101 protein-coding genes, 3 tRNA genes and 4 pseudogenes (2 of these 108 only partly in view) are annotated in these 115035 nt (G+C 65.7%); 50 read left to right on the forward strand and 58 right to left on the reverse strand.

The genetic code is table 11. The features are described from left to right. Positions 1 to 649 carry the 5' portion of a urate hydroxylase PuuD gene (locus tag HZI36_RS17200; RefSeq protein ID WP_179403864.1) on the reverse strand. Its footprint begins 545 nt before the window's first position, so only the first 649 of its 1194 coding nucleotides appear in the window; its start codon is at positions 647 to 649; its stop codon lies beyond the left edge, outside the window. 55 nt (positions 650 to 704) lie between these two features. After that, on the reverse strand, positions 705 to 1058 hold the full coding sequence (gene uraH, locus HZI36_RS17205) for a hydroxyisourate hydrolase (protein ID WP_179403865.1): 354 nt from the start codon (positions 1056 to 1058) through the stop codon (positions 705 to 707). Positions 1059 to 1521: 463 nt separating this feature from the next. Between uraH and HZI36_RS17210 the strand changes: the two genes are divergently transcribed. Then, positions 1522 to 2931 (forward strand): 8-oxoguanine deaminase, encoded by a 1410-nt coding sequence (locus HZI36_RS17210; protein WP_179403866.1) that lies wholly within the window; start codon positions 1522 to 1524, stop codon positions 2929 to 2931. A gap of 79 nt (positions 2932 to 3010) precedes the next feature. Here the strand turns inward: HZI36_RS17210 and HZI36_RS17215 are convergent, their stop codons facing one another. Together HZI36_RS17215 and HZI36_RS17220 are read right to left on the reverse strand one after the other, a co-directional pair. Then, complete coding sequence (locus tag HZI36_RS17215; RefSeq protein ID WP_179403867.1) at positions 3011 to 3940, reverse strand: LysR substrate-binding domain-containing protein; 930 nt, start codon at positions 3938 to 3940, stop codon at positions 3011 to 3013. 248 nt (positions 3941 to 4188) lie between these two features. Next, the gene (locus HZI36_RS17220; protein WP_179403868.1) at positions 4189 to 4398 is read right to left on the reverse strand and encodes a dodecin; all 210 of its coding nucleotides are present in this window, start codon (positions 4396 to 4398) and stop codon (positions 4189 to 4191) included. 118 nt (positions 4399 to 4516) lie between these two features. On the opposite strand from HZI36_RS17220, the gene HZI36_RS17225 reads away from it, so the two are divergent. After that, complete coding sequence (locus HZI36_RS17225; protein ID WP_179403869.1) at positions 4517 to 5407, forward strand: NAD(P)-binding domain-containing protein; 891 nt, start codon at positions 4517 to 4519, stop codon at positions 5405 to 5407. A gap of 77 nt (positions 5408 to 5484) precedes the next feature. On the opposite strand, the gene HZI36_RS17230 is transcribed toward HZI36_RS17225, so the two are convergent. The 4 genes from HZI36_RS17230 to HZI36_RS17245 form a co-directional block, all read right to left on the reverse strand. Beyond that, positions 5485 to 5931: a hypothetical protein gene (locus HZI36_RS17230; RefSeq protein WP_179403870.1), complete on the reverse strand. Its 447-nt coding sequence runs from the start codon at positions 5929 to 5931 to the stop codon at positions 5485 to 5487. Positions 5932 to 6269: 338 nt separating this feature from the next. Continuing rightward, entirely contained in the window at positions 6270 to 6710 is a 441-nt protein-coding gene (gene mscL, locus HZI36_RS17235; protein WP_179403871.1) for a large conductance mechanosensitive channel protein MscL, read from the reverse strand. A 172-nt stretch (positions 6711 to 6882) separates the two neighbouring features. Further along, on the reverse strand, positions 6883 to 8055 hold the full coding sequence (locus HZI36_RS17240; RefSeq protein WP_179403872.1) for a tetratricopeptide repeat protein: 1173 nt from the start codon (positions 8053 to 8055) through the stop codon (positions 6883 to 6885). Between the two features lie 74 nt (positions 8056 to 8129). Further along, positions 8130 to 8810, reverse strand: coding sequence for a PspA/IM30 family protein (locus tag HZI36_RS17245; RefSeq protein WP_179403873.1), 681 nt, complete (start codon positions 8808 to 8810; stop codon positions 8130 to 8132). A 374-nt stretch (positions 8811 to 9184) separates the two neighbouring features. Here HZI36_RS17245 and HZI36_RS17250 point away from each other — a divergent pair, with 374 nt between their 5' ends. Next, complete coding sequence (locus HZI36_RS17250; RefSeq protein WP_179403874.1) at positions 9185 to 11692, forward strand: penicillin-binding protein 1A; 2508 nt, start codon at positions 9185 to 9187, stop codon at positions 11690 to 11692. 97 nt (positions 11693 to 11789) lie between these two features. On the opposite strand, the gene HZI36_RS17255 is transcribed toward HZI36_RS17250, so the two are convergent. From HZI36_RS17255 to mfd, 3 genes are all read right to left on the reverse strand, one after another. Then, the gene (locus HZI36_RS17255) at positions 11790 to 12806 is read right to left on the reverse strand and encodes a threonine/serine dehydratase family protein (RefSeq protein ID WP_179403875.1); all 1017 of its coding nucleotides are present in this window, start codon (positions 12804 to 12806) and stop codon (positions 11790 to 11792) included. A gap of 59 nt (positions 12807 to 12865) precedes the next feature. Next, positions 12866 to 14092 (reverse strand): acetylornithine deacetylase, encoded by a 1227-nt coding sequence (gene argE, locus HZI36_RS17260; protein WP_179403876.1) that lies wholly within the window; start codon positions 14090 to 14092, stop codon positions 12866 to 12868. 183 nt (positions 14093 to 14275) lie between these two features. Beyond that, entirely contained in the window at positions 14276 to 17749 is a 3474-nt protein-coding gene (gene mfd, locus HZI36_RS17265; protein WP_179403877.1) for a transcription-repair coupling factor, read from the reverse strand. A gap of 143 nt (positions 17750 to 17892) precedes the next feature. Here mfd and ispD point away from each other — a divergent pair, with 143 nt between their 5' ends. Both ispD and ispF read left to right on the forward strand, forming a co-directional pair. After that, on the forward strand, positions 17893 to 18603 hold the full coding sequence (ispD, locus tag HZI36_RS17270; RefSeq protein WP_179403878.1) for a 2-C-methyl-D-erythritol 4-phosphate cytidylyltransferase: 711 nt from the start codon (positions 17893 to 17895) through the stop codon (positions 18601 to 18603). A gap of 36 nt (positions 18604 to 18639) precedes the next feature. Further along, on the forward strand, positions 18640 to 19119 hold the full coding sequence (ispF, locus tag HZI36_RS17275; protein WP_179403879.1) for a 2-C-methyl-D-erythritol 2,4-cyclodiphosphate synthase: 480 nt from the start codon (positions 18640 to 18642) through the stop codon (positions 19117 to 19119). A gap of 64 nt (positions 19120 to 19183) precedes the next feature. Here ispF and HZI36_RS17280 read toward each other — a convergent pair whose 3' ends face one another. The 4 genes from HZI36_RS17280 to ompR form a co-directional block, all read right to left on the reverse strand. Further along, positions 19184 to 19708: a carboxymuconolactone decarboxylase family protein gene (locus HZI36_RS17280; RefSeq protein WP_179403880.1), complete on the reverse strand. Its 525-nt coding sequence runs from the start codon at positions 19706 to 19708 to the stop codon at positions 19184 to 19186. A gap of 75 nt (positions 19709 to 19783) precedes the next feature. Beyond that, positions 19784 to 20332 carry a peroxiredoxin gene (locus tag HZI36_RS17285; RefSeq protein ID WP_179403881.1) on the reverse strand — a complete coding sequence of 183 codons (549 nt, stop codon included), beginning with the start codon at positions 20330 to 20332 and terminating at the stop codon, positions 19784 to 19786. 202 nt (positions 20333 to 20534) lie between these two features. After that, positions 20535 to 21893 carry an ATP-binding protein gene (locus tag HZI36_RS17290; RefSeq protein ID WP_179403882.1) on the reverse strand — a complete coding sequence of 453 codons (1359 nt, stop codon included), beginning with the start codon at positions 21891 to 21893 and terminating at the stop codon, positions 20535 to 20537. A gap of 141 nt (positions 21894 to 22034) precedes the next feature. Then, positions 22035 to 22760, reverse strand: a complete 726-nt coding sequence (gene ompR / locus HZI36_RS17295; RefSeq protein WP_004199523.1) for an osmolarity response regulator transcription factor OmpR — start codon at positions 22758 to 22760, stop codon at positions 22035 to 22037. Between the two features lie 265 nt (positions 22761 to 23025). Here ompR and HZI36_RS17300 point away from each other — a divergent pair, with 265 nt between their 5' ends. The 3 genes from HZI36_RS17300 to HZI36_RS17310 all read left to right on the forward strand — a co-directional run bounded on the left by HZI36_RS17300 (position 23026) and on the right by HZI36_RS17310 (position 26321). Continuing rightward, complete coding sequence (locus tag HZI36_RS17300; protein WP_179404054.1) at positions 23026 to 23328, forward strand: hypothetical protein; 303 nt, start codon at positions 23026 to 23028, stop codon at positions 23326 to 23328. 142 nt (positions 23329 to 23470) lie between these two features. Continuing rightward, a complete protein-coding gene (locus HZI36_RS17305) occupies positions 23471 to 25021 on the forward strand; it encodes a DUF1800 domain-containing protein (protein ID WP_179403883.1) in 1551 nt (516 codons plus the stop codon). A 52-nt stretch (positions 25022 to 25073) separates the two neighbouring features. Beyond that, positions 25074 to 26321, forward strand: a complete 1248-nt coding sequence (locus HZI36_RS17310) for a DUF1501 domain-containing protein (protein WP_179403884.1) — start codon at positions 25074 to 25076, stop codon at positions 26319 to 26321. A gap of 72 nt (positions 26322 to 26393) precedes the next feature. On the opposite strand, the gene hpnD is transcribed toward HZI36_RS17310, so the two are convergent. After that, positions 26394 to 27251, reverse strand: coding sequence for a presqualene diphosphate synthase HpnD (gene hpnD, locus HZI36_RS17315; protein WP_179403885.1), 858 nt, complete (start codon positions 27249 to 27251; stop codon positions 26394 to 26396). 246 nt (positions 27252 to 27497) lie between these two features. On the opposite strand from hpnD, the gene HZI36_RS17320 reads away from it, so the two are divergent. Further along, positions 27498 to 27584: transfer RNA gene (locus HZI36_RS17320), tRNA-Leu, on the forward strand. Positions 27585 to 27759: 175 nt separating this feature from the next. On the opposite strand, the gene HZI36_RS17325 is transcribed toward HZI36_RS17320, so the two are convergent. Continuing rightward, entirely contained in the window at positions 27760 to 28263 is a 504-nt protein-coding gene (locus tag HZI36_RS17325; protein WP_179403886.1) for a LysR substrate-binding domain-containing protein, read from the reverse strand. Between the two features lies 1 nt (position 28264). Here HZI36_RS17325 and HZI36_RS17330 point away from each other — a divergent pair, with 1 nt between their 5' ends. Then, positions 28265 to 29212: a LysR substrate-binding domain-containing protein gene (locus HZI36_RS17330; protein WP_179403887.1), complete on the forward strand. Its 948-nt coding sequence runs from the start codon at positions 28265 to 28267 to the stop codon at positions 29210 to 29212. Between the two features lie 42 nt (positions 29213 to 29254). Here the strand turns inward: HZI36_RS17330 and HZI36_RS17335 are convergent, their stop codons facing one another. The 6 genes from HZI36_RS17335 to HZI36_RS17360 all read right to left on the reverse strand — a co-directional run bounded on the left by HZI36_RS17335 (position 29255) and on the right by HZI36_RS17360 (position 33366). Continuing rightward, the gene (locus tag HZI36_RS17335) at positions 29255 to 30700 is read right to left on the reverse strand and encodes an aldehyde dehydrogenase family protein (RefSeq protein ID WP_179403888.1); all 1446 of its coding nucleotides are present in this window, start codon (positions 30698 to 30700) and stop codon (positions 29255 to 29257) included. A 33-nt stretch (positions 30701 to 30733) separates the two neighbouring features. After that, on the reverse strand, positions 30734 to 31591 hold the full coding sequence (locus tag HZI36_RS17340) for an alpha/beta fold hydrolase (protein WP_179403889.1): 858 nt from the start codon (positions 31589 to 31591) through the stop codon (positions 30734 to 30736). Between the two features lies 1 nt (position 31592). Further along, entirely contained in the window at positions 31593 to 32348 is a 756-nt protein-coding gene (locus HZI36_RS17345) for a ferredoxin--NADP reductase (RefSeq protein WP_179403890.1), read from the reverse strand. Positions 32349 to 32434: 86 nt separating this feature from the next. Further along, positions 32435 to 32713 (reverse strand): 2Fe-2S iron-sulfur cluster-binding protein, encoded by a 279-nt coding sequence (locus HZI36_RS17350; protein ID WP_179403891.1) that lies wholly within the window; start codon positions 32711 to 32713, stop codon positions 32435 to 32437. A gap of 5 nt (positions 32714 to 32718) precedes the next feature. Next, entirely contained in the window at positions 32719 to 33033 is a 315-nt protein-coding gene (locus tag HZI36_RS17355) for a ferredoxin (RefSeq protein ID WP_179403892.1), read from the reverse strand. Positions 33034 to 33057: 24 nt separating this feature from the next. Continuing rightward, complete coding sequence (locus HZI36_RS17360) at positions 33058 to 33366, reverse strand: 2Fe-2S iron-sulfur cluster-binding protein (RefSeq protein ID WP_179403893.1); 309 nt, start codon at positions 33364 to 33366, stop codon at positions 33058 to 33060. Between the two features lie 318 nt (positions 33367 to 33684). Here HZI36_RS17360 and HZI36_RS17365 point away from each other — a divergent pair, with 318 nt between their 5' ends. The 6 genes and pseudogenes from HZI36_RS17365 to HZI36_RS17390 form a co-directional block, all read left to right on the forward strand. Further along, the gene (locus HZI36_RS17365) at positions 33685 to 34416 is read left to right on the forward strand and encodes an iron-containing redox enzyme family protein (protein WP_179403894.1); all 732 of its coding nucleotides are present in this window, start codon (positions 33685 to 33687) and stop codon (positions 34414 to 34416) included. Between the two features lie 188 nt (positions 34417 to 34604). After that, on the forward strand, positions 34605 to 36353 hold the full coding sequence (locus tag HZI36_RS17370; protein WP_179403895.1) for a GMC family oxidoreductase: 1749 nt from the start codon (positions 34605 to 34607) through the stop codon (positions 36351 to 36353). Between the two features lie 97 nt (positions 36354 to 36450). Next, entirely contained in the window at positions 36451 to 37809 is a 1359-nt protein-coding gene (locus tag HZI36_RS17375; protein ID WP_179403896.1) for an MFS transporter, read from the forward strand. Between the two features lie 71 nt (positions 37810 to 37880). Further along, positions 37881 to 38585: a sterol desaturase family protein gene (locus HZI36_RS17380; RefSeq protein WP_179403897.1), complete on the forward strand. Its 705-nt coding sequence runs from the start codon at positions 37881 to 37883 to the stop codon at positions 38583 to 38585. Positions 38586 to 38681: 96 nt separating this feature from the next. Continuing rightward, positions 38682 to 39020: pseudogene (locus HZI36_RS17385) on the forward strand (MFS transporter); the annotation flags it as partial. Positions 39021 to 39125: 105 nt separating this feature from the next. Then, positions 39126 to 39257, forward strand: a pseudogene (locus HZI36_RS17390) (transposase); the annotation flags it as partial. An 87-nt stretch (positions 39258 to 39344) separates the two neighbouring features. Here the strand turns inward: HZI36_RS17390 and HZI36_RS17395 are convergent. From HZI36_RS17395 to HZI36_RS17410, 4 genes are all read right to left on the reverse strand, one after another. Then, positions 39345 to 39560 carry a hypothetical protein gene (locus HZI36_RS17395; RefSeq protein WP_179403898.1) on the reverse strand — a complete coding sequence of 72 codons (216 nt, stop codon included), beginning with the start codon at positions 39558 to 39560 and terminating at the stop codon, positions 39345 to 39347. Between the two features lie 113 nt (positions 39561 to 39673). Further along, complete coding sequence (locus tag HZI36_RS17400; protein ID WP_179403899.1) at positions 39674 to 40783, reverse strand: class II histone deacetylase; 1110 nt, start codon at positions 40781 to 40783, stop codon at positions 39674 to 39676. A 14-nt stretch (positions 40784 to 40797) separates the two neighbouring features. Next, positions 40798 to 42012: an MFS transporter gene (locus HZI36_RS17405; RefSeq protein WP_179403900.1), complete on the reverse strand. Its 1215-nt coding sequence runs from the start codon at positions 42010 to 42012 to the stop codon at positions 40798 to 40800. Between the two features lie 34 nt (positions 42013 to 42046). Beyond that, positions 42047 to 43099, reverse strand: coding sequence for a porin (locus HZI36_RS17410; protein ID WP_179403901.1), 1053 nt, complete (start codon positions 43097 to 43099; stop codon positions 42047 to 42049). 302 nt (positions 43100 to 43401) lie between these two features. On the opposite strand from HZI36_RS17410, the gene HZI36_RS17415 reads away from it, so the two are divergent. Continuing rightward, the gene (locus HZI36_RS17415) at positions 43402 to 44571 is read left to right on the forward strand and encodes a LuxR C-terminal-related transcriptional regulator (RefSeq protein ID WP_179403902.1); all 1170 of its coding nucleotides are present in this window, start codon (positions 43402 to 43404) and stop codon (positions 44569 to 44571) included. A gap of 99 nt (positions 44572 to 44670) precedes the next feature. Continuing rightward, on the forward strand, positions 44671 to 45669 hold the full coding sequence (locus tag HZI36_RS17420; protein ID WP_179403903.1) for a 2-dehydropantoate 2-reductase: 999 nt from the start codon (positions 44671 to 44673) through the stop codon (positions 45667 to 45669). 118 nt (positions 45670 to 45787) lie between these two features. Here the strand turns inward: HZI36_RS17420 and HZI36_RS17425 are convergent, their stop codons facing one another. After that, the gene (locus tag HZI36_RS17425; RefSeq protein WP_179403904.1) at positions 45788 to 46237 is read right to left on the reverse strand and encodes a MarR family winged helix-turn-helix transcriptional regulator; all 450 of its coding nucleotides are present in this window, start codon (positions 46235 to 46237) and stop codon (positions 45788 to 45790) included. Positions 46238 to 46307: 70 nt separating this feature from the next. After that, positions 46308 to 47453 carry a glycerate kinase gene (locus HZI36_RS17430; RefSeq protein WP_179403905.1) on the reverse strand — a complete coding sequence of 382 codons (1146 nt, stop codon included), beginning with the start codon at positions 47451 to 47453 and terminating at the stop codon, positions 46308 to 46310. A 459-nt stretch (positions 47454 to 47912) separates the two neighbouring features. Between HZI36_RS17430 and tig the strand changes: the two genes are divergently transcribed. The 5 genes from tig to HZI36_RS17455 all read left to right on the forward strand — a co-directional run bounded on the left by tig (position 47913) and on the right by HZI36_RS17455 (position 54429). Continuing rightward, positions 47913 to 49265, forward strand: a complete 1353-nt coding sequence (tig, locus tag HZI36_RS17435; RefSeq protein ID WP_179403906.1) for a trigger factor — start codon at positions 47913 to 47915, stop codon at positions 49263 to 49265. Positions 49266 to 49405: 140 nt separating this feature from the next. Continuing rightward, on the forward strand, positions 49406 to 50059 hold the full coding sequence (gene clpP, locus HZI36_RS17440) for an ATP-dependent Clp endopeptidase proteolytic subunit ClpP (protein ID WP_179403907.1): 654 nt from the start codon (positions 49406 to 49408) through the stop codon (positions 50057 to 50059). A 211-nt stretch (positions 50060 to 50270) separates the two neighbouring features. Continuing rightward, complete coding sequence (gene clpX / locus HZI36_RS17445) at positions 50271 to 51542, forward strand: ATP-dependent Clp protease ATP-binding subunit ClpX (protein WP_179403908.1); 1272 nt, start codon at positions 50271 to 50273, stop codon at positions 51540 to 51542. Between the two features lie 197 nt (positions 51543 to 51739). Next, entirely contained in the window at positions 51740 to 54178 is a 2439-nt protein-coding gene (lon, locus tag HZI36_RS17450; protein ID WP_179403909.1) for an endopeptidase La, read from the forward strand. A 175-nt stretch (positions 54179 to 54353) separates the two neighbouring features. Beyond that, positions 54354 to 54429: transfer RNA gene (locus HZI36_RS17455), tRNA-Val, on the forward strand. Between the two features lie 191 nt (positions 54430 to 54620). Here the strand turns inward: HZI36_RS17455 and HZI36_RS17460 are convergent. From HZI36_RS17460 to HZI36_RS17470, 3 genes are all read right to left on the reverse strand, one after another. Continuing rightward, entirely contained in the window at positions 54621 to 55334 is a 714-nt protein-coding gene (locus tag HZI36_RS17460; RefSeq protein WP_179403910.1) for a dienelactone hydrolase family protein, read from the reverse strand. A gap of 1 nt (position 55335) precedes the next feature. Further along, positions 55336 to 56322, reverse strand: coding sequence for an aldo/keto reductase (locus HZI36_RS17465; protein WP_179403911.1), 987 nt, complete (start codon positions 56320 to 56322; stop codon positions 55336 to 55338). Between the two features lie 83 nt (positions 56323 to 56405). Then, positions 56406 to 57506, reverse strand: a complete 1101-nt coding sequence (locus HZI36_RS17470) for an alkene reductase (RefSeq protein ID WP_179403912.1) — start codon at positions 57504 to 57506, stop codon at positions 56406 to 56408. A 119-nt stretch (positions 57507 to 57625) separates the two neighbouring features. Here HZI36_RS17470 and HZI36_RS17475 point away from each other — a divergent pair, with 119 nt between their 5' ends. Continuing rightward, the gene (locus HZI36_RS17475) at positions 57626 to 58549 is read left to right on the forward strand and encodes a LysR family transcriptional regulator (RefSeq protein WP_179403913.1); all 924 of its coding nucleotides are present in this window, start codon (positions 57626 to 57628) and stop codon (positions 58547 to 58549) included. A 20-nt stretch (positions 58550 to 58569) separates the two neighbouring features. Here the strand turns inward: HZI36_RS17475 and HZI36_RS17480 are convergent, their stop codons facing one another. The 12 genes and pseudogenes from HZI36_RS17480 to HZI36_RS17530 all read right to left on the reverse strand — a co-directional run bounded on the left by HZI36_RS17480 (position 58570) and on the right by HZI36_RS17530 (position 69949). Continuing rightward, entirely contained in the window at positions 58570 to 60039 is a 1470-nt protein-coding gene (locus tag HZI36_RS17480; protein ID WP_218884006.1) for an amidohydrolase family protein, read from the reverse strand. A gap of 17 nt (positions 60040 to 60056) precedes the next feature. Further along, positions 60057 to 61250: an amidohydrolase family protein gene (locus HZI36_RS17485; protein ID WP_179403914.1), complete on the reverse strand. Its 1194-nt coding sequence runs from the start codon at positions 61248 to 61250 to the stop codon at positions 60057 to 60059. A 5-nt stretch (positions 61251 to 61255) separates the two neighbouring features. Further along, the gene (locus tag HZI36_RS17490; RefSeq protein WP_179403915.1) at positions 61256 to 61888 is read right to left on the reverse strand and encodes a flavin reductase family protein; all 633 of its coding nucleotides are present in this window, start codon (positions 61886 to 61888) and stop codon (positions 61256 to 61258) included. A 27-nt stretch (positions 61889 to 61915) separates the two neighbouring features. Then, positions 61916 to 62230 (reverse strand): oligopeptide/dipeptide ABC transporter ATP-binding protein, encoded by a 315-nt coding sequence (locus HZI36_RS27540; protein ID WP_425485256.1) that lies wholly within the window; start codon positions 62228 to 62230, stop codon positions 61916 to 61918. Between the two features lie 144 nt (positions 62231 to 62374). Next, positions 62375 to 63004 (reverse strand): annotated as a pseudogene (locus tag HZI36_RS27545) (ATP-binding cassette domain-containing protein); the annotation flags it as partial. After that, entirely contained in the window at positions 62917 to 63906 is a 990-nt protein-coding gene (locus HZI36_RS17500; RefSeq protein WP_179403917.1) for an ABC transporter ATP-binding protein, read from the reverse strand. The gene HZI36_RS17500 and the pseudogene HZI36_RS27545, both read right to left, overlap by 88 nt. 16 nt (positions 63907 to 63922) lie before the next feature. After that, entirely contained in the window at positions 63923 to 64876 is a 954-nt protein-coding gene (locus HZI36_RS17505; protein WP_179403918.1) for an ABC transporter permease, read from the reverse strand. Next, entirely contained in the window at positions 64873 to 65838 is a 966-nt protein-coding gene (locus HZI36_RS17510; RefSeq protein ID WP_179403919.1) for an ABC transporter permease, read from the reverse strand. Before HZI36_RS17510 ends, HZI36_RS17505 begins: the two co-directional genes overlap by 4 nt. Positions 65839 to 65997: 159 nt before the next feature. Continuing rightward, positions 65998 to 67575, reverse strand: a complete 1578-nt coding sequence (locus HZI36_RS17515) for an ABC transporter substrate-binding protein (RefSeq protein ID WP_179403920.1) — start codon at positions 67573 to 67575, stop codon at positions 65998 to 66000. Positions 67576 to 67611: 36 nt separating this feature from the next. Continuing rightward, positions 67612 to 68406, reverse strand: a complete 795-nt coding sequence (locus tag HZI36_RS17520) for a GntR family transcriptional regulator (protein ID WP_179403921.1) — start codon at positions 68404 to 68406, stop codon at positions 67612 to 67614. A gap of 183 nt (positions 68407 to 68589) precedes the next feature. Continuing rightward, positions 68590 to 68880: a muconolactone Delta-isomerase gene (gene catC / locus HZI36_RS17525; protein ID WP_179403922.1), complete on the reverse strand. Its 291-nt coding sequence runs from the start codon at positions 68878 to 68880 to the stop codon at positions 68590 to 68592. Positions 68881 to 69031: 151 nt separating this feature from the next. After that, positions 69032 to 69949 (reverse strand): LysR substrate-binding domain-containing protein, encoded by a 918-nt coding sequence (locus HZI36_RS17530; protein ID WP_179403923.1) that lies wholly within the window; start codon positions 69947 to 69949, stop codon positions 69032 to 69034. A 190-nt stretch (positions 69950 to 70139) separates the two neighbouring features. On the opposite strand from HZI36_RS17530, the gene HZI36_RS17535 reads away from it, so the two are divergent. The 8 genes and pseudogenes from HZI36_RS17535 to HZI36_RS17570 form a co-directional block, all read left to right on the forward strand. Next, entirely contained in the window at positions 70140 to 70856 is a 717-nt protein-coding gene (locus HZI36_RS17535) for an isochorismatase family protein (RefSeq protein ID WP_246327117.1), read from the forward strand. A gap of 14 nt (positions 70857 to 70870) precedes the next feature. Further along, positions 70871 to 71926, forward strand: coding sequence for a pirin family protein (locus tag HZI36_RS17540; protein WP_343050269.1), 1056 nt, complete (start codon positions 70871 to 70873; stop codon positions 71924 to 71926). Positions 71927 to 72027: 101 nt separating this feature from the next. Then, positions 72028 to 72537 carry a (2Fe-2S)-binding protein gene (locus HZI36_RS17545; RefSeq protein ID WP_179403926.1) on the forward strand — a complete coding sequence of 170 codons (510 nt, stop codon included), beginning with the start codon at positions 72028 to 72030 and terminating at the stop codon, positions 72535 to 72537. A gap of 10 nt (positions 72538 to 72547) precedes the next feature. Beyond that, on the forward strand, positions 72548 to 74953 hold the full coding sequence (locus tag HZI36_RS17550; protein WP_179403927.1) for a xanthine dehydrogenase family protein molybdopterin-binding subunit: 2406 nt from the start codon (positions 72548 to 72550) through the stop codon (positions 74951 to 74953). A 14-nt stretch (positions 74954 to 74967) separates the two neighbouring features. Beyond that, entirely contained in the window at positions 74968 to 75765 is a 798-nt protein-coding gene (locus HZI36_RS17555) for an FAD binding domain-containing protein (protein WP_179403928.1), read from the forward strand. A gap of 9 nt (positions 75766 to 75774) precedes the next feature. Next, positions 75775 to 76662: an AAA family ATPase gene (locus tag HZI36_RS17560; RefSeq protein ID WP_179403929.1), complete on the forward strand. Its 888-nt coding sequence runs from the start codon at positions 75775 to 75777 to the stop codon at positions 76660 to 76662. Positions 76663 to 76667: 5 nt separating this feature from the next. After that, on the forward strand, positions 76668 to 77939 hold the full coding sequence (locus HZI36_RS17565; protein WP_179403930.1) for a vWA domain-containing protein: 1272 nt from the start codon (positions 76668 to 76670) through the stop codon (positions 77937 to 77939). Then, a pseudogene (locus HZI36_RS17570) lies at positions 77930 to 78385 on the forward strand (SRPBCC family protein); the annotation flags it as partial. The gene HZI36_RS17565 and the pseudogene HZI36_RS17570, both read left to right, overlap by 10 nt. Before the next feature lie 103 nt (positions 78386 to 78488). Here HZI36_RS17570 and HZI36_RS17575 read toward each other — a convergent pair. The 3 genes from HZI36_RS17575 to HZI36_RS17585 form a co-directional block, all read right to left on the reverse strand. Beyond that, complete coding sequence (locus tag HZI36_RS17575) at positions 78489 to 79571, reverse strand: porin (protein WP_179403932.1); 1083 nt, start codon at positions 79569 to 79571, stop codon at positions 78489 to 78491. Between the two features lie 113 nt (positions 79572 to 79684). Continuing rightward, positions 79685 to 80878, reverse strand: a complete 1194-nt coding sequence (locus tag HZI36_RS17580) for an FAD-dependent monooxygenase (protein ID WP_179403933.1) — start codon at positions 80876 to 80878, stop codon at positions 79685 to 79687. Between the two features lie 94 nt (positions 80879 to 80972). After that, positions 80973 to 82079 carry an NAD(P)-dependent alcohol dehydrogenase gene (locus tag HZI36_RS17585; RefSeq protein ID WP_179403934.1) on the reverse strand — a complete coding sequence of 369 codons (1107 nt, stop codon included), beginning with the start codon at positions 82077 to 82079 and terminating at the stop codon, positions 80973 to 80975. A gap of 217 nt (positions 82080 to 82296) precedes the next feature. On the opposite strand from HZI36_RS17585, the gene HZI36_RS17590 reads away from it, so the two are divergent. Continuing rightward, entirely contained in the window at positions 82297 to 83019 is a 723-nt protein-coding gene (locus HZI36_RS17590) for a TetR/AcrR family transcriptional regulator (RefSeq protein WP_179403935.1), read from the forward strand. Here the strand turns inward: HZI36_RS17590 and HZI36_RS17595 are convergent. Next, the gene (locus tag HZI36_RS17595; RefSeq protein ID WP_179403936.1) at positions 83008 to 83772 is read right to left on the reverse strand and encodes a TetR/AcrR family transcriptional regulator; all 765 of its coding nucleotides are present in this window, start codon (positions 83770 to 83772) and stop codon (positions 83008 to 83010) included. The two genes, HZI36_RS17590 and HZI36_RS17595, sit on opposite strands and share 12 nt — an antisense overlap. Positions 83773 to 84136: 364 nt before the next feature. On the opposite strand from HZI36_RS17595, the gene HZI36_RS17600 reads away from it, so the two are divergent. From HZI36_RS17600 to HZI36_RS17630, 7 genes are all read left to right on the forward strand, one after another. Continuing rightward, entirely contained in the window at positions 84137 to 85231 is a 1095-nt protein-coding gene (locus HZI36_RS17600; RefSeq protein WP_179403937.1) for a porin, read from the forward strand. Positions 85232 to 85312: 81 nt separating this feature from the next. Further along, entirely contained in the window at positions 85313 to 86716 is a 1404-nt protein-coding gene (locus tag HZI36_RS17605; protein WP_179403938.1) for an MFS transporter, read from the forward strand. 35 nt (positions 86717 to 86751) lie between these two features. Further along, on the forward strand, positions 86752 to 87675 hold the full coding sequence (locus tag HZI36_RS17610) for an amidohydrolase family protein (protein ID WP_179403939.1): 924 nt from the start codon (positions 86752 to 86754) through the stop codon (positions 87673 to 87675). 116 nt (positions 87676 to 87791) lie between these two features. Further along, positions 87792 to 89531 carry a CocE/NonD family hydrolase gene (locus HZI36_RS17615; RefSeq protein WP_179403940.1) on the forward strand — a complete coding sequence of 580 codons (1740 nt, stop codon included), beginning with the start codon at positions 87792 to 87794 and terminating at the stop codon, positions 89529 to 89531. A 64-nt stretch (positions 89532 to 89595) separates the two neighbouring features. Beyond that, entirely contained in the window at positions 89596 to 90384 is a 789-nt protein-coding gene (locus tag HZI36_RS17620) for an enoyl-CoA hydratase/isomerase family protein (protein WP_179403941.1), read from the forward strand. Between the two features lie 40 nt (positions 90385 to 90424). Then, positions 90425 to 92161 carry an AMP-binding protein gene (locus tag HZI36_RS17625; protein ID WP_179403942.1) on the forward strand — a complete coding sequence of 579 codons (1737 nt, stop codon included), beginning with the start codon at positions 90425 to 90427 and terminating at the stop codon, positions 92159 to 92161. A 122-nt stretch (positions 92162 to 92283) separates the two neighbouring features. Then, on the forward strand, positions 92284 to 94038 hold the full coding sequence (locus tag HZI36_RS17630; protein WP_179403943.1) for an FAD-dependent monooxygenase: 1755 nt from the start codon (positions 92284 to 92286) through the stop codon (positions 94036 to 94038). Between the two features lie 256 nt (positions 94039 to 94294). Here HZI36_RS17630 and HZI36_RS17635 read toward each other — a convergent pair whose 3' ends face one another. Both HZI36_RS17635 and HZI36_RS17640 read right to left on the reverse strand, forming a co-directional pair. Continuing rightward, positions 94295 to 95362: an iron-containing alcohol dehydrogenase gene (locus HZI36_RS17635; RefSeq protein WP_179403944.1), complete on the reverse strand. Its 1068-nt coding sequence runs from the start codon at positions 95360 to 95362 to the stop codon at positions 94295 to 94297. Positions 95363 to 95415: 53 nt separating this feature from the next. After that, a complete protein-coding gene (locus HZI36_RS17640) occupies positions 95416 to 96300 on the reverse strand; it encodes an intradiol ring-cleavage dioxygenase (RefSeq protein ID WP_179403945.1) in 885 nt (294 codons plus the stop codon). Between the two features lie 132 nt (positions 96301 to 96432). On the opposite strand from HZI36_RS17640, the gene HZI36_RS17645 reads away from it, so the two are divergent. Together HZI36_RS17645 and HZI36_RS17650 are read left to right on the forward strand one after the other, a co-directional pair. Further along, a complete protein-coding gene (locus HZI36_RS17645) occupies positions 96433 to 97356 on the forward strand; it encodes a LysR family transcriptional regulator (RefSeq protein ID WP_179403946.1) in 924 nt (307 codons plus the stop codon). 196 nt (positions 97357 to 97552) lie between these two features. Continuing rightward, positions 97553 to 98416: an aldo/keto reductase family oxidoreductase gene (locus tag HZI36_RS17650; RefSeq protein WP_179403947.1), complete on the forward strand. Its 864-nt coding sequence runs from the start codon at positions 97553 to 97555 to the stop codon at positions 98414 to 98416. 141 nt (positions 98417 to 98557) lie between these two features. Here HZI36_RS17650 and HZI36_RS17655 read toward each other — a convergent pair whose 3' ends face one another. Next, positions 98558 to 99397: an aldo/keto reductase gene (locus HZI36_RS17655; protein WP_179403948.1), complete on the reverse strand. Its 840-nt coding sequence runs from the start codon at positions 99395 to 99397 to the stop codon at positions 98558 to 98560. Positions 99398 to 99484: 87 nt separating this feature from the next. Then, the gene (locus HZI36_RS17660; RefSeq protein ID WP_246327118.1) at positions 99485 to 100267 is read right to left on the reverse strand and encodes a pirin family protein; all 783 of its coding nucleotides are present in this window, start codon (positions 100265 to 100267) and stop codon (positions 99485 to 99487) included. A 238-nt stretch (positions 100268 to 100505) separates the two neighbouring features. On the opposite strand from HZI36_RS17660, the gene HZI36_RS17665 reads away from it, so the two are divergent. Beyond that, entirely contained in the window at positions 100506 to 101408 is a 903-nt protein-coding gene (locus tag HZI36_RS17665; RefSeq protein WP_179404056.1) for a LysR family transcriptional regulator, read from the forward strand. Between the two features lie 103 nt (positions 101409 to 101511). Here the strand turns inward: HZI36_RS17665 and HZI36_RS17670 are convergent, their stop codons facing one another. Then, complete coding sequence (locus tag HZI36_RS17670) at positions 101512 to 102429, reverse strand: LysR family transcriptional regulator (RefSeq protein ID WP_179403950.1); 918 nt, start codon at positions 102427 to 102429, stop codon at positions 101512 to 101514. A 181-nt stretch (positions 102430 to 102610) separates the two neighbouring features. Between HZI36_RS17670 and HZI36_RS17675 the strand changes: the two genes are divergently transcribed. The 4 genes from HZI36_RS17675 (at position 102611) to wrbA (ending at position 105537) form a co-directional block, all read left to right on the forward strand. After that, a complete protein-coding gene (locus tag HZI36_RS17675) occupies positions 102611 to 103309 on the forward strand; it encodes a pirin family protein (RefSeq protein WP_179404057.1) in 699 nt (232 codons plus the stop codon). Positions 103310 to 103358: 49 nt separating this feature from the next. Beyond that, entirely contained in the window at positions 103359 to 103775 is a 417-nt protein-coding gene (locus HZI36_RS17680) for a DoxX family protein (RefSeq protein ID WP_179403951.1), read from the forward strand. 264 nt (positions 103776 to 104039) lie between these two features. Then, positions 104040 to 104813 carry an SDR family NAD(P)-dependent oxidoreductase gene (locus tag HZI36_RS17685; RefSeq protein WP_343050258.1) on the forward strand — a complete coding sequence of 258 codons (774 nt, stop codon included), beginning with the start codon at positions 104040 to 104042 and terminating at the stop codon, positions 104811 to 104813. 124 nt (positions 104814 to 104937) lie between these two features. Then, positions 104938 to 105537 carry an NAD(P)H:quinone oxidoreductase gene (gene wrbA / locus HZI36_RS17690; protein ID WP_179403952.1) on the forward strand — a complete coding sequence of 200 codons (600 nt, stop codon included), beginning with the start codon at positions 104938 to 104940 and terminating at the stop codon, positions 105535 to 105537. Between the two features lie 130 nt (positions 105538 to 105667). Here wrbA and HZI36_RS17695 read toward each other — a convergent pair whose 3' ends face one another. The 3 genes from HZI36_RS17695 to HZI36_RS17705 form a co-directional block, all read right to left on the reverse strand. Beyond that, the gene (locus tag HZI36_RS17695) at positions 105668 to 106732 is read right to left on the reverse strand and encodes a porin (RefSeq protein WP_179403953.1); all 1065 of its coding nucleotides are present in this window, start codon (positions 106730 to 106732) and stop codon (positions 105668 to 105670) included. A 223-nt stretch (positions 106733 to 106955) separates the two neighbouring features. Next, positions 106956 to 108674: a GMC family oxidoreductase gene (locus HZI36_RS17700; RefSeq protein WP_179403954.1), complete on the reverse strand. Its 1719-nt coding sequence runs from the start codon at positions 108672 to 108674 to the stop codon at positions 106956 to 106958. Positions 108675 to 108789: 115 nt separating this feature from the next. Next, complete coding sequence (locus HZI36_RS17705) at positions 108790 to 109239, reverse strand: nuclear transport factor 2 family protein (RefSeq protein WP_179403955.1); 450 nt, start codon at positions 109237 to 109239, stop codon at positions 108790 to 108792. Positions 109240 to 109494: 255 nt separating this feature from the next. Between HZI36_RS17705 and HZI36_RS17710 the strand changes: the two genes are divergently transcribed. Next, entirely contained in the window at positions 109495 to 110955 is a 1461-nt protein-coding gene (locus HZI36_RS17710) for an aldehyde dehydrogenase family protein (RefSeq protein WP_218884010.1), read from the forward strand. Positions 110956 to 111067: 112 nt separating this feature from the next. Here the strand turns inward: HZI36_RS17710 and HZI36_RS17715 are convergent, their stop codons facing one another. Continuing rightward, the gene (locus HZI36_RS17715; protein WP_179403956.1) at positions 111068 to 112042 is read right to left on the reverse strand and encodes an NAD(P)H-dependent flavin oxidoreductase; all 975 of its coding nucleotides are present in this window, start codon (positions 112040 to 112042) and stop codon (positions 111068 to 111070) included. A 131-nt stretch (positions 112043 to 112173) separates the two neighbouring features. After that, positions 112174 to 113199: a hypothetical protein gene (locus HZI36_RS17720; RefSeq protein WP_218884012.1), complete on the reverse strand. Its 1026-nt coding sequence runs from the start codon at positions 113197 to 113199 to the stop codon at positions 112174 to 112176. A gap of 192 nt (positions 113200 to 113391) precedes the next feature. Here HZI36_RS17720 and HZI36_RS17725 point away from each other — a divergent pair. Continuing rightward, positions 113392 to 113468: transfer RNA gene (locus tag HZI36_RS17725), tRNA-Asp, on the forward strand. A gap of 194 nt (positions 113469 to 113662) precedes the next feature. Then, positions 113663 to 115035, forward strand: partial view of a SurA N-terminal domain-containing protein gene (locus HZI36_RS17730; RefSeq protein ID WP_179403957.1) — the 5' portion only. It continues 562 nt past the right edge of the window; only the first 1373 of its 1935 coding nucleotides appear in the window; it begins with the start codon at positions 113663 to 113665; the stop codon falls past the right edge of the window.

The raw sequence follows: 115035 nt of genomic DNA on the forward strand, positions 1-115035 counted from the left end.
AGATCGGGTTCGGCGTTTCGCCCTTCAGCATCGCGGCGACCATTTTGCGCTGGCCGGGGATGATCACGAAGAACACGTTCGCGGACATGATCGTGGCGAGCATCGCGCCCATGATCAGGTACGCGGCGCGGCCCGAGAAGATATGGCATGCGAGATACGCGGCGATGACGACGTAGATCCCGACGCAGACGCCGAGCACGCGGTCGTTCGTGCCGAGCACGCGGCACAGCGAGTCGTACACGATCCAGCCGGCCGCGAGGAAGCCGAGCGCGGCGGCGACGGCGACCACGGGGCCCATGTCGAGCACGTTCGTATCGATCAGATACGTGGTCGGCGACAGCAGATACAGCACGAAGAACAGCGAGAAGCCGGACATCCAGGTCGTGTACGACGGCCACTTCGACCAGTGCAGGTCGTCCGGCATTTCAGGCGGCGCGACCGTGTACTTCTGCATGTTGTAGAAACCGCCGCCGTGTACGTGCCACAGCTCGCCGAACACGCCCCGCTTGCGCTGGTTCGCGTCGGTAGGCGGTTTCAGGCTGTTGTCGAGCGCGACGAAGTAGAACGATTCGCCGATCCACGCAATGGCGGCGATGACGTGAAACCAGCGCAGCGCGAGGTTCAGCCAGTCGGTAATGAAGCCTTCCATGAAACTCCTCCAGACTCAGATCATTTATGTCTTGATGCGGGCGCCGATGCGAGTGTCAGCTGCCGCGGTAGGTGCTGTACGACCACGGCGACACGAGCAGCGGCACGTGGTAGTGCGAGCCCGCATCGGCGATGCCGAAGCGCAGCACGACGCGGTCGACGAAGCGCGGTTCCGGCACCGTCACGCCGCGCGCGGCGAAGTAGTCGCCCGCGTGGAACACGAGCTCGAATTCGCCGGTCGTGAATGCGTCGCCGTCGAGCAGCGGCGCGTCGCAGCGGCCGTCGTCATTGGTTAGCACGGTTTTGATCAGGCGACGGGCATCGCCGTCGATTGCGTAAAGATCCACCTTCAGCGCGTTGCCCGGGCAGCCGTTCGCGGTGTCGAGTACGTGGGTAGTGAGCTTTCCCATTCGCTTTTTCCTTGTGTGAATGCGAGGTTCGGCGTTTCGATCCCATATCAGTGCGGCGGATCGAGGCTCCACTTGCGTGGCTACATACCCGTCGGCGAGCTGAAGCGAGCGCCGTGCAGGCATTTTAAGAACGTTCGCGCACGGATACACGAGCGATAGCAAAGATAATGCGCCGCGCATGAGCCGTATACCCGTGGTTCACGGGTGGCGGCCCGCCGCCCGGCGTGCGTCATATAGAATCCGTGAAGGCGATCATGCCCGGCCGCGCATTGTGCGTGGCGCGCGGTTGCGCGATGCTCCCGCCGTGTGCACCGGCTCGTCCGGCGCGCACCCCGAAGACGGCGAGCACGCCGGGTAACCGGGCCAGGGCGTTCGAACGGACGGCGGGCACGGTGCGTGCCGCGATTCCACGTTCGAACGGCTTCCGAGCGCCCGACAGGGCCGAGACCGACGTGGAGAACGCATGAATCCCGACCAGCCATCCGGCGCGCAGCCGCGCGCATCCTCATCCCGCCCCAGAACTCTGCTCGTCAAGCACGCGGACGTGCTCGTGACGATGGACGACGCGCGCCGCGAGCTGCGCGACGCGGGGCTCTACATCGAAGACAACCGGATCGTCGCGGTCGGCCCGACCGCCGAGCTGCCGCAGACGGCCGACGAGGTGCTCGACCTGCGCGGGCATCTGGTGATCCCGGGGCTCGTGAACACGCATCACCATATGTACCAGAGCCTGACGCGCGCGATTCCGGCCGCGCAGAACGCCGAGCTGTTCGGCTGGCTCACGAACCTGTATCGCCTGTGGGCGCACCTGACGCCCGAGATGATCGAGGTGTCGACGCTCACGGCGATGGCCGAGCTGCTGCAGTCCGGCTGCACGACGTCGAGCGACCATCTGTACCTGTATCCGAACGGCAGCCGGCTCGACGACAGCATCGCCGCCGCCGCGCGGATCGGCATGCGTTTTCACGCGAGCCGCGGCGCGATGAGCGTCGGGCAGAGCGACGGCGGGCTGCCGCCGGATTCGGTCGTCGAGCGGGAGCCGGCGATCCTGCGCGATGCGCAGCGGCTCATCGAGACCTATCACGACGACGGCCGCTACGCGATGCTGCGCGTCGTCGTCGCGCCGTGTTCGCCGTTCTCGGTGAGCCGGCAACTGATGCGCGACGCGGCCGAGCTCGCGCGCACGTACCGCGTGTCGCTGCACACGCACCTCGCGGAGAACGTGAACGACATTGCGTACAGCCGCGAGAAGTTCGGGATGACGCCGGCCGAATACGCGGAGGATCTCGGCTGGGTCGGGCATGACGTCTGGCATGCGCACTGCGTGCAGCTCGACGACCACGGGATCGGGCTGTTCGCACGCACGGGCACCGGCGTCGCGCATTGCCCGTGCTCGAACATGCGGCTCGCGTCGGGGATCGCGCCGGTGAAGAAGATGCGGCTCGCGGGCGTGCCGGTCGGGCTCGGCGTCGACGGCTGCGCATCGAACGACGGCGCGCAGATGGTCGCCGAGGTGCGGCAGGCGCTGCTGCTGCAGCGCGTCGGCTTCGGGCCGGACGCGATGACCGCGCGCGAAGCGCTCGAGATCGCGACGCTCGGCGGCGCGAAGGTGCTGAACCGCGACGACATCGGCGCGCTCGCACCGGGGATGGCCGCCGATTTCGCGGCGTTCGACCTGCGCCAGCCGCTGTTCGCGGGCGCGCTGCACGATCCGGTCGCGGCGCTCGTGTTCTGCGCGCCGTCGCAGGCCGCGTATACGGTGGTGAACGGGCGCGTCGTCGTGCGCGACGGGCACCTGACGACACTCGAGCTCCCGCCGGTGATCGAGCGCCACAACGCGCTCGCGAAGTCGCTCGTCGAAGCGGCGCGCTGAGCCGTGACTGCAGCGGCTCAGCGATCAGCGCTAGATCAGAGCCCGATCAGCGCAAGATCAGGGCTCGATCAGCGCAAGATCAGGGCTCGATCAGCGTGCGGGTGGCCTCGGCGACGAGGCTGCGGAGCCACCGCACTTCGTCCGAGTAATGGCAGCGCTCGTGCCAGAGCTGGTAGTACTGCATCGGCGGAAAATCGAGCGGCGCGGGCACGACCGACAGCGGCAGGAACTTCGCGTAATGGTCGGCGAACAGCCGCGTCGTCGTGAAGATCAGGTCGGACTTCACGAGCACATACGGCGCGAGGTTGAAGTACGGCAGCGTGACGACGACGTGGCGCTTGAGCCGCTCGCGCGCGAGATGCACGTCGATCGCGCCGCGCTGGCCGACCGAATAGGGCGTCGGTGCGAGGTGCGGCGCGTTCAGATACTGATCGAGCGTGAGCCCGCCGCGCTTCGCGAACGGGTGCGTGTTGCTCATCAGGCAGACGATCTTGTCGACGAACAGGTTCGACAGGTGCAGCTGCTCGGGCGGCTCCGGCCAGTTGCCGACGACGATGTCGAGCTTGCCGTCCTCGAGCGCGAGCTCGTAATCGAACGCGGGGCCGAGCGAGTGGAACTCGAGCGTCGCATTCGGCGCGGCCTGCCGGAAGCGCTCGACGACGGTCGGCACGAACAGCACGTTCAGATAGTCGGGGCAGCCGATCCGGTAGCAGCGGATCGACGTTGCCGGATCGAAGTTGTGCTGCTGGAACTTGATGCGCTCGATCTCGCGCAGCGCGTTCTGCACCGGCTCGAGCAGGCGCAGCCCGTATTCGGTCGGCACCATGCCGGACTTGCCGCGCACGAGCAGCGGATCGCCGGTGATGTCGCGCAGGCGCCGCAGCGCGGCGCTGATCGCCGGCTGCGACTGGTTCAGTTTGACCGCTGCGCGCGTCACGCTTCGTTCCATCAGCAGCGTATGCAGCACGCGCAGCAGGTAGGTGTCGATCGCCTCGCGTTGTTGACTCATGATTGCTCCGTTTTATATGTCCAGGCTGATCGATAGGCGGATGGGGTATATGACTTTTAATATGAACAGAAATGAGCGTCAAGTAAGGAATACGTCGAGACGGCCACGCGGGTGGCGAAAACGGGGGGTGTGAGCCGGCCCGCGTGCGTGCGGCACGCGCACATCCGGGCGGACCGGCGGGGGTGAGGCGGAGTGAATCGGGGCAAATCCGGGCAAATCGGCGTGAAGCGGTGCAAATCGGGAATGCGTCAGTCGTCGATGCGCAGCCCGACCTTGATCGTCACCTGCCAGTGAATCACCTGGTCGCCCTCGATATGGCCGCGCGTCTCGGTGACCTGGAACCAATGCAGGTTGTGCAGCGTTCCGCCCGCTTTCGAGATCGCGTTGCGGATCGCGTCGTCGCTCGATTGCCTGGACGAGCCGGTCAGTTCGATCAGCTTGTAGACGTGGTCGCTCATGATGTCCCCCTGGAGGTGTGGTGCGAGGTAAGGAAACGGGTGCGGAATGCGCCCGGCTTCTTTGAGTGATAGGTATGATGGGCGGCAAGTTCAACCCATATCGAAGACGAGGTGCAACGTGGAAGTCGGATTTTGCGGACCGGGACTGATGGGTGCGCCGATGATTCGGCATCTGCTGGCGGCGGGGCATGCGGTCACCGTCTGGAACCGCACGCGCGAGAAGGCCGATGCGCTCGCGGCCGACGGCGCGAGCGTCGTCGACACGCCGCATGAACTCGCGGCGCGCGTCGACACCGTGATGCTGTGCGTGCTCGACGCGCGCGCGGTCGGCGACGTCGTGTTCGGCACGAATGGCCTACTGAGCGGCAATGCGGCCGCGCGCCGCGTGCGGCGGATCGTCGATCACTCGAGCATTCCGCCCGGCGTCACGCGCGCGTACGCGGCGCGCGCGGCGGAACTGGGCGTCGGCTGGGTCGACGCGCCGGTGTCGGGCGGCGTGCCCGGCGCGCAGGCCGGCACGCTCGCGGTGATGGCGGGCGGCGGCGCGGCGGATCTCGATGCGGCACGGCCGCTGATCGACACGTACGCGGCGCGCATCACGCACATGGGCGACGCGGGCGCGGGGCAGACCGCGAAACTGTGCAATCAGGCGATCGTCACCGCGACGGTCACCGCGATCGCGGAAGCGGTCGGGCTCGCGCAGGCGAGCGGGATCGACGCGGCGCGGCTCGCCGAAGCGCTGGCGGGCGGCTGGGCCGATTCGGTGCTGCTGCAGACGTTCGTGCCGCGGATGACGTCGGGCGGCCATCCGCCGATCGGCGCGCTGAGCACGTTTCAGAAGGACGTCGACGCGATCGCCGACGCGGCGCGCGAGACGGGCGCGGTCATGCCGGTGTCGGGCACGGTGCAGCAGGTGCTGCGGCTCGGCGCCGCGATGGGGCTCGCGAACGCGGATTTCGCGGCGTTCATCGATATCGTGCGGCCTTGTCCGGGCGAGCGGGCGGCGTAACTGGCGGGCGCCGTTCCGATATCCGAAATGACAATGCCCGCGCGGTGAGCGCGGGCATTGTCGGCAACCGGCGGAAATCAGCCGAGCGAGCGAGGCGTCGTGTCGCCGGCGTTCTGCCGGCCGAGCCCGCTGCGCAAGCCCGCTTTCACGCCCGCACCGAATTCGGGCAGGATTTTCGCGCGCGCGCGGCTCGCGAACACGAGAAAGCCGAAGCCGTTCGCCTCGTACCAGTAGCCGCCGTTCTCGAGCCCGTCGAGCGGCTGCTCGAGCGCGTTCGCGATCGACTCGATGCAGCGCTTGCGCAGATCGGCGATCGCCGGATACGGCGGCTGCGCGCCGCGCACGCTGCAAAGAAGCACGTCCAGTCCGGGCAGCACGTGCGCATAGAGCACCGGTTCGTCCTGCGCGCGTGCGCGTGCGATCTTGGTGTCGAGCTGGGCGAACGGTTTCGAGTGGCACACGACCGCGAGGAATGATTCCTGACCATCTTGCGGTGCGCGTCGACGTTTTTTCGGGAAGGACATAAACACTCGCCTCAAAAACAATTGCAAGAAATGCGGGATTCTCATGCGACCACTCCCGGCTATGTACGCCGCATGTCGATCTTTTATAGCACACGAAATTGTGCCGCCCTTGCGAATCGACGATCGATACCTTCGCCGAACCGCGCGCCACCTGATCGACACCGTCGGCGCCCTGCGCCTGTACTGTCGGATAGTCTCCATCATAGACCCGCTTTCCCGGCGCGTGCATTCGCGTGTCATAAAAAAATCGGGACGCCATGGGCGTGCGGCGCACGCGCCGCGCACCAATGAAAAAGCCCGCACGCGGCGGGCTCGGCGGGGCGGCAGGACGTTGCCGGTCAGCGCTGCTTCAGCGAATCGCGAATCTCGCGCAGCAGCATGACGTCTTCCGGCGTCGGAGCCGGCTCGGCCGGCGCGGCTTCGTCGGGCTTGCGCAGCTTGTTGATGAATTTCACCATCAGGAAAATAATGAACGCGAGGATGATGAAGTTGATCAGCACCGTGATGAACGAGCCATAGCCGAACGCCGCGACGCCGGCCGCCTGCAGATCCTTGAACGAATCGGGGTTGCCCTTGAACGACGGCGGGATCGTGCCGAGCAGCACGAACTTGTTCGAGAAATCCAGGCCGCCCGTCACGACGCCGATGACCGGCATGATCAGGTCCTTCACGACCGAATCGACGATCTTCGAAAAAGCACCGCCGATGATCACGCCGACGGCGAGATCCATCACGTTGCCCTTGACCGCGAACTCCTTGAATTCCTTGATGATGCTCATGTGCGGCTTTCTCCTTTCGGGAATGGGGAACGCGTGCCTGGCCCAAGCACGCTGATGGCCGCATGATAGCGAACGCACCCTTATACCGAAAGTCCATCTTAACAATCTTGACAAATCGACAGGGCGACCGCGCGCAGGGTGCCGGCGCGCGGTCGTTCGCGTCAGCGGCGGATCAGGAGTCGCTCCAGTTGCTGCTGTCGTCGTTGCTGCCGAGATCGACGCCGCCGCCGCTGTCGCTGTTGTTGCCGCTATCCCAGTTGTTGTCGCCGCCGCTGCCGAGGTCGAAGCCCGGGTCGCCGTTGTCGCGATCGCGCCGGCGGCGCTCGTCGTCGACGATCACGTCGCGCTCGACCACGCGCTCGCGTCCGCCCGACATCATCTCGCCGAGCATCACGCCGGTCAGCAACCCGCCGAGCCCGCCGCCGCCTGGCTGCTGCTGGATCACGACCGGCGGTTGCTGCGGCGGATACGGCGCATAGGGCTGGCCTTGCGCGCCGGCCAGGCGTTCGGCCTCCTGCGCGTACACGGAGCCGCCCGCGGGCGCGGCCGGCTGGGCGGCCGGGTCGGGGCGACCCTCGACGCGCGCCTTCACGCTCGCGAAGCGCTGCTCGAGTTCGTCGACGCGATAGGGCGGCACCGGGTTGGGCCCGTTCGACAGCGCCTCGACGAGTTCGCGCGCCTGCGTCTCGATCGTGTCGATCTCGCCCGTCAGCGCGGCCGCGCCCGGCGACGTCGACAAGCGCGCGTCGAGCTTCAGCGGACGGATTTCGTTCAGCACGTCGGTCGCGCGCTTCAGTTGCGTGCGGCGTTCGTCGTCCGCGCGCCGGTCGTCGGTCGAGCGCGCGCGCCGCAGCGTCCAGCGCAGCACGAGCGCGATCACGCCGACGAGCACCGCGAGGCCGACCCACATTCCGGTCGACGGGCCGTGCTTCGCGTGCGGCACGTCGGCGCCGGGCGCGGCGACGGTCGTCGCCATACCGGTCTGCGCGGTCTGCGCGGCCGGCACCGCGTCGCCCGCGCGGGCGGCGTCCGCGCGCAGTTTCGCTTCGGTCTGCGCGAAGCGCGCCGGATCGGTGAAGCGCAATTGCGGATCGAGCGCCTTCGCGCGTTGCAGCTGCGCGAGCGCGTCGGCCGCACGGCCTTCGCGGTCCAGCACCTGGGCGTACAGATAGTGCGCGCGCGCGTTGTTCGGATGGGCTTCGATGACCTGCGACAACTGCGTGTCCGCGCGCTGCCAGTCGTGCTGGGCGATCGACTGATCGACCTGCTGCTGCGTCGGCAGCGCGAACGCGGCCGACGATAGCGCCAGCAACACAAAGCCGAGTGCGGCGAGAGGTTTCTTCATGGTCGAACCGGGCATGCGCGCCCGTCTCCTTGCGATCGGATGGCGCCGCCCGTCAGGCGAGGGCGGCGCGGCGATTACTGCGCCGGCGTGTCGAGCTGCTTCTTCAGCGCCGCGAGGCGATCCTCGACCGACGGTCCCTTGTTCAGATCGGCGAGCTTGTCGTCGAGCGCCTTGCCGCTCGCGACGTCGGCCGAATTCAGACGCGCGTCCGAACGCGCGTTCGACAGCGCGACCTTGTCCTCGAGCTTCTGGAAGTCCTCCGACAGGTTCTTGCCGCCGATCCCGCCGAGCGCGGTCGCCGCGACGTCCTTCGCCTGCGCGATTTCCTGCTTCGCCTGCAGGATGTTCGAGCGCGCGTTCAGGTCGTTGCGGCGCTGGCGCATGTCGGCGATCTGCTCCTTCAGCTTGTCGACCGACGGCTCGAGGGTCGCGAGCTCTTTCGCGAGCGCGTCGCGCTCGCCTTCCGCATTCGCCTGCGCGGCGAGCGCCTCGCGCGCGAGGCCTTCGTCGCCGGCCTGCAGCGCGCGCTTCGCACCGTCCTCGTACTTCTTCACCTTGTCGCCGGCCGCATCGCACTTGCTGCGCTGCGTGGCGACCTGCGCCTCGATCTCGATCAGCGAGTTCTCGGCGCGGCCGATGCTGTCGTCGAGCTCCCGCACGATCTGGCGTGCATCGCGCGACGGGTCCTGTACCGAGTCGGCCGCATCGTTGAGCAGGCCCTTGACCGTGCGCGAAATAGAGTCGAAAAGCGACATGAAATCCTCCGTGTATGAAAGACGCCGTTCAGGCGGCAGGGCGCGCGGCGGCGGGGTGTCCGGCTGGCCGCGATGCCGGCGGATATTACACCACCGGATCCCTTAAATACGGCTTAAACGCCTGATATCAAGCGGCGCGGGCCGGCCGCGCCTGCGGCCAAAATAGCGCGCCATGCGCGCTGGTGCGGGAATTTTTACAAAAAATCGCAAAGCGGGCCGGGCGATTTCATTAAAATGCGCTGTCACGTCGCGGGAACGGATCGCCGCGCGGCGGGGTCTGTCGACGTGATACTCACCACGACGCTACCACTTCAGATCCGATCGTGCATGCGTCCCGCATGCGTCCGAGGGCCCCACGCGCCCGCCATTCCGACATGCCTATCATTAAACGACCGTCTTCCTCCAGCTCCCGGCAAGAGCCTCACTATTCGATGCGCCGCTCGCCGTCCGGGGCCTACTATCCCGATGACGATGATCGCGCCGCGCGCAGCGCGCCGCGCTCCGCCGGCCGCTCGTTCGGCTCGCGCGTCGCGCTCTGGTTCGTGGGGCTCGTCATCGTCGCGGCGATCGTCGGCGCGCTGATCGTCGGCTATGCGCTCGTCGTGATGGCGCCGCAGCTGCCGTCGCTCGACGCGCTGACGAACTATCAGCCGAAGGTGCCGCTGCGCATCTACACGGCCGATCACGTGCTGATCGGCGAATTCGGCGAGGAGCGCCGCAGCCTCGTGCGCTTCCAGGACATCCCCGACGTGCAGAAGAAGGCGGTGCTCGCGATCGAGGACTACCGCTTCTACGAGCACGGCGGCGTCGACTTCGTCGGCATCCTGCGCGCGGGCGTCGCGGACATCCTGCACGGCGGCGCGCGGCAGGGCGCGAGCACGATCACGATGCAGGTCGCGCGCAACTTCTTCCTGTCGAGCGAGAAGACGTACACGCGCAAGATCTACGAGATGCTGCTCGCGTACAAGATCGAGCGCGCGCTGACGAAGGACCAGATTCTCGAGCTGTACATGAACCAGATTTATCTGGGCCAGCGCGCGTACGGCTTCGCGGCCGCCGCGCGCGTGTATTTCGGCGAGGATCTGAAGGACGTCACGCTCGCGCAGGCCGCGATGCTCGCGGGGCTGCCGAAGGCGCCGTCCGCGTACAACCCGATCGTCAATCCGAAGCGCGCGAAGGTGCGGCAGGAGTACATCCTGAAGCGGATGCTCGAGCTCGGCTACATCACGCAGGCGCAGTATCAGCAGGCGATCGACGAGCCGATCCGCACGCGCACGCCGGGCAACCAGTATCAGGTGCACGGCGAATACGTGTCGGAGATGGTGCGGCAGATGATGTATGCGCAGTACAAGGACGAGACGTACACGCGCGGCCTGACCGTCACGACGACGATCAACGCGGCCGACCAGGAGGCCGCGTACCAGGCGGTGCGCCGCGGGATTCTCGACTACGAGCGCCGCCACGGCTATCGCGGGCCCGAGGGCTTCGTCGCGCTGCCGGCGGCCGGCGACGATCGCGACGAGGCGATCGACGACGCGCTCGCCGATCATCCGGACAACGGCGACCTGCAGTCGGCGGTCGTGATCACGGCCGCGCCGAACGCGGTGCAGGTGCAGTTCGTCGGCGGCGCGGTGACGGCGATCGGCCGCGCGGGGCTCGGCTTCGTCGCGGGTGCGCTGAGCCCGCGCGCGTCCAACGCGTTGCGGATCAAGCCGGGCTCGATCGTGCGCGTGATGAAGGACGCGAAGGCGAACTGGCAGATCGTGCAGTTGCCGCAGGTCGAAGGCGCGCTCGTCGCGATCGCGCCGCAGGACGGCGCGATCCGCTCGCTCGTCGGCGGCTTCGACTTCAACCAGAGCAAGTTCAACCACGTGACGCAGGCGTGGCGGCAGCCGGGCTCGTCGTTCAAGCCGTTCATCTACTCGGCGTCGCTCGACAAGGGGCTTGGGCCGGCGACGATGATCGACGACGCGCCGCTGTATTTCCCGCCGAGCGTGCCGGGTGGCGACGCGTGGGAGCCGAAGGACGACGACCAGCCGGAAGGCCCGATGACGATGCGCGCCGCGCTGGAGAAGTCGAAGAACCTCGTGTCGATCCGGATCCTCGCGTCGATCGGCACGCAGTACGCGCAGCAGTACGTGACGCAGCGCTTCGGCTTCGATCCGGCGAAGACGCCGCCGTACCTGCCGATGGCGCTCGGCGCGGGGCTCGTCACGCCGCTGCAGCTCGCGACCGGCTACGCGGTGTTCGCGAACGGCGGCTACAAGGTCGAACCGTACCTGATCGCCGAAGTCGACGACGCGCACGGCCAGCCGCTGCAGAAGGCGCAGCCGGTGGTCGCGGGCAGCACCGCGCCGCGCACGATCGAAGGGCGCAACGCGTACGTGATGACGAGCCTGCTGCACTCGGTCGCGACCGCGGGCACGGGCGCAGGCTCGAACGTGCTCGGCCGCGGCGACCTCGCGGGCAAGACGGGTACGACGAACGAAGCGAAGGACGGCTGGTTCGCCGGTTATCAGCAGTCGCTCGTCGCGGTCGCGTGGATGGGCTACGACCAGCCGAAGAGCCTCGGCAGCCGCGAATTCGGCGCGCAGCTCGCGTTGCCGATCTGGATCAACTACATGCGCACCGCGCTGCAGGGCGTGCCCGACGAGCAGATGCCGGTGCCGGACGGCGTGACCGACGTCGACGGCGAGCTGTATTACGCGGACCGCACGCCGGGCAACGGCTTCGTCGCGAACGTCGACATCAATCCGCAGGCGAACGCGATCAGCGCGAGCGACGCGCTCGGCGCGACCGGCGAGGCCGGTCTGGCACCGCCGCCGCCGCCGCCGGTCACGCCGGAGGAGAAGCAGAAGATCATGGACATGTTCCAGAACTGATCCAGATCGATGCCGGCCGCGCGCCTGCGCGCGGCTCACGAGACGGCGGCCGCGTGTTGCGGGCCGCCGTTTTTTTTCCTGCCGCGGAATCGGGGCTTCAGCGCATCAGCCGCGCATGCGCGAGATGCATGCCGAGCGTGACCGGATCCGTGTTCGTGCCGGACAGCAGCACGCCGACCCGCTTGCCCTGCAGCGTTTCGCGCAGCGGCCCGAGCAGCGCGGCCATCGCGGCCGCGCACGCGGGCTCGACCGCCAGCTTCAGATGCGTGAACAGATAGAGCATCGCCGCGCGCAGCGCGTCGTCCGGCACGGTGACGATCTGCTCGAGGTGGCGCCGGCACAGCGTATAGCTGTACTCCTCGGTGTGCGGCGCCATCAGCGAGTCGGCGATCGTGCGCATCGCGCTCATGTGGATCGTGTGGTTCGCCGCGAAGCTGCGGCTCATCGCGTCGGCGCCCTCGGGCTCGACGCCGTACACGCGCACGCGCGGATTCGCGAGCCGCAGCGCGGTCGACACGCCGGCCGCGAGGCCGCCGCCGCCGATCGGCACGATCACCGCATCGAGGTCGGGCGCCTGCGTCGCCCATTCGTAGCCGAGCGTCGCGGTGCCGAGAATCGTGTGGTAGCCGTTGAACGGATGGATGAAGAAGCGGCCTTCCTCGGCCTCGATCCGCCGCACGATGTCGAACGCCTGCGACGCGCTCGCCGCGAGCACGACCTCCGCGCGGAACTGCTTGCATTGCGCGATGCGCGTCGGGCTCGCGGTGTGGAACATCACGACCTTCGCGCTGCTGCCGAGCCGCATCGCCGCGTACGCGACCGCCGCCGCGTGATTGCCGGCCGACACGCAGGTCACGCCGGCGTTCTTGCGCGCCTCGTCGAGCGCGAGCAGATGCGTGAACGCGCCGCGCGCCTTGAAGCTGCCGCTCGCCTGCAGCAGCTCGAACTTGAAGTTCACGTGCGTGCCTTCGAGCGACGGCAGATCCGCGCGCTCGAACACGGGCGTGCGCGCGACCCACGGCGACAGCGCGAAGTGCTGCGCGGCGATCGCGTCGAGCGTCGGGATCGGTTCGCCGTCGATCGTGTGCGCGGGGCTGGGCTGGGTAGTCGACATGGGCCTGGCAGGTGGGGTGGGCCGGCCCGCGCGGACGCGAGCCGGCTAAAGAAGCCGGCTCAGTGCGCGCCGGCGCCGACGGACAGGCTGCGGACGAACTTGCGCAGGAACTGCTCGCATGCCGCGAGCTGCGCGAGCTCGACGTACTCGTTCGGCTTGTGCGCCTGCTCGATGTTGCCCGGCCCGCAGACGATGCTCGGAATGCCCGCGCGCTCGAAGAGGCCGGCCTCGGTGCCGTATGCGACCTTGCGCTTGCTCTGGTCGGCGGTGAGCGCGCGCACGAGCTGCGTGATCGCGGCCTGCTCGGTCGCATCGAGCCCCGGCGCGGACGCGATCTTCGAGAACTCGATCGCCGCGTTCGGATGCTCGCGGCGCATCTGCGGCAGCAGCGTGTCGTGCGCGTACGCTTCGATGCGCGCGAAGATCGGCTCGGGATCGAGCGTCGGCAGATTGCGGAACTCGAACGCGAACCGGCATTCGGCTGGCACCGTGTTGATGGCGTTGCCGCCCTGGATCGTGCTCGTCTGCGCGGTCGAGAACGGCACGTCGTACAGCTCGTCGAACGGGCCCTGCGTGCGGAACTGGTCGGCGACGTCGCGGATATGGCAGATCAGCCGCGCCGCGTATTCGATCGCGTTCAACCCCTTCGGCGTCAGCGACGAATGCGCGGCATGGCCGCGCACGCAGCAGTTGTATGCGTTGATGCCCTTGTGCGCGATGATCGGCCGCATGCTGGTCGGCTCGCCGACGATGCAGCCGGCAGGCTTGACGCCGCGCTTCACGAGATCCTCGATCATCAGCGGCGCGCCCGCGCAGCCGACTTCCTCGTCGTACGACAGCGCGAAATGGATCGGCTGCGCGAGCTGCGTCGCGAGCATCTCCGGCAACAGCGCGAGCGCCGCGCCGATGAAGCCCTTCATGTCGCAGGTGCCGCGGCCGTACAGGCGGTCGTCGCGGATCTCGGGGCGGAACGGATCGCTGTCCCACGCCTGGCCGTCGACGGGCACGACGTCGGTGTGTCCGGACAGCACGATGCCGCCGTTCGTCGCGCCGTCGTGCGCGGGGATCGTCGCGAACAGGTTCGCCCAGCCGCCGCGCGGGTCGTGCGTGAGCGTCGACGCGATACCCAGCGCCGCAAGCGCGTCGCGGACGGTTTCGATGAGGCCGAGGTTCGGCACGCGGCTCGTCGTGTCCATCGACACGAGCCGTTCGATCCACGGAAGGCTGACGAGGGAAGGGGCGCTCGGATCGGCGGCGGACTGCGCCGGCGCGTCGAGGGTGGACATGGTTGAACTCCGGGTTGAACGCTGTCTGACGATAGCGAAAATCATACCGAAAAACCCTGACGACCGCCCGCTCCGGCTACGGTGCGGCGCAGCATCCGCGCGGCGTCGAGCGGGCCCCGCGGCGCGCGGCGGACCGGCTTGCGGGCCGTGCGCGCAGCCCGTGCGCGCCCGGCCCGCCTGCACTCAGCGCGCGGCCGCCGCGCCTTGCCGGGTCGGCTGCCCGAGCGCGCGCAGCGTCTCCTTGATCGTCGACACGCGGATCGCGAGGTCCGGCGTGCGCGTCTCGATGCGCAGCCGGTCCTGCCCGGCGAGCTTGATGTGCCGGTGCTTCTGCACCATCTCGATGATCCGCATCGGGTCGATCGGCGGGTTCGGCACGAACTGCAGCCCGATCGCGCCTTCGCTCGCGTCGATCTTCGAGATGCCGAGCGGCTTCGCGGCGAGCCTGAGCCGATGCGTCTCGACGAGCGCGTGCGCCTGCGGCGGCATCTTGCCGAAGCGGTCGATCAGCTCCTCCTGAATGCCGTCGATCGCGTCGCCGAACTCGCAGTTCGCGAGCCGCTTGTACATCGACAGTCGTTCCTGCACGTCGCCGCAGTAGTCGGCCGGCAGGATCGCGGGCGTGTGCAGGTTGATCTCGGTCGTCGCGGCGAGCGGCGCGGTCAGATCCGGCTCCTTGCCGTTCTTCAGCGCCTTCACCGCGTCGTTCAGCATCTCGGTATAGAGCTGGAAACCGATCTCGTGGATCTCGCCCGACTGCTTGTCGCCGAGCACCTCGCCGGTGCCGCGGATCTCGAGGTCGTGCATCGCGAGATAGAAGCCGGAGCCGAGCTCCTCCATCTGCTGGATCGCCTCGAGCCGGCGCTGCGCCTGCTTCGTGAGCGCCTGCGGATCGTGCACGAGCAGATACGCGTAGGCCTGGTGATGCGAGCGGCCGACGCGTCCGCGCAGCTGGTGCAGTTGCGCGAGACCGAACTTGTCCGAGCGGTGCATGATGATCGTGTTCGCGCTCGGCACGTCGATGCCGGTCTCGATGATCGTCGTGCACAGCAGCACGTTCGCGCGCTGGCCGACGAAGTCACGCATCACGCGCTCGAGCTCGCGTTCGTGCATCTGGCCGTGCGCGATCGCGATCCGCGCCTCGGGCACGAGCGCCTCGAGCATCTTCATCCGGCTCTCGATCGTCTCGACCTCGTTGTGCAGGAAGTACACCTGGCCGCCGCGCTTCAGCTCGCGCAGCATCGCCTCGCGGATCACGCTTTCCTCCTCGCGCCGCACGAACGTCTTGATCGCGAGGCGCTTCTGCGGCGCGGTCGCGATCACCGAGAAGTCGCGCAGGCCCTCGAGCGCCATTCCGAGCGTGCGCGGGATCGGCGTCGCGGTCAGCGTCAGCACGTCGACCTCCGCGCGCAGCGCCTTCAGCGCCTCCTTCTGGCGCACGCCGAAGCGATGCTCCTCGTCGATGATCACGAGCCCGAGCCGTTTGAACTGCACGTCCGACGACAGCAGTTTGTGCGTGCCGATCACGATGTCGACGCTGCCTTCGTTGATCTGCTTGATCGCCGCGCTCACTTCCTTCGCGGTCTTGAAGCGCGACAGCTCGACGACCCGCACCGGCCAGTCCGCGAAGCGGTCGATGAAGGTCTGCGTGTGCTGCTCCGCGAGCAGCGTCGTCGGCGACAGCAGCGCGACCTGCTTGCCGCCCATCACCGCGATGAACGCCGCGCGCAGCGCGACCTCGGTCTTGCCGAAGCCGACGTCGCCGCACACGAGCCGGTCCATCGGCTTGCCGCTCGTCATGTCGCCGATCACCGCGGCGATCGCGGCGGCCTGGTCCGGCGTTTCCTCGAAGCCGAAGCTCTCCGCGAACTTCACGTAGTCGCGCGGCTCGAGCGCGAACGCGTGGCCTTCGCGCGCGGCGCGGCGCGCATACAGGTTCAGGAGCTCGGCCGCCGTGTCGCGAATCTGCTGCGCGGCCTTGCGCTTCGCGCGCTCCCACTGGCCGGAGCCGAGCGCGTGCAGCGGCGCGCTGTCCGGATCGGCGCCGCTGTAGCGCGAGATCACGTGCAGTTGCGCGACCGGCACGTAGAGCTTGCTGTCGCCCGCGTATTCGAGATGCAGGAATTCCGTTTCGCCTTCGCCGAGATCCATCGACACGAGGCCGAGATAGCGGCCGATCCCGTGCTGCGCATGGACGATCGGGTCGCCTTCCTTCAGCTCGGACAGGTCGCGCACCATCGCGTCGACGTTGCTCGCCTGCTCCTGGCGGCGGCGCCCCGCGCGGCGCGCGAGCGCGCCGTACAGCTCGGTCTCGGTGACGATCGCGTAGCCTTCGCCCGGCACCGAGAAGCCGCTCGTGAGCGGCGCGACGCCGAGCGCGAAGCGTTCGTCGCTTTCGAGCCAGCCCGCGAAGTGATCGTTCGACACGGGCCGCAGCCGGTTCTCGGCGAGCAGCTGCGAGATCGTCTCGCGGCGGCCCGCCGATTCGACGGTCATCAGCACGCGCTTGCCGGAGGTCTCGACGAACGCGCGCAGCGCGGCGAGCGGATCGTCCGCGTGGCGGTCGACCGACAGCTCGGGCAGCGCGGCCGCCCAGCCGCCGGCCGGCTGCGCGGCGAGTACGACCCGCGCGAACGGCTTCGCGAACGCGAAGAAATCCTCGTCCGACAGGAACAGGCGCGACGGCTCGAGGATCGGCCGATCGCGGTCGTGCGACAGGAACGCATGGCGCTGCTTCGTATCGGCGGTGAAGCGGCGGATCGACGCGTCGAGGTCGCCCGCGAACACGAGATGCGCGCGTTCCGGCAGATAGTGGAAGAGGGTGGCGGTCTCGTCGAAGAACAGCGGCAGATAGTATTCGATGCCCGCCGACGGCACGCCGTTGCCGATGTCCTTGTAGATCGGCGCGCGGCTCGGGTCGCCTTCGAACGTCTCGCGCCAGCGGCTCCTGAACGCGGTGCGCGCGGCCTCGTCGAACGGGAACTCGCGGCCCGGCAGCAGCCGGACGTCGCGCACCGGGTAGAGGCTTCTCTGCGTATCCGGATCGAACGCGCGGATCGAGTCGACCTGATCGTCGAACAGGTCGATCCGGTACGGCAGCGGCGAGCCCATCGGGAACAGGTCGATCAGCGAGCCGCGCACGCAGTATTCGCCGGGCCGCACGACCTGGCTCACGTGCTCGTAGCCGGCGAGCGTCAACTGCGCCTTCAGCTTCGCCTCGTCGAGCCGCTCGCCCTGCGTGAACGCGAACGTATAGGCGGCGAGGAACGACGCGGGCGGCATCCGGTACAGCGCGGTCGTCGCGGGCACGAGCAGGATGTCGCAGCGGCCTTCGCCGAGATCGTGCAGCGTCGCGAGCCGCTCGGACACGAGATCCTGGTGCGGCGAGAACGTGTCGTACGGCAGCGTTTCCCAGTCCGGCAGCAGACGCACGCGCGCGTCGGGCGAAAAATAGCCGATCTCCTGCGACAGGCGCTGCGCGTCGACCGCGTTCGCGCAGATCACCGCGAGAAGCGGCACCTGCTGGCGATGGTCGGCGAGGTAGCGGGCGATCGCGAGCCCGTCGGAGCAGCCGTGCGCGCCGTCGAAGACGAAACGCTGGCCCGGCTTCACGAGCGCGACGGGGGAGGCGGACGAAGGAGAGGCGTGGTCTGGCATAAGGGGCGGAGTAACGGAGCCAAGTAGCGGGGCCAAGTAGCGGAGCGGGGTCACGTGCGTCGCGCGCGTGTTGCGCGCCGGCCGGGACGAAAGACCTATTATAAAATCCGCATTTCGATTTCACCTTTCCGGCGTTCGCTTCCGTGACTCCCCGACTCTTCGCCCTGATTCCCTGCGCCGGCACGGGCAGCCGCTCCGGCTCGGCCGTGCCGAAGCAATACCGCACGCTCGCCGGGCGCGCGCTGCTGCACTATACGCTCGCCGCGTTCGACGCGTGCAGCGAGTTCTCGCAGACGCTCGTCGTGCTCGCGCCCGACGACACGCATTTCGACGCGCGTCGCTTCGCGGGGCTGCGCTTCGCGGTGCGCCGCTGCGGCGGCGCGTCGCGGCAGGGGTCGGTGCTGAACGGGCTGCTGGCGCTCGCGGCGTTTGGCGCGGCGGACCACGACTGGGTGCTGGTGCACGACGCCGCGCGGCCCGGCATCACGCCGCAGCTGATTCGCGCGCTGATCGCGGCGCTGAAGGACGACCCGGTCGGCGGGATCGTCGCGCTGCCGGTCGCGGATACGTTGAAACGCGTGCCGGCCGGCGGCGACGCGATCGCGCGCACGGAGCCGCGCGACGGCCTGTGGCAGGCGCAGACGCCGCAGATGTTCCGGATCGGCATGCTGCGCGACGCGATCCAGTCCGCGCAGCGGCAGGGCCACGACCTGACCGACGAGGCGAGCGCGATCGAATGGACGGGGCATACGCCGCGCGTCGTGCAGGGCAGCCTGCGCAACTTCAAGGTCACCTATCCGGAAGACTTCGATCTCGCGGAAGCGATCCTCGCGCGCGGCCAGAGCGCCGCGTGATCTCCTGACACTCACACGAACTCGATCGGAACACGCATGGATTTCAGAATCGGACAAGGCTACGACGTGCATCAGCTCGTCGAAGGACGGCCGCTCATCATCGGCGGCGTGACGATTCCTTACGAACGCGGCCTGCTCGGCCACTCGGACGCCGACGTGCTGCTGCACGCGATCACCGACGCGCTGTTCGGCGCGGCGGCGCTCGGCGACATCGGCCGCCACTTCTCGGACACCGACGCCGCGTACCTCGGCGCGGACAGCCGCGCGCTGCTGCGCGAATGCGTCGCGCGCGTGAAGGCGGCGGGCTTCGCGATCCAGAACGTCGACAGCACGGTGATCGCGCAGGCGCCGAAGCTCGCGCCGCACATCGACGCGATGCGTGCGAACATCGCGGCCGATCTCGGGCTGCCGATCGAGCGCGTGAACGTGAAGGCGAAGACGAACGAGAAGCTCGGCTATCTCGGCCGCAAGGAAGGGATCGAGGCGCAGGCCGCGACGCTGCTCGTGCGCGCTTGATCGTGATCTGATGCCGTGACCCGACGCGCGACCCGACGCGCGGATCGCGCGTCGCCCGCGATGCTCAGCCTTCCGCCGCGATCACCTGCGCGGCGGCGTTGATCACCGACGCGATGCGACCGACGTCGCGCAGCTGCGTGACGGTCATCCCTTGTTCGCTCTTCAGCAGCGCATAGTGCGACTTCACGCAGAAGTGGCACTTGCCGACGATCGACGCGGCGAGCGCATACATCTCGAACTTGCGCTTGTCGACGCCGCCGTGCGACGCATACGCGCCCATCCGCAGCTCCGCGCGCTGGGTCTTCAGGTCGGCGTCGTCGGCCATCTCGACATACGGATACCACGCGTTGTTCATCCCCATCAGCGCGGCCGCGGTCAGCGCCGCGTTCGTCTCTTCGGGCGACAGCACGCCGGCTTCGCGGATCGTCTTCACGATGAACGTGCTCTTCGCCGCGAAGGCCGCCGCGAGCGCGACGCCGACCGCGTCGGTGCCTTCGAGCGACGAGCGCGCGATCGTGCCGTCGAGGTTCAGGCGGATGTCCTTCGCGTAGTCGGGAGTATGCGCCTTAATCGATTCGATGAATTCCATTGATATCTCCTATGGGTTGGCCGTTAAAAAAGCCCGCGGGCGAGAGGCGCGCCGCGGGCTTTCGTGCATCGACGCTTACAGCGTCGCGCCGCCGATTGCGCGGTTGCACGGGCAGAGTTCGTCCGTTTGCAGGCCGTCGAGGATACGCAGGATTTCCGACGGGCTACGGCCGACGTTCAGGTTGTTGACCGACACGTGCTGGATCGTGTTGTCCGGGTCGACGATGAACGTTGCGCGCAGTGCGACGCCGGCGTCCTTGTCGCGCACGCCGAGCTGGTCGATCAGCTCGCCCTTCACGTCGCCGAACGAGTAGTGGTTCAGCTTGTCCAGATCCTTGTGCTCACGGCGCCATGCGAGCTTCACGAACTCGTTGTCCGAGCTGCCGCCGAGCAGCACCGCGTCGCGCTCTTCGAACTGCTTCGTGAGCTTCGCGAACTCGACGATTTCCGTCGGGCACACGAACGTGAAATCCTTCGGGTAGAAATAGATGATCTTCCACTTGCCCGGGAACGACTCTGCGGTGATCGTCTCGAAGGCCGACTGGCCGTTTTCCTCGTGGTGATTGAAGCCCGGCTTCGCGGCTTCAACGGCAAACGCTTCGAGTTTATCGCCGACGGTTTTCATGCGGATGACTCCTGTATGAGGGTGGGAAGAACTGCTTGAACCAGGTTACTTCGGTGCTGCAACGAGCATGTGACAGCGTTGCGGATGACTATAACACTATTGATTTATATCATCAATAGATTTTAACTAATGTCCGTCATAGGAATTTTCAAAGATGCCGATAGCCGGGGCCGGGCGCGGCGTTCCGTGACCTTGCGTGAGGTCAGGCGGCCGCGCGCGCGCGGTCGCCGGGGAATTCGAGCGTGACTTCGAGCCCCGGCTCGGGGCTGCGGTTGCGCAGGCGCAGCGCGCCGCGATAGCGGCCGACGAGGCGAAGCACGATCGCCATCCCGAGGCCCGTGCCGTCCGCCTTGCTGCGCGCGGCGTCGACGCGGTAGAACGGCCGCATCACGAGCGGAAGCTGATCGTCGGGGATGCCCGGGCCTTCGTCGCTGACCGACAGTTCGACGCGCGTGTGCGACACGCGCGTCTCGAGCGTGATGCGCGCGACGCCGTCGAGCCGGCTCTGGCCGTACTTGCGTGCGTTCTCGATCAGATTGCCGATCACGCGGCGCATGTCGGTCTCGTCGGCCTCGATGATCGCGGCGGGCGCGAGGCGCGTGCGGATCTCGACGCCGTCCTCGCCCGACACGCGCGCGGCCACTTCCTGCGCGATCGTCGACAGGTCGACCGGCTCCGGCGTGCGCTGCGTCGGGCGTGCGTAGTCGATGAATGCGGCGATGATGCGGTCCATCTGCTCGATGTCGTCGACCATCGCGTCCTTCGTCGCTTGATCGGACGGGCTCATCTCCGTCTCGAGCCGCAACCGCGCGAGCGGCGTGCGCAGGTCGTGCGAGATGCCGGCGAGCATCAGCGCGCGGTCGGCCTCGAGCTGCTCGAGGTCGCGCACCATCTGGTTGAAGCTGCGGTTCGTGTCGGCCGCGACGCCCATCCCGCGCTCGGGCAGCAGCTCGGGCGCCTGGCCGGAGCCGACCTTGCGCGCGGCGGTTGCGAGCCGCGCGAACGGCCGGTTCACGAGGCTCGTGATGAACGCGGAACCGAACAGCGACAGCCCGAGCGCGAACAGCCCCCAGCCGGCCCATTGCAGGCCGGTGACGGTGTCGAGCTGGTCGCGGTCGAGCGCGACCCAGTAATCGTCGTCGTCGATCTTGAAGCTGATCCACACGCCGGGGATGTCGTTGACCGACTGTGCGATGACGGTGTCGTCGCCCAGGCGGCTGCGAATGTCGTGCTCGATCAGCCGGTTCAGCGATTCGTCGGGCTGCAGCTTGAACTTGTCCGTTTTCTCGCGCGGATACACGCGCACGCCTTCGTTGCTCTCGAGATCCTGCAGCAGCGCGCGGCGCAGGTCGGGATCGGAGTAGAGCAGCGCGGTGCGCGTGAGCTTGACGATCGCGACGAGCTGCAGCGCGACGCGCTGCGCGCGCGGCTCGCGCTCGATCACGCGAAAGCTCTGGAACCACGCGGCGAGGCTGACCGAGATCAGCAGCGCGATCAGCAGGAAGGTGCGCCAGAACAGCCCGCCGAAGGCGATCGTCAGGAGGCGCCGGTTGATACGCATAAAGCGGACTGTCCGTCTGGCGAGAGAAACGGGAAACGCGCCGGGCGGCGCGTCAGCGCGCGCGCCGCGGCGCCGGACCCGACGAGGCCCGGCCCGGCGCGGCGCGCGGAATACGCACCACGCACCGGCAGCGGCGCGCCATCAGGCCGCGCCGTCCGGGATGAACACGTAGCCGAGGCCCCAGACTGTCTGGATGAAGCGCGGGCTGCCGGGGTCGGGCTCGATCAGCTTGCGCAGGCGCGAGATCTGCACGTCGAGGCTGCGATCGAACACTTCGTATTCGCGGCCGCGCGCGAGCTCCATCAGCTTCTCGCGCGACAGCGGCTGGCGCGGATGGCGCGCGAACACCTTCAGCACCGAGAATTCGCCGGTCGTCAGCGGAATCTCCTGGCCGGACTTCGTCAGCGTGCGCGTCGCGAGATTCAGCGAGAACTCGCCGAACTCGAACACCTCGGTGGTTTCCGACGGCGCGCCCGGTAGCTCGGCCGGCGCCTGGCGGCGCAGCACAGCGTGGATGCGCGCGACGAGCTCGCGCGGATTGAACGGCTTCGGCAGATAGTCGTCGGCGCCCATCTCGAGACCGACGATGCGATCGACATCCTCGCCCTTCGCGGTCAGCATGATGATCGGCGTGCGGTCGTTGCTGCCGCGCAGGCGGCGGCAGATCGACAGGCCGTCCTCGCCGGGCAGCATCAGGTCGAGCACGAGCAGATCGAAACGCTCGCGCACCCAGAGCTTGTTCATCGCGGTCGCGTTCTCGGCGACGTACACGTTGAAGCCCTGCTCGCCGAGGTAGCGGCGCAGCAGATCGCGCAGGCGCGGATCGTCGTCGACGACGAGAATCTTGGAGGGGTTTTTCGTTTCCATGAACGCATCTTATCGCGATTGGGGAAAGTCGCGCGGGCGGGCGATTTTGCGCGTTACAGTCAGTTACAAAATTTACCCGTGGTATGACGCAGAGTAAAGGCACGCTATAGAGATTCCTTTACTCACGGTGCGCATTCGGTGGATACTCGCTGCACTCGATAATCATGGTTTGCATAGTCGATTTCCGCAGTGTTTTCCCAGTACCCGAGGTAGCCGGTTGACGCGTGACGAAGGGAACAAAACGACCCAAGAAGCGAGGACGGTCATGCGATCTATCCGGATTGCACTGATGCTGACGATCGCGCTTGCCGGTCTGAATGCGTCGCACGTAGTGTGGGCCCAGCGTCCCGAGCCGGACGCGCCGCGCAAATTGCCGCGCAGGTCCGAACGCCAGGAGCGCCCGATCGCGCACCCGGTCGAGCGTTTGCCTGTCGCGTCCGCTGTCACGCGTTCGCCGGTGCCGCCCGCGCTCGAGCAGCGTCGCTTCGACGGGCACATGACGCCCGAAGAGCGTCATCTGCTGCGCCAGCATATCGAGGACGCGGTTCGCGAACTCTACAAGCGTTGATGCCGCCTGCCGCGCGGCGTCCGTCGCGCGGAAAGAATCCGTAGCAATTTCCCCGTCAACTTCGATGCCGCGCGTGCCGTTGAACCGGCACGCGCGCCGCATGGCGCGATCCTTCAATGCCGGAAGGCGGGAGCCGACGACGATGACGAGTCACGCGAACGCGAACGCGGCCGGGCAGGGACTATCGCCCGAGATGCAAACGCCCGTCGACGAGGACGACGCACTGTTCTTCCTGACGCGCACCGGCTTTTCGCCGGCGCCCGCCGACGTCGCGCGCCTCGTCGGGATGAGCCGCGCGCAGGTGGTTGCGGACGCACTCGGCAACGCGCGGCAGACGCCCGTCACCGCGTGGCCCGCGTGGACGTCGACGCTGCCGCCGTCGCGCGCGCAGCGCCAGGCGATGACGTCCGACATGCGGCGCGACGAGCAGCGCGAGCGCAATCAACATTACGATGCGTTACGCGCGGCGTGGGTGGGCGAGATGATCGCGACGCCGTCGCCGCTGACCGAGCGCATGACGTTGTTCTGGCACGGCCACTTCACGTCGGGGCAGGACAAGGTGCCGTACCCGCAGACGATGGCCGCGCAGCACGCGCTGCTGCGCCGCGAGGCGCTCGGCAATTTCGGCGCGATGCTGCACGACGTCGCGAAGGATCCGGCGATGCTGCAGTATCTCGACGGCGCGAGCAACCGCAAGGGGCGGCCGAACGAGAATTTCGCGCGCGAGGTGATGGAGCTGTTCACGCTCGGCGAAGGCCATTACACGCAGCGCGACGTGGCCGAGGCCGCGCGTGCGCTGACCGGCTGGAGCGTCGACCCCGACACGCTGCGCTTCGCCGCGCGGCCCGACTGGCACGACGCCGGCGACAAGACGATCCTCGGCGTGACGGGGCCGTTCGACGGCGACGGCTTTCTCGACATCCTGCTCGCGCGCCCGGAGACCGCATCGTTCGTGTCGGGCAAGCTGTGGCGCGAGTTCGTGTCCGACACGCCCGATTCGGCTGAACTCGCGGCTGAACTCGCGGCCGAACTCGCGACCGAACACGCGGCTGCGCGCGCGACGGTCGCCGCGCGCTTTCGCGACAGCGGCTACGATATCCGCGCGGCGCTCGCTGCGCTGTGGTCGACCGACGCGTTCTGGGATGCCGGCAATCGCGGCGTGCTGGTGAAGTCGCCGGCGGAGTTCGTCGTCGGTACGGTGCGCACGTTCGACGTGAGCTACGGCGACGCGGCGATGCTCGCGAACACGGTGCGCGCGCTCGGCCAGAACCTGTTCGAGCCGCCGAACGTCAAAGGCTGGCCGGGCGGCACGACATGGATCAACAGCACGACGCTGCTCGCGCGCAAGCAGTTCGTCGAGCAATTGTTCCGCGCGACCGAGACGGCCGGCGTGCGTCCGATGGCGGCTTCGGTGGCTTCGGCGGCCGGCGCCATGACCCGCGCGCCGCAGGACATGGCCTCGGGTCAACGGATGCCCGCGAAGCCGGCGCCGCGCGGCGGGCTGCGCTTCGATCTCGAGCGCTGGCTCGCGACGTTCCGCGCGCGGCCGCAGATGCCGACGACGCTGTCGACGGAGTTGCAGCTCCAGCATGCGTTACTGCAGGTGTCGCCGGTCGCGGCGATCGACACTGGTTCGACCGGCAGCGCGTATCTCGAGGCGCTGCTGATGGATCCGGCCTATCAACTGAAATGACGACGACCCGATGCGCCGGCGCGCACGCCGCGCTACCGGCCGGAGATGGATGATGAACCGACGCGATTTCCTGACGCTGACGGGCGCCGCCGCGACCGCGGGCGTTTCGGTCTGGCTGCCGGATGCGGCGGTGGCGGCGGCGCTGCCCGGCGCGCAGCCGTCGGCCGGTTACGCGAACACGCTGATCCTCGTCGAGCTGAAGGGGGGCAACGACGGTCTGAACACCGTCGTGCCGTATGCCGATCCGCTCTACTACACGCTGCGCCGGAGCATCGGCATCAAGCGCGACCAGGTGTTGCAGATCGACGAGCGCACCGGGCTGCATCCGGCGCTCGCGCCGCTGCTGCCGCTATGGCGCGACCGGCAGCTCGCGATCGTGCAGGGCGTCGGCTATCCGCAGCCGAACCTGTCGCATTTCCGCTCGATCGAGATCTGGGATACCGCGTCGCGCGCCGATCAGTATCTGCACGAAGGCTGGCTCACGCGCACGTTCGCGCAGGCGCCGGTGCCGGCCGGTTTCGCGGCCGACGGCGTCGTGCTCGGCAGCGCCGAGATGGGGCCGATGTCGAACGGCGCGCGCGCAATCGCGCTCGTCAATCCGGCGCAGTTCATCCGCGCGGCGCGGCTCGTCGAGCCGATCGCGCTGCGCGAGCGCAATCCGGCGCTCGCGCACATCATCGACGTCGAGAACGACATCGTGAAGGCCGCCGACCGGCTGCGCCCGCGCGGCGGGATGCGCGCGTTCAACACTGCGTTTCCGGGCGGTGCGTTCGGCACGTCGGTGAAGACCGCGATGCAGGTGCTCGCCGCGTGCGACACGCCGGGGGCGAGCGCGCAGGGCGGGGCGGCGCCGAATGGCGTTGCGCAGAACGGTGTCGCGGTGCTGCGCCTGACGCTGAATGGCTTCGATACGCACCAGAACCAGCCGGGTCAGCAGGCGTCGCTGCTGAAGCAGTTCTCCGACGGGATCGTGGCGATGCGTTCCGCGTTGATCGAGCTCGGGCGCTGGGACCGCACGCTCGTGATGACCTATGCGGAATTCGGCCGGCGCGCGCGGGAGAACCAGAGCAACGGCACCGATCACGGCACCGCCGCACCGCATTTCGTGATGGGCGGACGTGTCGCGGGCGGGCTGTACGGCGCACCGCCCGCGCTCGGGCAGCTCGACGGCAACGGCAATCTGCCGGTCGCCGTCGATTTCCGCCGGCTCTATGCGACGGTGCTCGGGCCGTGGTGGGGGCTCGATTCGACGCGCGTGCTGCAACAGCGGTTCGAGCCGCTGCCGTTGCTGCGCGCGTGACGCGCGTGGTGGTGATTGCGCGCGCGTGTCACACGCGCGTGATGCGTGAAGCGAAGCGGCGGCGTGCCGGCTTCAGCGCCGGCGCGCGGCGCGCCATGCGATCCACAGCTTGCGGATCGGCGTGAGCGCGATGCGTTGATGCAGGACCTGATAGCCGTCGCGCTCGATCTCGTCGAGCAGCGCCTGCGCGAGCGCGATCTGCGCGCGCAGCGTGCGCTGCGTCCGGCGTTCAGGCGCGGGGATCGCAGCGTCGGCGGCCGACAGCGCGTCGCGCGCGCGTTTCGTCTGGAACTGCAGCAACTCGGTGAACGCGGGGCTGTAGCGGCGGTTCATCAGGTCGGCGGCGGTCACGTCGTAGCGCTGCAGTTCGTCGATCGGCAGATAGATGCGGCCGTGCCGCGCGTCGTTGCCGAGCTCCTGCACGAACTGCGCGAGCATCAGCGCGTAGCCGACCGTGTCCGCCCATGGCTGCGGGTCGGGCTGCGAATCGGGCTTCGACCCGGCAGGGCGCGCCGCGCTCGCGCGCGCGACGAGCGACGCGAAGCCGCTGCCGACCTGCGCGATGTAGCGCCGCAGATTCGCGAAGTCGAGATAGCGCGCCTGCTCGAGATCCATCCCGTAGCCGCCGACGAGCATGCGCAGTGCGTCGCCTTCCGCGGCGATCGACGGATGATGCGCGGCGAGCGCCTTGGTGACCGGATGCGACGGCTGCCCGGCCGCGAGCGCCGCGAGTTCCTTGTGCCACCACGCGAGCTTGGTATGGCCGACGGTGGGGTCGCTCGTCTCCTTGACGGTCTCCTCGAGTTCGCGCCGCAGCGCGTAGAGGGCCGTGAGGCGAGGCTGAACGGCGAACGGCGCCTGACGCAACGCGTAATAGACGCTGGAGCCGGGCGGCGCGGCTTTCTGCTGACAGTAGTCGTCGAAATTCACGTGCGAAATGGAGTCGGGGAGTCGGGGGCGGTATCGGGGGACGCGCGGGGGCTGCGCTCGCGCGCACCGCAGGAATCAAGCGCGGGATTTTAGCACCGGCGTTCGCGGGCCGCCGCCGATGGAGACAACGATGCGTGGATCGGGTAAAATCTCGCGCTCGTTCGGGCCGGGTCGGCGTGCCGGATCGCGGCGCATCGTCGAGACGGCGGCGCGCATGCGCGGCACCGGGCAGGCGAGTCACGACGCGCGTGAGTGGCGAAATTGGTAGACGCACCAGGTTTAGGTCCTGACGCCCGCAAGGGTGTGCCGGTTCGAGTCCGGCCTCACGCACCAGCTCCCTTTCCGGAATGTTCCGGAGAATTCCTGAAACCCGCGATAGCGCAAGGCTTCGCGGGTTTTTTCATTCGTTCGATGGCGGCGGGCTGTATCCAAAGATCAGGTCGGTTTGGTTCACCGGTGTTGAGCCGCGCAGGTTCGCTGTCGGTTCTCAGGTGTCCGCGAACTTCTCCTACATGAAATCGAGGAACACGCGGGTCTTGCGTGGAATGCCTTTTCTGTTGAGTATCAGGGCGCTGGCTGTCACCGACGGACTTTCCCAGTCAGTCAGGACGCGAACAAGCCGGTCGGACTTTACATCACTGGTGCACATGATATTCGGCGGCGTGCCGAGGCCAGCGCCACCGACCGCCAGTTCGCGTGCGATACCAATGTTGTTGACCACAATCTTGCTCTGAACTTCGACAAAGCGCTGCTTTTCGTGATTCCGGAACGCCCATACACCGTCCTGGCGTTGCTGATCCGTGGTGATGCAGCGGTGATTGTGCAAATCGTCAACGGTGCGCGGGAGTCCCCGCCGCTCCAGATATTCCGGGCTGCCATATACGCCGCGCGTGATGGTCGCGAGGCGGCGAAAGGTGAGTCCGGATTCTCTCAACTGGCCGAGTTGGATTGCCAGGTCAGCGGGTGGCGTCTGATCATACAATTGCTGTTTGAATATAAGAGCGAGAAGCACAGTGGATCTTCGTCAGATCGAATATTTCGTTGCGCTCTTTGAGGACGGGTCGGTTACCCGCGCGGCGAAACGTCTGAACATCGTCCAGTCCGCGCTGAGCATGCAGATTGGCCGGCTCGAAAAGGAGCTGGGCCAATCGCTTTTCGAACGCGGACCGCACGGCATGTCGCCGACGGCGGCGGGCGGTCGGACGTATCAGCTCTTCGTTCCCATTCTGCGAGACATCGCCGATGCTCGCGAGCAGCTATTGCATCGTGAGAGCGACGTGACCGGGCACGTCACGCTCGGTGTGATCGCGTCGATGGCGGAAAGCGTGCTGGCTAGCGCCATGGCGCGCTTTCATGAACGCTATCCCCACGTGCAAGTCACCATCTCGGTGGGCTACAGCGCGACGCTGATCGACTGGGTATCCGGCGGTCAGTTGGACGCGGCAATCATCAATAGCCCCCGGAGCAAGCTGCGACTGAGCACGGAGCCGCTCCTCGACGAAGAGATGGTTCTGGTGACGGGACAGCGTCAGAATTCGCCGCTGCCGGCCAGCGTCGATCTTTCTCGTCTTCAGGATTACGAACTTGTGCTGCCGACGCGCAGGCACGGGCTTCGCAACATGCTTGACGACGCGGCCCGGCAAGCGGGTGTCGTACTCACGCCGAAGTTCGAGATCGACGCGCTCAACGCCATCGTGGAGCTCGTCACGACCACCCGATTTGCGGCGGTGCTGCCGAGCGTCGTGGTTCAGCGAGCGGTGAGAAGCGGGGCGCTCAATATGTGTTCGATCGGGTCGCCGCCGATAACACGGCGGGTCGTGCGTATTTGTCGTGCCGAGCAGCCTCTTGGGGCTGCGGTGCAAGCGCTGATCGACACGATCGTGTCGGAAATCCGGGGCGGCTCCGGTATACCCGGCGGATCGTTGGCGCGTGAGCCCGAGGCGTCGAATCCTGGCGACTGACGAGGACGGCCAGGCCGTCCTCGTCAGTCGCTCCTTCGCGGATTAGCCGGGCAATGTTACGCCGGCCGTCACGCAGATGTGCTTGAGCTCCGTGAAGTCGGCCAGCGCCTCATAGCCGTGGAGCCGTCCCAGTCCGCTTTGACGGTAGCCGCCCGTCTCCGCCTCGGCGAACAGCTTGTTATGGTCGTTGACCCATACCGTGCCGTTACGCAACGCACGGGCAACGCGCATCGAACGGGCGCCGTCGTGCGTCCAGACGCTTGCCGACAGGCCAAAGATCGCGTTGTTCGCTTTCGCTACCGCCTCCGCTTCCGTCTCGAAGGTTTCGAGCGTAACGAAAGGACCGAAGATTTCTTCCTGACAGAAGAAGGCGTTCGGGTCGTCATGTTCGACGAGTGTGGGACTCAGGAAGGAACCGTGGCGAAGGTTGCCGTCGGGAATGCCGCCCCTGAGCAGCACCGAATCGGCTTGTTCGCATGCTTCTTCCACCATCCGGGCGACGGCATCGCGTGCTGAACGGTCGATGAGGGGGCCGATTTGAGTGTCGGGCGCCAACCCGTTGCCCAGCCGCATCGCGCCAAGCGCGGCTCGTAGCGACTCGCGCATTTGCGGCGCCAGTGACGCATGGACGAGTACGCGGCGGGCCGCGGTGCACTGTTGACCGGAAATAATCGTGGCCGCTTGAGCGAGACGCGGGGCGATCGACTGAACGTCCGCATCCTCGAAGACGACACAGCAGGATTTTCCACCGAGTTCAAGCGACAGTTTCTTGACGCTTTCCGCGGCCGCCGCCATGATCTTCTTGCCCGTGGCGGTCGATCCGGTGAAGCTGAGTACGTCGATGTCCGGGGACCTTACCAGGTATTCCGCGACCTCGTGATCCGACTCCGCGACCACGTTGACGACGCCCGGCGCAATGGCGAGTCGCGTGAGCGAGTCGAGCAACCTGCAGAGGAACAGCGCCGTCTGTGCCGCGGGCTTGATGACGACGGTACAGCCCGCCGCGAGCGCGGGCGCGGCCGATCGGACCAATAGAACCGCCGGCGCGTTCCAGGGGACGATGATGCCGACCGTGCCGGCCGGTTCTCGCAGGATCGTCGAAAAAACCCCGGGTTCCGGCTCGAGTACATGCCCGGGAATGTGGCGGGTGAGCCCGGCGTAGTAGCGGATCTCCGAAATGGCTCCCGCCATTTCCCCGCGCGCCTGTTGAAGCGGCTTCCCGTTCTCCCGCGTAAGCAGTTGCGCGAGGTCTTCGATGTCCCGCTCGAGCGCATCGGCCCAGTCGAGCAGGATCCGTTGTCGATGTCGGGCGTCGTGAGGCCAGGTCGTGCGGTCGAAAGCGCACCGCGCGGCAGCGACGGCCGCGGCTGCTTCGATGAGGCCACCCGCAGCGAATCGACCTATTTGCTCGCCATTGGAAGGGTCGAAGCTCGGCGTGTCGGGGATGCCCGTTTGCTCACCGTTGATCCAGTTGTAGGCTTCAATCATGTGTTCCCCGCATCGTGTGATCGGAAATGCTGCTCATCGGACATTGTCTTTTGCATGAATGCGCTCGAAGTGGCCCAGCAACGCCCGATTGAACGCGCCGGGCTGGTCGATGTTGGGCAGGTGCCGCGCGCCGGCGATGACTTCAAGTGTCGCGCGTGGCATGCGTGAAGCGAGCTTTGCCATTTCCGCCGGAAGAACCCCGTCGTTTTCCCCAACGATCAAGGTCGTCTCGATCTCGATTCGATCCACGTCGTGCAGGTAGTCGAGACCTTGAATGGCGCGCGCACAACCGATGAAGCCCGCCGTCGACGTCGACGCGGCGATCTCGCGCAACGACGCGGCAACGACGGGGGATCGCTCGAGAAATTCGCGGCCGAACCAGCGTTCTAGCGTGGAGTCCGCAAGCGCCTCGCACCCTTCGTGCTCCACGATTTCTATGCGGTCGTTCCACGGCGCGGCAACGTCCGGCGGAGCATCCGCGCGCGCGTCACACAGGCACAGGCTGTGCAGCCGTTCAGCATGGTGAAGCGCGAGGCCGAAGCCGCTCATGCCACCAAGCGAGAGACCGATGTAGTGAACCTTTTCCAGTCCGAGTGCGTCGAGCACCGCCACGGTGTCGGACACGAGGTCGCTCATCGTGTTGGGCGGGCGCCGCGCGAGCGATGCGCCGTGGCCGCGTGCGTCGAGACGCAGGACCTGCCAGCCGCGCGCGACGAGCCACTCGGCCTGTACTGCCCACATCGCGCTGCTCGAGAGAATCGAGTGGGCCATCACGATCGCCGGGGCTGCGGCGTCGCCGCTACGGTGGACGCATATTTGACCTGCGTCGTTGGCGAGCGTGACGTTCGTTACCGTGTCCGGCTCAACGATCGGATTTCCATAGTCAGACATGTCAGTACCCCGGAAAGAATTCAATCGTGACGTGTTCGGGCGGAACGCCGCAGTCGTCGAGACAGTCCTGCATGCTTGCCACCATGGCGACAGGACCCACGACGAAATAATGGCTCTCGCGCCAACCGGGAATCTCCTTGATGACGTCCGCCGTGATGAACCCGCCACGTATACGCGGATTGACGTCGGACGTTGCGCCGGTACGTTCGTCACTGTCTCCATAGACGTGTACCAGCTGGAAATTCGGAAGCGTCTGGATCAACTGTTCGAGCGGTTCGCGCCAGGCCGCGGCAGTCGGCGTCCGGTTGCCATAGACCAGCGTGACCGGCGGGACGGCGACGCCCCGATCCGCGCGATGGCGCAACGTATTCAGCATGCTGTAGAACGGCGTGATGCCTATGCCGCCCGCGATCATGACAATGGGTGTCGTGGCGTCGTCCGGCAGCACGAAATCCCCCATCGCGGGGCTGACGAGAAGGGTTGCGCCGATATCGCACGCTCCGAGTTGACGTTTGAACGGCGTATCCCGCATGCGCATGGCGAAGACGATGCGCGATTCGTGCGGCGTACTGGCGATGGACAGCATCCGCTCGCCGTCGTCCTCGTCGGTCGATGCGAAGTCGGGAAGCTGCAGGCTGACGTACTGGCCCGCCTCGAACGTGAAATCGTCGGGGCGTTCCAGCTCGAAGGCCACGGTGTCCTCGGCGATGGTCGTGCGTGCGATCAGTCGGGTCTGGTAGCTGGTTGGGGCGGACATGGCTCGCTCCGGTAAACGTATTGCGACACCGCAAGCGGCGGCGCGCGGGTTGATGAAGGTGGGGGTGTCTGCGTGGTCCGTACGCCTCACCAGGAAACGCCGACATCGCCGCTGACGAACGTCTGGCATGCAAGCCGATATCCGCTCGCAAGCTCCTCGGCGCTCAGATGCTGGTGTTCTTTCTGTTTGACGGTGTCGGCGTGCTCCATGCCCGTCTCGATACGGCATTTGCAGGTGCCGCACAGTCCGCCGCCGCATTTGAACGGAATGCCGCCTTGCCAGCGAAGGGAAGCGCGCAGCAGATTGGTATTTTCCGGTGCTTCGACAACCTTGTTCTGGTTGGTGATGAAAGTAATGCTGATCATGTCTGTCACCCGTTTAGCGACGAGGGGGATACCTTGACCAGATGTGTGTCCAACTGGCTAAAGACCGTGAGTTCAGTGAGCGCTTGACGGGCCTGCGCCAGATCTTCGAAGCGAGGGAAGAACTTCGATGGAACGTGGTTGACGGTTTCCGGCGGTCCTTCGTCGACTACCCGGATCTTCATCGGCTCGGCCAGCTGTGCAATCACGAACTGGATGCACACCGAGCCGTTGAAGAGATAGTGATAGATTTCCGCCGCGACCAGGCCTTCACTCAGCTCCGTCCGGTATTGCCCAACCTTACTGGCTAGCAGGATGTACATCGTGGTTTCCTCCGCTTTGTTGACTCAGGAAGCGCACGGGAGGATGTCCTGGCTCAGTTCGATGTCCTGCGTGATCCAGAGCTGGCAGACGAGCCGATAACCGTCGTCCAGGCGGTCGCCCAGCAACTGCTTCTCCTTCCAATTGGGCTCGGCAAGGTGCTCTGCGCCGTTCAACACCTTGCACATGCATTTGGTGCACTTGCCCATCCCGCACCCGTAGTCGAGGTGAGGAAAGGGAAACTGCTTGATGCCGGCACGCACCACGAGATTGGTATTGACGCGTACTTCGCCTTCAGCGATTTGTCCGCCTTTGTGGAAAGTGATCTTGGGCATAGTGGTGTCGTTGCCGTGGTGGTGTCGATGCCGTGGCGGTGTCGTTGCCGTGGTGGTGTCGTTGCGTCAGGCAGACCGATCTCGGGACGGCGCTGCGTGATGCGTTGCTGGGCGTTGCTGGGCGTTGCTGGTTGACCCTAATGTCGTGTAGCGCGACCGGCTGTGTCAACGCCATCATCAATATCGGGGGGAGTCATCAGAAATACAGATGACGCGCCGATGGCGGGCTGGCACGCCTATGATGAGTTCATTCGCCAAACGACGGCGGTCGGCGCGACGGAAGTCGACGCCGTTTCACTACTCTGATAGGAGTCGGGCATGACTGCAATGTTGAACCAGGAAGACTTTCGGGCGGCGCTCGAAGAGCGGGTACGCGGAAGGAGTGCGAATCAATCGCCGTTCAGCCTGGCGTGGGCGCAGGGGAAGCTGAGCCGCGCGCACCTGGCGCACTGGGCGGAGAACCATTACCACTACGTGGGACCCTTTGCCGACTACCTCGGATATCTCTATTCGCGGGCGCCGGAAGGGTATACCGAAATGAAGGACTTCCTGCTTGCAAACATGTACGAGGAAGAAATCGGCGGTGTACGTCACACCGATCTTCTGATTCGCTTCGCTGAAGCGTGCGGATCGTCCCGCGAACGTGTCGTCGGCGGCGCATCCGTGTTGCCGGCGACGCGTGGCCTGCAGAGCTGGTGCTACTCGATGGCCATGCGCGAGGACCCGATTGTCGCCGTCGCGGGGATTGTCATCGGACTCGAGTCGCAGGTGCCTTCGATCTATCGCAAGCAAGCGCCTACGCTGCGCGATCAGTACGGGTTTACCGACGAAGAGGTCGAGTTCTTCGACCTCCACATCGTATCCGACGAAATCCATGGCGAGCGCGGCTACCAGATCGTTTTGAGCCAGGCCAACACCTATGAGCTTCAGACGCGCTGCCTGCGCGCCTGCGAAATCGGTGCGCAGATGCGGTTGCTCTACACGGGGAGCCTGTACAGCGAGTTCGTCGAGAAGGATGTCCCGCTCGACGCACTCGCCATTGCGGCGTAACGCGCCTGAACAGGCCGTTCGGATACCTCGACCCTGAAGTGCCCCACGCAACCTGATCGTTAGCGGTCGGTTCAAAAAGGCTGCTCCGTCCGGCTGACGACGTTCAGGCGGGCGAGGGAGCGGCCGAGTTTCAAGAACGCTTCGTGAATGTCGGCGCGACGATCGAAGCGAATAAAAGAGGAGACGACATGGAACGCTTCGATTACGTGATTGTGGGCGGCGGCTCGGCGGGCTGCGTGCTCGCGCATCGCCTGTCGGCGGTGCCGTCGCTGCGCGTCGCGCTGATCGAGGCGGGAGCGGACACGCCGGTGGGCGCGGTGCCCGCGGCCATCCTGGACAGCTATCCGATGCCGGTCTTCTGCGGCGACACCTATATCTGGCCGGAACTGACGGCAACGGCGACCCGGGACCGGGCGCCGCGGGTCTACGAGCAGGGCCGGGTGATGGGCGGCGGGTCGAGCATCAACGTGCAAGCGGCCAATCGCGGCCTGCCGCGCGATTATGACGAGTGGGCCGCGAACGGCGCGCCGGGCTGGGCGTGGGACGACGTGCTGCCGTACTTCCGCATGCTCGAGCGCGACGTGAATTTTCCCGGCGGCGCGCTGCACGGCAGAGACGGGCCGCTGCCGATCCGCCGAATCATGCCGAAGGACTGGCCGCCGTCCTGCCGTGCGTTCGCCGAAGGGATGCACGCCAACGGCTTCGCCACGCTCGCGGATCAGAACGCGGAGTTCGGCGACGGCATGTTTCCGAGCGCGTTCTCCAATATCGACGACAAGCGGGTATCGACCGCGATCGCCTATCTCGATGAAGCGACGCGCCAACGCCCGAATCTCAGCGTTTATTCGAACCTGCGCGTCGATCGGATCGTGATGGATGGCACGTTCGCGCGAGGCGTCGAGGCCGTCGCGCCCAGCGGCGAGCGCGTGCGCTTCGAGGCGGGCGAAGTCGTGATCAGCGCGGGCGCGCTGCAGTCGCCTGCGTTGCTGATGCGCGCGGGTATCGGCGACGCGCGGGAGCTCGGCAGTCTGGGTATTGAGTGCAACGTGGATTTGCGTGGTGTTGGACGCAATCTTCAGGATCATCCGTCGCTGACCTTCTGTCATTTTCTCGAGCCGCGCTTTCGCGTGCCGCTTTCGCGCCGCCGCGCGAGCATGGTGGCCGCGCGCTTCAGCTCCGGCGTCGAAGGTTGCGATGTTTCGGATCTCTATCTGTCGAGTGCGACGCGCGCCGCATGGCATGCGCTCGGCAACCGGCTGGGGCTGTTCTTCCTGTGGTGCAACCGCCCGTATTCGCGTGGTCGCGTGCAACTCGTGACGCCCGATGCGGCAGCTGCGCCACGGGTCGACCTGAACCTGCTCGACGACGATCGCGACCTGCAAAGGCTCGTCGTCGGCGTGCACATGCTTGCGCGCGTGGTGGCGGAGTCGGGCATCGGCGACGATCCGCGCGATTTCTTCCCGGCGGCCTTCTCGCCTCGCGTGAAGGCGCTGAGCCGGGTGAGCAAGACGAACGCGTTCCTCACTTCGATGCTCGGCGCGTTGCTCGATACGCCCGCGCCGCTGCGGCGCCTGTTGATCGAACGCTTCTTCACGCGCGGTCTCAGGATGTCCGAACTGCTTGCCGACGACCGCGCGCTCGCCGACTTCATTCGCGCGAACGTATTCGGCGTCTGGCATGCGAGCGGCACCTGTCGCATGGGCGACGTGCGCGATCGCGATGCGGTCACCGACACCGAAGGGCGCGTGCACGGCACGCGGGGCCTGCGGGTGGTGGACGCATCGCTGATGCCGCGGCTTCCGACGGCAAACACGAACATTCCGACCATCATGATCGCCGAGAAAATCGCCGATGTGATGGTCGGGCAGCGGCGCGCGGGCGGCGTCACGGGCGCATCCGGCCCGACCGACGCGACCCCGCTCGCTGCCGCGCACTGAAGGTTCCGTCAACCCCGAAAAAGAGCACGTCGATACGAACGTGCCGGATATCCGGAAGGCGCGCCAAACGCCTCCGGTAACCCATCAGGAGATAGCAATGTCCGTAGTAGCGCGAGAAAGTGGTGCCTTGCCGGCCGTGAGCCAGCGGCAGGTGATGGGTGCCGTGGCGGCATCGTGTTTCGGCTGGTCACTCGACCTGTACGACCTGTTCGTTCTGCTGTATGTGGCGCCGGTCCTCGGGCGCCTGTTTTTTCCGACGGAGCACGCGATGCTGTCGCTCGCGGCGGTCTATGCGTCTTTCGCGGTCACGTTGCTGATGCGCCCGCTGGGTTCCGCGATCTTCGGCTCGTATTCGGACCGTCACGGCCGCAAGGGCGCGATGATCATCGCCGTCGTCGGTGTCGGTTTTTCGACCGCGGCCTTCGGGCTTTTGCCGACCGTCGCGCAGGCGGGCTTCGTGGCTCCGGTGCTGTTCCTGGTTCTGCGGCTCGTGCAGGGCGTGTTCGTCGGCGGCGTGGTCGCATCGACGCATACGATCGGCACGGAGTCGGTTGCGCCGAAGTATCGCGGCGCGGCGTCGGGCCTGATCGGCGGCGGCGGGGCGGGCATCGGCGCGCTGCTCGCGTCGCTCGCGTATATCGCGATTTCGGCCATCTTTCCCGGCCACCAATTTGACGTATGGGGCTGGCGCTGCTTCTTCTTCACGGGCATCGTGAGTTCCATTCTGGGTCTGTTCGTCTTCAACAGTCTCGAGGAATCCCCGCTCTGGAAGAAGCTTGCCGAAGCGCGCGCCGCGAAGGCCAGAAGCGTGCGGACGCCGGTGCGCTCGCCGATCAGGACGCTGTTTTCGCGCGAGTACCGCGGCGTGCTCTTCGTCAATCTGCTGCTGACCATCGGCGGCGGCAGCGGCTATTACCTCACGTCCGGCTATCTGCCGACTTTCCTCAAGGTCGTGAGCCACGCGCCCAACGGCGCGACTGGCGTGATCCTGACGCTCTCCAGCGTGGCGGTGGTGATCGTGTCGGTCGCGGCGGGCCATCTGAGCACGCTCATCGGTCGCAAGGCCACGTTCGTGTTGGTCGGCTTCATTCGCCTCTTCGCGCTCCCGGGCCTGTTCCTGCTGCTTCCGTCCGCGCAGAGCATCACGATGATCGGTGTCTATGCCGTTGCGTTGAGCATGCTCGGCGCTGCTGGCTACGCACCGATTCTGATCTTCCTCAACGAGCGTTTCCCCACGGAGATTCGTGCGACGGGAACGGGCCTTTCGTGGAACATCGGTTTTGCGATCGGCGGGATGATGCCGACCTTCGTCTCGCTCGTCGCCGGGAATGCGAGCCAGTTGCCGTCGACACTGGCCATTTTCCTCGGGGTGATCAGCGTTCTCTTCCTGGCCGGCGCGTTGCTGGTGCCGGAGACGCGCGGAAATCCCGGCATGTCCGCTCCGACCGAAACCTGAATTCAATCTTTCGATTGAAGTGCATCGAGTCATTTCAAGCATTTTTTTGTGATTTGCCGCAAGGAGGCACCATGAAGTCCACAAACGAAATACGTTCGCGTTCCTATGAGTATCGCAAGGAGTATCTGGACGAGACGCCGTGGTGGTATCGAGGCGAGATGCACCTGGGGTTCACGTTGGTGTTTACATGCGCTGTCATCGCGTACTGCGCGATGCAGCTTCGATCGCCGGCGCTCACGGAATGGGCCGCCGTAATTCCGTTGTTCCTGTTCGGAAACTGGGCGGAGTGGGCGGCGCATCGATATCTTCTTCACCGGCCGACCAAGCTCTTTTCAATGGTGTACAAGCGTCATTGCGCCGTTCATCACCGCTTTTTCACGCACGTGACGCTTGAATACAAAGGGCAGAAGGAGTGGCGCGCGTTGTTGTTTCCGCCGTTCGCACCCGTCGCATTCGTGCTTGCGGCCGTTCCGTTCGCCGTGGTCATCGGCATGCTGTTCACGAGGAACGCCGGATATATCGCGCTTCTGACGATGGCGGCGTATTACCTGATGTATGAGGGGCTTCATACGCTCTCTCATATCACGGAGAGCCGCTTCCTCGATGCCGTTCCGTTTGTCAACTCGGTCCGGCGCCTGCACGTCCTTCACCATGACCCGGAAATGATGGCGACAAGCAACTTCAATCTGACGTTCCCGATCTGCGACACGCTGTTTGGCACGCGCAAAGAGCCGGCGACGACCGAGAAAGGGGCTGAAGCTGGCGCCACGCGGTAGTCGCGCGCTGCTGTGCGCTTGCGGACGACGCGGCGATCGGCGAATAGGCCGGAGAACCGTGGCCCAAGCGGTTCCGGTCATCAACCGGGAGATAGCATGTCCGTGGTCGCGGCAGAATGTGGCGCCTTGTCGGCCGTGAGCCAGCGGCAGGTGATGGGCGCCGTGGCGGCATCGTGTTTCAGCTGGTCACTCGATCTGTTCGACCTGCTCATCTTGCTGTACATGGCGCCGGTCCTCGGGCGCCTGTTTTTTCCGACGGAGCACGCGATGCTGTCGCTCGCGGCGGTCTATGCGTCTTTCGCGGTCACGTTGCTGATGCGCCCGCTGGGTTCCGCGATCTTCGGCTCGTATTCGGACCGTCACGGCCGCAAGGGCGCGATGGTCATCGCCGTCGTCGGCGTCGGTTTTTCGACCGCGACATTGACGGTCTTCCCGCTACGTGCCATTGGCTTTTGATCAGAATACGGGCGCAACCCACGTGGGACAAGCTTCTGGCCGACATGATATTCATGAGCCATGTTCATGATCGGACGGATGCCGATCGCCAAGGGCGAATGGCGCTACACCGGGTTCGACGACAAGATCATCGCGATGCACGCGCGTGGCATGAGCGCACGGGAGATTCAGGGTTTCCTGCTGGAGATGTACGGTATCGAGGTGTCGCCGGACTTTGGCGCGGCATTTGCATATTGCGGATAACATCAGACGAATGCCGGCCGGCGGGAGCCCGTCTGCCGGCCACCCATCCCCGCACCCACGCTAATCCCACAGACTCCGGATCGCGATCGCGACGATCACCGGCACCGAGAACACGAGCGGAATCGCGAAATACTGCGCTTCGCGGTCGACGATCCAGCTATAGATCAGCCAGCCGACGCCGATCGCGAACGTGACGAGGCCGGCGACGATCGCGATGACGTTGAGCGCCAGATTGGACGGACGGTGGTGCGTCTTGGCCGAAGGGGACGATTTCATCGGAGAAGTGCGGTCGTTTGCAAAAGCGCCTGTAAACACAGCAAACAGCATTCCGACCGTTAGCGCAAGGGGCGCGACGGGCCTTGCTCCCTGACCCGTCCCGCCGCCCCCGGCTAGAAGCCGAACGATGCCGCCAACTCGTCGATCAGCCCGCGCTGGAACGCGAGGAACCGCTCGCCGGGCTGTTGCTCGATCGCGAGCTCGAGCAGCGGATCGGCGACCTCGGTCCGCACGCCGGCCAGCTCTTCGACGATCGCGAGCCCGCAGAACGGCACGTACGCCTCCGAATAGCCGCCTTCGTGCACGATCGCGACGCGCCCCGCACAGTGGCGCTGTGCGGCCTCGATCACCGCGCGTGTCATGAAGCGGTAGCTGTCGCTGTGGAGCTGCATCCGCGCGAGCGGATCGACCGCGCTCGCGTCGAGCCCGCTCGCGACGACGATCAGCTCCGGCCGGAAGCGTTCGAGCGCCGGCAGCACGATGCGCTCGAACGCGTAGCGGTACGCGTCGTCGCCGCTGCCCGCGAGCAGCGGCACGTTCAGGTTCGCGCCGACGCCCGCGCCCGCGCCGCGATCGGCGTCGCCGCTGTAGCCGGGCGGGAAGCAGCGGTCCTGGTGCAGCGAGATCGTCAGCGTGTTCGGATCGTCGTAGTAGATCGACTGCGTGCCGTTGCCGTGATGCACGTCCCAGTCGATCACCGCGACGCGCCCGACGCCGTGCTTCGCGCGCGCGGCCTCGATCGCGATCGGGATGTTCGCGAGCAGGCAGAAGCCCATCGGACGATCGCGCAGGCAGTGGTGGCCAGGCGGGCGCGACAGCGCGTACGCGTGCCGCGCGCGCGAGTCGAGCACAGCGTCGACCGCCCCAATCGCGAGGCCCGCCGACAGCGCGGCGATTTCGTAACTCCCTTTGCCGAACGGCGCGAGATCGCCGAGGTCGCCGCCGTTCGCGTCGCTGAGCGCGCGGAACGCGTCGAGGTAGCTGGCCGGATGGATGCGCAGCAGATCGTCGGTCGTCGCGGCTGGTGCGCTGCGCAGGTCGAGTTGCGCGGCGAGGCCGGACGCCTGCACGAGCGACAGGAAGCGGCGTTTCGAGTCGGGCGATTCCGCATAGCCGGCGCTCGACGGCGGCTGCACCCAGCCGCCGACCGGAAACAGCAGCGCGTGCGTGCCGCCGGTATGCCAGAACGTGCGTTCGTCGGTGAAGAAGGCAGTGCGATTCATGGAGAGAACTCCTGTCACGGTTGCGGAGAAAGGGCGTGCGCGCGGCGGTCGATGTGCAGCAGCGCGGCGAGCGACGCGACGGACACGACCGTCGCGATCACGAACAGCGCGCGCATCGTGCCGCCGGCGTCGAGCAGCAGGCCGGCGAGCAGCGGGCCGACCGCGAGACTGCCGCCGATCACGAGGTTCAGCGTCGCGATCAGGCGGCCCGACGCGTCGATCCGCGCGATGGTCGCGAGCACGAACGGCAGCACGAACGTCCACGCGAACTTGAACGCGAAGATCGCCGCGCTGTAGCCGGTCGAATGCGGCCGCGTCGCGAGCGTGACGAGCGACGCGGCGAGCAGCGCATAGCCCGCGAACAGCATCGCGCGGCGCGCGATCCGTCCGCCGATGCACGATGCGAGCGCCGCGCCGGCGATGCCCATTACGCTCGCGATCGCGAGCACGCTGCCGGCCGACTGCGCGTCGAACCCGGCTTCGGCCGCGGCGCGGCTCGCGAAGGTCCAGACGCTGCCGATCGCGAGATAGAAGCTCGTCATCGCGCCGATCGCGAGCGCGACGAGCACGGTCGGCGCGACCGCGTGTTCGCGCTGCGCGGCGCGGGCCGGCGCGGGGCGGACACCGCGCGCGCCGAGCGCCGGCGGGAAGCCGCGCGACAGCGGCGACGCGCAGAGCGCGAGCACGCCGAGCGCGATGTACAGTGCGCGCAGCCCGAGCGCCGCGAACACCTGCGGCAGCACGAACAGGCCGATCGCGCCGGCGATCAGCTGGCCGACGACCCACAGGCCGTACACGCGGTCGCGGTTGTCGCTCGTCGCGGCGCTCGTCATGCACAGCACCATCAGCGTGCCGCCGCCGAGCATCGTCACCGCGCGCAGCGCGAGCAGCGCGACGAAGCCGGGCATCCACAGCGCGGTCAGCAGGTTGCCGGCGCAGAACACCGCGACCGCGCACGCGGCGACGCGGCGCGCGTCGACGCGTCCGAGCCACAGGTACGAAGGAAAGGTCGCAAAGCTGTACGCGCCGAGCTCGACGAAGAAGTAGGTGCCGATCTGCGACGCGGACAGCCCGAGCTGCGTCGCGAGCTGCGCGGCGACGGCCGGCGCGACGAGCAGGATCAGCGGCGTGATCGCCGCGAACGCGACGAGCGCGGCGAGCGTCGAGCGGGCGAACGTCGGTGCGTCGCCGGCGAACGGGAGCGCGGCATCCGGTGGGAGTGTCTTCATGATGGAATCTCGAGAAAGGAGGGCGTGGAGCGGATCAGAACAGGTGATACATGCCGAGCATCGCGCCGAACTGCGACGTGCCGGCGAGCGGCGTCGGGTCATATTCGTAGACGGTCTGCGAGCTCTGTCCGCCGTTGCGTGCGTAGCCGAGGTTCAGGTACGCGACCGTGCGCTTCGACAGCGCGTACGTGGTGCTCGCGACGAACAGCGTCGGATGCCCGATCGCGGGCGTGCGCGAATCGGTGTGGTATGCGCCGACATTCAGTCCGACGAACGGCGTCGCCTGATAGCGGGCACCGCCCCAGACGATCGTGCGCGGCGCGTCGAGATCGCCGGTGCGCCGCTCGACGCCCGCATAGAGCGTGAGCGGCAGCGCGTCGAACGCGTAGCGCGCGGCGAGCGTGCCGATCTCGCGGCGCAGCGCGGACGTATCGCCGGCCGCGGACACGTCACCGTACGACTCGTGCAGCACGACGCTCGCCGACAGCCGGTTGCTGGTGAACTGGCCGCCGAGCTCGAGCACGCGGCCGGCGCGCGAATTGCCGGCGACGCCGGCCGTCGCGGCGAGCGCTTCGGCGTCGAAGCCGGCGAACGTCGGCGACTGGTACTTGGCCGAGCTGTCGAGGAAGTTCGCGGTCATCGGCACGATCACGCCCTGGCCGCTGTACGACGCGTACCACAGCGGGTCGTAGAACAGCGTTTTGTCGAACAGCACGCTGAACTGCCGGCCGAACGTGAACGTGCCCGCCGGCCCGGCGAGGCCCAGATACGCGCCGCGGAAGAACGCGTAGCCGGGCACGGTCGCGGTGCCGTCGTTCACGTTGATGCCCTGCTCGAGCTTAAACAGCGCGTGCCAGCCGCCGCCGAGCTCCTCGGTGCCTTTCAGGCCGATCTGCGACGGCAGTACGCCGTAGTTCTGCAACTGCCACGCGGCATGGCGGCCGTCGGCGTGCGTCAGATACTGCACGCCGGCGTCGAGCGCGCCGTACAGCGTGACGGACGACTGCGCGTGCGCGGCGGCGCCGCACGTGGCGAGCGCCACGGCGATGGCAGCGGCCGCGGCCGAGCGGATGAAGCGCGGGGTCATGACGTTGGGTTCTCCATACCGTTGATGTGTCGTTGTCGTGTGATCCGGTGACGCAGTGTCGGTAGCGGGAAAGCGGCCGGGAAGTCGTTCAGATGGACGGTGCGGAAAACCCGCGGTGCGCGCCGCGGCGTGCGCAGGCGACGGTACCGAGCGATGGGCGATGGCTCGCCGGGTGCCCGACCCGTTCAAATGGATGGGGTTGCCGCGCGTTCGCGCGCAGGGTCCCGCCAAAAAAGCCGCTCGCTATAATCGGCTGGTCAACGTTGCGCGCAAGGTCGGCCCGGCGGGCGAAGGAGCGGGGTGTGAGGATCACGACGGCTACAGGGCAGGAGAGCGACGCATTGCGTGACGTGCCGGCGGCGATCGTGCTGGACGAATCCGCGTGGCCCGCGCAGCCGCCGCGGCGCGCCGATTTCGACGGCGTCGACGACAGCGGCGGCGGCAGCAGCAGCGGCGGCGGATCGGCCGCGCACGCGCTCGGCCTGCTGCTGCTCGATCTGTACGCGGTCGCGGGGCAGGCGGGCATCGGCGAATTCGAATGCCGGTTCTTCGCGCTCCTGCGCGAGTTCGTGCCGTTCGATGCCGCGTGGACCGGCGTCGCGACCCACACGCCGGCCGGCCCGGTGATGCACAACAGCTTCCTCTATCGATTGCCCGACGCGTTCTTCGCGGACTGGAAGCGCGTACGCGACTGCGATCCGCTCGCGCACCGCACGCTGCGCGGCGCCTATGGCCGTGCGGTGCGGCTGTCGGTCGTCGAACCGGGGCTCGATCCGCGCTTTCGCGACTGGTGCGTGAAGTACGGGCTCGCGCAACTGATGTGCGTGTGCGCGTTCGACCGCCGCTTCGGGCTGACGACCTTCCTGTCAATCTACCGTCAGGGTCTCAATCGCCCGTTCGACGACGACGACGCGCATCGCCTCGAAAATCTGATTCCGCACATGGCCGCCGCGCTGACGATCAATCGCGCGGCGCAACTGACGCGCGGGCGCGGCGACGCATCGACGCCGGCCGTGCGCGCGCTGTGCGACAACTTCGGCGTGCTGCATCACGCGGACCCGGGGTTCGACGCGGCGCTGCGGACCGAGTGGCCGGCGCTGCCGGCCGCGCAACTGCCGGAGCCGCTCGTCGCGCATCTGCGGCGGCGGCCGGGGCAACCGTTCGAAGGTGATGCGCTGCGGGTCGCGTGCGTGCCGGTCGGGGGCCTGTTCCAGCTCGAGGCGCGGCCGCGCTCGCTGCTCGATCGGCTGAGCCCGCGCGAGCTCGCCGCGATCCGCTTCTACGGCGCCGGACGCTCGCACAAGGAAGTCGCGCAGCAGATGGACATCTCGCCGACGACCGTGCGCCACTATCTGCGCTGCGCGTACCGGAAGCTCGGGATGCACGACAAGAGCCAGATCGCGAGCGTGCTCGGCGGGGCCGATGGCGCGATGCCCGGCCCGCCGGCGACCGAGGACGGCTCGCCGCACTGAGTGCGACACGTTGCCTGGAAAACGGGGATGGTTGTGAATGCAACCATTCCGGCCTATGCTCGTCGACTCGGACACGAGACAGAGCACCTGGAGCACACGATGAACGAGTTGAATCCCCCGCCGGCGCGGGCGGCGATCGTCGGCGTTGGCGCGATCGGCGGGCTGCTCGCGGCCGCGCTGTCGCGCGCGGGCATGACCGTGAGCGCATACGCGCGCGGCGCGACACTCGACGCGCTGAATGCGCATGGCGTGCGCGTGATCGACGAGCATGGCGACACGTCGTCGGTCGCGGTGGTCGCGAGCGACGACGCGGCGGCGCTCGGCGTGCAGGATTACGTGGTGATCGCGCTGAAGGCGCAGACGCTTCCGACGCTCGCCGCGCGGCTCGCGCCGCTCGTCGGGCCGCACACGGTGATCGTCGCGGCGATGAACGGGCTGCCGTGGTGGTTCACGCACGGGCTCGCGGGGCCGCTCGACGGCGCGCGGCTCGACGCGGTCGATCCGGACGGCGCGGTGTCGGCGGCGCTGCCGTCCGCGCAGACGATCGGTTGCGTCGTGCACCTGTCGTCGAGCACCGACGCGCCGGGCGTGGTGCGCCGCGGGCGCGGCAACCGGCTGATCGTCGGCGCGCCGGATCCGGCGCGCGAGGCCGCCGCCGCGCGCTTCGCGGCGGCGCTCGCGGCGGGCGGCTTCGACGTCGGGACGACGCCCACGATTCGCGCGGAAATCTGGACGAAGCTCTGGGGCAATATGAACATGAATCCGCTGAGCGCATTGACGGGCTCGACCGCGGACCGCCTGCTCGACGATCCGCTGACCCGGACGCTCGCGCTGCGGATGATGGAGGAGGCGGCCGCGATCGGCGCGCGGCTCGGCCTCGATACGGGGATGAGCGGCCCGGACCGGATCGCGATGACGCGCAAGCTCGGCGCGTTCAGGACGTCGATGCTGCAGGATTTCGAAGCGGGCCGCGCGCTCGAGATCGGGCCGATCCTCGGCGTGTTTCCGGAACTGGGGCGCAAGCTCGACGTGCCGACGCCGTACTGCGACGCGGTGCTCGGGCTGCTGCGGCAGCGGGCGGCGAACAGCGGGCTCTAGCGCGTCGGCGGGCGGCAACGAGCGGGCTGGAGGCCGCTGCGGTGCGTCGGCGGGCGGGCAACGAGCGGCGGCGAGCCGAAGCGTGCCGGCCCACCGCAGCGAGCCGACCCGTGCCGCGTCAGTCCTCGCGCGCGATCGCGTGCGCGAGAACCTTGTCGAGCAGCCGCTCGAAGGTTTGCCGCTCGGCGTCGCTCAGGCATTCGAGCAGCCCGTCGTTCCATTTGCGCGCGATCGGCATGATTTTCCGGTACAGCGCGCGGCCGTCGGGCGTCAGCGAGATCAGCACGATCCGGCCGTCCTCGTCGCTCGCGCAGCGCGCGAGCAGCCCTTGCCGCAGCAGCGCCTCGGCCGCGCGGCTCGCCTGGCTCTTGTCGAGATGCGTGTGGCGCGCGAGATCCATGATCGACAGCGGCCCGAATGCGCCGACCACCGCGATCACGCGCGCCTCGGGCACCGAGACGTCGAGCTTGTGCCGATAGCGCTCGCCGATCCCGCGATCGGAGCGTTTCGTCAGCATGTGCAGGCGGTAGGTCAGCAATTGATCGAGCCCGGCTTGGTGACCTTTCATGGCGGATCCTGATGGAAGAGGGCGGCCGGCGTCGTCGGGTGCTGCACCCGGGCGACGGCCGCCGCGGGTCTCAGCGCGCGCCGTACTTCAGGCGCGTCAGTTGCTCCGCCTCGTTCGCGAGGAGGCGGGCCGCGTCGCGGATCGCGACGTCGAGCGTGATCGGCCCCGGCGCCGGCGAGAAGCAGCCGCGGAAGTGCTCGGACAGTGCCGGCAGCGCGGCCGAATCGACGGCGCCCGACAGCAGCGACGCCGGCACGCCCGCGTCGCGCGCATGGCGGCACGCGATGAACGGCGCCTTGCCGTGCAGCGTCTGCGCGTCGGAGCGGCCTTCGCCGGTGATCAGCCAGTCGGCGCCTTCGAGCGCCGCGTCGAGCCCGATCTGCCGCGCGACGACCTCGGCGCCCGCCTCGAAGCGCGCGCCGAGCATATGCAGCGCGAAGCCCAGGCCGCCCGCCGCGCCGGCGCCGGGCAGGTCGCGGCCTTTGCGGCCGAGCGCCGCCTCGAGCAGGTCGGCGAAGTGGCCGAGCGCCGCGTCGAGCGTCGCGACCTGCTCCGGCGTCACGCCCTTTTGCGGGCCGAACACCGCGGTCGCGCCGTGCGCGCCGGTCAGCGGATTGTCGACGTCGGACATGCCGACGAACTGCGTGTCGGCGATGCGCGGATCGAGCCCCGACGCGTCGATGCGCGCGACGTCGCCGAGCCGCGCGGGCGTCGGCTCGACCGGCTGGCCGGCCGCGTCGAAGCAGCGCAGCCCGAGCCCGGCGAGGAGCCCGGCGCCGGCGTCGTTCGTGCTGCTGCCGCCGAGCGCGACGAAGAAGTGGCGCACGCCGTCGTCGAGCAGCTGGCGGATCGCGTCGCCCATGCCGCGCGTGCTGCGCGCGTCGACGGGCACGCTCATCCCGACCGGATCGGTGATGCCGACGATCTCGGCCGTCTCGACGATGGCGGTGCGCGCGTCGATCACGCCGACGGCCGCATCGTGCGCGGCGAGCGACGCGCCGGCGACGCTCAGCGTGCGGCGTGTGCCGCCGTGCGCGAGCATCGCGTCGAGCGTGCCTTCGCCGCCGTCGGCCATCGGGCAGCAGCGCACGACCGCGTCGGGCCGCGCGCGGCGAATGCCGGCGGCAATCGCGTCCGCGACCCCGGCGGCGGACAGGGAACCCTTGAACGAATCGGGTGCGATGACGACGACGGGCGCGGACGAGGGAAGCGGCATGATGTCTCCGGTTGACGTGGATTGGCGTGGATTTTGCGTGATTGGTAGGATGAATCGTTGCCGCGCGGTGCGGGCGGCGCGCGGGTGCGTGCCGTCCGCGCCGCGCGGCCTGTTCATCCGCGCGTGCGATCCAGTTTGGCAGCAGCTTAGCAGGATGCCGCGCGCGCATCGATACTGCGAATGGCATAACGGCCATTCGCGCGTGTATTGGCTACGTGAGGCTATGTGCAGCTACATGAAGCCGCACAGGCGGCCGTGTAATCGGGCGAGACCCGGCGCGACCCGGCGCGGGGGCGGGCAATCTGGCGGTGCGGGGGAAATTGTTTGCTAGAATAGCCGATTCTTCCGGCCCAAACCGTGTTTGGAGTCGCCCCGGTGCGGGTGCGGTGTAAGACGCCTTCAGGCAGGCTCGGCAAGGAAACCCCGATTCGCTCGAATAATTTTAGGACGATTGAAGCCATGGCTAACGTTGTTGAAAACCTCGGCAAGCTCGAACGCCGCGTGACGATTTCCTTGCCGAAGGAAGTCGTGCAGAAGGAAGTCGACGCCCGTATTCAGAAACTCGCGAAGAACGTGCGCATGCCGGGTTTCCGCCCGGGCAAGGTGCCGCTCAAGATGGTCACGCAACAATATGCGGGGCAGGTCGAGGCCGAAGTGCTGAGCGACAAGGTTGGCCAGGAATTCTTCACGATCAGCCGCGCGGAAAACCTGCGTGTCGCGGGCCAGCCGAGCTTCGCGCCGACGCAGAGCGAGCCGGCCCCCGACGCGTACGCGTTCGACGCGACGTTCGAGGTCTACCCGGAAGTGACGATCGGCGATCTGGCGAACGCTGAAGTCGAGCGCTCGACGACGACGATCGGCGACGCCGAGATCGACCGCACGCTCGACATCCTGCGCAAGCAGCGCGTGCACTTCCACGTGCGCGGCGAAGCCGGCGAGCACGGCGACGGCGGCGCGGACGCGGCCGCGCAGAACGGCGATCGCGTGACGGTCGACTTCGTCGGCAAGCTCGACGGCGTCGCGTTCCAGGGCGGCACCGCGGAAGATTTCCCGTTCGTGCTCGGCGAAGGCCGCATGCTGCCGGAATTCGAAACGGCGGCGCTCGGCCTGAAGAACGGCGAATCGCGCGAATTCGACCTGAAGTTCCCGGACGATTATCACGGCAAGGACGTCGCCGGCAAGACCGCGCAGTTCACGGTCACGATGAAGAAGATCGAGTGGCCGCACATGCCGGCGATCGACGAGGACTTCGCGAAGTCGCTCGGCATCGAGGACGGCGATCAGACGAAGATGCGCGCCGAGATCAAGGACAACCTCGAGCGCGAAGCGAAGCGCCGCACGCAGGCGATCGTGAAGAACCAGGTGATGGACGCGCTGCTGAAGATCTCCGAGCTCGACGTGCCGAAGGCGCTGATCGAGCAGGATCAGCTGCGCCTCGTCGAGATGGCGCGTCAGGACCTCGCGCAGCGCGGTGTGCCGAACGCGAAGGACGCGCCGATTCCGGCCGAGATGTTCGCCGAGCAGGCAGAGCGTCGCGTGAAGCTGGGCCTGGTGCTCGCCGAGCTCGTGAAGGCGAACGGCCTCGAGGCGAAGCCGGAACAGATCCGCGCGGAAGTCGACGAGTTCGCGAAGAGCTACGAAGACCCGAAGGAAGTGGTCCGCTGGTATTATTCGAACCAGCAGCGCCTCGCCGAGATGGAAGCGTTCGTCGTTGAGAGCAACGTCGTCGATTTCGTGCTGGGCAAGGCGAAGGTGACGGACAAGGAAGTGAGCTTCGAGGCACTGGCGAGCGCATCGGCGCAGCAGGCTTAAGGGTTGCCTGAGCGGCGTGCCGGCTGTCCGAGCGACGGCCCGCACGCCGTTTTTACGTCAGTTGGCGGTTGCCATTAATATGGCGATTGAACGGACGGCTTCCCTGTCGTTCCATTCCCATTTCGAACAAGGCTCATTGAATGATCACTCGCGCTGAATTGCTTGACACGCTCGCTTCGAACGCGCCGCGGGATTTCGAGGCGCAGGCGCTGGGGCTGGTTCCGATCGTCGTCGAAACGAGCGGTCGCGGCGAGCGTTCGTACGACATCTACTCGCGTCTCCTGAAGGAGCGCGTCGTGTTCATGGTCGGCGAAGTGAACGACCAGACCGCGAACCTCGTCGTCGCGCAGTTGCTGTTCCTCGAAAGCGAGAACCCCGACAAGGACATCAACCTGTACATCAACAGCCCGGGCGGCTCGGTGTCGGCCGGCATGGCGATCTACGACACGATGCAGTTCATCAAGCCGGACGTGTCGACGCTCTGCATGGGGCTCGCGGCCAGCATGGGCGCGTTCCTGCTCGCGTCGGGCGCGAAGGGCAAGCGCTACGCGCTGCCGAACGCGCGCGTGATGATCCACCAGCCGCTCGGCGGCGCGCGCGGCCAGGCGTCGGACATCGAGATCCAGGCGCGCGAGATCCTCTACCTGAAGGAGCGCCTGAACAATCTGCTCGCGCAGCACACGGGCCAGGAAGTCGAGCGCATCGCGCGCGACACCGATCGCGACAACTTCATGTCGAGCGACGACGCGAAGGCTTACGGGCTGATCGACCAGGTGTTGCTCAAGCGTCCGTGATCCGGGCGGGGCGCCGTCTCCGGGAGGCTTTCCCTCCGGGGTGCTTCCCTGGGGAGCTTCCCCCCCCTGGGGTACTTCCCCATTAACGCGGCGCCCGTGCCCCGAGCATCTGCGGCAAGCACAGCCAGCCGGCTCCGGTGGCGCCCTAGGTCGTGGCGCGCGGAGCATTCGGCGTATCATGTAATTCACGTGTCCGGAGGCTCATACATTCATGGCGGACAAAAAAGGTTCGAACAGCGAGAAGCTGTTGTATTGCTCGTTTTGCGGCAAGAGCCAGCATGAGGTGAAAAAACTCATCGCGGGCCCGTCGGTGTTCATCTGCGATGAGTGCATCGACCTCTGCAACGAGATCATTCGCGACGAAGCGGCAGCCGCAGGCGTCGAGGCCACCCTGTCCCGGTCGGATCTGCCGAGCCCGCAGGAAATTCGCGACATCCTCGATCAGTACGTGATCGGGCAGGAGCGCGCGAAGAAGATCCTCGCGGTCGCGGTCTACAACCACTACAAGCGCCTGAAGCATCTCGACAAGAAGGACGACGTCGAGTTGTCGAAGAGCAACATCCTGCTGATCGGGCCGACCGGCTCCGGCAAGACGCTGCTCGCGCAGACGCTCGCGCGCTTGCTGAACGTGCCGTTCGTGATCGCCGACGCGACGACGCTGACCGAAGCCGGCTACGTCGGCGAGGACGTCGAGAACATCATCCAGAAGCTGTTGCAGAACTGCAACTACGAGGTCGAGAAGGCGCAGCGCGGCATCGTCTACATCGACGAGATCGACAAGATCAGCCGCAAGTCCGACAACCCGTCGATCACGCGCGACGTGTCGGGCGAGGGCGTGCAGCAGGCGCTGCTGAAGCTCGTCGAGGGCACGATGGCGTCGGTGCCGCCGCAGGGCGGCCGCAAGCATCCGAACCAGGATTTCATCCAGGTCGACACGACGAACATCCTGTTCATCTGCGGCGGCGCGTTCGACGGGCTCGAGAAGGTGATCACCGATCGTACCGAGAAGACCGGCATCGGTTTCGGCGCGACGGTCAAGAGCAAGCAGGAGCGCGACGCCGGCGAGGTGCTGCGCGAAGTCGAGCCGGAAGACCTGATCAAATTCGGTTTGATCCCCGAGCTGATCGGCCGGCTGCCGGTGGTCGCGACGCTCGGCAAGCTCGACGAAGCAGCGCTGATGAAGATCCTCGTCGAGCCGAAGAACGCGCTCGTCAAGCAGTATCACAAGCTGTTCGCGATGGAACGCGTCGAGCTCGAGATCCGGCCCGCCGCGCTGCAGGCAGTCGCCCGCAAGGCGATCCGCCGCAAGACCGGCGCGCGCGGCCTGCGTTCGATCATCGAACAGGCGTTGCTCGACGTGATGTACGAGCTGCCGGCGATGAAGGGGGTGAGCAAGGTCATCATCGACGAGAATGTCATCGATGGCGACGGCAAACCGTTACTGATCTATGAGGACACGCCGAAGGTGGCGGGTTCGAACTGACCGGCTCGACAAATGTTCTGATGAAAAAAGGCCGTTCACGAAAACTGAACGGTTTTTTTTCGTTTATCTTGTGGGTAACTCTGACTGGACACGCGACGGTTACTTTTTTACCGAATATTTCCCACTCGCTGAAGGCTTGCAATCCATACGGGCAGCCTCAACTACCGAACAATTGATTCCACTCATGGGGAAATGAAATGTCAGGCACCCAACTTCTCCCGCCGGAACGCATCACGCTCCCGCTGCTGCCGCTGCGGGACGTCGTCGTTTTCCCGCACATGGTGATTCCGCTCTTCGTGGGCCGGCCGAAATCGATCAAGGCCCTCGAAGTGGCGATGGAAGGCGGCAAGCACATCATGCTCGTCGCGCAGAAAACCGCGGCCAAGGACGAGCCGACCGAAAAGGACATGTACGAGGTCGGTTGCGTCGCCAATATCCTGCAGATGCTGAAGCTGCCCGACGGCACGGTGAAAGTGCTCGTCGAGGGCCTGCAGCGCGCGAAGGCGCTGTCGATCGAGGAGCAGGAGACGCAGTTCTCGTGCGAGGTGATGCCGCTCGAACCCGATCACGCCGACAGCGCGGAGACGGAAGCGCTGCGCCGCGCGATCGTGTCGCAGTTCGATCAGTACGTGAAGCTCAACAAGAAGATCCCGCCGGAAATCCTGACGTCGCTGTCGGGCATCGACGAGGCGGGTCGTCTCGCGGATACGATCGCCGCGCATCTGCCGCTGAAGCTCGACCAGAAGCAGCACATCCTCGAGATGTTCCCGGTCATCGAGCGTCTCGAGCATCTGCTCGCGCAGCTCGAGGCCGAGATCGACATCCTGCAGGTCGAAAAGCGCATCCGCGGGCGCGTGAAGCGCCAGATGGAGAAGAGCCAGCGCGAGTACTACCTGAACGAGCAGGTCAAGGCGATCCAGAAGGAACTGGGCGAGGGCGAGGAAGGCGCCGATCTCGAGGAGCTCGAGAAGCGCATCAACGCCGCGCGCATGCCGAAGGAAGCGAAGAAGAAGGCCGACGCCGAGCTGAAGAAGCTGAAGCTGATGTCGCCGATGTCGGCCGAAGCGACCGTCGTGCGCAACTACATCGACACGCTGATCGGCCTGCCGTGGCGCAAGAAGAGCAAGGTCAACAACGATCTCGCGAACGCCGAGCAGGTGCTCGACGAGGACCATTACGGCCTCGAAAAGGTGAAGGAACGGATTCTCGAGTATCTCGCGGTGCAGCAGCGCGTGGACAAGGTGAAGGCGCCGATCCTGTGCCTCGTTGGGCCTCCCGGCGTCGGCAAGACGTCGCTCGGCCAGTCGATCGCGCGTGCGACGAACCGCAAGTTCGTGCGGATGGCGCTGGGCGGCGTGCGCGACGAGGCCGAGATTCGCGGCCATCGCCGCACGTATATCGGGTCGATGCCGGGCAAGATCCTGCAGAGCCTCGCGAAGGTGGGCGTGCGCAACCCGCTGTTCCTGCTCGACGAAGTCGACAAGATGGGGATGGACTTCCGCGGCGATCCGTCGTCGGCGCTGCTCGAAGTGCTCGATCCGGAGCAGAACCACACGTTCGCCGATCATTACATCGAAGTCGATTTCGACCTGTCGGACGTGATGTTCGTCGCGACGTCGAACTCGCTGAACATCCCGCCGCCGCTGCTCGACCGGATGGAAGTGATCCGTCTGTCGGGCTACACGGAAGACGAGAAGGTCAGCATCGCGCAGCGCTACCTGCTGCCGAAGCAGAAGAAGAACAACGGCCTGAAGGAAGGCGAGATCGAGGTGGCCGAAACGGCGATCCGCGACATCATCCGCTATTTCACGCGTGAGGCGGGCGTGCGTTCGCTCGAGCGCGAGATCTCGAAGATCTGCCGCAAGGTCGTGAAGATGCTGCTGCTGAAGAAGGCATCGGGCGCGATCAAGGTCGACGGCAGCAATCTCGACACGTTCCTCGGCGTGCGCAAGTACGACTTCGGCCTCGCCGCGAAGGAGAACCAGGTCGGTCAGGTGACGGGCCTCGCGTGGACGGAAGTCGGCGGCGATCTGCTGACGATCGAGGCGGCGGTCATGCCGGGCAAGGGCAACGTGATCCGCACCGGCTCGCTCGGCGACGTGATGAAGGAGTCGGTCGAGGCGGCTCGCTCGGTCGTGCGTTCGCGTTCGCGGCGTCTCGGCATCAAGGACGAGGCGTTCGAGAAGCAGGACATCCACATCCACGTGCCGGAAGGCGCGACGCCGAAGGACGGTCCGTCCGCCGGCGGTGCGATGACGACCGCGCTCGTGTCGGTGCTGACTGGCATCCCGGTGCGCGCGGACGTCGCGATGACGGGCGAGATCACGCTGCGCGGCGAAGTGTTGCCGATCGGCGGCCTGAAGGAGAAGCTGCTGGCCGCGCATCGCGGCGGGATCAAGCTCGTGCTGATTCCGGAAGAGAACGTGAAGGATCTCGCGGAGATTCCGGACAACGTGAAGAACGCGATCGAAATCGTGCCGGTCCGCTGGATCGACAAGGTGCTCGAACTCGCGCTCGAACGTACGCCGACGCCGCTGCCGCCGGAAGAGGAAGTGAAGGCCGCCGCGCCGGTCGCCGCCGCGCCCGTCGCCGATGCGGCGAAGGACGCCGGCTCGACGGAAGTGGTCAAGCACTGACGTCGGTTGTCGGTTCGATTCCGGTCGTTGAAAAACCCGCGGCGTGTGTCCGCGGGTTTTTTTATCTGCCCTGAAAATCGCGCGTTTCAGGGCTGGCAAAATGCTCGAAGATCCATTAGACTAGCGGGCTCGCTGGCTGATGATGTTCGTGTCAGCCACGCGGCGAGTCCGGAGCGGGTGCTTAGCTCAGTTGGTAGAGCGGCGCCCTTACAAGGCGTAGGTCGGGAGTTCGAGCCTCTCAGCACCCACCATCCATAGGGATGGATCCCGTTCCAGGGCGATTCGCAGAAGATTGTGGAAGTACGCTGAAACCCGCATGGCTGTTGGCTCTGCGGGTTTTTTGTTTGGGGTGGCCGTTTCGAAAACGGCCATTGGCTGCAATGCGTTTGCGACACCGTTGTTATACCGTTGTCGTCACATCGTTGGTGGAACGCGCCAACGGCTAGGCGAGATGGCGCGCGAAGAATGCCCGGATACGACCTCGCGCGTCAGCCGCGTCCTTCTCCTGGTAGCCCGCCCCGATGACGGCACCGAGCACCCCGATCAGCAGGCCCTTGTGATCGTCGAGGAAGGAGTGCCCGGCGTCCGGATATTCTTTGACATCATGGTCGATTTGGCGCCGCTCGAGCGCGCCATTCAGCCGCGCCGCCGCGCCCTTCAGCGTCCTGTCGCGACCGCCGAAGCTCGCGACCATCGGGCAGGCGCCGTCGAGGATCGCATCGATGTCGTTCGGGACCTGGCCGTAGTTCGGGGCGACGGCCGAAAAGCCGTGACCGGCCGCCAGTAGAATCGCAAAACCGCCCGTCGCGCAAAAGCCGATGACCCCGGTCTTCCCGGTGCAATCCTGACGGCCCTCCAGCCACTGCCGGATGGCGTTGACATCGTCGAACGCCGCTCCCTTTCGCGCCGATAGGTCCATCATCAAGGCGCGGATACAACGGAGCCGGCCGCCCCAGGAGAATAGGTCCGGTGCCACCGCAAGGTAACCTTCTCTGGCCAGCCAATCGGCATGCTCACGCGTCACGTCGGTCAGGCCGAAGATGTCGTGGAGCACGATGACGCCGGGCCAGGGCCCATCGCCTTCTGGCGTCGCCACATAGCTCTTGAGCGGGTGGTGCGGCGTTGAGATCGAGACCTCGGTCGCGTCGCTTCTCATACTATTTGGTCGTTAGGTGTTTCATCTGAGCAGGATAGCGGTCACCCGTGATTGCGCCCAACGCAAAGGACTCGTCGAGATCGTCGAGATCTTCTTGGGTAAGCGCCACATCAAGCGCCCTTAGATTTTCTGCCACACGTTCGGGACGACTCATTCCGACGAGCGGCACAACGTCTTCACCCCTGGATAGCACCCAAGCTATCGCCAATTGCGCTGCCGTACAGTTCTTCTCGCGCGCCATGCGCTCAAGCAGCGAAACCCTTTCCAGATTCTTCGGAAGGTTCTCCTGGTCGAATTTGGGAAACTGGCGACGAAAGTCGTTTGCCGGGAGGTCATTTGTAATTGAACCAGTAAGAAGCCCTTGACCGACCACGCTATAAGCCACCAGCCCGATGCCAAGCTCCCTTACGGTCGGCAGGATTTCCTCCTCAATGAAACGTGTTCCAAGGGAATACTCGATTTCAAGAGCGGTCACGGGATGCACTTTGTGAGCACGCCGAATATTTTCAACGCCGGTTTCAGACAATCCCAGGTATCGAACCTTACCTTCCTTGATGAGATCGGCGATGGCACCCACTGTTTCCTCAACCGGGACGTTCGGGTCGATGCGACCCGGCTGGTAAATGTCTATGACATCCACGCCGAGTCGTTGAAGCGAGTAGGCCGCGAAGTTCTTCACGGCGTTGGGTCGAACATCAATACCCAACATTTGTCCGGAGGGAGAACGAAGGGCACCGAATTTCACGCTGATAAGCGCCTGATCCCTGCGACCTTTGATCGCTTGACCCACGAGAAGCTCGTTGTGCCCCATTCCGTAAAAGTCACCGGTGTTCAAAAAATTGATGCCCGCATCCAAGGCGGCTTGAATGGTGGCGATACCTTCGTCATCGGAGCTTGCCTTCGGCCCCGCGAAACTCGACATGCGCATGCAACCGAGGCCCATTGCGGAAACACGGGGACCATTTCGACCTAGCGTTCTCATTTCCATAGCTGTATTCCTTTTTGATTGGCAGACCCGCTCGCCGTTGTGCTGGGGTGAGTTGTGTTGCCTTCAGGATGCGGGGCGTCGCTTCAGGGAGCGGCGGGGTAGTCGACATATCCCTGCGGTCCGCCCTGGTAGTAGGTCTCCGGGGACGAGGCTGCGAGCGGCAGGTCCTCGCGAAAGCGTCGCACGAGATCGGGATTGCCAATGAACGGCTTGGCGAAGGAAACCAGATCGGACTGCTTGCTTTCGATCGCCGTGTTGGCGGAGGCACGGTCAAAGCCGAAGTTCGCGATCAACGTGCCGTTGAAGCGGGCGCGGTAGTAGCCGATCGTGTCCTGCAACGCGGCGACGGGTGTACCCGACAGGTCGTTCAGCGCTCTGCCCACATGAAGGTGAGAGAGCGGAAGCCCATTGAGACGGTCGACAAGATAGTCGTAGGTTTCGATCGTCTTGTCGGTCAGTCCGAAGCCACCCATTGCGAGCGCCGGGCTGATCTTGATGCCGACACGCCCTGGTCCCCAGACCGCGATGAGCGCGTCGAGCACTTCCAGGACGATCCGCACTCGGTTCTCCGTGCTGCCGCCATAAGCGTCATCTCGGATGTTCAGCGCGCTATTGAGGAATTCAGGCAGGAGATACGTGGTTGCCGCGTGCAACTCCACACCATCGAAGCCGGCCTCCCGGGCATTTTTCGCAGCTACCCCATAGTCGGCAACGGTTGAGGCGATCTCTTCAAGCGACATGGCACGCGGCGTCACGGTGTCTTTGAAACCCTCGGGTGTGAATGATCTCTGGCCAGGGTTTACGGCGGACGGCGCGGGGGGCAGCTTGCCATCGAAAAAGTCGGGATGCGAGACCGCCCCGGAATGGGCAAGCTGCGCGAAGATTGCGCCACCCTCGGCATGCACGGCAGTGGTAACGGCTCGCCAGCCCTCGACCTGGCGCTCGGTAAAGAGACCGGGTGCGTTGATGAATCCGATCGCGTGCGGGCTGATCCAGGTGCCTTCGGTGAGGATGAGGCCGGCCGCCGCCCGCTGGCGATAATATTCGACATGAAGCTCGGTGGGCACGAGCTCGGCATTGCGCGCGCGGCCGCGCGTCATGGAGGACATCACCACACGGTTTCTGAGTTGAAATCCGCCAAGCGTGTAGGGCGTGAACAGAGGTGCGTCGTCAGGCTGGGGCATGGCTAGTGCTCATATCTTTCATTCGGATGCGACCTGTCGGCCGTGTGTTCGAAAAAGATAGTCTCATTCAGAAATTGGCGGTAGCATGAAAAAATAACTTTGAGAAATTCGATTTGTGAATGAATGACAGGTTCGTTTCGTTGCAGCTCTTTGCCCGCGTCGCGAGGAGCGGAAGTTTTTCCGTGGCTGGGCGCGCGATGGGCATGTCGCAGCCTACGGCGTCACGGATCATGGCTGCCCTCGAAAAGCAAGTCGGCGCCGCGCTATTTGTTCGAACCACTCGAGCCGTGACGCTTACCGAGGCGGGCTCCGACTATCTGTCTCGTATTGAGCCCATCCTGACGGCTCTCGAGGAGGCAGATCATGCTGTTCGCGGGACCGGTGAACTGCGCGGTCTCCTTCGCGTTGCCGCATCTTCAGGTTTCGCAATACGTGGCGTCCTGCCGCGTTTGGCGCGTTTCACTGATCAGCATCCCAGTCTGCGTGTCGAATTCATCCTCAGTGATGACCGGCAGGATCTTGTGGGTGGGTCGGTCGACGTCGCCTTGCGCGTTGGTGTGCTCGACGACTCGACGGCGATCGCCCGCAGGATCGGCACCGTGCATCGCATCGTCGTCGCAGCGCCCTCGTATTTGGCAAGGGCCGGGACTCCAGCATCTCCCGGCGATCTGGCCGATCACACGATCATCGTCGGTCCTGCCGGCAGAGTCATGGAGGGATGGACGTTTCGGCGTGACGGAAAGGTTAGCTCGGTGCGGGTCGAGGGGCGCTTCATCCTGAACAGCATGGACGCAGCGGGTGCCGCCGCCGTCGCCGGGCTCGGCCTCCTCTCGACCGGGGATCTCGCTGTCCTCGACGAATTGGAAGCGGGCCGGCTGGTACGCGTGCTCCCGGATTGGGAGATGGGATCAGCGGATATCAACGTTCTGCTTCCGGCGGGCCGAGCCGCAAAGCCGTCCGCCCGCGCATTCGCGGACTTCATGGAGGCCGAGTTTCGGGAAGTTCAGGCCGCCGGAAGTCGAGGGGAACGCATCGCCAGTTAAATGAATCGTCGCCGGTGACGCTATTCGCCTTCAGCCCATGGAAACACCGGGATGACCACCGGCTTCGACGCGGCATCGTCGAAACGTCGCTGCCGCTGGTTGGCCAGCAGCTTGTCGAATTGGCGTTCGGCCTGAACCTGCAACGCTGCCATGTCGGTGCCGATCACTGTGAAGTCCTCCATCACGCGGCGTCCCGCGATGTAACTGGCGCGGCAGTCGGTGCCGCGCCCGGCGAGGAACAAATTCTTCAGCGGATCGAAAATCGGACCGAGGTGTGGCGCGCTCAGGTCGAATACCACGATGTCGGCCTGCGCGCCCGGCATCAGCCGGCCGAGGTCGTCGCGGCCCAGCGCACGCGCGCCGCCCAGCGTGGCGGCATTGAACAGGTCGGCCATTGTGACGGAGGTGGCGCTGTTGTCCATCAGGCGACCGACGTACAGGCCGAGTTGCATGTTGTGCAGCAGGTCCGGCGGCCAGGTGTCGGTGCCGAGGCCCAGATTGATGCCGGCCGACTGATACTTGCCGAACGAATCCAGTGCGTCGCCGTTGCGCACGAACACCGCCGGACAGTGCGCGATGGTCGCGCCCGACGCCGTCAGGCGGTCCCAGTCCTCGGTGCCCTGCACGGACACCGCCGGGTGGCCGCTGAGGTAGATTCCGTGCGGCAGGATCGACCGGGGCGTCAGCAGGCCCAGCGATTCCAGCCAGCCCAGTGGCGTGCGTTGCCGCAGTTGCCTGACGGTCTCGAATTCGTAAGCCGACTGGCAGCAGTGCAGGCGCACGGGCGCGTTCAGCTCGGCGCTGGCCGCCGCCGTGCGCGCCAGCAATTCGGGCGTGCAGGTTTCGATGCGATCGGGCGCGAACATCCCGCGCACGAGGCCGCCCTCGGCGCCGTCGAAGTCCCTGAAAAAGCGCAGCGCATCGTCGAAGCCGGCCAGCCCGCGGGCTTCGTCCCACCACTGGCTCATCGACCGATCGGCGCGGACATAGGTCGTGCCGCTCATGTAGCAGGGGCCGAGGTAGACCCGCAGGCCCAGTTCTCCCGCGAGCGCCGACACGCCGGCGAACTCGTCGTAACCCTCGGCCCACGCCCGGTAGTACATCGACGTGATCGGCAATGCCGTGGTGATGCCATTGCGGATCAGATGGGTGAAGGCGTAGCGGTACTTGAAGATTTCTTCTTCGGGGGTGTAGGCCTCCCGGGGGCCGCGCCGGATGTAGTCGGCTGACCAGAGGCGGCCGTTGTCCAGCTTGCTGCCGTTGTCCACCGTCAGCACCCCGGAGTCGATATCGCCGAGCGCGTCCAGGTCGATCAGGCCGGGACTGATCACCGCCTGGCCGTAATCGACGGTGCGGTCCACGAGGCCGGCGAAACCACGCCCGACGAACTCGATGCGCTCACCTGAAAAGACGACCTCGCCGTTTCGCCAGAACACATGGGAGCGGCCGTCGAAACCGATGACGCACGACGCCTTCAGCAAGGTTCGCATAATGTTTGTTCTCCTGATCAGGCGCCGACGAAAACGCCGTCACGCGCAACGATCCTGCCGCGGCTGACCACGGTGCGCTGCAGGCTTCGGTTGACGATCGCCTCGCCGATGTTTTCGGCGGGCAGCAGCAGCAGGTTGGCCGGGCAGCCTGCGTCGAGGCCGTAGGACGCGATATCGAGCGCCTTCGCGCCGCCCCGGCTGACCATATCGAAGGCCATGGCCAGTTCTTCGTCCTTGCTCCAGCCGAAGCGCAACGCGATCAGCATCGCGCGTTCGAGCATGTCGCCGTCGCCCAGCGGGCTCCACGCGTCGCGAATGCCGTCCGAGCCCGAGCACACCGTGACGCCACGGCTGCGCAACATCGCGACGGGCGGCACCGTTACGTTGGGCGGCGCGCAGGTCATGATGGCCACGTCCAGCGCCGCGAGCCGGTCGGCCAGTCCATGCAGGTCGGCCGGCGGGAACGCGCCCAGCGAGTACGCGTGGCTGATCACGACCTGCCCCTGAAGGCCGAATGCCTGCGTCATGTCGCACAGGCGCTCGATCTCCCAGCGGCCCAGCTCGCCGAGGTCGTGCAGATGGATGTCGATGCCGCGCCGGTAGTGCGCGGCCAGTTGGAACACGGTGTCCAGATGGCGGATCGGGTCGCGGTCGATGCCGGCCGGATCGATGCCGCCGACCACGTCCACGCCGAGATCCAGCGCCGCCTTCATCAGGTCCAGCGTGCCGGGCGAAATCAGCAGGCCGCCTTGCGGGAACGCGACCAGTTGCAGGTCGATCACGTGCCGGTATCGCTCGCGCACCGCCAGCATGGCTTCGACATGACGCAGGCCCCAGACCGTCTGGCAATCGACATGGCTGCGAAAGTACAGCGAGCCGCGCGCGATGCAATGCTCGATCAGCGGGCCGGCCCGCTCGGCGATCGGCACCTGGACGTTCTGCAGTACTGTGTGTTCATTGCTGATGCGATGGTTGCGCGTCGGACCCGCGCTGTTCGGGCGCCACGGCATCGTCCACAGCGTCTTGTCGAAATGCACGTGGCTCTCGACCAGCGCGGGCAGCAGCAACTGGCCCTGACCGTCGACGAGCACGGGCAGGTCCGGCGCCGCGCGGCCGGCGGGCAGCATCGCGGAAATCCTGCCGTCGTCCAGCACGACGTCGACGGCGGGGCCGCCCAGCGGGCGAACGTTGCGGATCACATGGTCTGGCATGACGGTCAGTCGATCTCGTCGATGGGGTTGGACGCCGGCGGGCGGTCGGCATCCATCGAAAAGCGATCGCGGGTGCGGACGTAGTAGCTGGCGCCGAAGCGGCCCACCGGGAAATAGTTCTGCAGACGCACGCGGTAGCGCTCGAGGTCGATCAGGTCGTCACGCGCATGCAGCCACAGCACCTCGCCGATGAAGATGTGCCGGGTGGGGGTCTCCAGCGTTTCGGACAACCGGCATTCGAACGCGACGGGCGCCTCGGTGATGCGCGGCGGCCGCACGGCCCGCGACGGCGCGGCGCTCAGGCCGACCAGCGCGAGTTCACTCAGCGATGACGCCACGGTTTCGCCGCAGCGGTGCATCTGCTCGGCCATCGGCTCGTCGGCGATGTGCACTACGAACTCGCCGTTGGCCAGGATGTTGGCCGCCGTGTCCTTCAGGTGATCGTCCTTCAGCTTGTTGATGCTGATCATCAGGATGGGCGGATCTTCGCCCAGCATGTTGAACATGCTGAACGGCGCGGCGTTGATCACGCCGTCGGCGTTCTGCGTGCTGACCAGCGCGATGGGGCGCGGCACGATCAGGCTGGCCATCAGCTTGTAGCGCTGGTAGGCGGTGAGGGTCGAGAAATCGATATGCATGGCGGGTGCTTTCGAAGTGAGGTGTTTTCAGCGCGTATGAAACCGCACCGGGATGCGCTGCTCATGCACCGCATGGCAGGCAACATGCGAGCCGTCGGGCTGAGCGGCCAGTTCGGGCTTCTCGCTCTGGCAGCGCGCGTTCGCATGCGGGCAGCGCGGGTGGAACGTGCAGCCGGACGGCGGATTCAGCGGACTGGGGATTTCGCCGATGATCGGCGGCTTGTCGCGACCCCGCGTGTCCAGCCGAGGCAGGGCCTCGAGCAGCAAACGCGTATACGGGTGCTTGGGCGCGTCGAACAGCACGCGCGTCGGCGCGACCTCGGCGAGCCGGCCCAGGTACATGACGCCGACATCGTGCGACACGTAGTTGATCACCGACAGGTTGTGACTGATGAAGAGGCAGGTTAGCCCGAGCCGTTCCTGCAGGCGGCGCAGCAGGTTCAGGATCTGCGCCTGCACCGACACGTCGAGCGCGGAGGTCGGCTCGTCGCACACCAGGAAGGTCGGGTTGCCGGCCAGCGCCCGCGCGATCGACACACGCTGGCGCTGGCCGCCCGAAAACTCGTGCGGGAACTTCAGCGCGTCGGCGGGCGCGAGGCCGACCTGCAGCAGCAGTTCGTGCACCCGCGGCATGACGTCGGCCTCGGGCAGCAGCTTCAGGAAGCGGATGGGCTCGGCGATCGCGGTGCCGATGCGATAGCGCGGGTTGAGCGACGCATACGGATCCTGGAAGACCATCTGGATCCGATGCCCGTCCCGGCCCGCATCGGCGAAATGGATGCTGCCGGCGCTCGGCTTGTCGAGTCCGGCCACCATGCGCGCCAGCGTGGATTTTCCGCAGCCCGATTCGCCGACCAGGCTGAACGTCTCGCCACGCCGGATGGCGAAGCTCACGCCGTCGACGGCCTTGACGGATCCGGCCGGGCCCAGCGCGCCGCGCAGCAGGCCGCCGCCGACCGGAAAATGACGCGTGACGTCTCGCGCGACGAAGCTGATCCCGGCTTCGGCGGTCGATGGGTGGGGAGCATTCATTCGGACTCCTGTTCGGCGGCTGCGACCCAGCAGGCGACCTGCCGTTGCCGGACTGTTTGCAGGCGGGGACTGTCGGCGCGGCATCGGTCGGTGGCGTGGCCGCAGCGCGGGTTGAACGCACAGCCGACCGGGCGCGCGTTCAGTCGCGGCATCGCGCCGTCGATCTGGGCCAGCGGGCCGGTCACGGGGCCGAGCGAGGGAATGGCGCTCATCAGACCGCGTGCATACGGATGCATCGGCGCGCGGACGATATCCTCGACGGGACCGATCTCGACGATGCGGCCCGCATACATCACCGCGACGCGATCCGCCGTCTCGGCGATCACGCCCATGTCGTGCGTGACCAGCAGCATCGCCGTGCCGTTCTCGCGGCACAGCTTGCGCAGCAGTTGCAGCACCTGTGCCTGGATGGACACGTCGAGGGCCGTGGTCGGCTCGTCGGCCACGACCAGCCGCGGCTCGGCGCACAGCGCCAGCGCGATCACGATGCGTTGCCGCATGCCGCCGGAGAACTGATGCGGATAGGCGGTGAAGCGGGCTTCGGGCGCCGGGATGCCGACCGCGCGCATCAGGTCCAGCGCGCGCTGCACGGCCGCTTCGCGGGACACCGGCAGATGTGTGCGGATGGTTTCGACCAGCTGGTCGCCGATCTGCAGCAGCGGGTTCAGGCTCATCAACGGATCCTGGAACACCGCGCCGATTTCCTTGCCGCGCACGCGCCGCATGTCGCGCTGCGACAACTGGTCAATCCGGCGCTCGCCTAGGCGGACTTCGCCGCCGGCGATGCGGCCGGGCGGGTCGAGCAGGCCGAGGATGGCCATGCCGGTCAGCGATTTGCCGGCGCCGGATTCGCCGACGAAACCGAGAATTTCACCGGGCGAGATGGAGAACGAAACGTCGTCGAGCGCCAGCAGTGTGCCGTGGCGTGTCGGGATCTCGACACGCAGGCCCTGGACGGTCAGCACGGGGGAGGCGTTGGGTGTCATGGCGTGGTCGCTCGACTCACTTGAGCTTCGGGTTGAAGACGTCGCGCAGCCAGTCGCCGAGCAAATTGATCGCGAGGACGAGCAGCACCAGGCAGAGGCCGGGCATCACCGTGACCCACCATTCGCCCGAGAACAGCACCTCGTTGCCGACGCGGATCAGTGTGCCCAGCGACGGGGAGGTCGGCGGCACGCCGAGGCCCAGAAAGCTCAGCGTGGCCTCGGTCAGCACGCCCAGGCCGAGCGACAGCGTCGCGATCACCATCACCGGGCCCAGCACGTTGGGCAGGACATGGCGAAACAGAATGCGCAGCGGCCCCATGCCGATCAGCTTCGCGGCGTGCACGTAGTCTTTGGACTTTTCCACGAGCGTCGCGCCGCGCACCGTGCGCGCGTACTGCACCCAGGTGGAGATGCCGATCGCGAAGATCACGACCACGAGCGCCAGCTGCTCGTGCAGCGCGTGCGGCAGCAGTGCGCGCGACAGGCCGTCGATCAGCAGCGCGACCAGGATCGTCGGGAAGCTGAGCTGCATGTCGGCGAGCCGCATGATCAGGTTGTCGACGCGGCCGCCGGCGTAACCGCTGACGAGGCCGAGCGTCACGCCGATCACGAGCGAGAGCAGCGTCGCGCAAAAGCTCACCGTCAGCGAAATGCGCAGGCCGTACATCATCACGGACAGCAGGTCGCGCCCCTGGTCGTCGGTGCCCAGCAGGAACTTCATCTGGCCGCCGTCGAGCCATGCGGGCGGCAACCGCGAGTTGAGCAGGTCGAGCGCGGCCGGATCGAACGGATTCTGCGGCGCGAGCCACGGCGCGAGCACGGCGGCCAGCACGAGCACGAGCAGCATCAGCGCCGAGACGACCGCGGTAGGCGTGCGCTTGAAGCTGTACGCGAAATCGCTGTGGCGAAAACGCTGCCACGCGGAGGGCGCGCGCGCGAGCGCGACGGTTTTCGGAGACGGGGCGTTCATGCGAGCCTCACACGGGGATCGACCTGGAAATACAGCAGGTCGACGATCGCGTTGATGATCACGAAGAGCAGCGCGATCAGGATCAGGTAGGCGGCGATCACCGGGATGTCGCCGAAGGTGATCGCCTGGATGATCAGCAGGCCGAGGCCGGGCCACTGGAACACGGTCTCGGTGATGATCGAGAACGCGATCAGCGAGCCGAGCTGCAAGCCGGCCACGGTGATCACCGGGATCAGCGTGTTCTTCAGCGCATGACGGAAGTGGATGGACCGGTCGGCAATGCCGCGCGCCCGCGCGAACTTGATGTAATCGGTGCGCAGGACTTCCATCATCTCGGAGCGCACCAGGCGCATGAACAGCGTGAGCTGGAACAGCGCCAGCGTGATCGACGGCATCACGAGCGACTTCCAGCCGCTCACGGTCAGCAGGCCGGTGGTCCAGCCGCCGATGCGCACCACGTCGCCGCGGCCGAACGCGGGCAGCCAGTTGAGCTCGACCGAGAAGATCAGGATCAGGATGATGCCGGTCAGGAACGACGGCACCGAGATCCCGATCAGCGACACCACCTGCATGATCCGCGCGAGCCACGAGTGGCGCCGGATTCCCGCGTACACGCCCATCGGGATGCCGATTCCCAGCGCGAGGACGGCCGCGCACAGGCTGAGCTCCAGCGTGGCCGGCGCGCGCGACAGAATCAGGCGCCCGACGGGCTCCAGGTTGCGGTACGAGATGCCGAACTCGCCGTGCAGGGCCAGCCACAGATACCTGACGAAGCGGATGACGAGCGGCTGGTCCAGCCCGAGCGACGCGCGCAGCGCTTCCTTCTGCGCGATCGTGGCCGTTTCGCCCAGCAGGTTGTTGACCGGATCGCCGATGTAGTTGAACAGCAGGAACGAGATGAACGACACGCCGACCATCACCAGCAGGCCGTTCCAGAGGCGAATTGACAGGAAACGGAGCATCGAAGCTGCCCTCGGCAAGGCCCGGAAGCATCCGGGTGGATGCGCTGCACGTCGTTCGGCAAGTCAGGCGAGTGCGGCGGCGTGCAGGTGCATCCAGTGAATGGGGTGGGGTGGTCGACAAGCACCGGCACCATCGCGGGACGGGGCCGGTGCTCACGCTCACGGGGTGGTGACGAGCCAGAGGCGCAACTGGTTGTCGGGCCCCTGCCGGAGTTGAACTCCCTTGCGGGCGGCCCAGGTGATCGGCTGCTGGTGCAGCGGGATGTACGCGACGTCGTTGCGCGCGATCGTCACGGCGTCGGCGATCAGCGCGTTGCGCTTGGTCGTGTCGAGTTCGGACGCGATCTTCGGCAGCAGCGCGTCGAATGCGGGGTTGGAGTACCGGCCGGCATTGAGGCCGCCCTGAGTGGACGAGCGGGTGGCCAGCGTGTCGAACAGCTCGGCATAGGAGTCGGCCATCGGCAGGCCGGCATGGCCGATGATGTAGAACGACACGTCCAGGTTGTTCACGCGCTCGGACCATTTGGCGACGGGCTCGAACTGCGGCGTGACCTTGATGCCCACGCGGCCCAGCATCGAGATGATGGCCAGACAGATCTGCTCGTCATACACGTAGCGGTTGTTCGTGCATTCCAGGCCGACCGTGAAACCGTTCGGGTAGCCGGCTTCGGCGAGCAGCTTCTTCGCCGCGTCGACGTTGTAGGGCAGCAGCCGGGTGTTCAGGTTCTTCGGCGCGCCGTTCAGCTGCGGCGACAGGATCATGCCGGCCGGCCACGAGACGCCGCGCATCACCGACCGCTTGATCGCCTCCACGTCGATGGCCTGGTACATCGCCTTGCGCACGCGGATGTCCTTGAACGGGTTCTTGCCCTTCACATCCGAATAGAGCAGCTCGTCGCGATACTGGTCCATGCCGAGGAAAATCGTGCGCAGCTCGGGGCCCTGCACCACGGTGAAGGTGCCCGAGCTGTTGATGCGCTGCACGTCCTGCAGCGGCACGTTGACGGACGCGTCCAGCGCGCCGGACAGCAGCGCCGACGTGCGCGTGGCGTCGGACTGGATCGGCGTGAAGACGACTTCGGTCAGGTTGTGTTTTGGTTTGTCCCACCACGTCGGGTTGGCCTCGAGCACGGTCTTGACGTCGATTTCGCGCGACGCGAGCTTGAAGGGGCCCGTGCCGTCGGTGTGGCGGTTCGCGTAGTTTTCCTTCTGCTGCTGCAGATCGCTGGCTTCCGTCGCATGGTTCGCTTCGCACCACGACTTGCTCATGATGACCAGGTTCAGCAGTTCATTGAGCAGCAGCGGGAAGGGCGCCTTGGTCTCGACATCGACGGTGTAGGCGTCGACCTTGCGCACGTCCTTCACGTCGCCGAGGTTCAGCCGCGAGATGGAGCCGGGCGTCATCACGCGCTTCCAGCTGAACACCACGTCGTCGGCCGTCATCGCTTCGCCGTTGTGGAACTTCACGTTGTGGCGCAGCTTGAAACGCCAGACCGTCGGGGACACCGTGCTCCACGATTCGGCAAGCGCGGGTTCGATCTGGAGCTTGTCGTTGAAGCGGACCAGGCCTTCATAGATGTTGTTCATGAAGGCGGTGGTGAACGAGTTGTTCGTCGAGTACGGGTCCATCGACAGCGCGTCTGCCGACGCGGTCCAGGTGAAGGTCTTCGCCTTCAGCCCGACGGAGCCGAGGCACAGGGATAGCGCGACGCCAAGCGCCATCAGTCGCTTTTTCATCGAATCACTCCTTCTACGAAAGAACCGGTCGGAAGACTAGCGGTGGGTCGTGCGAGGCTTGCGTTTCGTTGGGGCCTGGACGGCGGGGGCCGGCTCGCCCAGCGCCTGCGACAAGTCGACGGCCGGCGGCGGTTCGTCGCCCAGGCGCAGCTGGCGCTCGCAGCCGAGGAGGTGTTCTTCCATCAGGCGTTCCGCGTCCTGCAGTCTGCCGGCCTCGATGGCGTCGAGGATTTCCAGGTGTTCATGAACCGAGCACGTATTGGCGCCGGGCGCGCTGTACAGCGCCGTCATCAGCGAGGTCTGCGCAATCACGAGTTCGAGGTGGTGGCTGAGCGCCGAATTGCCGGTGGCCACCGCCAGGTCCAGGTGGAACTTGCCGGCCAGCCGGATATAGCGTGAGGTGTCGCCGATGCGATTGGCTTCGCGCTCCTCGCCGACCTGCTGCCGCACGTCGCCGATCCAGCTGCGACAGTCGCGGCACGCGAGGCTGCGGACCATGCCGCCCTCCAGGATGCGGCGCAACGCATAGACGTCGCGCGTGGTCTCGACGCCGGGACGGGCCACGAAGGCGCCGCGGTTCGGGATCTGCTGGACGAGATGGTGGTCCGCAAGCCGCGCGAGCGCCTTGCGCAGCGTGCCGCGGCTGGTGCCGAGAATGCGGCAGAGGTCGACTTCGGGCAGCTTGGTGCCGGGGGGGATGCGATGCTCGTAGATCGCATCCGCCAGGCGCTGCTGGACCCGCGATTCCTCACTGACCGAGCCAGCGCCGTGAGCCTCGGCATCGGGCGCCGTGCCGGAGGTGTCGCGGGATTGAACCTCGGACTTGCTCATCGTGGTCTCGCATGGGAGTGTGCACAATCAAGGCCACTATAGTGCGAGATTGTTAACAAAAATATTGGCGTAAGTGCGTAGAAGAGGCGGGGGGCTCGAGCATCTGCCGTGGCGAGGCGTATGAAGAAATGCCGACAGGCGCTCGAGCCCCGTGCAGTGCGCGATGGCCGTTGCGCGCGCCGATCACCGATCGTCGTCGTGAATCGACGACGGATGTCGGCACAGCGCGCGCACCTCGACATCCATATACGGGAACAGCGGCAGTTGGCTCAGCAAGTCGTGCAGTTGCTGCGGGCTCTCGACGTCGAAGATGCTGACGTTCGCGTAACGGCCCGCGATGCGCCACAGATGCCGCCAGATACCTTCGTGCTGCAGGCGCTGCGCCATCGCCTTTTCGTCAGCCTTCAGGCTCGCCGCCTTGATGCTGTCCATATCGGGTGGCAGATTGACGGTCATTTCCACATGAAACAGCATGTTCGCTCCTTGTGAGTTCGGTATGGCTCGACGTCGGTCAGCCGGTCAGTCGGTCAGCGGTGCGCATGCACGCGCTCAACCTCGGCCGCCGGCAGGTTCGCCCGATGTTGCAAACGAAGGTGACGGCAAAGGTGACCGCGACCCGCCGGCATCAGCCCAGCAGCGGCGGCAATTCGTCCTTCAGGAAGTCGACCAGCGCGCGCACCGCGGGCATCATGCCACGGCGTGTCGGGAACAGCACGGCCAATCGTCCGTCGCGCGCGCGCCACTCCGGCAGCACGACACACAACGTTCCCTTTTCGATCTCGTGCGTGCACGCATACAGCGGCAGGCTCGCGATGCCCATGCCTGCCAGCGCGGCTTCCTTCAGCGTCGCGATGTTGTCGCTTCGCAGGCGCGGCTGAATCGTCCGTGCGATCACGTCGCCATGCGCGCCGATCAGGCGCAGCGTGGCCGCCGGTTCGTTCATCGACGCGTAGATCAGCAGATCGCCGCCGGGCAGCGCGTCCGGTTCGTCGATCGCGCCGGTTTGCGCCAGGTACACGGGGCTGGCCACCAACCCCCAGCGCGCGGTGGCGAGGGGCGCCTGGACCAGGCTCGACGATTCCATTTCAGCGCTCAGGCCGCGCACGACCACGTCGACATGCTCCTCGACGAGATCGACTTGCCGATTGCTCGCCTCGATGGCCAGCCGGACCTTCGGGTAGCGCAACATGAAGCGGGGCAGCAATCTGGACAGCACGACGTCCGTCAGCGCGACCGGCATGCTGGCCCGCACCAGCCCCGTGGGCTCGGCGCTCCGGCGCCGGACCGCTTCTTCGCCGGCGAGCGCTTCGGCAATCATCGCCCGGCAATGCGCGTGAAGCGCCTCGCCGGCGTCGGTCAGGCTGAGTCGGCGCGACGTTCGCTGAAGCAGTCGAATGCCGAGCTGCGCTTCCAGATCGGTGATCCGCCGCGAGAGATGGGATTTGCTGACGCCGAGCACCTCCGCGGCAGCGGTAAAGCCGTGATGCTCGATCACCTGAGCAAAAAGATAGAGGTCGTTCAGGTCGACGGATACGGGGTTCATCGGACGTTCCAGTGCGCCAGGATCGGTGTTTATCGTTTCCAACAGGAAACGATGGGTTAAGAGATAGCATATTTATCATCCGTCGTTGCGGAAATATGATTCATCTCAACCGGCGCAGATCAGCACCGGACAGTCCGGCGAGGCGTCCCTACGCCGATGCCGCATCCCAATGCGAACGTGGACGACGATCATGAACATTCTTTCCCTGTTGAAGGCGGCGGTTCTCCCCACGGCCATGGCCACTCCCTCCACGGCGGCCGGCGCGGCGCCCGCGCCGAGCGCGCTCGCGCCTTCGGGGGCCCCGTACTCGCTGTTGTCGCGGGACGACACGGTGCTGCTGCTGGTCGACCATCAGGTCGGCTTGTTCACCGGCGTGCGCGACATCGATATCGGTCAGCTCAAGCACAACGTGGTGGCGTTGGCCAAAGCCGCGAAGACGCTCGGTATCCCGATCGTCGTCACCGCGACGGTGCCCGACGGCATGTGGGGTCCGATCATCCCGGAACTGACCGACGCACTTGCGGATGTCCCGGTGATCGCGCGGACCTCGATCAATGCCTGGGACGATGCGAATGTCCGGGCCGCCGTCGAAAAGACCGGTCGCAAGCAGATTCTGATCGCCGGCGTGTCGCTGGAGGTCTGCGCGACGTTCCCGGCGCTGACGCTCAAGGCCCTCGGCTACGACCCCCGTGTGGTGCTCGACGCGTCGGGGACGTTCAGCAACGACAAGCGCACGGTGGGGCTGCAGCGCCTCGCGGGCGTCGGCATCCCGGTGACCGACTACGCGACGGCGGGCGTGGAAATGCTGGACGGCAACGACGATCCGAAGGCGCCGCAGGTGTACGCCGATCTCGATATGGCGTTTGCCACCCTCGTGTGGCAGGTCAAGAACGTTGCAAGCAAGTGAGCGGCATCGTGCACGTGTCGTCTGTCGTCGCCGGTCGCGATCTGGCCATCGGCGAAGCGTTTCGGGCGAAGCACTTCGGCGAGCAATCGTTCGGCGGATCGATCGATCCCGTCGTCATGCTCGATCACTTTCACATGACCGGCCCGACCTTTGCCGCGCATCCGCACGCGGGGATGTCGGCGGTGACCTACGTGTTCGAGGACGCGACCGGACCGCACGTGAACCACGATTCGCTCGGCAATCACGGTCCCATTCATCCGGGCGCGCTGCATTGGCTCGCCGCCGGGCGCGGCGCGGTGCATACCGAACAGCCGGAGGGTGACGCGCAGCACGTTCACGCGTTGCAGATCTTCGTGAATCTGCCGGCCAGCAGGAAATTAGACGCGCCCTATGCGGTTCATGTCGAGCCGCACGACATTCCGGAGTTCCACGCGCCCGGCGTTCGGGTGCGCGTGGTGTCGGGCAGCAGCAATGGCGTGAGCGCGGCTCACACGGCGCGGCTGCCCGAACCGTTCACGTTGCTGGACGCGTTCCTGTCGCGTTCGTCCGCGTTCAGTCATCCGCTGCCGCGCGGCTGGAGCGGGATGATCTGCGTCGTCGCGGGCGCGTTGCGGATCGACGTCGAGGACGAAGTGCGGCAGCTGACGGCCGGGGAGGCCGTCGGTGTATCGCTGGACGACGGCGCGGCCGAGCGCACGGCAGCGATTCGATTCGCATCCGACGAGGGCTGCCACTTCGTCGTGCTTTCCGGTCCGGCGCTGCGCGAGCCGATCGCGAAGCACGGTCCGTTCGTGATGAACACCGTCGAGCAGCTCGAGGATCGGATCCGCGCGTTCCAGAACGGCGAGTTCGGACAAATCGCGGACAGATCGCGGACAGATCATGATGCCGCAACCCGCCGGGCAGTGATCCTTCGCGCGCGAGCGCGCGATGGCGGGCGGATTAATGGTGCCGGAAGCGCGTGTCCGGCCGGAACGGGCCGATGGCGGGCGTGCGCGATTTGTGCTTTACTTTTCGGCAGAATCAAAAAGCACCGACCGAAGCGAGCCCATCAAGCAGGCAGACGGTAGTGGTAGCAAAAGGCAGTAAAAGGCAGTAAAAGGCAGTAAAAGGCAGCACAAGGTTAGCGAAACGGGCCCGCGCCGATCTCGATCCCCGAAGGAGACAGTTCATGGCGATCAGCATCAGTCTGACGGTCAACGGCGCGACCGTGACTGCCGATATCGAACCTCACACCCTGCTTGTCCAGTTCCTGCGCGAACAGCTTCGGCTGACCGGCACTCACGTCGGCTGCGACACCGCGCAATGCGGCGCGTGCACGGTCCATCTGGACGGCCGCGCGGTCAAGGCGTGCAACGTGCTCGCCGTGCAGGCGGACGGCGCGAGCGTCACGACGATCGAAGGCCTGTCGCACGACGGCGAACTGCACCCGATGCAGGCGGCGTTCCGTGCATGCCACGGGCTGCAATGCGGCTTCTGCACGCCCGGCATGGTGATGAGCGCCAGCGCGCTCGCGATGCGGCAGCCCGATCTCACCGAAGCGGACGTGCGCGCGCAGCTCGACGGCAATCTGTGCCGCTGTACCGGGTATCACAACATCGTCAAGGCCGTGCTCGAAGGCGCCGCCGGCATGAAGGCCGGCGCGCATGCGAGCCCGGCAGCCGCCAAGGCAACCGCGTAAGGAGCCGACGATGAACGCACCCGACTCGCATCCGCTGATCGGCGCCTCGGTCCAGCGCAAGGAAGACTATCGCTTTCTGACCGGCAACGGCCAGTACACCGATGACGTCGTGCTGCCGCGGCAGACCTACGCGGTGTTTCTGCGCTCGCCGCATGCGCACGCGCGCATCAACCATGTCGATACCGGCGCCGCATTGAAATCGCCCGGCGTCGTCGCGATCTTCACCGGCGCCGATCTCGCCGCCGACAGCGTCGGTGGCCTGCCGTGCGGCTGGTTGATCCACAGCATCGACGGCACGCCGATGCGCGAGCCGCCGCACCCGGTGATCGCGCACGAGAAGGTGCGCCACGTCGGCGACCAGGTCGCGCTCGTGATCGCCGATTCGGCGAAGGCCGCGAAAGACGCCGCCGAGCTGATCGAAATCGAGTACGACGTGCTGCCCGCCGTCGTCGATACCGCGCATGCGGCCGACCCCGGGCAACCGGCCGTGCACGACGACGTGCCGGACAACGTCTGCTACACGTGGGGCCACGGCGACCCGGCCGCCACCGATGCCGCGTTCGCGAGCGCCGCGCACGTGACGACGCTCGACATCGTCAACAACCGTCTGATCCCGAATGCGATCGAGCCACGCGCGGTGAACGCGAGCTACTCGGCGCAGGACGACAGTTATACGGTCTACGTCGCGAACCAGAACCCGCACGTCGAGCGGCTGCTGATGGCCGCGTTCGTGCTCGGGCTGCCCGAATCGAAGCTGCGCGTGATCGCGCCGGACGTCGGCGGCGGCTTCGGCTCGAAGATCTTTCTGTATGCGGAGGACGTCGCGCTGACCTGGGCCGCGAAGAAGATCCGCCGTCCGGTCAAATGGACCGCCGAGCGTTCCGAGTCGTTCGTATCCGATGCGCACGGCCGCGATCACGTGACGAAGGCCGAGCTCGCGCTCGATGCGAACGGCAGGTTTCTCGGGATGCGCGTGCATACGACGGCGAACATGGGCGCGTATCTGTCGACGTTCGCGTCGAGCGTGCCGACGATCCTGTACGCGACGCTGCTGGCCGGTCAGTACACGACGCCCGCGATCTACGCGGAAGTGAAGGCGGTATTCACGAACACGGTGCCGGTCGACGCGTATCGCGGCGCGGGACGGCCCGAGGCGACCTACGTCGTCGAGCGGCTGGTCGAGACGGCGGCGCGCGAGATGAACATCGATCCGGCCGAGCTGCGCCGGCGCAACTTCATCCGCGGCTTCCCGTATGCGACGCCCGTCGGCCTGACGTACGACACCGGCGACTACGACACCTGCCTGTCGCGCGCGCTCGAACTGGCCGACGTGAAGGGCTTCGCGGCGCGCCGCGCGGCGTCGGAGCAGAACGGCAGGCGGCGCGGCCTCGGCTACTCGTGCTACATCGAGGCGTGCGGCCTCGCGCCGTCGAACATCGCGGGCGCGCTCGGCGCGCGCGCCGGCCTGTTCGAAGCCGGCGAGGTGCGCGTGCATCCGACCGGCTCGGTCACCGTGTTCACCGGCTCGCACAGTCATGGACAGGGGCACGAAACGACCTTCGCGCAGGTCGTCGCGGACCGGCTCGGCATCGCGCTCGAGAACGTCGAGATCGTGCACGGCGACACCGGCCGCATTCCGTTCGGGATGGGCACGTACGGCTCGCGCTCGATCGCGGTCGGCGGCTCGGCGATCGTGAAGGCGCTCGACAAGATCGAATCGAAGGCGAAGAAGATCGCCGCGCATCTGCTCGAGGCGTCGGCCGACGACATCGAGTTCAGGGACGGCGTGTTCCGCGTCGCGGGCACCGACCGCACGAAGACCTTCGCCGACGTGTCGCTCGCGGCGTACGTGCCGCACAACTATCCGCTCGACAAGCTCGAGCCGGGCCTCGACGAAAGCGCGTTCTACGATCCGGCCAACTTCACGTACCCGGCCGGTGCGTATATCTGCGAGATCGAGGTCGATCCGGACACCGGCGAATCCCGCATCGAGCGATTCACCGCCGTCGACGATTTCGGCAACGTGATCAATCCGATGATCGTCGAAGGCCAGGTGCACGGCGGCCTCGGGCAGGGCATCGGCCAGGCGCTGCTCGAGCGGTGCGTGTACGACAACGACAGCGGCCAGCTGTTGTCCGGCTCGTACATGGACTACGCGATGCCGCGCGCGTCCGATCTGCCGAGCTTCACCGTCGAGACCGCGAAGGGCACGCCGTGCACGCACAATCCGCTCGGCGTGAAGGGGTGCGGCGAGGCGGGTGCGATCGGCTCGCCGCCGGCCGTGATCAACGCGCTGATCGACGCGCTCGCGCCGCTCGGCGTGAAGGATCTGCAGATGCCCGCGACGCCGCATCGTGTATGGGCGGCCATTCAGGCCGCGAATCCGGCCTCGAATCCGGCCGTCCAGCAACCGTGAACGGAGCAGCCGACATGTACTCATTCGACTATCAGCGTGCGGCCGATCCGAAGGCGGCGGTCGCGGCCATCGGCGGCGATGCCGACGCGAAATTCCTCGCGGGCGGCCAGAGCCTGCTGCCGACGATGCGTCTGCGCCTCGCGCAGCCGTCGAAGCTCGTGGACGTCACGCGCATCGCCGCGCTGAAGGAAATTCGCATCGACGCGCAGACGGTGACGATCGGCGCGGCGGTCTGCCACGCGGACGTTGCCGAGCACGCCGATGTCCAGCGTCTGTTGCCGGGCCTCGCGAGCCTCGCGGGCCATATCGGCGACCGCCAGGTGCGTGCGCGCGGCACGATCGGCGGCTCGCTCGCGAACGACGATCCGGCGGCCTGCTACCCGGCCGCGGTACTCGGGCTCGGCGCAACGGTCGTCACCGACCGCCGGCGCATCGCGGCGGACGATTTCTTCGTCGGCATGTACGAAACCGCGCTGCAGCCAGACGAGCTGATCGTCGCGGTCGAGTTTCCGCTGGCCGAACGCTGCGCGTACGAGAAGCTCAACAACCCGGCGTCGCATTTCGCGCTGGTCGGCGTGTTCGTCGCGAAGCGGGCCGACGGCGTGCGCGTCGCGGTGACGGGGGCGGCGGCGTCGGTGTTTCGCGCGAGCGCGCTCGAAGCGGCGCTGAGCGCGAACTTCGCGCCGGAAGCGGCGCGCGCGGTCAGCATCGCGGCCGACGAACTGAACACGGACATGCATGCAAGCGCCGAATATCGCGCGCACCTGATCCCGGTGCTGGCCGCGCGCGCGGTCGCGAAAGCGAACGGCTAGCGGCGCGCGATGCAGCCCGCTTCGATCGACGACACCCTCGCGCAGCTTGCCGCGCAAGGCTATTACGCGAACCGCGAACTCGCGACCGCGCTGTTTCTCGCGTTGCGGATGGAGCGGCCGCTGTTCGTCGAAGGCGAGCCCGGCGTCGGCAAGACCGAACTCGCGAAGGCCGCGGCCGGCATGCTCGGCACGTCGCTGCTGCGGCTGCAATGCTACGAGGGGCTCGACACCGCGAGCGCGCTGTACGAGTGGGACTATCCGCGCCAGATCATGGCGCTGCGGCTGGCCGAAGCGGCCGGCGAGCGGCCGGACAACGACACGTTGTATCGCAGCGAGTTTCTGCTCAAGCGTCCGCTCCTGCAGGCGCTGCTGCCCGACGATCATCATCCGGGCGCGCGCCGCGTGCTGCTGATCGACGAGATCGACCGGGCCGACGAGCCGTTCGAGGCGTTCCTGCTCGAGCTGCTGTCGGATTTCCAGGTATCGATTCCCGAATATGGCACGGTGCGCGCGGACCATCCGCCGCTCGTCGTGATGACGTCGAACCGCACGCGCGAGGTGCACGATGCGCTGAAGCGCCGCTGCCTGTACCAATGGATCGGGTATCCGGATCGCGATCGCGAACTCGCGATCGTCGCGGCGCGCGCGCCCCAGACGAGCGCGGAGCTGCAGCGCCGCGCGGTCGATTTCGTGCACCGGCTGCGCGGCATCGATCTGTTCAAGGCGCCCGGGATCGCCGAGACGATCGACTGGTGCCGCGCGCTCGCCGCGTTGAGCGTGAGCGAGCTGGATCCGCAATCGGTGCAGGATACGCTCGGCGTGCTGCTGAAGTATCAGGACGATCTCGCGCGCGTCGACGCCGCGCAGATCGCGCAGTGCCTCGCGGCGCCGGGGTGACGCCGATGATCCGCGCTTCGGATGACGCTGGCGAGCCCGACACGCGGGCCGTTTTCGCGCACAACGTCGTGCATTTCGTGCGGTTGCTGCGCGGCGCCGGCTTGCCGATGTCGCCGGCGCAGGCGGTCGACGCGATCGCCGCGCTGCACTGGATCGATCTGACGCGCCGCGACGACGTGAAGGCCGCGCTCGCGACGCTGCTGGTGTCGGCGCCCGACGAGCGCGAGATTTTCGACGCCGCGTTCGACCTGTTCTGGCGCGATCCGGACTGGGAAGGCAAGCTGCGCGCGCTGCTGCTGCCGAAAGTGCGCAACGGCCTGCCGCCGCCGCCGCGCAACAATCGCCTTGCCGATGCGCTGGCGGCGCGGCGTCCGCCCGCGCGCGATGGGCACGATAGGCACGATGCGTCCGCCGCGCCCGATGCCGGCGCGCGCGAACCGCACGCGCACGTGACGTTCAGCGCCGAAGAACGCCTGCGCCACCGCGACTTCGATACGCTCACCGCCGACGAATGGCGCACGCTGCGCCACGTGATCCGCAGCCGGCGCCTGCCGCTCGCGACCGAGCCGACGCGCCGGCTGAAAGCCGCGTCGCACGGCACGCATGCCGACCTGCGCGCGAGCGCGCGCCATGCGGTGCGCTCGGGCGGCGACTGGACCGTGTGGAAATACCGCGCGGTGACGGAGCGCAAGCCGCCGCTCGTGCTGCTGCTCGACATCTCGGGCTCGATGAGCGCGTATTCGCGCGCGGTGCTGTATTTCTGCCACGCGCTGCTGCAGTCGCGCGAGCGGCTGCAGGTGTTCCTGTTCGGCACGCGGCTCACCCATGCGACGCGCGCGCTGCGCGAGCGCGATCCGGACGTCGCGATCGCCGCGCTCGCCGCGCAGGTGGTCGACTGGTCCGGCGGCACGCGCATCGGCGCCGCGCTCGCCGAGTTCAACCGGCGCTGGGCGCGGCGCGTGCTGAATGGCCGGGCGACCGTGCTGCTCGTCACCGATGGCCTCGATCACGAAGCGATCGACCTGCTCGACGCCGAAATGGCGCGGCTGCGGCGCTTCGCGCATCGCATCGTCTGGCTGAATCCGCTGCTGCGCTATCGCGGCTTCGCGCCGAAAGCGCGCGGCGTGCAGGCGATCCTGCCGCATGTCGACATGCATCAGTCCGTTCATAATCTCGATAGCCTTGCCGCGTTCGGCCGCGACCTCGCGCAACTGGCGCGCATGCCGCGAGTCCGTCACCGGGCCGAGATACCAGGAGGAGCCGCTCGATGGAACTGACCGAAAGCTACACGCTGCCCGTCTCGCAGCAGCAGGCGTGGGAAGCACTGAACGACACGGCGATCCTGCATGCATCGATTCCCGGCTGCGAAAGCATCGAGCCGGACGGCGACAACGCGTATCGGGTGTCGCTGCGCGCGGTGGTCGGGCCGGTCAAGGCGCAATTCAAGGGACGCATGATGCTGACCGACATCGACGCGCCGCACACCTACACGATCGTGTTCGAGGGGCAGGGCGTCGCCGCCGGGTTCGGCAAGGGCTCGGCCAAGGTGATGCTCGAACCCGACGGCGAAACGGCGACGACGCTGACGTACGGCGCGACCGCGCAAGTCGGCGGCAAGCTCGCGCAGATCGGCTCGCGGCTCGTCGACAGCGCCGCGCGCAAGATGGCGAACGAATTCTTCCGCCGCTTCACCGAGCGGCTCGCCGGCGAGAGCGGAGCGGCCGGCTAGGTGCGGCCGGCCAGGTGCGGCTGGCCAGGCGTGGCCGGCCGGGTGCGGCTGGCGTGGATCTCGACGTGCTGACATCCAGCGCCCGCCGATCGTGACGTCAGAACAAGTGCCGAATGCCGGCCCCGACACCGACGGTCGTGCCCGCGACCCCGAACAGCGCACCGTTCGTCGACAGCCCGGTGTTCATTTTTCCATGGTTGTTGACCACGCCGAGCTGGCTGTAGAGCGCCGTGGCCTTCGACAGGTTGTAGGTCAGGCCGGTGGTTGCCATGATCGAATGATTGTTCGTGTCGTTGCCGTCGCTGGTGTACCAGGCACCCGCATCGACGTTCACCGTGGGTGTGAATCGATAGCTCACCCCGCCGCCATAGACACGGTTGTCGAACGAGCCCGCCACCTTCAGATTGATGAATACCGCCTTCACGGTCAGGTCGCCGAATTGATAGCTGGCGCCGATCGTGCGGCCGGTGAACGGTACCGTGCTCGGAATGGGCGTCGTCGCGGCCGTGCCGCCCGAGTTGCCGCTGTACAACGCGGTGCTGACCAGCAACGGCCCATACGTGTAGTTCACGCTAGCCGAATACTGGCGTCCCGCCTGGAAATTGCCGGCGATGCCGCCGAGCGCGAGCAGCGCGCTACCCTGAAAGCCGGCGATCGTCGGGCTCGTGTATGAAATCGCATTCGAGTTGAAGGCCCCTGTGACGAATACGCTGCCGGTATAGATCGGCACGCCGCTGCCGTAGTACGACGCACCGCGCGCGTCGGTGGCGATCAGCGACAGCACGAACGGCGACAACTGCACACCCGCCTTGACGGTGCCGAAGTCGCTTGCGAGGCCGACCCACGCCTGACGGCCGAAGAGGTTTCCGTTCGAATTGCCGAGGCTGCCGTTCGTCAGGTTGATGCCGCCTTCGAGCGCGAAAATCGCCTTCATCCCGCCGCCCAGATCTTCGGTGCCTTTCAATCCGAACAGTGAAGGCGTCAGGCCGCCGGTGATCAACGAGAATTGATGGCCGGCATTTTGTCCGGTCGCCGGGTTGCGCGTCTTGCTCGTATAGAGGATGCCGCTGTCGACGACACCGTAGAGCGTGACGTTGCTTTGCGCGTGGGCGGACAATCCGAAGCTTTCCAGAAGCACGCCGGCGAGGATGGGAAGTCTGTTGAGGAAACGGCTGCGCATAATAAGTAATCCTGATCGTGACGGGTGGTGCGGGGAAAAGAGCAATCCGATGTGCGTGCGATGGCTCGCGTTGCTACGATCGACCTGCTCGCCGAACAACGTACATGCGCCGGTTACGTCCGGGTGCGTTCCATCTCCGATCGCGCCGCGGCATCGGCATCATGTTCCAGTATCCATCGCACTTCCTTCATCCACGTGCCCATCGTCGCATCGCGTTCGCGCGGATCGCTGAAGTCCGTGCGATAAAACTGGCCGGCTTGCCGGGCGACGGCCTGAACCCGGGCGGTACGCTCATGCCGCAGGCGTTCATAGCTGGCGAGGCGATCGGAGAGGTTGTCGGGGGTGGCGCCCTGGAGCACGATGCCCAGCGTGTAAGCATCTTCGATCGCCTGACCGGCGCCCTGGCCCAGATGCGGCACCATCGGGTGGGCGGCATCGCCCATCAGCGTCACATGCCCGCGCGTCCAGTGCGACAGCGGCGGGCGGTCGTAAATGCCCCAGACATAGGTTTCGTTCAGGGCGGCGATCGTTTCGCCAACCCGGCTGTCCCAGCCGCGATATTCGGCCGCAAGCGCGGCGAGATCGCCCAGCGCGGACCACGATTCCGCGGAGTCCCGATCCGTCGGCACGAAGGCCACGATGTTGATCATCGTGCCCGCGGACACGGGGTAGCAAAGGAAGCTGCGTCCGGCTCCCATCCACAGGTACAGGCCTTCCGCGCCCTTGGCCCAGGAAAGCTTTTCGACGGGCACCATGCCGCGATAGGCCATCACGCCCTCGCTGGTGGCCGGCGTATCGAGGCCGAGCCGTTGACGCACCACGGATCGAATGCCATCGGCGCCGATCACGAGATCGCAGGTCGCGCTCGCACCGTTCTCGAACGTGAGCGTGATGCCGTTTTCGTCTTCGATCAGGTCGGCGCACCGATGGCTCAACCGAAAGCTGTTCGGTGACAGGGCGCGAGACAGGATGTCGAGAAATTCCGCCCGATGAACGTTATAGCCCCGCCCGGCGTCCGAGAGCGGCACGTCGCCGTGCGGTTCGCCGGTGTCGATCGTTTCGCCCGTCGTGCTCATCAACCTGACGCCGGCGGTCGGGGAGCCGATCTCCCGCAACGCGTCACCCAAACCCAGCTTGTCGAGGAGCCGTGTCGCATTCGGGTGAAGCGTCACGCCCGCGCCGATTTCCCTGAACTGGTCGGCCTGTTCGTAGATACCAATCTCGTGTCCGGAATCCCGCAGGGCGGCAGCCGTTACCAGCCCGGCGATGCCGCCGCCCACGATTGCAATTTTCAGTTTGTCTGTCATGTCATACCTCATCTATCGTTACCGCCGACGCGCGATGCGCCCGGCGCGTCTGAAAGCGAAACGCGTCGTTCAGTCATGCTGAATGTGTGGAGCGTCAGTGTTCGAACCGGATGACCGGCTTGATGGTTTCCCCGCGCGCGGCATCGGAGAACGCTTTGTCGATGTCCGCCGGTTCGTAGAAGCGAATCAGCCTGTCGAACGGGAAGACGCCATCGCGATAGAACTCGATCAACCGGGGGATGAAGTCTTGAGGCGTGGCATCTCCCTGGACGATGCCCTGCAGGCTTTGCCCGGCACTCAGGCGGGACGCATCGAGCACCGCGCCCGCCGCGGGATTGAAGGCGACGAAACCAAATTTCCCCATGATCGCGAGTGCAGCCAGACCCGCTTCGAGACTTTCCTTCCGGCCGCTCGTATCGAGGACGAAATCCACGCCGCGCGGTGAAATCGCCCGGATCACGGCGGCGGCATCCGCGTTGCTCGCATTGATGGTGTGATCGGCGCCCAGCGCTTGCGCAAGTTGCAGTCTTTCGTCGTTCACGTCGATGGCAATGATCGTTCCGGCGCGCGCGATCTTGCTCGCCATGATCGCCGCGAGCCCGACGGCGCCGACGCCGAAGATCGCGATGGACGCGCGCTGCGGAACATCGAGTGTATGAAGCACGGCAGCGGCACCGGTTTGAAAGCCGCATCCAAGCGGGGCGAGCATCGCGAGCGGCAGATCGTTGGGCACTTTCACGACATTGCGTTCGTTGGCCAGGCTGAACGTGGCGAACGATGACTGGCCGAAAAAGCGACCACGGATGGGCGTTCCGTTCGAGTCCGCGAGCCCCGTCGTGCCGTCGGCTCGTGTGCCCGCGAAGTTCATCAGGAAAAGATGGTCGCAGTACGCGGGATGCCCGGTATCGCATGCGGCGCAATGGCCGCATGAATTGAACGACAGCACCACATGGTCGCCAGGCACGACGGACGTGACCGCGCTGCCGACGCGTTCGACCACGCCCGCTCCCTCGTGACCGAGGACGGCCGGCAATTCGATGGGCATCAACTGATCGCGGAAATGCGAGTCGGTCTGGCAGACGCCGCATGCGACCATCTTGATGAGAACTTCGTCAGGACGTGGATCGTCGAGCACCAGATTCTCGAGGGTGAAGGCGCCATGCGGTTCTCGAAGCACAGCGGCTGATGTTAAGGTCACCATATCAATATCCTTTCAGGTTGAAGCGGGCCCGATCCAGATGGGCGGCGCTTGCGGAGAGGTGTCGGTGCCTATAACGTACATGTGTACGGTTTAATGAATCAGTGGGAGAAACCCTATGGTTGTTATTATGTGACGGTGCATATGGTAAAGTGAACGACCGTACGGTTTAACGGTGGGCGGGTTCTCGTGCCGGCTCGAATTGTGCAAGGACGCGTGAATGAAAGAGTCTGGAAAAACCGATGGCGATTCGTCCCGGACGGGACGATTGCGAAGAGAGCAACAGCGCTCGATTGACACCCGAAGCGCGATCATGGATGCCGCGCTTGCCGAGTTCGCGGAGAAAGGTTTTGCTGCCGCGAGCATCAGAGAGATTGCGGCGAGGGTGGGGCTTCCTCACACCACGGTCACGCATCACTACCGGAGCAAGGATTTGCTTTGGCAGGCCGTTGCCGAAGATCTCTTTGCCACGATCCGCGGCGTGTGGGAACGCGACAACGATGCGTCAAGGACGCTGGGGGTATTTGACCGACTGATGAGCGAGTATGTCGGGTTCCTGAAATTCACCCTCGAGCACCCGCTGTTCCATCAATTTCTTGCGCAGGAAAAGTGGCCCGGGAATCCGCGGCTGCCGTGGCTCGCCGAGCATATATTGGCGCCGCTGCTGGAGCACCTGCTTCCGGAGATTCGGGTCGCGCAAAAGGAAGGGTGTCTTCCGGCTGGAAATCCGATCCTGCTCCACTACGTGTTTTTGGCGCTGATGTCCGTGCCGTCCATATTTGGCGCGGAGATGGAGTTTACCGCGGGGATGAAGAGCAGCAACCCGCTCGTGGTGTCGGAGTATCTCGCGCTCGTGAAGTCGATTTTCCCTGGGAAATACCCATCCGGGAACGATGACGCGAGCGCGGGTGCGGTTGTTGCGTGGGCAGGTTCAGGAGGTTGAACGTGCCGATGTGCGCGGCTTTTTTTCGTCGGGACTGCGCTGCGCGTGCTGTGCTTGCGCATCGTCGTGCCGGTCGGGTGTCCGCCTGTTGAAAATGAGGTTCTCGACCGTTTGCCAATAGGTGTCGACCACGGTGGGATCGGACGACGACACGTTGGCGGTCGCCATCATCTCCGGTCCGAAACCGGAAAGGGTCGACGTCAGACTGATCATCAGATAGTGGAGAATGACGGGGTCCACTTTCGGCAGCACGCCTTCGTCCTGCGCTTCCCGAATCTGCGGCAGCAACCAGGTGATCAGCGGTTTCAGCACGGTGTCGGCAAGCCACTGAAGCCTTGGGCTGTATCCGAGGAACTCCTGAAGCATGAAGCGATGGAACTCGGGATAGTCGACCGTGAACCGGAACAACGCGCTGTACACCAGCCTGACGCGTTCGGCGGCGCTCGGGTGCGCGTCTTCGGAGAGGTACACGTCCCACTCGTGCTGAATGCCTTCGAAAGCATGCTCGGCCACCGCTTGCCAGAGAATGTCTTTCGACCGGAAATGGTACGTGATGAGCGCGTGCGGCAGTCCGACACGCTCCGCAATGCGGCGGATGCTGGCCGCCTCGAAGCCCTTCGCCGCGAACTCCGATAGCGCGGCGTTCAGAATGGTGGCGCGCGTTTCCTGCGCGCGCTGCTGTTCCGCGCGCATGAGTTCCGCGGGTCGTCCTTTCCTGGCGGGTTTCTGTCCGGATACCGTACGTTGTGTCATGTGATTTCCGACTATCCAAGCGGCCCGCGTCGCGAGCGGGAACGAAGTAAAACTGTCCAAAAGTATAATACAAGACGCCGCTTCCGCTGCGGCGTCGCGGCGTCCGCTCCGCCCCCATCCAGATTTCTTCGTACCTGTTCCTCACCTGACGGCAGCGTGCTGTGCCGCACCGCGCCGCGCCGAAGGGCCGCCCCGTTTCCGAACGCGAACCCGGGCCATAGGGATACTCCTAGCCAAGCAATACTGTACGAGTGGAAAAATTATAACTACACTAAAACTGTCCGATCGGAAAATTTAATAGTCGGCATCGGATTTCCGCGATGGCTAGTCATGCGTGCCGGCACGCGTACAGAGGAGACTGGAGATGAAACGATTGTCATTCGCCGTCGTATCGCTATGCACCACGTCGGCAGCGGTGTACGCGCAAAGCAGTGTGACGTTGTACGGAATCATCGACGAGGGTTTGACCTACACCACCAATCAGAGCGGCCACTCGAACTGGCAGCTTCAGAGCGGTGGGGCGTCGATATCCAGATGGGGGTTTCGCGGAGCGGAGGATCTCGGCGGCGGGATGAAAGCGATTTTCGTGCTGGAGAACGGGTTTGACCCATCCACCGGCAACCTCGGCAACAACGGACGTCTGTTCGGCCGGTCCGCCTACGTCGGCATCTCGAGCAACTACGGCACGCTGACGCTCGGGCGCCAGTACGAGGAGATCGCCGATCTGCTGTCCAGAATCGACGCCGGGCTGAACTGGTCGGTCTACTTCGCTCACGCGGGCGATATCGACAACACGGCGGGGAGCAATCGTATCAACAATGCGGTCAAGTACGTCAGTCCGCAGGTGGCCGGATTCACGCTGGGCGCGCTCTATAGTTTTGGCGGCCAGCCGGGGCAGTTCTCGTCGAACAGCGTCACGTCGGTCGGGCTCAGCTATACCGGCGGGGGACTGTATGCGGCCGCTGCCTATACGCTCATCAAGAATCCCTACACGGCGGTGTTCGACAGCATCGCACCGAGAACCGTGACGTTCGCTGCCTACGTGCCGAACGCGCAAAGCCAGTCGATCGCCGGGTTGGGCGGGCAGTACAAGATCGGCAACGCGACCATTGGTCTGGAGTACACGTCGACTCGCTTCAAGAAGGCGTTCCTGGGTAACGACGTCCGCTTCGACAACTACGAAGCCAACGTCGGCTACCAGATCACGCCGTATCTGCTGACCGGCGTCGTGTACGTGTATACGCACGGCAAGGTCGACGCGAATGGCGCGACGCCCATCTACCGTGCGACCGGCCTCTTTGCCGATTACCTGTTCTCCAAGAGAACCGACGTCTACTTCGCCGCCCAGCTGATGAAGGCGGGCGGTTCGGCCAGGCAGGCGCAAATCACCTATGACACGGCTCCGTCAAGCGGGCAAACGCAGGGCATCGTGCGTGTCGGGCTGCGTCACCGATTCTAACGGCGCGCGCATCAAGGATTTGTCCGGCGTGGCGGGATTCGAAGAGAGGCTGCCACGCCCATCGTTGCTCGAGGAGATGTAATGGACCATGCGAAATCCGCTCACCGCGACATACGCGAATTCCTCAACGACATGCCGATGGGGAAAAAGCAATGGACGGTATTTTTTGTGTGCTTCGCGGCCACCGCGATCGAAGGATTCGACACGATCGTCATGGGATTCATCGCACCCGCGATCAGCCATGACTGGCGGCTGTCGAGCGCGGCGCTTGCCCCGCTGGTTGCGTTCGGATTGTCCGGACTGCTGATCGGATCGATCGCGGGCGGGGCGTTGGCCGATCGCATCGGGCGCAGGGCAGTGAGCATCGTCGCGATCACGTGGTTCGGCGTAGCCGGCCTCGCCTCCAGCGAAGCACAATCGATCACGATGCTCATTCTGTTGCGTTTCGTGACCGGGATCGGCATCGGCGCGGCGATGCCCGCCACGTCGGCGCTGGTGGCGGAATATAGCCCGGCCCGGTCGCGCTCCGCGATGCTGGCGTCGACTTATTGCGGCTTTCTGTTCGGGGCCGCCGCCGCCGGCTTCGTGACGTCCTTCGCGATCGGCGAAATCGGCTGGCGAGGCATGCTGGCATTGAGCGGCTTGATGCCGGTCGGCGTCGCGATTCTGCTGATCTGGCAAGTCCCCGAATCGCCGCTCTACCTGGTGGCCAGGCGCCGGCCCAACGAGGCTGTCCAACGATTGGTCGCCCGGATTTTTCCGGCAATCGATTGCGCCGGGCTGGTGTTCGACATGGCGGCGCCAGCCAGCGCGCGACGCGGCATCCTGGCGCTTCTGGGCACGGAGTATCGGCGTGGAACCGTGCTTACCTGGGTGGCCGAGTTCTCCGGATATCTGGTGTTCTTTCTCATCGGAACCTGGCTGCCGACGCACCTGAAGCAGACCGGTCTATCGATGCATGACGCGTCGCAGGTGTCGTCGCTGTTCCAGTTCGGTGCGCTCGGCGGCGCGGTTCTGTTCGCGATGCTCGTCCGCCGCTACAACGTGGCCTGGGTCATTGCCGGGGCATTCGGCGCGGGTATCCCGCTGTTGATCGCGCTGGGCCTGGCGGAAACGACGTCGTGGCACGCAGGCGTCGTGTTCCTCGCCGGGCTGGCCGTCGGGGGCCCGCTGATTTGCGTGAACACGATCCCGGGAATTTTCTACCCGACCGCACTTCGCGCGTCCGGCGGCGGCTGGAACGTGGCAATCGGACGGCTGGGCTCGATCGTCGGCTCGTCGCTGATCGGCCTGATCGTCGTATCGGGCTTTCCTTATCTGCTCACTTGCATGTTGTTGTCGATACCGCTTCTGGCTGCATGTGTGTGCATGTCGGTGATGGCGCGCGTCCTCTTCGAACAGCGGCAATCACAAGGCGGATATAGGGAAGAAGTCAAGTTGATAGCCGCAGGTGAGCAGCCGTTACTCGACGGCAACTTGCGGTGAGTGGCCAAACGGAATCAGTTCAGGAGTCTTACATCATGTCGAATCGAAAAATTGATACGCACCAACATTTTCTGCCGAAGTTCTACGTGGATGCCGTCGGACTGGATCTGCTGAATGCGGCCATGCCGAACGGCGTGGCCCCGACGTGGTCCGCCGAGGCGGCTATCGCGATGATGGACGAGAACGGCATCGACGAAGGCATTCTGTCGATCTCTTCCGGCCCCACGCTCCCGGATGCGCCCACGCTGCTGAGAAAATGCAACGATCACGCGGCGGAACTCAGATCGCAATATGCGGGGCGGTTCGGCTCGTTTGCGAGTCTGCCGTTGCCGGACATCGACGCGTCGCTGAATGAGGTCCGCTATAGCCTCGACGAATTGAAAGCGGACGGTTTCGTCGTCTTCACGAACTACAACGGCATGTACCTGGGCGACGAACATTTTTCGCCGTTGTGGGAAGAGCTGGACCGACGTGGGGCCGTCGTTTTCATTCACCCGAATCAGCCGCCTCACGACATCCCCCGCGTCGCGCCGGCATCGGTGCTCGAATATCCGTTCGAGACGACCCGCACCGCGACGAGCCTGATCATTTCGGGCGCGCTGCGCCGGTTCAGGAATATTCGCTTCATTCTTTCGCATGCGGGCGGAACGTTGCCTTTTCTCGCGCCGCGCGTCGCGCTGTCGCTTTCAATGATGCCCGGCGTGGCCGAGCGCGTCGGTGACGGGTTCGACGCGATCGGGTCGTTCTACTTCGACACGGCGCTGTCCGGCGGGCGCGCGCCGTTGAGCGCGCTCGCGCAAATCACAGCCCCGGACCACATCCTCTTCGGGACGGATTTCCCGTTCGCGCCGACACCCGCCATCCGGCAATTCGGATCGGTGCTCGACGATCTCCGGATTCCCGGCGTCGAGATGGACAAGGTGTATGGAGAAAACGCCGCGCGCCTGCTGGGGCGCTAGTGCCGCCAGGGATTTGATGTCCTGACGTGTTGTTTACCTTGAATGCTTTACGAGTGTGCAGTATAGTGATTTCGAAGGCTGCGGATCTGGCCAAACGAACGAAAACTGGAGAGGACATGATTGAGGAACGCGACATAATCGTCACGATGCGAGACGGCACCCGTCTCGCGGTCGACGTCTATCGGCCGGACGGGAACGGGAAGTACCCGGTGCTCTACGCATCGGCGCTGCACAACAAGGACCTGCAGGGTCCGGACATTGCCGATGTCCTGCCGCCGCAACCCGCGCACGCGCCGCTGTGGTTCGGGCCGGTCGAGGCGGGCGACTCGCGCCGCTTCGTCGCCAACGGCTACGTGCACGTCATTGCGCAACCGCGAGGCTCCGCCAAGTCGGAAGGGCACTATGGCGAGGAGAATACCGACCACTACGACATGATCGAGTGGATCACGCAGCAACCCTGGTCGGACGGCAAAGTCGGCATGGTCGGCATTTCGGGTTTTGCCGGCGAGCAGTGGCGCGCGGCGGCGCAGGGGCACCCCGCGCTGAAGGCGATCTTTCCGTACGACGCGTGCAGCGCTTACGGCGGCATGTTCGGGTTCCGTGATTTCAACCCCGGCGGCGTTCTCCACACGTTCCCGTATCTGCTCGACGTTTTCAGCACCGTGCACGAATCGCGCGGCGTGCCCGGTCCGCTGCCGGACGAGCAGGAGGAACTTTGGCGCGCCGCGATGCGCAACCCCGACTACAAGATGTACATCAACCTGTACAACATCCTCACGCAAAAGGGGCAGCGGACCTGGGTGATGTATCACATCATGACGAACCCGTGGGAAGCGGACGGGACGGTCGAGCGCGCGGAAGAAACGTTCCAGAAGATCAGGATTCCTTTTTATACGGGATCGGGCGCGTACGCATACACGTACAAGCTGCACTGGCTCGGCGCGCAGCATTACTTCAAGAACGTCAAGCAGCCGCGCAAGCTGCTCTTCACCGGCCCGGCCCACCTCGAGCGGCCGTTCCATCAGTACCACGACGAAGTCATTCGCTGGTACGACTACTGGCTGAAGGGCATCGACACCGGCATCATGGACGAGCCGCCGGTCCGCTACTGGGCGATGGGCGCGAACGAATGGCGCACGGGCACCGACTGGCCGCTGCCGGAGACGCAATGGACCAAGTATTACCTCGGCGCGTGGGAGGGGCTGTCGACGAACCCGCCGAGGCCGGCCGCGGAAGTCGGCGACGCGCATCGCGAGCCCGACGTCTACACGCAGATGCCGCTGAAAAAGACGTCGAAGGTCGAGCGTCTGCGCTACATGACCGAACCGCTTGCGCAGGACGTGATGGTCGCGGGCCCGATTTCGCTGACGTTCTATGCGGAGATCGACCAGCCCGACACGAACTGGATCGTGGTGCTGAAGGATGTGGGTCCGGACGTGTCCGTCGTGACCGCGCGCGTCGGCGAACGATCGGTGCCGGACACGCTGCCGGAGCGCGAGCTCACGCGCGGCTGGCTGAAGGCGTCGTACCGCGCGGTCGATCCGGACCGCTCCACGCCGGGCGAGCCGTTCCACAAGCTGACGAAAGATTCGATCGAGCCGGTCACGCCGGGCGAGATCGTCAAGTACGAAGTGCAGGTGCTGGCGACGGCCAACCAGTTCAAGGCCGGGCACCGCATCTGTGTCGAGATCTGCAGCCTGGACGTGCCGACCGGAACGGGCGCGATGACGGATGTCGAATACATCCCGTATCACGTCTGCAACAGCAATACGGTGACGCACAAGATTTACCGGGACGCGGATCGCCCGTCGCATTTGCTGCTTCCCATCATTCCACTGAATGGGGCGTCGTCCTGACTGGCGGATGCTTGACGGGCGCCGCCGGCGCCCGGTGAATTGACCGAGAACATGAGGTTAGCAAATGAAAAGCATTCGTTTTGAGCGCGACGGCAAGGTCGGCAGCATCGTCCTCGCGAATCCCCCGTACAACCGGCTCGATCTGCGCTTTGCCCAATGCCTGCAGGAAGCAGTCCACGAAGCCAGCGAAAGCGATATCCGCGTGCTCGTGATCCGCGCCGAAGGCCCGAACTTCAGCCTCGGCGGAGAGGTGCGCGAATGGCCGGGCAAGGACCTGAACTGGTTCCGCACGTTCGTCGCGCACGTGAACACGTCGTATCGCGCGATCGAGGCGCTGCGCGTCCCGACCGTGGCTGTCGTGCAGGGCCTCGCAATCGGCGGCGGCTTCGAGCTCGCACTGGCCTGCGACTTCATCGTCGTGGCGTCTGATGCGATGTTCTGCAACGTCGAGGTGACGACCGCGATGCTACCGATTGCCGGCGGGCTGCAACGACTGGCCGAGCGCGTGGGCCGCAGCCGCGCGTCCCGGTTCGCGATGCTGGGCGAAATGATTCCGGGCAGCGTGGCCGGCGATCTCGGCATTGCGACGCACGTGGCCGATCCGGATTCGCTCGAGCGTGTCGCCGGCGAGCTCGTCGCGCGCCTGGCGGACGGCCCGACGCTGTCGTATGCGGCCACGCGCACGCTGCTCAAGACGTGGTCGAGCGGCGGGGTGGCGGGTGCCGATATCGCGATGCTCGATATCACGATGCCGCTGTACCTCACGGAAGATGCGACGCGCGGTTTTGCCAACACGTGCGAAGCGTTCGATCGCGACGAGGTGCCGGCCGACATGATCTTCCACGGGAAATAAAGATTCCTTAATAGATATTCAAGTAGCGGAGAGCGACTTCATGCACACCTTATCTGATTCCATCGCGTTGACCGCTCCCGCGGACGGAATTGCATACGTGCGTGGCGAGACGGATATCTCACTGAGCGAATCCACGATTGGCCAGTTTCTGAGAGACACGGCGCGGCGTTTCCCGGACCGGAACGCGGTGGTTTTCCGCGAGCAAGGCGTACGGTGGACGTGGGCGGAATTCGACGATCAGGTCGACCGCCTTGCGTCGGGGCTGCTGTCGTTGGGAATCGGCAAGGGCGATCGCGTCGGCATCTGGTCTCCCAACCGGGTCGAATGGCTGCTCGTGCAGTTCGCGACGGCGCGTATCGGCGCGGTACTGGTCAATATCAATCCTGCCTATCGCGTGTCGGAGCTCGAATACGCGCTGCGCAAAGTGGGCTGCAAGGCGCTGGTCACGGCGGAGCGTTTCAAGACGTCGGACTACACCGGCATGCTGCTCGACATCGTGCCGGAGCTGAAATCGCAGCAGGCCGGCGAACTGAAGAGCGCGCGGCTGCCGGACCTTCGCCTGGTGATTTCCGTCGGCGATCCGGGCCTGTCGGGCGTGTTGCCGTTCGCGTCGGTGATGGCGCGCGCGGAAGAAGGGCTTCGCGACCGAGGTCGCTCGATCATCGATGATCTCGATGCGACGCTGTCTTCTCGCGACCCGATCAACGTTCAGTTCACGAGCGGCACGACAGGCAACCCGAAAGGCGCGACGCTCACGCATCACAACATCGTCAACAACGCGCGCTTTGTCGCGATGGCGATGAAGTTGTCCGAAGTCGATTCACTGTGCATTCCGGTGCCGCTCTACCACTGCTTCGGCATGGTGCTCGGGGTGCTGGCCTGCGTATCGGTCGGCGCGCAGATGGTCTTTCCCGGCGAGGGGTTCGATGCCGGCGCAACCTTGGCGTCGATCTCGGAAGAGCGGTGCACGGCGCTTCACGGCGTGCCGACGATGTTCATCGCCGAGCTGCAGCATCCGGATTTCGCATCGTTCGACCTGGGCAGCCTCAGAACCGGCATCATGGCCGGCTCGCCTTGCCCCATCGAAACGATGAATCAGGTCGTCGCCAGAATGCATATGCGGGAGGTCACGATCGCCTATGGCATGACGGAAACCAGTCCGGTGTCGTTTCAGAGCGCGACGACGGATCCGCTGGACAAGCGCACGACGACCGTCGGCCGGATTCAGCCGCACCTCGAAGTGAAGATCGTGGATGCGCTCGGCCATACCGTGCCGGTCGGCGAAACGGGAGAACTCTGCACCAAGGGGTATTCGGTGATGCTCGGATACTGGGGCGACGACGAGAAGACGCGCGAGAGCATCGTCGACGGATGGATGCATACCGGCGATCTCGCGACGATCGACGCCGAAGGCTACTGCAACATCGTCGGCCGGCTCAAGGACATGGTGATTCGAGGGGGAGAGAACATCTACCCCCGGGAGGTCGAGGAGTACCTGTTCAGGCATCCGAAAATCCAGAACGTGCAGGTGTTCGGCGTGCCGGACGAGAAGACCGGAGAAGAGCTGTGCGCGTGGATCGTGCTTCGTCAAGGCGAAGGCGCGACGGAGGATGACATCCGGGAATTTTGCCGAGGACAAATCGCCCATTACAAGGTGCCGAAATATATTCGCTTCGTCGACGAATTGCCGATGACGGTGACGGGCAAGGTGCAGAAATTTGCAATGCGTGAAGAGATGATCCGCTCACTGGGCCTGAACAGGCAGAAAACCGCCTGACGGGACGCCGGGAAACCAGGAGACCCACGAATCGCCGTGGATTTTTGAAGTGATATCGGTCAGTAATCCATATCAACCAGGAAATTGGATGAAGCGACCGGGATGATGATAGGAGGTGTGGAATGGCTGAGTTTACTACCGATGTGCTCATCGTCGGGACGGGGCCCGCGGGTTCCGCGGCAGCTGCGCTGCTGTCGACGTATGGCATCGACAACATGGTCGTCAATTATTATCGCTGGCTGGCCAATACGCCGCGTGCGCATATCACGAACCTGCGCACGATGGAGGTGCTTCGCGATCTCGGCAAGGAGGTCGAGCAGGAAGCCTACCTGCATGCAACCGATCAGGATCTGATAGGGGGCACGGTTTTCTGCGAAAGCCTGACGGGCGAGGAAATCGGCCGGGTGCCCAGCTGGGGCGCGCATCCGCTGTCGCGAGCGGAACGCCAGTTGTCGAGCCCGACGAAAATGAATGACCTGCCTCAGACTTTCATGGAGCCGCTGCTGTTCAAGACGGCTTGCTCGAGAGGCACCGAGGCCCGGATGAGCACCGAATATCTGGATCATACGGAGACCGAGGATGGCGTGATTACGCGCTGCCGTGACCGGTTGTCGGGTGAGGAGTTCGTCGTGAAGTCCAAGTACCTGATCGGCGCGGACGGCGGGAACTCCAAGGTCGCCAGGAACGCCGGCCTGCCTTTCGAAGGGCAGATGGGCGTGCGCGGCTCGATGAACATCTGGTTCCGCGCCGATCTGTCCGAGTTCGTCGCGCACCGGCCTGCCGTCCTGTACCCGATCATGCAGCCGGGCGCTGAAGTCGGCGGCATCGGGATGGGTCTGATCCGGATGGTTCGACCCTGGAACGAATGGTTGATCGTCTGGGGGTACGACATCAACGAGCCGACGCCGGTGGTGGATCAAGCGAGGGCCACGGAGGTCGCACGGCAACTGGTGGGCAAGCCCGATCTCGAGATCGAACTGCTGGGCACGAGCACCTGGACCGTGAACAACATGTATGCGACGCGCATGCAGAACGGCCGTGTGTTCTGCATGGGTGACGCAACCCACCGGCACCCGCCGTCCGGCGGGCTGGGTTCGAACACGTCGATTCAGGATGCGTTCAACCTGGCGTGGAAGCTGGCGGCGGTCATCAAGGGCCAGGCCGGCGACGCGCTGCTGGATACCTACACGGCCGAGCGTGCTCCGGTTGCGAAACAGATCGTGACGCGGGCGAACCAGTCGATTGCCGATTTTGCGCGGCTCTATAGCGCACTCGGCATCGACGAGTCGAACGAACCGGAAGTGATGCAGGCGAACATGCACGCCCGTAGCCAGTCGACCAAGGCGGCGGAACTGCAGCGTGACGCGATTCGGGAAGCGCTGGCGTACAAGCGGTATGAACTCGACGCCCACGGCGTGGAGATGAATCAACGCTACCGCTCGAGCGCGGCCGTCACCGATGGCCAGGAGGAGCCGGCGTTCCCGCGCGACCGCGAGCTGTATTACCAGCCGACGACATGGGCCGGTGCGCGGCTGCCGCATGCGTGGATCTTCGACGCCCGAGGCCGGCAGCTTTCGACGCTCGATCTGGCGGGGCATGGCCGCTTCACGTTGTTCACGGGTCTCGGCGGCGAAGCATGGGTCGAAGCCGCGAAGCAGGTTGGCGAAGCGCTCGGACTGAAAATCGACGTGCACGTCATTGGTCCGCGCCAGGGATACTCGGATCACACCGGCGATTGGGCTCGCATTCGTGAAGTCAGCGACAGCGGCGCCGTATTGGTCCGCCCCGACCATCATGTGGCGTGGCGTAGCGCGTCGCTGCCGGGTAATCCGCAAGAGGAGCTTCGCCGGGTCATGCGAGCCGTGCTTGCCCGATAGTTTCCGGTCGTTCCCGATCGTTGATCGTTAGGATTGCGTCTTGCCATGAAACGCGTGTGATCGCGTCCATGGCAAGACGCATTGGCGATTCCGGCGATCGCTGATCACCGAAATTTCCGACGCGAAACCCGACGGTGTCGACGCCAGACTCATCAACAGATCGTGAAAAATGACGGGGTCGACGTTGGGTAGCGTGTGCTTCCCCTGGGCCGCGCAAATTGCGGCAACAGCCAGTCGACCATCCGGTGGCCCGCGGTCAGGCCTTCGGCGCGCTGCCCTCGAATGCCCGCTGCAGCAACGCGCGAATGGCTTCGCGCTCCAGCGGACGAGGATTCCAGTAAGCGTTGCTGCAGGCGATGTCGGCGGCCTGGTCGAGCTGGTCTTCGAGCATGCCGATATCTTTCAGCGCGATGGGCGCGCCATTGGCGCGCGCGAGTTCATACAGGCCTTGCGCGGCGTCATCGTGGCCGACCGCCCGGGCAATGCGCTTCATCGCATCGGGCACGGCCTCGGCGTTGTAGGCCAGCGCGTGCGGGAGCACGATCGTATGCGTGGGCGCGTGCGGCAGATTGAAGCTGCCGCCGAGCGTATGGCACAACTTGTGATGCAGCGCCATACCGACGCTTCCCAGCACCGCGCCGCAGAGCCAGGCGCCATACAGCGCATCGGCTCGCGCGGCCGGATCGTCCGGCTTCGACACGATTCGGGGCAGGCTGCGCGCGAGCGCGGCAATGCCGTCTTCCGCCATCAGGCTCGTCAGAGGATTGGCGTCGCGCGAATACAGGCCTTCGGCTGCATGCGCGATCGCGTTGATGCCGCTCGTCACCGACATCCCGACGGGCAGCGTCACGGTCAGATCCGGATCGTAAATCACCGTCTTGGGCAGCACGCGCAAATCCGTACCCGTTCGCTTCAGTCCCGCGTCGGTGATCCCGTATATCGGCGTCATTTCGCTGCCCGCGTACGTGGTCGGCAGCGCGAGAATCGGCAGATCCGACTCCAGCGCGATCGCCTTCGCGAGTCCGATCGCGGATCCGCCACCGACGGCAATCAGGCAGTCCGCGCCCATCGACGTGGCGGCGACGCGCGCTTGCGTCACCAGCTCGGCCGGCACGTGCATCGTCGCGCGATCGAACACGCCCGCGGTGCGCGCGCCCAGCTGATCCGCAACGGACGTGCCCAGCGGGAGTTGCTCCCGACCGAACAGGATCATCGCCTTCTGCGCACCCAGCGCGAGCAGTTCCCGCTCAAGATGAGCGCGCGAGCCGGCGCCAAACACGACGCGCGCCGCGCGGCCGTTATAGATGAAGTCAGTGATCGACACAGTAAGCCCCACTCTCTATCGTCCGCCAAATTTCAATTGTCCGACGCGCCGAATCATTGCGCCGGCGCCGCGGGCTGCAGAACGAAATCGTAATCCAGCGTGTAATACGGCTCGGTCATCGTGGTGCCATCGGGCGCGATGCCGGGTTCGTGCTTGATCCAGTCCACGACCAGTGACGAACGCACGGCGAAGACGGCATCCGATTCGAGATACTGGTCCCCGTTACGGAACAGGTGGGTGATCAGCGGCTCGTAACCCGGTGCCTTGATCCAGAAATGCAGGTGCGCCGGGCGCCACGGATGGCGGCCGAGCGCGTCCAGCATCTGCCCCACTGGCCCGTCGTGCGGAATCGGATACGCCTCCGGCAGGATCGAGCGGAAATGGAAGCGTCCGTCGGGCAGCGTCTGCAAGCGGCCGCGTGCCTGGAACTGGACTTCCGCGCCCGGCGACGGAATGTTCTGAACATCGTAGAACCCGTCTTCGTCCGATTGCCAGACGTCGAGCTCCGCGCCCGCGATCGGCTCGCCGGAGAGGCCGCGAATATGTCCCGAGACGAAACAGGGCAAGCCGGACGCACCGTTGGAAATGTCCTGCCCGTTCTCGTACTCGGGCGCGCCGGTCACGAAGAACGGGCCCAGCACCGTTGCTTCGGTACATTCGGACGGCTTACGGTTGTTTTGCGTCGTGACGAGCATCGACAGGCCGAGCGTATCCGACAGCAGCACGAATTCCTGGCGCTTGTCGTCGGTGATGTGACCGGTGCGGGTCAGGAAATCGATCGCGTACAGCCATTCGTCCTGGGTCAGCTTCACCTCTCGCGCGAACGAGTGCAGATGCTGAACGAGGCTGGTCATGATGGTGCGCAGTCGGTCGTTGCCACAGTCGGACATCGCCGCGAGCACCGCTTGCGTGATGGTGTCTTCGTTGATGTTTCGCATCGTCTCTCTCCGGATCCTTCCATGCTGGCCGAGCCCGGTGGCATCGACCTTGCTGCGACTGTACCGGCGTTCCCCGGTGAGATATATGCACTATAGTGAAAACATATTTCCGCCTACTGGAAGAGTCCCTGCATGGATCGCTATACCCAGATGGAGTTTTTCTTGCTGACCGTCGACCTCGGCAGCCTGTCCAAGGCGGCGGAGCGGCTCGGCATTTCGAACGCCGCGGCCAGCCGCATGCTGAGCACGCTGGAAGACAGGCTCGGGGCACGTCTGATCGAGCGGACCACGCGCCGGTTGTGGCTGACGGATGCCGGGCGCGAATATCATCGACGCTGCGCGCTGATCCTGAACGAAATCAAGGAAGCCGATACCGCGATCATCAGCATGTCGTCGTATCCGACGGGCGTGTTGCGCGTGACCAGTTCCGTATCGTTCGCCGTCGCGCACATCGCGCCGTGGCTGCCGGCGTTCAGTCGGCAGTACCCGGACCTGTCGGTGCAATTGACGGCCGCGAACCAGTACCCGGATTTCATCGAGGCGGGATTCGACTGCGCGATTCGCACACGCGAACATGAACGCGATTCGGGCATCACCGTCCGGCGCCTGGCGCGTACGCGCAGGGTGCTCGCCGCATCGCCGGCCTATCTGAAGCAGTACGGCGTTCCATCGTCGCCGGAGGCGCTCGCGCAACACAAATGGCTCATCTACAGCTACGCCGCGAATCCGCACGTGCTGCAATTGAGGCGCGGCCGGGAGCGGCGCACCATTTCGATCAATGCGGTGCTGGAATCGAACGAAGGGCAGGTGATCTGTGCGGCGGGCCGGGCCGGGTTGGGCATTCTCATTCAGCCCCTGTATATCGTGTACGACGATATCGTCGCCGGTCGGCTGATCCCGATTCTGAGCGACTGGGAGTTGCCGACGCTGACGATCAATCTCGCGTATCAAAGCCGCCGGAATCAGCCGGCAAAGATCCGGGTATTCGCGGATGCGCTCAGCGACCACATCAAAGGCCTGGACCTCGAAGCGCGCTGGAATGCGGTGCCGGCCTGAGCGGGCATCGATGGCGACGCAGGCGCGAGCTCACCCGGCCGGATGCGCACGCAACGAAGGCATCCGAACGATTTCGCTTGTCGATGGAACGGTGCGATCCGGAATTCCGGCTAATCCATGCGCGACACGAGTCGTAGAATGCGTCGATACCGGATTGCCGGTCGATGCAATCCGGACGTGATACAGGAGTGCTGCGATGACCGGAATGAAACCATCCGACACCTATATGCTTGGCGATCGCCGCGTGAGCCGTCTCGGATACGGCGCGATGCAGCTCGCCGGCCCCGGCGTGTTCGGGCCGCCGAAGGATCGCGACACCGCGATCGCCGTGTTGCGCGAGGCCGTGGAGCGTGGTGTCGACCACATCGACACCAGCGACTTTTACGGCCCGCACGTCACGAACCAGATCATTCGCGAGGCGCTGCATCCGTATCCGGATGATCTGACCATCGTGACCAAAGTGGGCGCGGTGCGCGGCGCCGACGCATCGTGGAATCCCGCACAGAGCCCGGACGAGTTGACGCGCGCGGTGCACGACAACCTGCGCAACCTGGGTGTCGACGTCCTCGACGTCGTCAATCTGCGTGCGATGGGCGATAACCGGCATCCGGTCGAAGGTTCGATCGACGCGCAGTTTACCGCGCTTGCCGAGCTGCAGCAGAAGGGTTTGATCCGGCACCTGGGGCTCAGCAATGTGACCGCCGCGCAGATCGACGAAGCGCGAGCGATCGCGCCGGTCGTCTGCGTGCAGAACCATTTCAATCTGGTGCACCGCGATGACGACGCGCTCGTCGATGCGCTGGCCGCGCAGGGCGTTCCGTATGTGCCGTTCTTCCCGCTGGGCGGTTTTTCGCCGCTGCAGTCCTCCACGCTGACGGCGGCGGCGAAGTCGTTGGGCGCGACCCCGATGCAGGTGGCGCTCGCGTGGCTGCTGCAGCGGTCGCCGAATATCCTGCTGATCCCGGGCACGTCGTCGCTCGAGCATTTGCGCGAGAATCTGGCGGCGGCCGAACTGGTCCTTCCGGTCGACGTACTCGAGCAGCTGGATCGCATGCATTGAACGCATGCGCAAGGCGCGCCGGCCGCGTCTGGCCGACCGCGTCTGGCCGCGCCGCGCCGAGCCGGCCGCGTCTGACCATCTACGCGATGGTCGAGACGGGCAGGGCGATCGGCAGAGTGATGCCGCAGGGTCGCCAGCGAATCAGCGCGGCGCCGTGCTGTCCCACAGCGGCGAGAGCCCGCTCGGATCGACGATTCGGCTATTGATCGTCGCGAGCCGATGGATGGCCGCCATGTCCGCGGCGTCCAGCTCGAAATCGAAGATCGCCATGTTCTCGACCAGCCGCTCGGCCTTCGACGTTCTCGAGAGCGCGACGACGCCATCCTGCTGCACGAGCCATCGCAGCACGATCTGCGCGACGGTTTTGTCGTAGCGTGCCGCCATCTCCTTCAGCACGTCGTCGAAGAATACCCGGCCGATCGCCATCCCGCAGTAGCCGGTCACCGCGAGCCCGGCCCGGCGCGTGCTTTCGATCAACAGCGACTGGTTCAGATACGGATGGTATTCGAACTGATTCGTCACGAGCGGAATCGCCGAGAGCCCGACGGCTTGCGTCATCAACTCACGGTTGAAATTGCTGACGCCGATGTGACGCACCTTGCCGGCCTTCGCCACCGCGTTCAGTCCCGCGATCTGTTCGGCCAGCGGAACGGGCGAGCCCGGCCAATGCAGCAGCAGGAGGTCGGCGTAGTCCGTCTTCAGCTTGCGGAGACTCTCGTCGACGGACGCCTCGAACGCGCGGTGCGGGTAATGGCTCACCCAGACCTTGGTCGTGATGAAGACGTCCGCGCGCGGGATACCCGACGCGGCGATGCATTCGCCGATCGCCGCTTCATTGCCATAGATTTGCGCGGTGTCGATATGACGGAAGCCGGCGTCGAGTGCGGCCGGAAGAAGGCGGTAAATCTCCTGCGGGGTCACGCCGTACGTGCCGAAACCCAAAGCGGGAATGACGGCATCACCTGCATGGACGTTTTGCATGATCGAATTTCCGGGCATGGATGGGTTCAATGTTCAATTCGGCGACCGGCTCGATCGATAGGTCGGCGACGATGATTCCCGGTTGGACTACCCGATCCGACCGGCGCGGCGCAGCTGTTGGCCGATCTCCGCAATCCGTGCCTCCCCGGCGCGCAGCGCGTCGTCCGACGTATGCACGGAGTAGTACCCGAGCGACAGTTCATGCGGATGCGGGATGGCGGACGCGAGCACGAATTCCGCATCTTCGTGAGCCGTGAACACCAGCGCGCCTGCCGACTCGCTGAATACGGCCAGTTCCGCGCTGATCCGCTGCCCGCCGGCCTGAAGCGCGCCGTGCTGAACGCTGACCCACGCAATCTCGTGACCGGCCGGCGGCGTATAGGTCCACGCCTGTCGAGCCGACAGCCGCACATGCAGGTAATTGATGCCGGGAGGCGCCGCGACGGGGCTCCGAACCCCCTGGTATTGGCCCAGGATCACGCGGGCCGGACCGACACGAGGAATGCTGTCCGCCGAAAGATACTGGCTTTCGGGTTCGGCCAGTTCCCGCTCGCGCGGCAACGCCACCCAGAGCTGATAGCCGCGCACCGGCCCGTGGCCGACGGGACGTCCGTCATGCCACACGCCGCCGCCGGCGTTCATCCACTCGACGCCGCCCGCCGACATCACGCCGGTCGCGCCGGTCGTGTCCTCGTATCGGACTTCGCCTTCGAGCAGGATGGTCGTCGTCGCGATGCCGGAGTGCGGATGCATCGAGAACGCGGTCCGCGCACGCGCGGGAAGCTCGAAATAGTCGAGAAAGACGAACGGTTTCAGCAATGTGCCGAGATCGCCGGGGCTGAACAGCCGGTTGACCGGGCCGTGCTGCATCCCGGCGGTTCGGGCGACGATCGTTCTCGTCGTGGGAAGCTGTGTCGCGAGACTGGCTGTATCGGTCGCGGCGATGGATTCGTATCCTGAACGCGCGGGTGAGTGAGCCGATTCGATTATCCGGGAAGACATGGCGCCCTCATTCCTCGATCATGTTGATGTCCGGCGCAGGTTAGCCGTCGATCGCCTTCTGAGGAAGCCTATATATTTCGATGCGATCCATCGTCAGGAGCAATATATGCTGGATGGCGTTTCCCTTGATCAGCTTCGCACGTTCATCGCCGCGGTCGACGAAGGGAGTTTCTCCGCGGCGGGGCGCAGACTGCGGCGCGCGCAGTCGGTGGTCAGTCAGACGCTCGCGAATCTCGAAGCGCAGATCGGCGTGCCGTTGTTCGACCGTAGCGGACGCTACCCGCGCCTGACCGCCGAAGGGACCGTGCTGGTGAGCGAAGCCCGCGCGGTGGTGCGCGGCATGGACGGATTCAAGGCGCGCGCCCGCAGCCTGTCCGAAGGGCTCGAACCCGAACTGGCCGTGGCGGTCGACGCGCTCTATCCGATGGATCGATTGACCGTCGCGGTGCAGGCCTTTACCCGCGAGTTTCCGGATACGCCCTTACGGCTCTACGTCGAGGCGCTGGGCGGCGCGGCGAAACGTGTGCTGGACGGCGCCTGCCGCCTCGGCATCATCGGATCGATGATGGTCGTTCCCGACGATCTGGCCGCGGAAAAGGTGCTGGACGTGGACATGGTGACCGTCGTTGCGCGGAACCATCCGCTCGCATCGATCGACCGCGTGATCAGAATGCCGGAGCTCGAGCGTCATGTTCAGCTGGTGCTGACCGACCGCACGGATCTGACCGTCGGCAAGAGCTTCCAGGTTCTGTCGCCGCTCACGTGGAAGCTCGCGGACCTGCACACGAAGCACGAATTTTTGCGAGCCGGATTGGGATGGGGGCACATGCCGCTGACGATGGTCAGCGGCGATCTCGAATCCGGTGCGCTGCGGCGGCTCCGTCTCGACAAATTCGAACCGGTGACGCCGCCGGTGCCGATGTTCATTGCGTATCGCAAGGATACGCCGCCCGGGCCCGCCGGCACCTGGTTCATGAAGACGCTGAAAGCGGATCCCGCGCAACAGTGACGGGCAGCGTCGGGCAGCGTCGGGCAGTGACGGGCAGCGCGTGCCGCGCGCTTACTCGCGGCTGCGCGGCGTGCGGCTCACTGCCCGGTTCAGGGTGCGGCCGCTACCACGTCCGGCTCAGCGCGTCGAATCCGTCGACGAGCGCGTCGAGCAGGTGACGAACGGCCGGCACCATCCCTCTGCGGGTCGGGAAGATCGCATGCACGAGCCCCGGCGTCGTGGCCAGTTCCGGCAGCAGATGCAGCAGCCGGCCGGCCTGGATGTCGGCGCCGACCAGTTCGCGGGGCAGCAGCGCGACGCCGGTGCCTTGCAGTGCCGCGATCCGCAGGCTGGCCAGATCGTCCGTCGCCAATCGCGGCTGGTGCGCCCAGGACGTGACCTGCTTGTCGGCGTCCATCAGGTTCCAGACGTACTTCTCGCTGCCGCTGGCCATCGAGAGCGTCGGCCATTCGTTCAGCGATTCGATCGATTCGGGTGCCGGATGGCGCGCCGCCAGTGTCGGACTGGCGACCAGAATCTGGACCGACACGCCCAGTTGCCGGACCGCGAGATCGATGTTTTCCAGCGGCGGAAGCCGGACCCGGATCGCAAAGTCGAGACCTTCCTCGACCACGTCCACACGGCGATTGGTCGCATCGAGCAGAATCCGGACCTGCGGGTTGTCCTCGATGTATCGAGAAATGATCGCGGAGACGCCGGAGCTCAGCAGCGCCACGGGGCAACTGATGCGCACGGTGCCCTGTGGCTGGGTCCGCGTCTGATCCACGATGTCCTTGGCCGCCTTCGATTCCGCGACCAGCGCAATGCAGTGCTGGTGGAACTGCCGCCCGGTTTCCGTCAACGACAGGCTTCGGCTGGTGCGATTGAGCAGGCGCACGCCCAGTTCCTCCTCCAGTGACCGAATGCGCCGGCTGAGCTTCGATGTCTGCGCGCCGAGGCTGCGGGCGGCTGCCGTGAAACTGCCGTGCTCGACCACTTCCGCGAAGAGCCGAAGATCGTTGAGGTCATTGATCTGGTTCATTGGCACGTTCCCGCTGAGCGTTATCGTTCTACTGAGAGCAATGATACTTTGTAATTCCGGATATGTGCGTCCAATTGTTGCGGATATAGCATTCTCCCATGGCTCGGCGCTTCGTTGATTCCGGTGGAGCGCCGATCCGGCACCAGCCCGTTTGTCGGGCAGCGGGAAAAAGGACGCACACATGCTTACCCATCGGCGTTGGGCCTCACTGGACGGAGCGAATATCGGCTGGCTGCGCGCGAAGCACCATTTCGCGGTCAGCCCGGACGGCAATCTCGCGCACGCGCCGCTGGGCCCGCTGATCGTCTGGAACGATGACGAGATTGCCGCCGGAAGCGGCTTCCCGATGCACGGGCACCGCGATATGGAAATCATCACCTACGTGCGCCAGGGCGTGCTCGGACATCGGGATACTTTGGGATCCGAAGGAACGATCCACGCGGGCGACGTGCAGGTGATGAGCGCCGGCACCGGCATCCGCCACGCCGAGATCAACAAGGGTGACGTACCGCTGAAGGTTTATCAGATCTGGTTGCTGCCTCGGGAACGCGGCGGGGAACCCCGGTGGGATACGAAACCGTTTCCCAAAGGCGATCGGTCCGGGCGCTTCGTCGTGCTGGCGAGCGGCTTCGCCGGCGACGACGGCGCGCTGCCCATTCGCGCCGATGCGCGCGTGCTCGGCGCGACGCTGAAGGCGGGCGAGCAGGTCCGGCAGGCGCTGGGGCCGTCGCGTCGCGCGTATCTCGTCGTCGCGTCGGGAGCCATCGAAGTGAACGGTGAACGCATCGGGCCGCTGGACGGCGTCGCGATCACGAACGTGGCGGAGGCCGACATCTCCGCCGTCGAAGATTCTGAGCTGGTGATGGTGGACGCCGGCTGAGTGCCTTTATTTTCCAGTCCGCCAAGTCATTTCATTTCAGGAGAGAGTCATGGATCGTTATAAGTTCCTTCCGCTGTTGGGTCGCATTCTGATCGGCGCGCCGTTCGTCATGAGCGGGCTGAGCAAGCTCGCCGCGCACGACGCCACCGTTGGCTATATCGCGGCGGTTGGCCTGCCGGCGCCGTCGCTCGCGTTCCTCGTCGCGGTGCTGGTCGAGGCGGGCGGTGGTGCGCTGCTGATGGCCGGGTATCGCGCCCGCCTCGTGGCGCCGGCGATGGCGCTGTTCTGCGTGGTCACCGCGATCTTCTTCCACCACAACTTCGCGGACCAGAACCAGATGATCCACTTCCTGAAGAACGTGATGATGGCGGGCGGCCTGCTGCAGATCGCTTACTTCGGCGCCGGCGCGTTCAGCCTCGACGCGCGCGCCGGACGAGCACCGCGTCTGGCTGCGCTGGCGAGCTGACGCGACGGATCCGTCGAGACGGCCGCCCGTGTGACCGGCCGGCGCGTCTCGACCGGATCGACCGGTTCGGCCATCGCCGCCATACCGCCATCGCCGCCATTGCAGCCGGGCAGCCGGGCAGCCGGGCAGCCGGGCAGCCGGGCAGCCGGCAACTCGCTTGCCCGAAAGCAGACGCTTGACCGGGCCCATGCGGACGGCATCGAACCCGGCGTCGTCCGCTTTTCTGTTTGCTGACCTACCACTGCTTCGACAGGAGGCATTGCCGTGTCAATTTCCGTGTCAAACCGGCTTGCGGGCAAGGTGTGCATCATCACCGGCATCGGCGGGAGCATCGGACGCGAAGCCGCGCTGACGTTCGCGCGGGAAGGCGCGCTGATCGTCGGTTGCGGTCTGCGCGCCGACGATGCGCAAGCCACCGTGGACGCGGTGCGTGCCGCCGGTGGAACGATCGTCTCCATGCATCCGTGCGATCTGACCGATCCGGCCGATTGCCGCGCACTCGTCGAGCTTGCCGTGAAGACGTTCGGCCGGCTCGATGTGCTCTTCAACAATGCCGCGATGGCGTACTTCAACTGGATCGAGGACATCTCGGACGAGGAATGGGACCGCAATCGCCGTGAAGAGGTCGATCTGGTGTTCTACCTCACGCGCGCCGCGTGGCCGCATCTGAAGGCAAGCCGCGGCGTGATCGTGAACACCGCGTCGCTGACCGCGCTGATGAGCTTCAAGAACCTCGGCTCGCTCGCGCACACGACGGCGAAGGCGGGGATCATCGGCATGACGCGCCAGTTGGCGATGGAAGGGCGGAACCACGGGATTCGCGCGAACTCCATCTCGCCGGGCGTGATCGAAACCAATCAGACGCGAGCGCAGCTGAACGATCCGGACTGGGCCGGCTACATGCTCGGCAAGACGCTTCTCGGGCGTCTCGGCCGGCCCGATGAAATCGCGAAGGTCGCGCTGTTCCTGGCCTGCGACGACAGTTCGTACGTGACCGGTGTCGATATCGTGGTCGACGGCGGAATGAAGGTCTGGTGATGGCCGGCAGCGGCGATGGCATCGCGCCGTTCGTTGCAGACAGAGGCAGCAGCATCGTGCGCGCCGTCGGGCGCACGTCGTTCCCACGCGGCATCGCCGCGGACATCAACGAAAGGAGTTTTCCATGTCGAAGGTTCTGGTGCTGTATTACTCGTCGTATGGTCATGTCGAGACGCTGGCGGATGCCGTCGCCGAAGGGGCGCGCTCGGCGGGCGCCACGGTCGACGTGAAGCGCGTGCCGGAAACGGCGCCACTGGAAGTGGCGAAGGCCGCCTACTTCAAGCTCGACCAGCAAGCGCCGGTCGCGACGGTCGACGAACTTGCCGACTACGACGCGATCATCGTCGGCACACCGACCCGTTTCGGGCGCGTCTCGTCGCAGATGGCCGCGTTTCTGGACCAGGCCGGCGGCCTGTGGATGCGCGGCGCGCTGAACGGCAAGGTCGGCGGCGCGTTCACGTCGAGCGCGAGCCAGCACGGCGGGCAGGAAACGACGCTGTTCTCGATCATCACGAATCTGCTGCACTTCGGCATGACCATCGTCGGCCTGCCGTACAGTCACCAGGGGCAGATGACGCTGGACGAGATCGTCGGCGGCGCGCCGTACGGCGCCACGACCATCGCGGGCGGCCAGGGCCAGCGCCAGCCGAGCGCGATCGAGCTCGCCGGCGCTCGCCATCAGGGCGAACTGATCGCGAAGACGGCCAACAAGCTGTTCGGCTGAGCGCCGGGCGCTATTCGCATCACGGCATCGATGCATCATTGACGCGGTGACGACACGGCCAGGCGGATTTCCGTCTGGCCGATGACGTTTTATCTTGCCGTCAAGCGCGAGCGCTTGGCGCTTGCGGCATCTAGAATATGTGCCGCACACCGGCGATGACGCCGACCGTCGTTCCCTGAACCTCATTGAATACGCTGAAGTAGGACACGGATAATCCGGTCGTCGTCGCGCCATGATTGTTCACGACGCCGACCTGCGTATAAAGCGTGGTCCACCTCGACAGGAAATAGTCCGCGCCGACGGCCGCCAGCACCGAATGATTGGCGGTATGGTTGCGATCGCTGGTCACCCACGCGCCTGCGTTGAGGTCCAGTTGCGGCAGCACCGCGTAGTCGACGCCCCCTCCATACACATAATTGTTGGCCGATCCCGCGACCTTGAAGTTGACGAACACGGCCTTGGCGGTCAGTGAGCCGAGCCGGTAGGCCGCGCCCAGCATGCGCCCGACGAAGGCGACGGTGCTGGGTACCGGGGTATTGACGGTGCCGCCGCTGTTGCCATCGTAGAAGGCCGCATTGACCATCAGCGTGCCGTCGTCATATTTCAGGCTCGCCGCAACCTGCCGGCCTGCCTGGAAATCGCCGGGCTTGCCACCCAGCGCGAGCATGACGCTGCCTTCGAGTCCCGCGATCTTGGGCGTGGTATAAGAGATCGCATTCGAATTGTGCACACCCGTCAAAAAGACGCTGTCGCCATAGTTGCTTTGTATGTCGCCGAATTCCGAAAAGCCGCGCGCGTCGGAATCGTATAGCGCATTCACGAACGGCGAGAATTGCAGGCCCGCCTTGATCTCCCCGAAATTTCCGTCCAGCGCGATCCACGCCTGGCGACCAAAGAAATTCCCGTTCGAATCGTTGATGCCGCCGTTCGCAACATTGAAGCCGCTTTCGATCTTGAACCTGGCCTTCAGCCCGCCGCCCAGATCCTCAGTCCCGGAGAAACCGAATAGCGACGGCGACAGACCGGCATCGACGAGCGCGAACGATCGGCCGGCGTTTTGACCGGCTGCATTGGCTGTCTTGCTCGTATACAAGATTCCTGCATCCACTATGCCGTACAGCGTCACGCTGCTTTGAGCGTGACCGATAGCCGGGATGATGCCAAGCAGCGCGGCTGCTGAAATAGCTCGCTTCATTTTTCGTCTTCTCCACCTGTGTGATGCGGGGCAGTCGCATCGTGTTGATTATTGGAATAAGCGTAATTTAAAACTTTCCGAGTGTGCAGCTTATGTACGTCGGTATTTTCACTATGTAGTGCGAATTAATTTGCCATGGGAAAGGGGCCGTGGTCCGGAAGTCGGACCACGGTTGCGGACTGACGACTGACGATTGATGCGAGCGCGGGCTGTTCGGGTGCGCTCAGGCGGTGCCGAGGATCATCTGCGCCGCTTTGGCGCCGATCATGTGACTGGCGGCACTGGTCGGGCCCGTGACGATGCTGGGCATGATCGACGAATCGCAGACGCGCAGCCCTTCCACACCGTGGACGCGCAATGTCGAATCGACCACGGCCATGTCATCGGTACCCATCTTGCAGGTTCCAACCGGGTGACCGAAGCTGATCGTGGCATTGCGGGCGAAGTCACGCAGCGCGGCTTGATCGAGCGAGCGGCCGGGAATGACCTCGGCTTCCCGAACGGAATCGAATCCATGCTGCCGCGCCAGATCCCTGCACAGGTCGATGCAGCGAACGGTTGCGTCCAGGTCGTGCCGGGTCGACAGGAAGCCGGCGTCGAGCCTGCCCGGTTGCCGCCAATCGGCGCTCGTGAGCTGGTAGCGGCCACGGCTCGTCGGACGCACGAGCGCCGGCGAGATGACGAAACCATTCTCCGGCGGGGCGCCAAAGGCCGCGCGTATTTCGGGCGTCACCACGGACACCTGCTGAAGCACCATCATCACGTCAGGGCTGCGGACCCCGGCGTCGCTATGAACGAGCGCGGCCGCCTCCACGGCGTCGCTGGTCATCGAGCGTGGCGGGAACTTGCCCTTGTAGCGCAGCGTGACCCCGAACAGCAGCGGATGATCCTGGAAGTTGTGCCCGACGCCTTTCAGATTCACGATGGGCGCAATGCCGAGGCGACGCGCGTCATCCGCGTCGCCGATGCCGGATTGCAGCAGCAGCTTGGCGCTCGCGATGCCACCTGCCGTTACGATGATCTCGCGCCTGGCGGCAACGCTGCGGATGCCATCGGCACCGTGCAATGCGATCCCGGTGCAGCGACTGCCGGTGAACAGCAGCCGGACCGCGTCGGTGTCGAGCAGCAGCGTGAGATTGGCATGTCCGAGCGCGGGGCGCAGAAAGGCACGCGCGGCGCTTGCGCGACTTCCGTCGCGGTTGATGCTCATGTTCACGTAGCCGGCGCCTGTGCGCATCGGGCCGTTCATGTCATCGAGGATCGGGATGTCCATCTGGCGTGCGGCCTCGATGAACGCCGGCGCGCTCGGATGGGGCGTATGGGCGGTGCGGATATGCAGCGGGCCGCCGGCGCCGCGCCATGCGTTCGCACCGCCTTCCCAATCCTCGATTTCCCTGAAGACGGGCAGCACGTCGGAAAAGCCCCAGCCGTCGCCGCCCTGGCGGGCCCAATCGTCGTAATCTTGCGCCAGTCCGCGTACCCAGAGCATCGCGTTGATGCTGGTGCCGCCACCGAGCACGCGGCCCATTGCAATCGGCACGGCTCGGCCATTGACGTCACGCGACGGCGCCGCACGGAATTTCCAGTCGAGCGGACCGCCGATGTTGGTGAACCACAGGCCGGGTGTCGTCACCTGCGGGAGGTCGTCGGAGCCGCCGGATTCGACCAGCAACACCTCGGCGCCCGCGTCGGCGAGGCGGGCGGCCACGATGCAGCCCGCGGCGCCGGCCCCGACGACCACGTAGTCGTAGCTGTCCTTGAGGGTCTGCCGGTTCGCGAGCTGGGTCTGGCCGGCAGCCCATGCCTGCTCCGTCTGCTCGGGGCCGAGCAGCGCGGCCACGCCCATCGCGGCGGTCAGTTTCAGGAAATCTCGACGGCCAAGCGTGCCACGCGCCATACGATCAAGTAGGTGTTGTGCCGCTTCGGCACGCGCTTCGATCATGCTTGCGTCTCCATCTTTTTTCTTTGTTTGCGTACTGGCCGGCGCTCGATGCGTGTGCTTGCCACGCAACGACATGCATCGATACGAATCGATACGAATCGATACGAATCGATGCCTAGTACCGGGTTGCGCGATCGGCGACGAGCCACGGATAGCGGGCCGTGTCCGCGCCGGCATAGTCGGGATCCAGGTACACGTGACACCGCTGGATTTTGAAGTCGCGGATTTCGAACACGTCGCACCATCTGCCGCCGAATGTCGTGCCCGCATGCCACTCGGCGCCGTTCTTCAGCTTGCCGCTCGACAGCCCCTCGACCACGACCCTGTCGCCTTGCTGGATGAAATTGGCGTGAGCGATGTCATGCGACACGCTGGCGAGGATGCCGATCAGGTCGCCCAGCATCCGCTCGATTTCAGGCTTGCCGCGCGCAATGCCCCATTTGGGAAAGTAAATCTCGGCGTTGTCGTCGAACAGGTCGAGGATGTTTTCGCCTCGGTCCATCCGCCGGAAGTACTCGAGCGCGATGGCCCTGCGTTGCTCGTCCGTCATCATTCGTATTTCCATCATGGTTTCCTTTTAACGCGTTGTGGCACGACGCAATGTTGCGCGGTTGTATGGCATTTTGGTAGGCGCAATTTTTCGATGGTATTCATCGATTCCGGAGATGGATTGGCGACCGTCGATGCCGGATGAATACCGTTCTGTCGAATGCAATGTTGCTTTGCAAATCGGGACATGCACGCTTGAACATCGTGTTCCATACCATTGACTCCTGACCCAAGTCATCGCAAGCCAACCCGAATTGATCAGGAGACTGAATTGACCTCAACCCCGACCTACAAGTACTACGCGGGCGGTGCCTGGCGTGAAGCCGACGGCGCGCGTACCTTCGAGGTGCTCGAGCCTTATAGCCGCCGGCCATTCGCACAGGTTGCCGCGGGCGGGCGGGCCGAAGCGCGTGTCGCCGTCGAGGCTGCCGCCCGTGCGTTTCCGGCATGGTCGAGCACGCCGCCGGCCGAACGCGCGCGCCTGTTCCTGAAGGCCGCGGAAATCATCAAGCGCCGCCGCAACGAGATTGCCGATCTGCTCGCCCGGGAAACCGGCAGCACGATTTCGTTCGCGAACTTCCAGCAGGACCTCGTGGCCGCGACGCTCGAACAGGCCGCCGGCTGGATGTATCTGCCGGACGGCCAGGTGCTCGCGAGCAACCAGCCCGGCGCGCATTCGATTGCCGTGCGCCGTCCGCTCGGTGTCGTGGCCAGCTTCACGCCGTGGAACGGCGCCAACATCCTCTCGTGGCGGGCGGTGATCTCGCCGATCGGTGCGGGCAATACCGTCGTGGTCAAGCCGTCCGAGCTCGCGCCGGTGTCGGCCGGCCTGATGCTCGCCGAAATCGCGCACGAGGCGGGCTTCCCCGACGGCGTGATCAACGTGGTGCCGCACGCGCCCGGCGCCGCGAGCGACATCGCCGACGCGTTTTTCGATAGCCCGGACGTGCGGGTGATCAATCTGATCGGCGGCGTGAAGACCGCTCGCATGCTGGCCGAACGGGCGGGCCGCACGCTCAAGCGCACGGTGCTGGAGCTCGGCGGCTACAACCCGATGATCGTGCTCGACGACGTCGATATCGACTACGCGGTTCGCACGGCGACCTTCGGCAGCTTCTTCCATCAGGGGCAGATCTGCCTGAATACGCGGCACATCATCGTCCAGCGCAAGATCTACGAGGCATTCATGACGCGGTTCGTCGAGCGGACGCGCACGCTTGCGTCCGGCGACCCGCAGGATCCGAAGACCATCATCGGGCCGCTGGTCACGCCGGCGGCGGTCCAGCTCGTCGACGAGCGCGTGAAGGAGGCGGTTGCGAAGGGCGCGGTCTTGCGTGCCGGCGGCCGCTACACCGGCCAGGTGTACGAACCGACGATCCTGACGGATGTGCCGGCCGACGCGCTGGTCGCGCAGGAGGAAACCTTCGGGCCGGTGGTGGTGGTCGAGGCCGTGGACACGGCGGAGGAGGCGGTGGCCGCCGCGAACCGGACCCAGTACGGCTTGAGCTCGTCGATTCTGTCGGGCGACACCTATCGGGCGTTCGAGCTCGCGCCGAAGATCCAGTGCGGGATCGTCAACGTCAACACGGCGACGGTCAACGACGAGATCCACGCGCCGATGGGCGGCGTGCGCGACAGCGGCTGGGGGCGCACCGGGCCCGACAGTCTCGCGGATTTCAGCGACGTCATCTGGATCAATTCGCGCAGCACCCAGACGCCGTATCCGTTTTAGGAGCGATTCCGGACCGAATCAGAGGACCTGAAGCGCGGCGCGGCCGCCGTGACGGTGCGCGAAGTTCGCACGCCGTCGCGGCGGGGTGGTGGGGTGGTGGGGGCGCGTGGTTTTACCGCATCGTGCCGGCCAGCCGCTCGGCGATGAGCGCATGCGCCTGCGCGATGATCCCGTCGATCAGCTGCTTGACGGTCGGCACGTCGCGGATCAGGCCCGCCACCATCCCGCACGACCACGCGCCGGCTTCCATGTCGCCTTGCTGCATGATCCGCGGGTAGACGCCCGCGACCTCGGGGATGATGTCCTCGAACTTGATCGACGCGCCCAGCGCGCGCTCTTTCTCCAGCAGGCGTTCGACCGCGCCGTTCGTCAGCACGCGCTCGGTGTTGCGCAGCGGGCGCATCACGAGGCGGGTGTCGAGTTCGCTGGCCGCCACGATCGCCTGCTTCACGTTCTCGTGCACCGGCGCCTCCTGCGTCGCGATGAAGCGCGTGCCCATGTTCATCCCCTCGGCGCCGAGCGCGAGCGCCGCGACCAGCGAGCGGCCGTCGGCCATCCCGCCGGACGCGACGAACGGAATCTTCAGCTCCTCGGCCGCGCGCGGCAGCAGGATGAAGTTCGGCACGTCGTCCTCGCCCGGGTGGCCGCCGCACTCGAAGCCGTCGACGCTGATCGCGTCGCAGCCGATCGCCTCCGCCTTCAGCGCGTGGCGCACCGACGTGCACTTGTGGATCACCTTGATACCGGCTTCCTTCAGCGCGGGCAGCCACTTCTGCGGGTTGTTGCCGGCGGTCTCGACCACCTTCACGCCGCCGTCGATGATCGCCTTCACGTAGCCGGGGTAGTCGGGCGGGTTGACCGACGGCAGGAACGTGAGGTTCACGCCGAACGGCTTGTCGGTCATGTCGCGACAGCGTGCGATTTCGTTCGCGAGCAGCTCGGGCGTGCGTTGCGTCAGGCCGGTGATGATGCCGAGGCCGCCGGCGTCGGACACGGCCGCGGCCAGTTCGGCCAGGCCGACGTAATGCATGCCGCCCTGGATGATCGGGTGTTCGATGCCGAAAAGCTCGGTGATGCGCGTCTTCATGGGATGTGTCTCCATTCGTTCTGGTGTCGCATGTCTCGCGGAATCGCCGGTCGCGCCGCGCGGTCCGCCCGGATCGCGCAAGGTAGCACACCGGGCTTGCGTTCGCTGTGGGGGGGGCCGTCGCCGGCGGATCACGCGAGCCCGAGCTCGCGCGCTTCTTCGTCGTAGCGCGGATAGGACGCCTTCATTACCGCGCCGTTCAAGATCATCTCCGCGACCAGCGGCCGGGTCGCCGACGCTTCGTAGACCCGCGTCCTGACCCAGACCGACTCGGTGCGCGCGCTTTCGCTGAGCGCGATGATCTCGCGCTCCAGCTCGTACGGCTGGCCGACGAACAGCGGGCCGCGGATCAGGCGGATCTGCTGTCCGGCGAACAGGCCGACCGCGGGCTTGCGGCCCGACAGGCCGGCTTGAGCGATGGTGCTGCCGAGCAGTACGCTGATCATCTCGGTCGGAATGATCGGCCGGCCCCACGGCGAGCTTGCGCCGTGCTCGGCCGTGTACCACGCGCAGGGCTCGGTGATCACCTTCAGCTTGTCGGCGAGCGTGAACGGATAGTGGTCGCCCATGTGGTCGTCGAAGCCCATCACGATGTGCTCGACCGCCCGGCCGCGCTGGCCGACTTTCAGATCGCGGTTGATCACGAGGCCGGCGGGCGGACGAAGCTTCGCGATGCGCTGCTCGAGTTCGTGCGGCGGCAGGCCGGCCGCTTCATCGGCCGCTTCACTGACCGCCTCGCCGACCGACGCGCCGACCGACGCGCTGCCGGCGAGCACGGGCGTGCCGTCTTTCTTTTCCGCGCGAATGCGCACGAAGCGCGCGTCCGGGGACGCGGGCAGCTCGACGAACGCGCGCACTTCCTCGCCTTCGACGACCATGTTCTGATAGTGCGCGCTGATGCAGCCGGTCTCGAACCATGCGCGGCCGAACAGGCGAAACAGCAGCGGATCGAACTGGCTGAAGTGGGTCGGGCCCTCGATCGGTCCGGCGCGCAGGCCGAGGTTCTCGGCGGTGCCGTCGTCGTGGATCGATTTGTGGCCGTCGTAGGTCTGCTCGGCGAGCATCTGGCGCGGGCGGCGCAGCGGGCCGCACAGCTCGGCGGCCGCCGTGGCGAACGGCGACGCATCGGCGGGGGAGGGAAAGGCGCGTGTCTCCATGTCGGGTCTCGTTGAGGTTGGACTCGGGTTCGTGTGCTCGCGGCATCTACCGGACGGTAGATACTACCAGTCGGTATATGAACCGTCGTCGTGGTGAACCCTGATCGATGCGCGCGGCGAACTTTGTTGCACGCGAGTGACGAGTTGGGTTAATATCGCGGTCTTGCTGATTTTTCGGCAAGAAAAGACCGAGGAGCGGTAGTTCAGTCGGTTAGAATACCGGCCTGTCACGCCGGGGGTCGCGGGTTCGAGTCCCGTCCGCTCCGCCAGAATTAAAAATGCCCGCCTTGTGCGGGCATTTTTATTTTGTATTGCGCCTATCAAAATGCTCGCCGTGCGCGGGCATTTTTGCTGTGGCTGCGTGCGTCGGTACAGTGGCGAAGCGCCGGCGGCCCCCCGGTTCGCCCTTTTTTGCTGCGCGCTGTTGTACTATCTGGCGTTTTGTCCCGTACATCCGTCTCGCATGCTCGATTTCTTCCGTAATCATCAGCGCCTGATGATGGCTCTCCTGCTCCTGATCGTGTTGCCGGGGCTGGGTTTCGTCGGGATTCAGGGTTTCCGTGGCTTCTTCGACGAAAGCGCGAACGTCGCGTCGATCGACGGGCACAAGATCACGCGCGTCGAGTTCGACAATGCGTTCCGCCAGCAGATTGACCGCGCGCGCCAGATGCTCGGCTCGCAATTCGACCAGAAGGCGTTCGATACGCCCCAGCATCGCAAGGAAGTGCTCGATGGCCTGATCCAGCAGCGCGTGATCGCCGACGAGACGCAGCGTCTGCATCTGACCGCCTCCGACAACGCGGTGCGCGACGCGCTGCTGAACGACCCGATGATCGCGTCGATGAAGAAGCCGGACGGCTCGATCGATCTCGACGCGTACGCGAAGCTGCTCGCGATGCAGGGCCTGACGCCCGAGCAGTATCAGGAGCAGGTGCGCTACAGCCTCGCGCTGCAGCAGATCCCGGCGAGCATCATATCGAGCGCGTTCACGCCGAAGAGCGTCGCGCAGCATCTGTCGGATCTTGCCGCGCAGCAGCGCCAGGTGCAGGCCATGGTGCTGAAGCCGGCCGACTACGCGTCGAAGGTGCAGCCGACCGACGCGCAGATCGCCGCGTACTACGACGCGCACAAGCAGAGCTTCGCGACGCCGGAGACCGCGACGATCCAGTATCTCGTCTATTCGCCGGACACGGCTGCCGCGAACGCGCAGCCGAGCGACGTGGACATCAGGAAGTACTACGACGACAATCAGGCCCATTTCAGCACCGACGCACAGGTGCGCGTGAGCCACATCTTCATCGCGGCCGCGAGCGACGCGAGCGCGGCCGACAAGGCCGCCGCGAAGGCGAAGGCGCAGCAACTGCTCGCCGAGGTGAACGCGCATCCGGACCAGTTCGCGCAGATCGCCGAGAAGAACTCGCAGGACGCGCCGTCGGCCGCGAAGGGCGGCGACCTCGGCTTCATCACGCGCGGCTCGACCGCGGGCGGCAAGGCGTTCGACGACGCGGCGTTCGCGCTGAAGCAGGGCGAGATCAGCGGCGTCGTCGAGTCGGATCTCGGCTTCCACATCCTGAAGGCGACCGAGGTGAAGCCGGCCGCCGTCAAGCCGTTCGAGCAGGTGAAGGACGCGATCGCGGCGGACCTGAAGCAGCAGTACGCGGCGAAGGCGTTCTCGGACAATTCCGACGGCTTCTCGTCGATCGTCTACGAAAAGGCGAAGAGCCTGCAGCCGGCCGCCGACAAGTACAAGCTGACGACGCAGACCGCGACCGTCACGAACGGGCCGAATCCGGCGCTGCCGCCGACCAGCCCGCTCAACAATCCGAAGTTCCTCGC

It is taken from the genome of Burkholderia guangdongensis (assembly GCF_013403875.1).
Lineage (GTDB): Bacteria > Pseudomonadota > Gammaproteobacteria > Burkholderiales > Burkholderiaceae > Burkholderia > Burkholderia guangdongensis.

Bases quoted from the DNA above. Each gene is read 5' to 3' on its own strand.
- HZI36_RS17460 (WP_179403910.1), bottom strand. From the start codon at position 55,334: ATGAGAAGCGACGCGACCGAGGTCTCGATCTCAACGCCGCACCACCCG.
- HZI36_RS17405 (WP_179403900.1), bottom strand. From the start codon at position 42,012: ATGAAGACACTCCCACCGGATGCCGCGCTCCCGTTCGCCGGCGACGCA.
- HZI36_RS17485 (WP_179403914.1), bottom strand. From the start codon at position 61,250: ATGCCAGACCATGTGATCCGCAACGTTCGCCCGCTGGGCGGCCCCGCC.
- HZI36_RS17715 (WP_179403956.1), bottom strand. From the start codon at position 112,042: ATGAAGACGCGCATCACCGAGCTTTTCGGCATCGAACACCCGATCATC.
- HZI36_RS17475 (WP_179403913.1), top strand. From the start codon at position 57,626: ATGAATGACAGGTTCGTTTCGTTGCAGCTCTTTGCCCGCGTCGCGAGG.
- HZI36_RS17565 (WP_179403930.1), top strand. From the start codon at position 76,668: ATGATCCGCGCTTCGGATGACGCTGGCGAGCCCGACACGCGGGCCGTT.
- HZI36_RS17335 (WP_179403888.1), bottom strand. From the start codon at position 30,700: ATGATTGAAGCCTACAACTGGATCAACGGTGAGCAAACGGGCATCCCC.
- HZI36_RS17530 (WP_179403923.1), bottom strand. From the start codon at position 69,949: ATGAACCCCGTATCCGTCGACCTGAACGACCTCTATCTTTTTGCTCAG.
- HZI36_RS17360 (WP_179403893.1), bottom strand. From the start codon at position 33,366: ATGCCCAAGATCACTTTCCACAAAGGCGGACAAATCGCTGAAGGCGAA.
- HZI36_RS17255 (WP_179403875.1), bottom strand. From the start codon at position 12,806: ATGTCGACTACCCAGCCCAGCCCCGCGCACACGATCGACGGCGAACCG.
- HZI36_RS17375 (WP_179403896.1), top strand. From the start codon at position 36,451: ATGTCCGTAGTAGCGCGAGAAAGTGGTGCCTTGCCGGCCGTGAGCCAG.
- HZI36_RS17575 (WP_179403932.1), bottom strand. From the start codon at position 79,571: ATGCGCAGCCGTTTCCTCAACAGACTTCCCATCCTCGCCGGCGTGCTT.
- HZI36_RS17370 (WP_179403895.1), top strand. From the start codon at position 34,605: ATGGAACGCTTCGATTACGTGATTGTGGGCGGCGGCTCGGCGGGCTGC.
- HZI36_RS17220 (WP_179403868.1), bottom strand. From the start codon at position 4,398: ATGAGCGACCACGTCTACAAGCTGATCGAACTGACCGGCTCGTCCAGG.
- HZI36_RS17640 (WP_179403945.1), bottom strand. From the start codon at position 96,300: ATGCGAAACATCAACGAAGACACCATCACGCAAGCGGTGCTCGCGGCG.
- HZI36_RS17285 (WP_179403881.1), bottom strand. From the start codon at position 20,332: ATGAAAACCGTCGGCGATAAACTCGAAGCGTTTGCCGTTGAAGCCGCG.
- HZI36_RS17645 (WP_179403946.1), top strand. From the start codon at position 96,433: ATGGATCGCTATACCCAGATGGAGTTTTTCTTGCTGACCGTCGACCTC.
- HZI36_RS17650 (WP_179403947.1), top strand. From the start codon at position 97,553: ATGACCGGAATGAAACCATCCGACACCTATATGCTTGGCGATCGCCGC.
- argE (WP_179403876.1), bottom strand. From the start codon at position 14,092: ATGTCCACCCTCGACGCGCCGGCGCAGTCCGCCGCCGATCCGAGCGCC.
- HZI36_RS17240 (WP_179403872.1), bottom strand. From the start codon at position 8,055: ATGAAGAAACCTCTCGCCGCACTCGGCTTTGTGTTGCTGGCGCTATCG.
- HZI36_RS17355 (WP_179403892.1), bottom strand. From the start codon at position 33,033: ATGTACATCCTGCTAGCCAGTAAGGTTGGGCAATACCGGACGGAGCTG.
- HZI36_RS17625 (WP_179403942.1), top strand. From the start codon at position 90,425: ATGCACACCTTATCTGATTCCATCGCGTTGACCGCTCCCGCGGACGGA.
- HZI36_RS17590 (WP_179403935.1), top strand. From the start codon at position 82,297: ATGAAAGAGTCTGGAAAAACCGATGGCGATTCGTCCCGGACGGGACGA.
- clpP (WP_179403907.1), top strand. From the start codon at position 49,406: ATGATCACTCGCGCTGAATTGCTTGACACGCTCGCTTCGAACGCGCCG.
- HZI36_RS17480 (WP_218884006.1), bottom strand. From the start codon at position 60,039: ATGCGAACCTTGCTGAAGGCGTCGTGCGTCATCGGTTTCGACGGCCGC.
- mfd (WP_179403877.1), bottom strand. From the start codon at position 17,749: ATGCCAGACCACGCCTCTCCTTCGTCCGCCTCCCCCGTCGCGCTCGTG.
- lon (WP_179403909.1), top strand. From the start codon at position 51,740: ATGTCAGGCACCCAACTTCTCCCGCCGGAACGCATCACGCTCCCGCTG.
- HZI36_RS17680 (WP_179403951.1), top strand. From the start codon at position 103,359: ATGGATCGTTATAAGTTCCTTCCGCTGTTGGGTCGCATTCTGATCGGC.
- ispF (WP_179403879.1), top strand. From the start codon at position 18,640: ATGGATTTCAGAATCGGACAAGGCTACGACGTGCATCAGCTCGTCGAA.
- HZI36_RS17595 (WP_179403936.1), bottom strand. From the start codon at position 83,772: ATGACACAACGTACGGTATCCGGACAGAAACCCGCCAGGAAAGGACGA.
- HZI36_RS17665 (WP_179404056.1), top strand. From the start codon at position 100,506: ATGCTGGATGGCGTTTCCCTTGATCAGCTTCGCACGTTCATCGCCGCG.
- HZI36_RS17250 (WP_179403874.1), top strand. From the start codon at position 9,185: ATGCCTATCATTAAACGACCGTCTTCCTCCAGCTCCCGGCAAGAGCCT.
- HZI36_RS17300 (WP_179404054.1), top strand. From the start codon at position 23,026: ATGCGATCTATCCGGATTGCACTGATGCTGACGATCGCGCTTGCCGGT.
- HZI36_RS17500 (WP_179403917.1), bottom strand. From the start codon at position 63,906: ATGACACCCAACGCCTCCCCCGTGCTGACCGTCCAGGGCCTGCGTGTC.
- HZI36_RS17400 (WP_179403899.1), bottom strand. From the start codon at position 40,783: ATGAATCGCACTGCCTTCTTCACCGACGAACGCACGTTCTGGCATACC.
- HZI36_RS17245 (WP_179403873.1), bottom strand. From the start codon at position 8,810: ATGTCGCTTTTCGACTCTATTTCGCGCACGGTCAAGGGCCTGCTCAAC.
- wrbA (WP_179403952.1), top strand. From the start codon at position 104,938: ATGTCGAAGGTTCTGGTGCTGTATTACTCGTCGTATGGTCATGTCGAG.
- HZI36_RS17580 (WP_179403933.1), bottom strand. From the start codon at position 80,878: ATGACAGACAAACTGAAAATTGCAATCGTGGGCGGCGGCATCGCCGGG.
- HZI36_RS17430 (WP_179403905.1), bottom strand. From the start codon at position 47,453: ATGCCGCTTCCCTCGTCCGCGCCCGTCGTCGTCATCGCACCCGATTCG.
- HZI36_RS17410 (WP_179403901.1), bottom strand. From the start codon at position 43,099: ATGACCCCGCGCTTCATCCGCTCGGCCGCGGCCGCTGCCATCGCCGTG.
- HZI36_RS17350 (WP_179403891.1), bottom strand. From the start codon at position 32,713: ATGATCAGCATTACTTTCATCACCAACCAGAACAAGGTTGTCGAAGCA.
- HZI36_RS17600 (WP_179403937.1), top strand. From the start codon at position 84,137: ATGAAACGATTGTCATTCGCCGTCGTATCGCTATGCACCACGTCGGCA.
- HZI36_RS17310 (WP_179403884.1), top strand. From the start codon at position 25,074: ATGAACCGACGCGATTTCCTGACGCTGACGGGCGCCGCCGCGACCGCG.
- HZI36_RS17705 (WP_179403955.1), bottom strand. From the start codon at position 109,239: ATGGAAATACGAATGATGACGGACGAGCAACGCAGGGCCATCGCGCTC.
- HZI36_RS17560 (WP_179403929.1), top strand. From the start codon at position 75,775: ATGCAGCCCGCTTCGATCGACGACACCCTCGCGCAGCTTGCCGCGCAA.
- HZI36_RS17395 (WP_179403898.1), bottom strand. From the start codon at position 39,560: ATGAAATCGTCCCCTTCGGCCAAGACGCACCACCGTCCGTCCAATCTG.
- HZI36_RS17615 (WP_179403940.1), top strand. From the start codon at position 87,792: ATGATTGAGGAACGCGACATAATCGTCACGATGCGAGACGGCACCCGT.
- tig (WP_179403906.1), top strand. From the start codon at position 47,913: ATGGCTAACGTTGTTGAAAACCTCGGCAAGCTCGAACGCCGCGTGACG.
- HZI36_RS17695 (WP_179403953.1), bottom strand. From the start codon at position 106,732: ATGAAGCGAGCTATTTCAGCAGCCGCGCTGCTTGGCATCATCCCGGCT.
- HZI36_RS17550 (WP_179403927.1), top strand. From the start codon at position 72,548: ATGAACGCACCCGACTCGCATCCGCTGATCGGCGCCTCGGTCCAGCGC.
- HZI36_RS17520 (WP_179403921.1), bottom strand. From the start codon at position 68,406: ATGAGCAAGTCCGAGGTTCAATCCCGCGACACCTCCGGCACGGCGCCC.
- HZI36_RS17305 (WP_179403883.1), top strand. From the start codon at position 23,471: ATGACGAGTCACGCGAACGCGAACGCGGCCGGGCAGGGACTATCGCCC.
- HZI36_RS17215 (WP_179403867.1), bottom strand. From the start codon at position 3,940: ATGAGTCAACAACGCGAGGCGATCGACACCTACCTGCTGCGCGTGCTG.
- HZI36_RS17280 (WP_179403880.1), bottom strand. From the start codon at position 19,708: ATGGAATTCATCGAATCGATTAAGGCGCATACTCCCGACTACGCGAAG.
- HZI36_RS17655 (WP_179403948.1), bottom strand. From the start codon at position 99,397: ATGCAAAACGTCCATGCAGGTGATGCCGTCATTCCCGCTTTGGGTTTC.
- HZI36_RS17425 (WP_179403904.1), bottom strand. From the start codon at position 46,237: ATGAAAGGTCACCAAGCCGGGCTCGATCAATTGCTGACCTACCGCCTG.
- HZI36_RS17505 (WP_179403918.1), bottom strand. From the start codon at position 64,876: ATGAACGCCCCGTCTCCGAAAACCGTCGCGCTCGCGCGCGCGCCCTCC.
- HZI36_RS17700 (WP_179403954.1), bottom strand. From the start codon at position 108,674: ATGATCGAAGCGCGTGCCGAAGCGGCACAACACCTACTTGATCGTATG.
- HZI36_RS27540 (WP_425485256.1), bottom strand. From the start codon at position 62,230: ATGTACCTGGGCCGGCTCGCCGAGGTCGCGCCGACGCGCGTGCTGTTC.
- uraH (WP_179403865.1), bottom strand. From the start codon at position 1,058: ATGGGAAAGCTCACTACCCACGTACTCGACACCGCGAACGGCTGCCCG.
- HZI36_RS17365 (WP_179403894.1), top strand. From the start codon at position 33,685: ATGACTGCAATGTTGAACCAGGAAGACTTTCGGGCGGCGCTCGAAGAG.
- HZI36_RS17515 (WP_179403920.1), bottom strand. From the start codon at position 67,575: ATGAAAAAGCGACTGATGGCGCTTGGCGTCGCGCTATCCCTGTGCCTC.
- HZI36_RS17545 (WP_179403926.1), top strand. From the start codon at position 72,028: ATGGCGATCAGCATCAGTCTGACGGTCAACGGCGCGACCGTGACTGCC.
- HZI36_RS17510 (WP_179403919.1), bottom strand. From the start codon at position 65,838: ATGCTCCGTTTCCTGTCAATTCGCCTCTGGAACGGCCTGCTGGTGATG.
- HZI36_RS17630 (WP_179403943.1), top strand. From the start codon at position 92,284: ATGGCTGAGTTTACTACCGATGTGCTCATCGTCGGGACGGGGCCCGCG.
- HZI36_RS17340 (WP_179403889.1), bottom strand. From the start codon at position 31,591: ATGTCTGACTATGGAAATCCGATCGTTGAGCCGGACACGGTAACGAAC.
- HZI36_RS17380 (WP_179403897.1), top strand. From the start codon at position 37,881: ATGAAGTCCACAAACGAAATACGTTCGCGTTCCTATGAGTATCGCAAG.
- HZI36_RS17675 (WP_179404057.1), top strand. From the start codon at position 102,611: ATGCTTACCCATCGGCGTTGGGCCTCACTGGACGGAGCGAATATCGGC.
- HZI36_RS17420 (WP_179403903.1), top strand. From the start codon at position 44,671: ATGAACGAGTTGAATCCCCCGCCGGCGCGGGCGGCGATCGTCGGCGTT.
- HZI36_RS17230 (WP_179403870.1), bottom strand. From the start codon at position 5,931: ATGTCCTTCCCGAAAAAACGTCGACGCGCACCGCAAGATGGTCAGGAA.
- catC (WP_179403922.1), bottom strand. From the start codon at position 68,880: ATGCTGTTTCATGTGGAAATGACCGTCAATCTGCCACCCGATATGGAC.
- HZI36_RS17465 (WP_179403911.1), bottom strand. From the start codon at position 56,322: ATGGAAATGAGAACGCTAGGTCGAAATGGTCCCCGTGTTTCCGCAATG.
- HZI36_RS17470 (WP_179403912.1), bottom strand. From the start codon at position 57,506: ATGCCCCAGCCTGACGACGCACCTCTGTTCACGCCCTACACGCTTGGC.
- HZI36_RS17585 (WP_179403934.1), bottom strand. From the start codon at position 82,079: ATGGTGACCTTAACATCAGCCGCTGTGCTTCGAGAACCGCATGGCGCC.
- HZI36_RS17210 (WP_179403866.1), top strand. From the start codon at position 1,522: ATGAATCCCGACCAGCCATCCGGCGCGCAGCCGCGCGCATCCTCATCC.
- HZI36_RS17720 (WP_218884012.1), bottom strand. From the start codon at position 113,199: ATGGAGACACGCGCCTTTCCCTCCCCCGCCGATGCGTCGCCGTTCGCC.
- HZI36_RS17490 (WP_179403915.1), bottom strand. From the start codon at position 61,888: ATGCATATCGATTTCTCGACCCTCACCGCCTACCAGCGCTACAAGCTG.
- HZI36_RS17555 (WP_179403928.1), top strand. From the start codon at position 74,968: ATGTACTCATTCGACTATCAGCGTGCGGCCGATCCGAAGGCGGCGGTC.
- HZI36_RS17610 (WP_179403939.1), top strand. From the start codon at position 86,752: ATGTCGAATCGAAAAATTGATACGCACCAACATTTTCTGCCGAAGTTC.
- clpX (WP_179403908.1), top strand. From the start codon at position 50,271: ATGGCGGACAAAAAAGGTTCGAACAGCGAGAAGCTGTTGTATTGCTCG.
- mscL (WP_179403871.1), bottom strand. From the start codon at position 6,710: ATGAGCATCATCAAGGAATTCAAGGAGTTCGCGGTCAAGGGCAACGTG.
- HZI36_RS17290 (WP_179403882.1), bottom strand. From the start codon at position 21,893: ATGCGTATCAACCGGCGCCTCCTGACGATCGCCTTCGGCGGGCTGTTC.
- HZI36_RS17620 (WP_179403941.1), top strand. From the start codon at position 89,596: ATGAAAAGCATTCGTTTTGAGCGCGACGGCAAGGTCGGCAGCATCGTC.
- HZI36_RS17535 (WP_246327117.1), top strand. From the start codon at position 70,140: ATGAACATTCTTTCCCTGTTGAAGGCGGCGGTTCTCCCCACGGCCATG.
- HZI36_RS17660 (WP_246327118.1), bottom strand. From the start codon at position 100,267: ATGCAGCACGGCCCGGTCAACCGGCTGTTCAGCCCCGGCGATCTCGGC.
- ompR (WP_004199523.1), bottom strand. From the start codon at position 22,760: ATGGAAACGAAAAACCCCTCCAAGATTCTCGTCGTCGACGACGATCCG.
- HZI36_RS17605 (WP_179403938.1), top strand. From the start codon at position 85,313: ATGGACCATGCGAAATCCGCTCACCGCGACATACGCGAATTCCTCAAC.
- HZI36_RS17670 (WP_179403950.1), bottom strand. From the start codon at position 102,429: ATGAACCAGATCAATGACCTCAACGATCTTCGGCTCTTCGCGGAAGTG.
- HZI36_RS17345 (WP_179403890.1), bottom strand. From the start codon at position 32,348: ATGTCCGCCCCAACCAGCTACCAGACCCGACTGATCGCACGCACGACC.